This window comes from Massilia luteola (genome assembly GCF_034420155.1).
Classification (GTDB): domain Bacteria; phylum Pseudomonadota; class Gammaproteobacteria; order Burkholderiales; family Burkholderiaceae_D; genus Telluria; species Telluria luteola.
Genome location: NZ_JAXOFN010000002.1, coordinates 400,135 through 515,477, shown reverse-complemented (window position 1 = coordinate 515,477; position 115,343 = coordinate 400,135). Strand labels below are relative to the sequence as shown.

At 69.5% G+C, this 115,343-nt stretch carries 88 protein-coding genes (2 of these 88 only partly in view); 42 read left to right on the top strand and 46 right to left on the bottom strand.

The window, feature by feature from the left end; translation table 11 throughout:
* Positions 1-442, bottom strand: partial view of an aldehyde dehydrogenase (NADP(+)) gene (locus U9J41_RS05235; protein ID WP_322400640.1) — the start only. The gene continues 1,139 nt to the left of window position 1, outside the view; 442 of the gene's 1,581 nt are visible here — the first part of the coding sequence; it begins with the start codon at positions 440-442; its stop codon lies beyond the left edge, outside the window.
* A 128-nt stretch (positions 443-570) separates the two neighbouring features.
* Positions 571-3,636, bottom strand: coding sequence for a TonB-dependent receptor (locus tag U9J41_RS05230; RefSeq protein ID WP_322400638.1), 3,066 nt, complete (start codon positions 3,634-3,636; stop codon positions 571-573).
* A 579-nt stretch (positions 3,637-4,215) separates the two neighbouring features.
* Here U9J41_RS05230 and U9J41_RS05225 point away from each other — a divergent pair.
* The 8 genes from U9J41_RS05225 (at position 4,216) to U9J41_RS05190 (ending at position 20,613) form a co-directional block, all read left to right on the top strand.
* A complete protein-coding gene (locus U9J41_RS05225) occupies positions 4,216-6,147 on the top strand; it encodes a hypothetical protein (protein ID WP_322400637.1) in 1,932 nt (643 codons plus the stop codon).
* Between the two features lie 32 nt (positions 6,148-6,179).
* The gene (locus tag U9J41_RS05220) at positions 6,180-8,342 is read left to right on the top strand and encodes an exo-alpha-sialidase (protein ID WP_322400636.1); all 2,163 of its coding nucleotides are present in this window, start codon (positions 6,180-6,182) and stop codon (positions 8,340-8,342) included.
* A gap of 52 nt (positions 8,343-8,394) precedes the next feature.
* Positions 8,395-10,707 (top strand): glycoside hydrolase family 95 protein, encoded by a 2,313-nt coding sequence (locus U9J41_RS05215; protein WP_322400635.1) that lies wholly within the window; start codon positions 8,395-8,397, stop codon positions 10,705-10,707.
* Positions 10,708-10,798: 91 nt separating this feature from the next.
* Positions 10,799-13,813: a TonB-dependent receptor gene (locus tag U9J41_RS05210; protein WP_322400634.1), complete on the top strand. Its 3,015-nt coding sequence runs from the start codon at positions 10,799-10,801 to the stop codon at positions 13,811-13,813.
* A 73-nt stretch (positions 13,814-13,886) separates the two neighbouring features.
* Complete coding sequence (locus U9J41_RS05205; protein ID WP_322400633.1) at positions 13,887-15,551, top strand: GH35 family beta-galactosidase; 1,665 nt, start codon at positions 13,887-13,889, stop codon at positions 15,549-15,551.
* Positions 15,552-15,563: 12 nt separating this feature from the next.
* On the top strand, positions 15,564-18,437 hold the full coding sequence (locus U9J41_RS05200) for a glycoside hydrolase family 31 protein (RefSeq protein WP_322400632.1): 2,874 nt from the start codon (positions 15,564-15,566) through the stop codon (positions 18,435-18,437).
* Entirely contained in the window at positions 18,434-19,537 is a 1,104-nt protein-coding gene (locus U9J41_RS05195; RefSeq protein ID WP_322400631.1) for a glycosyl hydrolase, read from the top strand. The genes U9J41_RS05200 and U9J41_RS05195 overlap by 4 nt, the downstream gene beginning before the upstream one ends.
* Positions 19,534-20,613 carry an SGNH/GDSL hydrolase family protein gene (locus tag U9J41_RS05190; RefSeq protein ID WP_322400629.1) on the top strand — a complete coding sequence of 360 codons (1,080 nt, stop codon included), beginning with the start codon at positions 19,534-19,536 and terminating at the stop codon, positions 20,611-20,613. The genes U9J41_RS05195 and U9J41_RS05190 overlap by 4 nt, the downstream gene beginning before the upstream one ends.
* Before the next feature lie 34 nt (positions 20,614-20,647).
* Here the strand turns inward: U9J41_RS05190 and U9J41_RS05185 are convergent, their stop codons facing one another.
* The gene (locus U9J41_RS05185; RefSeq protein WP_322400628.1) at positions 20,648-22,369 is read right to left on the bottom strand and encodes a glycoside hydrolase family 9 protein; all 1,722 of its coding nucleotides are present in this window, start codon (positions 22,367-22,369) and stop codon (positions 20,648-20,650) included.
* A gap of 240 nt (positions 22,370-22,609) precedes the next feature.
* Between U9J41_RS05185 and U9J41_RS05180 the strand changes: the two genes are divergently transcribed.
* Complete coding sequence (locus U9J41_RS05180; protein WP_322400627.1) at positions 22,610-23,527, top strand: polysaccharide deacetylase family protein; 918 nt, start codon at positions 22,610-22,612, stop codon at positions 23,525-23,527.
* Between the two features lie 46 nt (positions 23,528-23,573).
* Here U9J41_RS05180 and U9J41_RS05175 read toward each other — a convergent pair whose 3' ends face one another.
* Entirely contained in the window at positions 23,574-24,092 is a 519-nt protein-coding gene (locus tag U9J41_RS05175) for a GNAT family N-acetyltransferase (RefSeq protein WP_322400626.1), read from the bottom strand.
* A 173-nt stretch (positions 24,093-24,265) separates the two neighbouring features.
* On the opposite strand from U9J41_RS05175, the gene U9J41_RS05170 reads away from it, so the two are divergent.
* Positions 24,266-26,812 (top strand): response regulator, encoded by a 2,547-nt coding sequence (locus tag U9J41_RS05170; RefSeq protein WP_322400625.1) that lies wholly within the window; start codon positions 24,266-24,268, stop codon positions 26,810-26,812.
* An 88-nt stretch (positions 26,813-26,900) separates the two neighbouring features.
* Positions 26,901-27,224: a DUF5710 domain-containing protein gene (locus U9J41_RS05165; protein ID WP_322400624.1), complete on the top strand. Its 324-nt coding sequence runs from the start codon at positions 26,901-26,903 to the stop codon at positions 27,222-27,224.
* A gap of 123 nt (positions 27,225-27,347) precedes the next feature.
* Here U9J41_RS05165 and U9J41_RS05160 read toward each other — a convergent pair whose 3' ends face one another.
* The 10 genes from U9J41_RS05160 to U9J41_RS05115 all read right to left on the bottom strand — a co-directional run bounded on the left by U9J41_RS05160 (position 27,348) and on the right by U9J41_RS05115 (position 40,593).
* Positions 27,348-29,306 carry a CocE/NonD family hydrolase gene (locus tag U9J41_RS05160; protein WP_322400623.1) on the bottom strand — a complete coding sequence of 653 codons (1,959 nt, stop codon included), beginning with the start codon at positions 29,304-29,306 and terminating at the stop codon, positions 27,348-27,350.
* A gap of 66 nt (positions 29,307-29,372) precedes the next feature.
* Positions 29,373-31,217: a hypothetical protein gene (locus U9J41_RS05155; RefSeq protein WP_322400622.1), complete on the bottom strand. Its 1,845-nt coding sequence runs from the start codon at positions 31,215-31,217 to the stop codon at positions 29,373-29,375.
* A 9-nt stretch (positions 31,218-31,226) separates the two neighbouring features.
* Entirely contained in the window at positions 31,227-32,159 is a 933-nt protein-coding gene (locus U9J41_RS05150; protein WP_322400621.1) for an ABC transporter ATP-binding protein, read from the bottom strand.
* Complete coding sequence (locus U9J41_RS05145) at positions 32,156-32,566, bottom strand: GntR family transcriptional regulator (RefSeq protein ID WP_322400620.1); 411 nt, start codon at positions 32,564-32,566, stop codon at positions 32,156-32,158. Before U9J41_RS05145 ends, U9J41_RS05150 begins: the two co-directional genes overlap by 4 nt.
* 69 nt (positions 32,567-32,635) lie before the next feature.
* The gene (locus U9J41_RS05140; protein WP_322400619.1) at positions 32,636-34,117 is read right to left on the bottom strand and encodes an efflux transporter outer membrane subunit; all 1,482 of its coding nucleotides are present in this window, start codon (positions 34,115-34,117) and stop codon (positions 32,636-32,638) included.
* Positions 34,118-34,134: 17 nt separating this feature from the next.
* Complete coding sequence (locus tag U9J41_RS05135) at positions 34,135-35,664, bottom strand: MDR family MFS transporter (protein WP_322400618.1); 1,530 nt, start codon at positions 35,662-35,664, stop codon at positions 34,135-34,137.
* Positions 35,661-36,872, bottom strand: a complete 1,212-nt coding sequence (locus tag U9J41_RS05130; protein WP_322400617.1) for an HlyD family secretion protein — start codon at positions 36,870-36,872, stop codon at positions 35,661-35,663. Before U9J41_RS05130 ends, U9J41_RS05135 begins: the two co-directional genes overlap by 4 nt.
* A gap of 173 nt (positions 36,873-37,045) precedes the next feature.
* Positions 37,046-39,289: a hypothetical protein gene (locus tag U9J41_RS05125; protein ID WP_322400616.1), complete on the bottom strand. Its 2,244-nt coding sequence runs from the start codon at positions 39,287-39,289 to the stop codon at positions 37,046-37,048.
* Between the two features lie 124 nt (positions 39,290-39,413).
* Positions 39,414-40,214 (bottom strand): DUF2145 domain-containing protein, encoded by an 801-nt coding sequence (locus U9J41_RS05120; protein ID WP_322400615.1) that lies wholly within the window; start codon positions 40,212-40,214, stop codon positions 39,414-39,416.
* Positions 40,198-40,593, bottom strand: coding sequence for a hypothetical protein (locus U9J41_RS05115; protein WP_322400614.1), 396 nt, complete (start codon positions 40,591-40,593; stop codon positions 40,198-40,200). The genes U9J41_RS05120 and U9J41_RS05115 overlap by 17 nt, the downstream gene beginning before the upstream one ends.
* Before the next feature lie 200 nt (positions 40,594-40,793).
* On the opposite strand from U9J41_RS05115, the gene paoA reads away from it, so the two are divergent.
* The 5 genes from paoA (at position 40,794) to U9J41_RS05090 (ending at position 47,411) form a co-directional block, all read left to right on the top strand.
* On the top strand, positions 40,794-41,468 hold the full coding sequence (paoA, locus tag U9J41_RS05110; RefSeq protein WP_322400613.1) for an aldehyde dehydrogenase iron-sulfur subunit PaoA: 675 nt from the start codon (positions 40,794-40,796) through the stop codon (positions 41,466-41,468).
* On the top strand, positions 41,465-42,418 hold the full coding sequence (locus tag U9J41_RS05105; RefSeq protein ID WP_322400612.1) for an FAD binding domain-containing protein: 954 nt from the start codon (positions 41,465-41,467) through the stop codon (positions 42,416-42,418). The genes paoA and U9J41_RS05105 overlap by 4 nt, the downstream gene beginning before the upstream one ends.
* Positions 42,419-42,428: 10 nt before the next feature.
* Positions 42,429-44,633 carry an aldehyde oxidoreductase molybdenum-binding subunit PaoC gene (gene paoC, locus U9J41_RS05100; protein ID WP_322400611.1) on the top strand — a complete coding sequence of 735 codons (2,205 nt, stop codon included), beginning with the start codon at positions 42,429-42,431 and terminating at the stop codon, positions 44,631-44,633.
* Between the two features lie 68 nt (positions 44,634-44,701).
* Complete coding sequence (locus U9J41_RS05095) at positions 44,702-47,053, top strand: PAS domain-containing hybrid sensor histidine kinase/response regulator (protein ID WP_322400610.1); 2,352 nt, start codon at positions 44,702-44,704, stop codon at positions 47,051-47,053.
* 1 nt (position 47,054) lies between these two features.
* Entirely contained in the window at positions 47,055-47,411 is a 357-nt protein-coding gene (locus U9J41_RS05090) for a VOC family protein (protein ID WP_322400609.1), read from the top strand.
* Between the two features lie 258 nt (positions 47,412-47,669).
* On the opposite strand, the gene U9J41_RS05085 is transcribed toward U9J41_RS05090, so the two are convergent.
* The 6 genes from U9J41_RS05085 to U9J41_RS05060 are packed head-to-tail and all read right to left on the bottom strand — an operon-like array spanning position 47,670 to position 54,770.
* Complete coding sequence (locus U9J41_RS05085) at positions 47,670-49,457, bottom strand: MFS transporter (RefSeq protein WP_322400608.1); 1,788 nt, start codon at positions 49,455-49,457, stop codon at positions 47,670-47,672.
* A gap of 21 nt (positions 49,458-49,478) precedes the next feature.
* Positions 49,479-50,564, bottom strand: coding sequence for an N-acetylglucosamine-6-phosphate deacetylase (nagA, locus tag U9J41_RS05080; protein ID WP_322400607.1), 1,086 nt, complete (start codon positions 50,562-50,564; stop codon positions 49,479-49,481).
* 3 nt (positions 50,565-50,567) lie between these two features.
* The gene (locus tag U9J41_RS05075; RefSeq protein WP_322400606.1) at positions 50,568-51,335 is read right to left on the bottom strand and encodes a DeoR family transcriptional regulator; all 768 of its coding nucleotides are present in this window, start codon (positions 51,333-51,335) and stop codon (positions 50,568-50,570) included.
* Positions 51,336-51,371: 36 nt separating this feature from the next.
* On the bottom strand, positions 51,372-52,697 hold the full coding sequence (locus U9J41_RS05070; RefSeq protein ID WP_322400605.1) for a D-tagatose-bisphosphate aldolase, class II, non-catalytic subunit: 1,326 nt from the start codon (positions 52,695-52,697) through the stop codon (positions 51,372-51,374).
* Positions 52,694-53,650 (bottom strand): ROK family protein, encoded by a 957-nt coding sequence (locus U9J41_RS05065; protein ID WP_322400604.1) that lies wholly within the window; start codon positions 53,648-53,650, stop codon positions 52,694-52,696. Before U9J41_RS05065 ends, U9J41_RS05070 begins: the two co-directional genes overlap by 4 nt.
* On the bottom strand, positions 53,634-54,770 hold the full coding sequence (locus U9J41_RS05060; RefSeq protein ID WP_322400603.1) for an AgaS family sugar isomerase: 1,137 nt from the start codon (positions 54,768-54,770) through the stop codon (positions 53,634-53,636). Before U9J41_RS05060 ends, U9J41_RS05065 begins: the two co-directional genes overlap by 17 nt.
* Before the next feature lie 326 nt (positions 54,771-55,096).
* Between U9J41_RS05060 and U9J41_RS05055 the strand changes: the two genes are divergently transcribed.
* The 4 genes from U9J41_RS05055 (at position 55,097) to U9J41_RS05040 (ending at position 64,395) form a co-directional block, all read left to right on the top strand.
* Positions 55,097-58,432 (top strand): TIM-barrel domain-containing protein, encoded by a 3,336-nt coding sequence (locus U9J41_RS05055; protein WP_322400602.1) that lies wholly within the window; start codon positions 55,097-55,099, stop codon positions 58,430-58,432.
* A 99-nt stretch (positions 58,433-58,531) separates the two neighbouring features.
* Positions 58,532-61,555 (top strand): TonB-dependent receptor, encoded by a 3,024-nt coding sequence (locus U9J41_RS05050; protein WP_322400601.1) that lies wholly within the window; start codon positions 58,532-58,534, stop codon positions 61,553-61,555.
* A 7-nt stretch (positions 61,556-61,562) separates the two neighbouring features.
* Positions 61,563-63,059 carry a hypothetical protein gene (locus U9J41_RS05045; protein WP_322400600.1) on the top strand — a complete coding sequence of 499 codons (1,497 nt, stop codon included), beginning with the start codon at positions 61,563-61,565 and terminating at the stop codon, positions 63,057-63,059.
* A gap of 79 nt (positions 63,060-63,138) precedes the next feature.
* Positions 63,139-64,395, top strand: a complete 1,257-nt coding sequence (locus U9J41_RS05040; protein ID WP_322400599.1) for a DUF3472 domain-containing protein — start codon at positions 63,139-63,141, stop codon at positions 64,393-64,395.
* A 98-nt stretch (positions 64,396-64,493) separates the two neighbouring features.
* Here the strand turns inward: U9J41_RS05040 and mdcH are convergent, their stop codons facing one another.
* From mdcH to mdcA, 9 genes are all read right to left on the bottom strand, one after another.
* A complete protein-coding gene (gene mdcH / locus U9J41_RS05035) occupies positions 64,494-65,420 on the bottom strand; it encodes a malonate decarboxylase subunit epsilon (protein ID WP_322400598.1) in 927 nt (308 codons plus the stop codon).
* Complete coding sequence (locus U9J41_RS05030) at positions 65,417-66,019, bottom strand: malonate decarboxylase holo-ACP synthase (RefSeq protein WP_322400597.1); 603 nt, start codon at positions 66,017-66,019, stop codon at positions 65,417-65,419. The genes mdcH and U9J41_RS05030 overlap by 4 nt, the downstream gene beginning before the upstream one ends.
* Before the next feature lies 1 nt (position 66,020).
* Positions 66,021-66,785, bottom strand: coding sequence for a malonate transporter subunit MadM (gene madM, locus U9J41_RS05025; RefSeq protein WP_322400596.1), 765 nt, complete (start codon positions 66,783-66,785; stop codon positions 66,021-66,023).
* A gap of 11 nt (positions 66,786-66,796) precedes the next feature.
* A complete protein-coding gene (madL, locus tag U9J41_RS05020) occupies positions 66,797-67,204 on the bottom strand; it encodes a malonate transporter subunit MadL (protein ID WP_322400595.1) in 408 nt (135 codons plus the stop codon).
* A 78-nt stretch (positions 67,205-67,282) separates the two neighbouring features.
* Entirely contained in the window at positions 67,283-68,107 is an 825-nt protein-coding gene (gene mdcE, locus U9J41_RS05015) for a biotin-independent malonate decarboxylase subunit gamma (protein WP_322400594.1), read from the bottom strand.
* Positions 68,104-68,955, bottom strand: coding sequence for a biotin-independent malonate decarboxylase subunit beta (locus U9J41_RS05010; RefSeq protein WP_322400593.1), 852 nt, complete (start codon positions 68,953-68,955; stop codon positions 68,104-68,106). The genes mdcE and U9J41_RS05010 overlap by 4 nt, the downstream gene beginning before the upstream one ends.
* Complete coding sequence (locus U9J41_RS05005) at positions 68,952-69,260, bottom strand: malonate decarboxylase subunit delta (RefSeq protein WP_322400592.1); 309 nt, start codon at positions 69,258-69,260, stop codon at positions 68,952-68,954. Before U9J41_RS05005 ends, U9J41_RS05010 begins: the two co-directional genes overlap by 4 nt.
* Before the next feature lie 2 nt (positions 69,261-69,262).
* On the bottom strand, positions 69,263-70,156 hold the full coding sequence (locus U9J41_RS05000; protein WP_322400591.1) for a triphosphoribosyl-dephospho-CoA synthase: 894 nt from the start codon (positions 70,154-70,156) through the stop codon (positions 69,263-69,265).
* Positions 70,156-71,817 carry a malonate decarboxylase subunit alpha gene (gene mdcA / locus U9J41_RS04995; RefSeq protein WP_322400590.1) on the bottom strand — a complete coding sequence of 554 codons (1,662 nt, stop codon included), beginning with the start codon at positions 71,815-71,817 and terminating at the stop codon, positions 70,156-70,158. The genes U9J41_RS05000 and mdcA overlap by 1 nt, the downstream gene beginning before the upstream one ends.
* Before the next feature lie 126 nt (positions 71,818-71,943).
* Between mdcA and U9J41_RS04990 the strand changes: the two genes are divergently transcribed.
* Both U9J41_RS04990 and U9J41_RS04985 read left to right on the top strand, forming a co-directional pair.
* On the top strand, positions 71,944-72,879 hold the full coding sequence (locus U9J41_RS04990) for a LysR family transcriptional regulator (protein WP_322400589.1): 936 nt from the start codon (positions 71,944-71,946) through the stop codon (positions 72,877-72,879).
* A 157-nt stretch (positions 72,880-73,036) separates the two neighbouring features.
* The gene (locus U9J41_RS04985) at positions 73,037-73,813 is read left to right on the top strand and encodes an EAL domain-containing protein (RefSeq protein ID WP_322400588.1); all 777 of its coding nucleotides are present in this window, start codon (positions 73,037-73,039) and stop codon (positions 73,811-73,813) included.
* Here the strand turns inward: U9J41_RS04985 and U9J41_RS04980 are convergent.
* Complete coding sequence (locus U9J41_RS04980; RefSeq protein WP_322400587.1) at positions 73,744-74,796, bottom strand: NAD-dependent epimerase/dehydratase family protein; 1,053 nt, start codon at positions 74,794-74,796, stop codon at positions 73,744-73,746. The genes U9J41_RS04985 and U9J41_RS04980 overlap by 70 nt on opposite strands.
* A gap of 107 nt (positions 74,797-74,903) precedes the next feature.
* On the opposite strand from U9J41_RS04980, the gene U9J41_RS04975 reads away from it, so the two are divergent.
* Complete coding sequence (locus tag U9J41_RS04975) at positions 74,904-75,836, top strand: LysR family transcriptional regulator (protein WP_322400586.1); 933 nt, start codon at positions 74,904-74,906, stop codon at positions 75,834-75,836.
* On the opposite strand, the gene U9J41_RS04970 is transcribed toward U9J41_RS04975, so the two are convergent.
* The 5 genes from U9J41_RS04970 to U9J41_RS04950 form a co-directional block, all read right to left on the bottom strand.
* Positions 75,823-76,458, bottom strand: coding sequence for a response regulator transcription factor (locus U9J41_RS04970; RefSeq protein ID WP_322400585.1), 636 nt, complete (start codon positions 76,456-76,458; stop codon positions 75,823-75,825). The genes U9J41_RS04975 and U9J41_RS04970 overlap by 14 nt on opposite strands.
* 254 nt (positions 76,459-76,712) lie before the next feature.
* Positions 76,713-77,345, bottom strand: coding sequence for a response regulator transcription factor (locus U9J41_RS04965; protein ID WP_322400584.1), 633 nt, complete (start codon positions 77,343-77,345; stop codon positions 76,713-76,715).
* Positions 77,338-78,132, bottom strand: coding sequence for a sensor histidine kinase (locus U9J41_RS04960; protein WP_322400583.1), 795 nt, complete (start codon positions 78,130-78,132; stop codon positions 77,338-77,340). Before U9J41_RS04960 ends, U9J41_RS04965 begins: the two co-directional genes overlap by 8 nt.
* 117 nt (positions 78,133-78,249) lie before the next feature.
* Positions 78,250-78,795, bottom strand: coding sequence for a Dps family protein (locus tag U9J41_RS04955; protein WP_322400582.1), 546 nt, complete (start codon positions 78,793-78,795; stop codon positions 78,250-78,252).
* Between the two features lie 68 nt (positions 78,796-78,863).
* Positions 78,864-79,715, bottom strand: a complete 852-nt coding sequence (locus U9J41_RS04950) for a PEP-CTERM sorting domain-containing protein (RefSeq protein ID WP_322400581.1) — start codon at positions 79,713-79,715, stop codon at positions 78,864-78,866.
* Between the two features lie 218 nt (positions 79,716-79,933).
* On the opposite strand from U9J41_RS04950, the gene prsT reads away from it, so the two are divergent.
* Together prsT and U9J41_RS04940 are read left to right on the top strand one after the other, a co-directional pair.
* A complete protein-coding gene (gene prsT / locus U9J41_RS04945) occupies positions 79,934-82,726 on the top strand; it encodes an XrtA/PEP-CTERM system TPR-repeat protein PrsT (protein WP_322400580.1) in 2,793 nt (930 codons plus the stop codon).
* A gap of 100 nt (positions 82,727-82,826) precedes the next feature.
* Positions 82,827-84,347, top strand: coding sequence for an FAD-dependent monooxygenase (locus U9J41_RS04940; protein ID WP_322400579.1), 1,521 nt, complete (start codon positions 82,827-82,829; stop codon positions 84,345-84,347).
* A gap of 72 nt (positions 84,348-84,419) precedes the next feature.
* Here the strand turns inward: U9J41_RS04940 and metE are convergent, their stop codons facing one another.
* Positions 84,420-86,741: a 5-methyltetrahydropteroyltriglutamate--homocysteine S-methyltransferase gene (gene metE, locus U9J41_RS04935; protein ID WP_322400578.1), complete on the bottom strand. Its 2,322-nt coding sequence runs from the start codon at positions 86,739-86,741 to the stop codon at positions 84,420-84,422.
* Positions 86,742-86,837: 96 nt separating this feature from the next.
* Here metE and U9J41_RS04930 point away from each other — a divergent pair, with 96 nt between their 5' ends.
* Complete coding sequence (locus U9J41_RS04930) at positions 86,838-87,776, top strand: LysR family transcriptional regulator (protein ID WP_322400577.1); 939 nt, start codon at positions 86,838-86,840, stop codon at positions 87,774-87,776.
* Between the two features lie 7 nt (positions 87,777-87,783).
* On the opposite strand, the gene U9J41_RS04925 is transcribed toward U9J41_RS04930, so the two are convergent.
* A complete protein-coding gene (locus U9J41_RS04925; protein ID WP_056444344.1) occupies positions 87,784-88,119 on the bottom strand; it encodes a DUF805 domain-containing protein in 336 nt (111 codons plus the stop codon).
* A 153-nt stretch (positions 88,120-88,272) separates the two neighbouring features.
* On the opposite strand from U9J41_RS04925, the gene U9J41_RS04920 reads away from it, so the two are divergent.
* The 4 genes from U9J41_RS04920 (at position 88,273) to U9J41_RS04905 (ending at position 90,417) form a co-directional block, all read left to right on the top strand.
* Complete coding sequence (locus U9J41_RS04920; protein WP_322400576.1) at positions 88,273-89,136, top strand: protein phosphatase 2C domain-containing protein; 864 nt, start codon at positions 88,273-88,275, stop codon at positions 89,134-89,136.
* Positions 89,137-89,156: 20 nt separating this feature from the next.
* Complete coding sequence (locus U9J41_RS04915) at positions 89,157-89,552, top strand: nuclear transport factor 2 family protein (RefSeq protein WP_322400575.1); 396 nt, start codon at positions 89,157-89,159, stop codon at positions 89,550-89,552.
* A gap of 75 nt (positions 89,553-89,627) precedes the next feature.
* Positions 89,628-90,038, top strand: a complete 411-nt coding sequence (locus tag U9J41_RS04910; RefSeq protein WP_322400574.1) for a hypothetical protein — start codon at positions 89,628-89,630, stop codon at positions 90,036-90,038.
* Positions 90,039-90,258: 220 nt separating this feature from the next.
* Positions 90,259-90,417, top strand: a complete 159-nt coding sequence (locus U9J41_RS04905) for a hypothetical protein (protein ID WP_322400573.1) — start codon at positions 90,259-90,261, stop codon at positions 90,415-90,417.
* Here the strand turns inward: U9J41_RS04905 and U9J41_RS04900 are convergent.
* From U9J41_RS04900 to U9J41_RS04875, 6 genes are read right to left on the bottom strand one after another with little or no spacing between them, the layout of a single operon-like run.
* The gene (locus U9J41_RS04900) at positions 90,386-91,231 is read right to left on the bottom strand and encodes a DUF817 domain-containing protein (RefSeq protein WP_322400572.1); all 846 of its coding nucleotides are present in this window, start codon (positions 91,229-91,231) and stop codon (positions 90,386-90,388) included. The two genes, U9J41_RS04905 and U9J41_RS04900, sit on opposite strands and share 32 nt — an antisense overlap.
* 10 nt (positions 91,232-91,241) lie before the next feature.
* A complete protein-coding gene (locus U9J41_RS04895) occupies positions 91,242-91,715 on the bottom strand; it encodes an MSHA biogenesis protein MshP (RefSeq protein ID WP_322400571.1) in 474 nt (157 codons plus the stop codon).
* On the bottom strand, positions 91,712-92,593 hold the full coding sequence (locus U9J41_RS04890; protein WP_322400570.1) for a prepilin-type N-terminal cleavage/methylation domain-containing protein: 882 nt from the start codon (positions 92,591-92,593) through the stop codon (positions 91,712-91,714). Before U9J41_RS04890 ends, U9J41_RS04895 begins: the two co-directional genes overlap by 4 nt.
* A complete protein-coding gene (locus U9J41_RS04885) occupies positions 92,590-93,078 on the bottom strand; it encodes a type IV pilus modification PilV family protein (protein WP_322400569.1) in 489 nt (162 codons plus the stop codon). Before U9J41_RS04885 ends, U9J41_RS04890 begins: the two co-directional genes overlap by 4 nt.
* Positions 93,068-93,550, bottom strand: coding sequence for a pilus assembly FimT family protein (locus U9J41_RS04880; RefSeq protein ID WP_322400568.1), 483 nt, complete (start codon positions 93,548-93,550; stop codon positions 93,068-93,070). Before U9J41_RS04880 ends, U9J41_RS04885 begins: the two co-directional genes overlap by 11 nt.
* A complete protein-coding gene (locus U9J41_RS04875) occupies positions 93,547-96,483 on the bottom strand; it encodes a DUF6701 domain-containing protein (protein WP_322400567.1) in 2,937 nt (978 codons plus the stop codon). Before U9J41_RS04875 ends, U9J41_RS04880 begins: the two co-directional genes overlap by 4 nt.
* Positions 96,484-96,669: 186 nt before the next feature.
* Here U9J41_RS04875 and U9J41_RS04870 point away from each other — a divergent pair, with 186 nt between their 5' ends.
* The 5 genes from U9J41_RS04870 (at position 96,670) to U9J41_RS04850 (ending at position 102,673) form a co-directional block, all read left to right on the top strand.
* Positions 96,670-98,853: a TonB-dependent receptor plug domain-containing protein gene (locus tag U9J41_RS04870; RefSeq protein WP_322400566.1), complete on the top strand. Its 2,184-nt coding sequence runs from the start codon at positions 96,670-96,672 to the stop codon at positions 98,851-98,853.
* Between the two features lie 81 nt (positions 98,854-98,934).
* Complete coding sequence (locus U9J41_RS04865; RefSeq protein WP_322400565.1) at positions 98,935-99,312, top strand: hypothetical protein; 378 nt, start codon at positions 98,935-98,937, stop codon at positions 99,310-99,312.
* Positions 99,313-99,381: 69 nt separating this feature from the next.
* A complete protein-coding gene (sigJ, locus tag U9J41_RS04860) occupies positions 99,382-100,293 on the top strand; it encodes an RNA polymerase sigma factor SigJ (protein WP_322400564.1) in 912 nt (303 codons plus the stop codon).
* A gap of 189 nt (positions 100,294-100,482) precedes the next feature.
* Positions 100,483-101,778 (top strand): GGDEF domain-containing protein, encoded by a 1,296-nt coding sequence (locus U9J41_RS04855; protein ID WP_322400563.1) that lies wholly within the window; start codon positions 100,483-100,485, stop codon positions 101,776-101,778.
* Between the two features lie 166 nt (positions 101,779-101,944).
* The gene (locus U9J41_RS04850; protein WP_322400562.1) at positions 101,945-102,673 is read left to right on the top strand and encodes a DNA-binding protein; all 729 of its coding nucleotides are present in this window, start codon (positions 101,945-101,947) and stop codon (positions 102,671-102,673) included.
* Positions 102,674-102,698: 25 nt separating this feature from the next.
* On the opposite strand, the gene U9J41_RS04845 is transcribed toward U9J41_RS04850, so the two are convergent.
* The gene (locus tag U9J41_RS04845; protein ID WP_322400561.1) at positions 102,699-103,166 is read right to left on the bottom strand and encodes an Lrp/AsnC family transcriptional regulator; all 468 of its coding nucleotides are present in this window, start codon (positions 103,164-103,166) and stop codon (positions 102,699-102,701) included.
* Positions 103,167-103,457: 291 nt separating this feature from the next.
* On the opposite strand from U9J41_RS04845, the gene U9J41_RS04840 reads away from it, so the two are divergent.
* Positions 103,458-104,324, top strand: coding sequence for a DMT family transporter (locus tag U9J41_RS04840; RefSeq protein ID WP_322400560.1), 867 nt, complete (start codon positions 103,458-103,460; stop codon positions 104,322-104,324).
* A gap of 14 nt (positions 104,325-104,338) precedes the next feature.
* Here the strand turns inward: U9J41_RS04840 and U9J41_RS04835 are convergent, their stop codons facing one another.
* On the bottom strand, positions 104,339-106,666 hold the full coding sequence (locus tag U9J41_RS04835; RefSeq protein ID WP_322400559.1) for a GH92 family glycosyl hydrolase: 2,328 nt from the start codon (positions 106,664-106,666) through the stop codon (positions 104,339-104,341).
* Between the two features lie 324 nt (positions 106,667-106,990).
* Between U9J41_RS04835 and U9J41_RS04830 the strand changes: the two genes are divergently transcribed.
* The 6 genes from U9J41_RS04830 to U9J41_RS04805 are packed head-to-tail and all read left to right on the top strand — an operon-like array spanning position 106,991 to position 114,841.
* Positions 106,991-107,416 (top strand): type IV pilin protein, encoded by a 426-nt coding sequence (locus U9J41_RS04830; protein WP_322400558.1) that lies wholly within the window; start codon positions 106,991-106,993, stop codon positions 107,414-107,416.
* Positions 107,377-108,039, top strand: a complete 663-nt coding sequence (locus U9J41_RS04825) for a pilus assembly FimT family protein (RefSeq protein ID WP_322400557.1) — start codon at positions 107,377-107,379, stop codon at positions 108,037-108,039. The genes U9J41_RS04830 and U9J41_RS04825 overlap by 40 nt, the downstream gene beginning before the upstream one ends.
* Positions 108,036-108,449: a type IV pilus modification PilV family protein gene (locus U9J41_RS04820; protein ID WP_322400556.1), complete on the top strand. Its 414-nt coding sequence runs from the start codon at positions 108,036-108,038 to the stop codon at positions 108,447-108,449. The genes U9J41_RS04825 and U9J41_RS04820 overlap by 4 nt, the downstream gene beginning before the upstream one ends.
* Positions 108,446-109,615, top strand: a complete 1,170-nt coding sequence (locus tag U9J41_RS04815; protein ID WP_322400555.1) for a PilW family protein — start codon at positions 108,446-108,448, stop codon at positions 109,613-109,615. Before U9J41_RS04820 ends, U9J41_RS04815 begins: the two co-directional genes overlap by 4 nt.
* Entirely contained in the window at positions 109,612-110,199 is a 588-nt protein-coding gene (locus U9J41_RS04810) for a pilus assembly PilX family protein (protein WP_322400554.1), read from the top strand. Before U9J41_RS04815 ends, U9J41_RS04810 begins: the two co-directional genes overlap by 4 nt.
* A gap of 10 nt (positions 110,200-110,209) precedes the next feature.
* A complete protein-coding gene (locus U9J41_RS04805; protein WP_322400553.1) occupies positions 110,210-114,841 on the top strand; it encodes a pilus assembly protein in 4,632 nt (1,543 codons plus the stop codon).
* Here the strand turns inward: U9J41_RS04805 and U9J41_RS04800 are convergent, their stop codons facing one another.
* A protein-coding gene (locus U9J41_RS04800) for a DUF3108 domain-containing protein (protein WP_322400552.1) crosses the window boundary here: on the bottom strand, positions 114,842-115,343 show its 3' portion. Its footprint extends 524 nt past the window's final position; 502 of the gene's 1,026 nt are visible here — the last part of the coding sequence; its start codon lies beyond the right edge, outside the window; its stop codon occupies positions 114,842-114,844. It abuts the gene before it with no gap.

Sequence of the window (115,343 nt, the reverse complement as noted above, 5' to 3'; positions counted from 1 at the left end):
GGCCGATCTTGCGCATCCGGAGATCGGGACGCGGCGGCGTGCGCTGGGGCAGGGCGGCATCCAGCGTCGCGTCGAGGAAGTGGCCGTCGCGCACGACCTTGGCGAACAGGCGCAGCTGGTTGCAGGTGCGTCCCCGTTCGCCTTCGAGGCGCGCGGCCGGCAGGCCCGATTCGGCGGCCGCGCGCTCGATCAGCAGCGGGCCGATGTCCATGATGCGGTCGGCGATCGTTTCCAGAAAGCGCGCGCGCTGCTCGAGCGGCGCGGAACGATACGCGTCGAAGGCCTGCTCGGCGAGCAGGCAGGCGGCCGCGAGGTCGTCCATGGTGGCCGCGCCGAACACGGGTTCGATCTCGGCGCGCGTGGCCGGGTTGAAGGCGCGCAGCGTCGCGGCGCTGCCGCGCACGGCCTGGTTACCGATGATCATTTCGCCTTGGATGGTCATGAGGGCTCCTTGTCTGTCTCTAAAAAAAAGCGCCGCCGGGGCCTTGTCGGCCGCGGCGGCGGTGCGGTGCGATCGAACGTTAATTGTATCGAATCACGCGGATTCCCGTTGGCGCGGGAATCGTTTCATCAGAACGAGTACTGCGCCTGGATCGTGTAGCGCGGGCCGCTCATGAAGACCTGGCGGGTGAAACTGCCCGCGTGTTGCTCCATGATCTGGCGGGTGTACGCGTTCGTCAGGTTCGTGGCTTCCAGGCCGACGCGGAACTTGTCCGTGAAGTCGTAGAAGATCGAACCGTCCAGCTGGCCGTACGGCGCCTGGTACAGCGGCAGGCCGAATGCCTGGTCGTTGACGGTCGTCGGGATCAGGTACTTGTCGGCCGGCGCGGCCGGGTTCGTGTTCAGGCCGTTGTTGCCGCGGCTGCCCCACTGGTTCACGCCCAGCAGGTAACGCGAACGCCAGTTGTACGCGAGGCGCATCGACAGGCCGTGCTGCTCGTACATGACCGCGAGGTTGATCGTGTGGCGCGACAGGCCCTGCAGCGGGGTCTTGCCGAACGCACGTCCGTCGGTATCGCAACCGTTGATGTACAGGTTGTAGTTGGACGACGCGTCGTTACCCTGGCACCAGGCGTTGTACACCGGCTTGTTCAGCGTGCGCTCGCTCGACACATAGGTCCAGCTTGCCTGCGTGCCGATGCCCTTCAGCCAGTCGGGGACGAAATCGTAGTACTGCTGGTGCGCGATCTCGAAACCGCGGGCGAAGCCCTTGGCGCCGTTGACCGGGCCAGTGACGACGAAGGTCTGCGGCTTGCCGGCCACGTCGGTCGCGGTGTAGTTGTAGGCCTGCGTGGTGATGATGTCTTTCAGGTCCTTGTTGAACACCGCGAAGGTCAGCGAACCGGCCTTGGCGAAGTACCACTCGGCGGTCAGGTCGATGTTGGTCGACGTCGTCGGCTTCAGCATGGCATTGCCGTCGCTGGTGCCGGTCAGGCTGGTGCCGTCGATATGGACCGCGGTCGTCTTGCCCGAAGCGTCCTTGGTGGTCGTCTGCAGGTTCGTGGCGTTCAGCGTCGTCTGGACCTGCAACTGGCCGAAGTCCGGACGCGCCATCGCCTTGGCGATGGCGAAGCGGAACTGCAGCTTGTCGCTGTACTTCAGGCGCAGGTTCAGGCTCGGCAGCCAGTTGCTGTACGAATTGTGGACCGCCATCTGTTGCGCGAACGGGGCGATGGTGATCAGGTTTTCCTGGCCGGACAAGGTGGCGCCATCCGTTGCCGTGATGGTGGACGGCGGCGTGTACGCGACGTAGCCGCTGCCGGAGTCGTTCGTCCGCACGTAACGCAGGCCGACGTTGCCGTCGATCGGGTACTTCAGGTCATCCCAGCCGAAGCGCAGCTGTCCGTAGGCGGAGCGGGTCTTCTCGCTCTGCTTGTTGGTCGCGGCGGGATCGTTGAAGGTCGCCGGTACCCACGGGTCGCAGGTCGAACCCTGTTCCTTGCACAGGACGTCGTGGTAGGCGTGAATCTTGGCCCATTCGTCTGGGAAGCCGCGCACGGTCGCCTCGTCGGCGAACAGCATCGGCGGGAGGTTGTATTTGCCGCCGAAGAAGTTGTCGATCTGCTGCAGCGACGCGCCGCCGGCGAAACGCGGATCGCCCAGGCGGGCAACGTGCGGGATCTGCCAGCCTTCCATCCACGGGAACGTGATCGCCTGCCAGTTGTAGAACTTCTGGGCCTTGTGGTTCTCGCCATCGCGGTTGGCGAGCCGCACGCCGAAGCGCACGTCGCGCAGCACCGGATTGTCGAAGGTGTACCTGAAGTCCGACTTCCATGCGTTCTGCGTCGCCAGGGCGTGGTCCAGCGCCTCCTGGGTATAGGCCCAGTAGTAGTTGTTCGGATCCGCCATGTAGGCCGCCGAACCCAGCGTGATCTGCGGGACCCTGCCGGTCATGTCCATCGTCTGGTTCGGCATGATGAAGCCGGTCGACACGTCGGCGTCGAAGCCCTCGGTGGTCGAACGGACGTGCTGGAAGTCGTTGGTCCAGGTCAGGTCCGGGGTGACGCGCCACTGCACGTTCAGCGAGGTGTCCGCCGTGCCGTTGACACGCTTGTTGATGCGCTGCGAGCTGTTGAACGGCGAGCCGCCATAGGTCGGGTTCGAGATCGTGCCGCTCTGGAACACGCCATTGCTGTTGAAGACGGCGTCGGCGCTGGCAACCTGCTGGTACCACTTGTCCTCGGACGAGGAAACGACGTGCTCGTCCAGGTCTTCGGTGTAGTGCGTCTTGAAATAGGTGAGCGACGCCGTCAGGTCCTTGTTCGGACGCCACTGGAAGGCGGCATAGTCGCCGCGGCGGTCACGGTCGAAATTCTGCGAGCGATAGCCGACGCCCAGCGGAATCCACTGCGTCTTGGCCGGATCGTACTTGGCCGGATCGGTCGAATTCACGTGCGGCCAGTACGGGTCGACGCCCACGCCATCCGAACGGGTCGGGCTTTTCGCCTTGGCGAAATCGACCAGCGCGCCGAATTCGCCGAACGTGTCCGACTTCCAGCGGTTCGACAGCAGGACCGTGCCGGTCGGGGACGGGGCGCCCTTGCGCAGCGTGGAATACGTTTCCGACACGCCCAGCGAGCCCTTGAAGCCCTTGTAGTCGAACGGCATCGCGGTGCGCAGGTTGACGAGGCCCGCGACGGCGCCTTCGATCTGTTCCGCGGACGGGTTCTTGTAGACGTCGACGCCGGCCATCAGCTCCGGCGCCACGTCGGCGAAGCCGAGCGAGCGGCCGCCGCCGGCCGAGAACGCGTCGCGGCCGTTGATTTCCGAACGCACGTAGGTCAGGCCGCGCACCGACACGCCCGAGCCTTCGACGGACTGGCGGTTCGGGTCGCCCGCCATGTTGCGGTCGATCGTGACGCCGGCGATACGCTGCAGCACCTCGGTCACCGAACGGTCCGGCAGCTTGCCGATGTCTTCGGCGACGATCGAGTCGACGACTTCGTCCGAATCCTGCTTGAGTTTTTGTGCCGATTGCAGCGCGGCGCGCTGGCCGCTGACGACGACGACGGCCGCCGGGGCGGCGTTCGGATCGGTGTTGGTGCCACCGTTCGTCTGGGCCCAGGCTGCGGCGCTGGAAAGGACGGCTACGTGCGCAACCGCAGCCGCGATTGCGGTCTTCTGGAACTTCCTCATTATCTCCCCCGATGTACAGGTAGTGTTTTTATAACAAGCTCTAACAAAGCCAGGGTTGTTGTGATGCCTAACACTGGTTGTTGTACGCTACCATAAATCTTTTCTCCTTGGCTCATGTGCGTGTCAGTTTTGTGACAACGCAACACGCTGCCGTGTGCCCGTGGTGGAAAGGACGCCGCCGCGAGGCCTCACTCCCGGTCGGACGTGCGGCGGGGAGTGCGCGCCGCCCAACCGCTGGCAAGGCACTGAATTTGCGAGTGAAAACGGGAATTTTCAGATCGCGGCCGTGATAGCGTACAAAATCGTTCCCAGCAGTAAGATCACGATTCAATGTTATACGCAATCGATTTCATGGCCGTCAAAAAAATTTGTCAGACGTGAGATAAATACAACAATTGTGACCTGAAAGCGCTATCTTTTCACAGCGTCGCGCAGTGTATCCCTGTAGGACCACTAAACACACTAAACGCCTCGCCGGAAGACATATTTGGCTGTTAGCGCGAACATTTTCCTTGCGCCTCTAACATCGATTCGCTTAGCATAGCAATAAGTAGTGCTGGAAAACTATACGGAGATCCCATGCGCACCACGCTTACCCGCCTTGCCGCCGCCGCGCTGGCTGTTTTCGCCGTGGCCGGCGGCGCCTCGCTGGCTCTCGTTCCCGTCCCGGCTTGCGCCGCCGCAGGCGCCGGTCACTACAAGCACTTCAGGACCGCGATCTACATCCCCGTGAACGTCACGCAGAGCCTCGCCGACCCGCAGGTCTTCGCGCACCAGTTCGCGCGCGCCATGAGCCAGGTCCCGTTCGACAAGGTGTATATCGAAGGCTACCGCGACCACCACTTCGCCAGCGACGCCGAGATCGAGGCCGTCAAGCGCCAGTTCCAGGCGAAGGGCATCGAGGTCGCGGGCGGCGTCACGCTGGCGGCGGGCGGCTTCAACGGCCAGTTCATGACCTTCGACTACGAGTCGCCACAGGACCGCGACACCTGCAAGCGCGCGATGGCGCTGATGGCGCGCCACTTCGACCATGTGATCCTCGACGACTTCACGTTCTACACGTCGAAGTCGGACGCCGACATCAAGGCCAAGGGCGCGCGCACGTGGACCGACTATCGGCTGTCCACGATGCGCAAGGTGTCGCAAGACCTGATCCTCGCACCGGCGCGCGCCGCCAACCCGAACGTCAAGGTCGTCATCAAATATCCGAACTGGTACGAGCATTTCGAGGGCCTCGGCTTCGACCTCGCGCAGCAGCCCGAGATGTTCGACGGGATCTACGCCGGCACCGAGACGCGCGACCCGGTCATCACCGACCAGCTGCTGCAGCAGTACGAGTCGTACAACATCATCCGTTACTACGGCACCTTGCGCCGCGACGGGAAGAACGGCGGCGGCTGGGTCGACACGTATTCGATCCGCTACGTCGACCGCTACGCCGAGCAGCTGTGGGACACGCTGCTGGCGAAGGCGCCCGAGATCACGCTGTTCAACTGGCACCCGGCCGCGCAGGACACGCCGGCCGTCGCGGGCGAGCGCCCGTGGGCGCACGAGGACACGAGCTTCAACTGGGACCGCATCGTGGCCGACTGGACGTCCGCCCATCCGGACGCGAAAGCGCCGCCGGGCTGGGGCCTCGCGGCCGGCGCGGCGCTGAAGCAGATCGACGCCGCGCTGGACCAGCTGGGCAATCCGACCGGCATCCCGACCTACCGGCCCGCCAATTCGTCGTCCGCCGAAGACTTCCTGCCCAACTACCTGGGCAACGTGGGTATCCCGATCGCGCTGACGGCGCGCTTTCCGCAGGATGCGCGGACGATCCTGCTGACGCAGGCCTCGGCCAGCGATCCGGACGTGCTGAACAAGGTGAAGCGCCAGCTGGAAGCGGGGAAGTCCGTGTTCGTGACGTCCGGCTTCGTCAAGGCGACGCAGGACCCCGGGCGCAAGGACCGGGGTTTCCAGGACCTCGTCGAGGTCTACGCGACGGGCAACCAGGTGCTCCTGAACGACTACTACAACGGCTATGGCGCGGGCAACGGCGAATCGCTGCGCGACGATCCGAAGGTCGCGCCGCGCGACGTGCTGTTCCCCGAGCTGCATTACTTCACGAACGACGCCTGGCCGATCGTGCGCGGCGTGGCGGGCGCGCGCGGCTTTCCGGTGCTGCTGATGAACCGGTATTCGAAGGGCATTCTCTACATCCTGTCCATTCCCAGCAATATCGGCGACCTGTATAGTATGCCGCCAGGCGTGATGAACAGCGTGAAGAAATACCTGATGGCCGACGCGCCCGTGCGCATCGAGGCGCCGGCCGGCGTGAGCCTGTTCACCTACGATAACGGCGCGTATGTGATCGAGTCGTTCCGCGATGCCGCGACGACCGTGAAGGTCGTGAAGCACGCGGCGCCGGGCACCCGGCGTCCGGCGGCCGAGACGGTGCCGGGCGCGGGCCGCGACACCGCGAGCGACGTCGTGATCCCGGCGCACAGCTTCCGGGTTTTCAAGAGCTAAAAGGTGTATGTACGCGTGATGGAGACGGTTCGATGAAGTCGCTGAAGCCCGGCCCGTATTGGTCCTCGATGGTCATGGCGCTTGCGCTGGCATTGCCGGCGGGGAGCGCGGGCGCGCAGCAGGCGCCGTACGTGTGGGACAGCGTCGTCATCGGCGGCGGCGGCTTCGTGACGGCCGTCGTGCCCAGCCGCGCCACGCCCGGCGTCGCGTACGCGCGCACCGACGTGGGCGGCGCCTATCGCTGGGATCCGCGCCGCAAGCGCTGGTCGCCGCTGCTCGACTGGGTGGCGGAAGGCGAGACGGGCTACCTCGGCATCGATTCGCTGGCCGTCGATCCGCGCGACGCCGACAATATCTGGCTCCTCGCCGGCATCGCCTACCTGAACGGCGGGCGCACCGCGATCCTGCATTCGACGGACGCGGGCAAGACCTTTTCCATCGTCGACGTCACGCACCAGTTCAAGACCCACGGCAACGGCATGGGCCGCCAGGACGGCGAGCGCCTCGTCGTCGACCCGGGCAACAGCAGGCTTCTGTACGTCGGCACGCGCCGCGACGGCCTGTTCAAGAGCACCGATGCGGGCCGCACCTGGACCCGCGTGGCGGGCCTGCCGGTCACAATCACGCCGAACGACGTGGGCATCGACGTCGTCGTGCCCGACCCGGCCAGCGTGCGCGACGGGCAGGCGCGCCGCGTGTTCGCCGGCGTGTCGCGCTTCGGCGCCGTCGGGCCCAACCTGTACCGCAGCGACGACGGCGGCGCCACGTTCGTGCCGGTGGCCGGCGCGCCCGTCGACCTGATGCCGCAGCGCGCCGTGCCGGATGGGGCAGGGAACCTGATCGTCACGTTCGCGAATGGCGCGGGTCCGCATCCGGACCGCAGCGGCCGCGAGCCGATGGACCGGGGCCAGGTCTGGAAGTACGCGATCGCCAGCGGCGCGTGGACGAACATCACGCCGGCCGGCTGGACCCGGCCCTTCGCCGGCATCAGCGTCGATCCGAAGAATCCGCAGCGCCTCGTCGTGTCGACCATCAACACGTATTTGCCGCAGGGCGACGCCAAGGGCGACCGCATCTTCCTGTCGCACGACGGCGGCGCCTCCTGGACCGACGTGGTCGCACGCGGCTTCGTGCGCGACGCGGCCGGGGTACCGTGGCTGAAGGGCCATGCGATCCACTGGGCCGGTTCGGTCGAATTCGATCCGGCCGACACCCACGCCGTGTGGGTCACGTCCGGCAACGGCGTGTTCCGCACCGCGAACATCGACGCGGCGCCCGCCACGTGGACCTTCACGGTGGACGGCCTGGAAGAGACGGTGCCGCTGGACTTCGCCAGCATCCCGGGCGGCCCGCTCGTCTCGGCCATCGGCGATTACGACGGCTTCCTGCACGACGACCCGGCGCGCCACGGCCGCATCCACGATCCGCAGATCGGCACCACGACGGGCCTGGCCATCGCGGCCAGGGACTCCCGCACGATGGTGCGCGTGGGCGACAGCATGCTCGTCACGCACGACGGCGGCGCCCACTGGAAGAAGACGGCCGCGCTGATGGGCCGGCGCGGACACGTCGCGCTGTCGGCCGACGGCGCCGTGATCCTGCATGCGCCCGAAAAGGCGAACGACGTCTGGCGTTCGGGCGACGGCGGCGCCACGTGGACCCGGGCGGCGGGCCTATCGGCACCGGACCTGCGGCCGGTGGCCGACCCGCTCGACGCGCACGTGTTCTACGTCTACGACGGCGCGGCGCTGCTCGCCAGCACGGACGGCGGCGCGACGTTCGCTCCGCGTGCCGCGCTGCCTGCCGGCGGATCGCACCGCGTGCGCGTCGCGCCGGGCCGGAAAGGCGACGTGTGGGTCGCACTCAAGAACGGCGGCCTGGTACGTTCGGTCGACGGCGGCGCGCACTTCACCGCGCTCGCGCCGGTGCGTTACTGCGGCGCCGTCGGCTTCGGCAAGGCGGCGCCGGGACACGATGACCCGGCCGTCTACATCTGGGGCGATGTCGGCGGCGTGCGCGGCATCCACCGGTCGATCGACGCCGGCGCCAGCTGGACCCGCATCAACGACGACGCCCACCAGTACGGCGGACCGGGCGACGGCCAGTTCATCGTGGGCGACATGAACCGCTACGGCGTCGTCTACATGAGCACCGCCGGCCGCGGCATCATCTACGGCCAACCCGCCGCGCATTGACGGCGCTTGGACAGCGATTTTTATGGCCCCATTTTGTAATCGATTTCATAACATGACGCCCACTCGAATGCTCACGGTCGCGCGCAAGGCCGCGCACAAATCGATTCTCGCGCTGGCGCTGGCAAGCGTCGGCTGCGCGGCACTGGCCGCGCCCAGCCTCGTGCTGCGCTACGACCGCCCGGCCCAGGACAACGACCAGGGCTGGGAACGCGAGGCGCTCCCGATCGGCAACGGCCGCATCGGCGCGATGGTGTTCGGCGGTGTCGCGCGCGAGCACCTGCAGTTCAACGACATCACGCTGTGGTCGGGCGACGCCACGACGATGGGGGCATACCAGCCGTTCGGCGACGTCGTCGTCGACCTGCCGGGCCATGACGCCGACGCCCGGGACTATCATCGTACGCTCGACCTCGAGCACGGCATCCACGCCGTCACGTACACGCACGGCGGCGTCCACTTTCGCCGCGAGACGTGGGCCAGCCATCCGGCGCAGGTGATCGTCCTGCGCCTGACGGCCGACCGGCCCGGCCAGTACAGCGGCTCGATCGCACTCTCCGACCGCCACGGCGCGCACCTGGCGGCCGCGCACAACCGCCTGTATGCGACGGGCACGCTCGCCGGCTGGACCCTGCCGGGCCAGGCGCCCAGCACGAACGCGCTGGATTACGCGAGCCAGGTGCAGGTCGTGAACGAGGGCGGCAAGGCGGTCGTCGAGGGCGACCGCGTCGTGTTCAGCGGCTGCGATGCGCTGACCCTGATCCTGGGCGCGGGCACGAGCTATGTCGCGGACGCCGCGCGCCACTTCAACGGCGGGGCGCCGCTGGCGCGCGTGACGGCCCAGGTCTCGACCGCGGCCGCGCGGCCCGTCGCCGACCTGCGCGCCGAGCACGAACGCGACGTCGCCGGCCTGCTGGGACGCGTGCAGCTCGATCTGGGCACGAGCGCGCCGGAGCGCAGCGCGCTGCCGACCGACGCGCGCATACTGGCCTACACGAAAGCGGGCAACGATCCGGAACTGGAGGCGCAGTACTTCCAGTATGGCCGCTACCTGCTGGCCTCCAGCTCGCGCGACTCGCTGCCGGCCAACCTGCAGGGCCTGTGGAACAACAGCCTCACGCCGCCGTGGAATTCGGACTACCACACGAACATCAACATCCAGATGAATTACTGGCCGGCCGAGGTGACGAACCTGTCCGCGCTGGCGCAGCCGTTCTTCGGCTTCGTCACGAGCGTCGCGCCGGTGTGGCGCCAGGCGACGGCGGCCGAATTCAAGACCAGGGACGGCAAGCCGGTGCGCGGCTGGACCCTGCGCACGGAATCGAATCCGTTCGGCGCGATGGGCTATTTGTGGAACAAGACGGCGAACGCCTGGTATGCCCAGCACTTCTGGGAACACTACGCGTTCACGCAGGACAAGGCGTTCCTGGCCAACGTCGCCTATCCGATGATGAAGGAAGCGAGCGCGTTCTGGCAGGACTACCTGAAGGAACTGCCGGACGGCCGCCTCGTCGCGCCGCAGGGCTGGTCGCCCGAGCACGGCCCGGTCGAGGACGGCGTCACCTACGACCAGGAGATCGTCTGGGACCTGTTCAACAACACGGTGGAGGCGGCCGGCATCCTCGGCGTCGACCAGGCGCTGCGCGCGCGCCTCGCGCAGATGCGCGACAAGCTCGCGGCGCCGAAGGTCGGCAGCTGGGGCCAGCTGCTCGAGTGGCTCGAGGAGAAGAAGGATCCGGTGCTGGACACGCCGGGCGACACGCACCGCCACGTCTCGCACCTGTTCGCCCTGTACCCGGGCCGCCAGATCAGCCCCGCGCGCACGCCCGCGCTGGCCGCGGCGACGAAGCGCACGCTGGAAGCCCGCGGCGACGCCGGCACCGGCTGGTCGATGGCGTGGAAGATGGCGTTCTGGGCCCGCCTGTACGACGGCGACCACGCGTACACGATGCTGCGCGGCCTGCTGGCCACTCCCGGCGCCCGCGCGGCCCAGCAGGCGGGGCCAGGCTCGGAGCACAACAATGCGGGCGGTACCTACCCGAACCTGCTGGATGCGCACCCGCCGTTCCAGATCGACGGCAATTTCGGCGCCACGGCCGGCATCGCGGAAATGCTGCTGCAGTCGCAGGCCGGCGCGATCCAGCTGCTGCCGGCGCTGCCGTCCGCGTGGCCGGATGGTGAAGTCAAGGGCTTGCGTGCGCGCGGCGGCTTCGAGGTGGACATGCGCTGGCAGCGCGGCCGCCTCGTCGATGCCGCCGTGCGTTCGGTCGCCGGCGGCGGGAGCGCGACGGTGCGCTACGGCGACCGGACCGTCGCGTTGACACTGCGCCCGGGCGAGAGCCGGCGCCTGGACGCGGCACAGTTTTAAGAAGTTCAAGGGCCGACCCGGGAGGTCGCCTTTTTGCAGTGAGCGGGCGCCGTCATTCGATGGGCCCTTTGTTTGTCAAGAGGAGATGTAAATGTATCAGTTCAAGAAAACAGCCATCGCGCTGGCGGCCACGCAAATCGCGTTGCTGGCCAGCGGGATGGCGGTCGCGCAGACGGAGGGCCAGCAGGTCGCCGGTGCCAACGTGGTCGTCGTGACGGGCCAGCGCAAGGCGCTGGACTCGGCGCAGGCGATCAAGCGCGATTCCGACGAGATCGTCGATTCGATCGTCGCCGACGACATCGGCAAGCTGCCGGACCGTTCGATCACGGAGGTGCTGCAGCGCGTCGTGGGCGTCACCATCGACCGCACGATGTCCAAGGGCGACCCGGAACACTATTCGGTCGAAGGCTCGGGCGTGACCATCCGCGGCCTGTCGTACACCCGCTCGGAACTGAACGGCCGCGACTCGTTCTCCGCGAACGGCGGCCGCGCACTGAACTTCGAAGACGTGCCGCCGGAACTGATGGCCGGTATCGACATCTACAAGAACCCGTCGGCGGAACAGATCGAAGGCGCCATCGGCGGCCTCGTGAACCTGCGCACGGCGCTGCCGTTCGACTTCAAGGGCCGCAAGATGGCCGCGTCGCTGCAGGACACGTATTCGGAACTCAAGAAGGGCAAGCGCCAGCCGTCCGGCTCCTTCATGTTCTCGGACCGCTGGAAGACGGGTTTCGGCGAAGTCGGCGCCCTCGTCGACCTCGCGTATTCGGAAAGCGGCACCCGCACCGACGCCTTCCAGGTCGAGCCCTACTACCAGCGCGGCGACGTCGTCACCGGCCAGAACGTGTGGGTGCCGAAAGGCTCGCAGTACCGCACGCTGAACTTCGACCGCAAGCGCGAAGGCATCTACGGCGCCCTGCAGTGGAAGAAGGACGCCACGCTGAACTCCACGCTGACGTACTTCAAGTCGAAGTACCGCATGCAGTGGGACGAACAGGCGATCTTCTCGTCCGCCAGCCCGTACAATATCGGCGTCACGAACGGCACCTACGGCGCCAACGGCCAGCTGCTGACCGGCACGTTGACCGACACGGCCGACAAGGGCATCGACTTCGGCGCCGACACGCGCGCCGCGAACCGCAATTCCGCCACGACCGACATCTCGTGGCACCTGACCTGGCGTCCGTCCAGCGATTGGCAGATCGACACCGACGTGCAGCGCGTGCGCGCGACGAGCAAGAGCTTCGACTCGACGGTCGCCACCGCCGTCAAGATGCCATATGAGAACGTCGACCTGTCCGGCTCCGTGCCGAAGCTCACGTTCGATCAGTACCAGACGGCGTACCTGGCCGATCCGAACAACTACTACTGGGCGTTCACCCAGGAGCACTTCGACGACAGCCACGCGGGCGAATGGGCGTGGAAGACGGATGCGAAGTACACGTTCGACAGCCCGATCCTGCGCGACGTACGTTTCGGCGTGCGCCTGACGAAGGCCGATTCGACGACGACGAACTCGAATCCGAGCTTCAACTGGGCCGCGGTCAGCCAGCCGTGGCAGGGCGACGTCAACGGCAAGCTCGCCTATCTCGGCGACCCGCGCTTCTCGAACCAGACGCAGCTCCACCAGTTCACGAACTTCTTCAACAACGACACCCCGGTCCCGGCGCTCGTGTTCCCGAACGTGGCGCTGGCCACCGGTTATCCGGGCAGCTATGCGACACTGCACAGCTACCACGACATCCTGTGCCAGCAGGCGAACAAGGATACCGGCTCGTCCAACCCGTGCACGCCCTGGGCGCCGGCAACGTTCGGCACCGACCCCGCGGGCACGAACGACCTGTCCGAGCGCACCGGCGCGTTCTACACGCAGCTGCGCTTCGGCTTCGACGACCTGAAGTATCCGATCGACGGCAACATCGGCGTGCGCTACGTGCAAACGCTGCTGAAGGCGCGCGGCTACACGGTGTTCAATCCGACCTACACCCAGCCGGCGGCCGGCACCACCGTGGTCGGTCCGGCCATCCCGAACATCGCCGGCTTCTCTGCCGCGCAGGATGCGAGCAACAACTACCACAACGTCCTGCCGAGCCTGAACCTGCGCATGAAGGCGACGGACAAGCTGCAATTCCGCTTCGCCGCCGCGATGGGCATCTCGAAGCCGGACTATTCGCAGCTGCAGAGCTATGCGACGCTGTCGGAAAACGTCGATTCGACGATGGACACGCCGACCAACACGCTGCACGTGAATAACGTCACGCTGACCGGCACGGGCAGCGGCAATCCGAACCTGAAGCCGATCCAGTCGCGCCAGGTCGACCTGTCGGCCGAATGGTATTTCGCGCCGGCCGGTTCGCTGACGTTCGCCGTCTTCAACAAGCAGCTCAAGGACATCATCATCAACCAGTCCTACGGCTACAATGTGACCGGCACGGACGGCAAGCCGTACACGTTCACGGTCACGGGCCCGGTCAACGGCGCGCGCGGCCACGCGCGCGGCGCGGAGATCGCGTACCAGCAGTACTTCGACAAGCTGCCGGGCTGGATGTCGGGCTTCGGCGTGCAGGCCAACTACACGTACGTGGGCAGCAAGCAGGACCTCTACCACCCGGTGTTCTCGGCGTACTGCTCGGGCAGCAGCTCGGCGGCGAACTACAACCTGAACCTGAACGGCTGCGACACCAATGGCACGACGTTCGGCGACCTGCCGCTGCAAGGCCTGTCGCGCCAGTCGTATAACCTGGCCCTGCTGTACGACAAGGGCAAGGTATCGGCCCGCCTGGCGTACGCATGGCGTTCGAAGAGCCTGCAGAACGTGAACGTCAACGGCACCAACGGCGGCGACGGCACCGACACCAATCCGGCCAGCCCGGCCGTCGGTACGCATAGCGTCGCGTGGGCGCTGCCGACGTGGTCCGACAGTTACGGCCAGCTGGACGGTTCTGTCTTCTACAATATCAGCGAGAACCTGTCGCTGGGCGTCGAGGCGCAAAACCTGACCAACGCCAAATACCGACAGCTGATGCAGCAGTCGATCGGCATGATGACCCGCGCGGTCTTCGTGTCCGGCCGCCGCTACACGGCGTCGCTGCGTTACTCGTTCTAAGCGAGTCGCGGACGGGCGGCCGCATGGCCGCCCGTCTTTTCAACCACGATAACGATTGGAGACCCGTTCGCGCATGAAAACCGTATCCTTCCGCCTGCTGGCGACAAGCCTGCTCCTCGCCGTCCAGGCCGCCCACGCGGCGACGCCGTCCCCCGAACTGCCCCGCATCGTCGGCAAGGACGGCCACTATGCCTTGATGGTCGACGGCGCGCCGTTCCTCGTGCTGGGCGGCCAGGCCCAGAATTCCAGCAACTACCCGGCCGCCTTGCCGAAGGTCTGGGCCGCGCTCAAGGATGCGCATGCGAACACGCTGGAGATCCCGGTCGCGTGGGAGCAGATCGAACCGAAGGAAGGCACCTTCGATTTCGGCTACGTCGACAAGCTCGTGCAAGAAGCGCGCGAGCACAAGATGCGCCTCGTGCTGCTGTGGTTCGGCACCTGGAAGAATACCGGCCCGGCCTACACGCCGGAATGGGTCAAGTTCGACAACAAGCGCTTTCCGCGCATGATCGACAAGGACGGCAAGACGAGCTACTGCCTGTCGCCGTTCGGCACGGCCACGCTGGCGGCGGACAAGAAGGCGTTCGTGGCGCTGATGGAGCACATCAGGAAGATCGACGCCGACAAGCGCACCGTGATCATGGTGCAGGTGGAGAACGAGGTCGGCACCTACGGCGTCGCGCGCGACTATGCGGCGCGGGCCCAGGCCGCGTTCGGGCAGCCGGTGCCGGCCAGCGTCCTCGCGCACCAGCCGCCGCCCAAGGGCCGGGCGAAGCAGGGCACGTGGAGCGAGGTGTACGGCGACTACGCCGAACAGTATTTCCACACCTGGGCCATCGCCAGCTACATCGAAGACATCGCCAGGGCCGGCCGCGCCGTGTACGACCTGCCGATGTACGTGAACAATGCGCTGCGCGACCCGCATGTGGACGAGGCGACGCCTCCATGGAAGGCGGACTTCGCCAGCGGCGGCCCGACCTACGACGTGATCGGCATCTACAAGGCGGCCGCGCCGCACATCGATTTCGCCGGCCCGGACATCTACATGCCGGAATCGAACAAGGTCAGCGCCACGCTGCAGCTGTTCCAGCGTCCCGACAATCCGCTGATGGTGCCGGAGATGGGCAATGCGGCGGGTTATGCGCGCTACGTCTACCAGATCATCGGCAAGGGCGCGCTGGGCGTGGCGCCGTTCGGCATCGACTACGCCATGTACAGCAATTACCCGCTCGGCTCGAAGTTCACCGACCGCCGCATGGTCGAGCCGTTCGCCAAGGTCTACGACGTGTTCGCGCCGATGCAGCGCGTGTGGGCAAAGTGGGCGTACGAAGGCCGCACGTACGGCGTGGCCGAGGGCGACGACCGCAAGCCGCAGACCGTCGCGATGAACGGCTGGGACGCGCACCTGTCGTTCCGCGAATTCCAGTTCGGCGAACGCGAATACCTGAAGGACAAGAACGAGTACCCCGACGGCACGGAACATCCGTCCGGCGGCGTCGCGATCGCGCAGATCGGCCCGAATGAATTCGTGCTCGTGGGCCAGCAGATCCGCGTCAAATTGTCCGGCACCGGCCCCAACGCCGGCAAGCCCGCGATGTTCGCGCGGGTGGAAGAGGGCCATTACGACGCCGATGGCAAATGGATCATGGAACGCAACTGGAACGGCGACGAGACCGACTACGGCCTGAACCTGCCGGCCGTGCCGACCGTGTTGAAGGTAAGGATGGGGACGTACTAAATGGAGACGACCATGCAATTAACCCGAATCGCCGCGGCAGCCCTGCTGCTCGCCACCGGCACCACCGCCCTCGCGGGCAGCTTCGAGCAGACCGCCACCGGCATCGAGGTGCGCCCGGACGCCGGGCCGGCGAAGCTCGTGCGCCTGGAACTGATGGCCGATAACATCGTCCACGTCGTGAAACTGGACGCCGCGAACAAGCAACTGACGCCGTCGCTGATGACGGTGGCGAAACCGTGCGCCTGCACCTTCACGGTCGCCAACGGCAAGGATGCCGTCACGCTCAAGGCGTCGCACATCTCGGCCCGGGTGTCGCTGAAGGACGGACGGGTGGCGTTCTTCGACGCCGCCGGCAAGCCCTTCCTCACGCAGGCCGCGGAAACCATGACCCCGATCCAGGTCGGCGGCAAGCCGTTCTTCGCGATCAAGGAAGGCTTCAACTACGGCACGAAGGACGCGTTCTACGGCCTGGGCCAGCACCAGAACGCGCAGATGAACTACAACGGCGAGGACGTGCTGCTGCAGCAGCACAATATGATCGCCTCGGTGCCGTTCGTCGTCTCGGACAAGAACTACGGCCTCCTGTGGGACAACAATGCGATCACGCGCTTCGGCGACGCGAAGCCGTACGCGTGGCTGTCGCGCGACCTGACGCTGACCGACGCGCAGGGCAAGCCGGGCGGACTGACGGCCAGCTACTATATCGACGGCAAGCTGGCGTTCACGCGCCAGGAAAAGGACATCGCCTACCAATACCTGAAAGACGTCGCGGAGAACTGGCCGAAGGAGCTGCCGCCGATGAAGGCACTGGGCGGCAAGAACGTCAAGGTCGTGTGGGACGGCGCGATGGCGAGCCCGAAAGCGGGCGTGCACAAGATGCAGCTGTACGCGTCCGACTACGCGACGCTCACCGTCGACGGCAAGCAGGTCATGGACGTGTGGCGCCAGGGCTGGAACCCGTGGTACCACAACTTCGAAGTCAAGTTCGAGCCGAACAAGCCGGTCAGGCTGCACCTGGAATGGAAGCCGTCCGGCGGCATGGTCGCGATGACGCACAACGATCCGCTGCCCGCGCCCGAGCGCCATTCGCTGACGATGTCGTCGGAGATCGCGGAAGCCGTGAACTACTACGTGATCAGCGGCGACAGCATGGACAACGTCATTGGCGGTTACCGCACGCTGACTGGACAGCAGCCGATGATGCCGAAGTGGGCCTACGGCTTCTGGCAGTCGCGCCAGCGCTACGAGACCCAGCAGCAGTTGGTGGACACGGTCGCGGAATACCGCAAGCGCGGCTGGCCGCTCGATAACATCGTGCAGGACTGGTTCTACTGGCCGGAAGACGGCTGGGGCTCGCACGATTTCGACAAGGTCCGCTTCCCCGATCCGCAAGGCATGGTCGACGCGGTGCACAAGCAGCACGCGCACATCATGATCTCCATCTGGGGCAAGTTCTACGCCAACACCGACAACTACAAGGAGCTGGCGGCCAAGGGCCATATGTGGACCAAGAACGTCGAGGACGGTGCGCTGGACTGGGTGGGCAAGGGCTACAAGAACAGCCACTACGATCCGTACACGAAGGAAGCGCGCGACATCTATTATCGCCAGCTGCAGCACAAGCTGGTCGACAAGGGCTTCGACGCCTGGTGGATGGACAACACGGAACCCGACGTGCTGTCGAATTCGCGCCCGGAAGATTTCAAGAAGCTGATCGGCCCGACCGTCTACGGCCCCGGCGAGATCACGTTCAACCCGTACAGCCTCGTGCACTCGGGCGGCATGATCGACGGCCTGCGCCGCGACCAGCCGGATAAACGCCAGTTCATCCTGTCGCGCTCGGGCTTCGCCGGCATCCAGCGCAATTCGGTCGCCGTGTGGAGCGGCGACACGGCCGGCCGCTGGAACAACCTGTACGACCAGATCGCGGCGGGCATGAACTTCTCGATGTCCGGCATCCCGAACTGGACGCACGACATCGGCGGCTATGCGCAGGAAAACCGCTACCAGTACGGCGACGTGGGCTCGGCGCAGGAAAACCGCACGACGTCCAGCCACCAGGCCAAGCCGGAAGACATGAAGGAGTGGCGCGAGCTGAACCTGCGCTGGTTCCAGTTCGGCGCGTTCTCGCCCTTGTTCCGCTCGCACGGCGAAGTGGTCAAGCGCGAGATCTACAACATCGCGGCCGGCGACGACGCGATGCGTGACTCGATGGTGGGTTACCTGAAGCTGCGCTACCGCCTGATGCCTTACATTTACTCGATGGCGGCCGACACGCATTACGAGAACGGCACCATGATGCGCGGCCTCGTGATGGACTTCCCGCACGACGACAAGGTCAAGGACATCAAGGACCAGTACCTGTTCGGCCACGCGCTGATGGTGGCGCCGGTCACGAGCTACGGCGCACGCGAGCGCACCGTCTACTTCCCGGCGGGCGCCGACTGGTATGACTTCGATACCGGCAAGCGCTACGCGGGCGGCACCAGCGCGGCGGTGCCGGCACCGTTGAACCGCATCCCCGTGTTCGTGCGCGCGGGCGCCGTGGTCCCGACGGGCCCCGTCACGCAGTACGTCGACGAGAAGCCGGACGCGCCGCTCGTGCTGCAGGTCTACGCGGGCGCCAGCGGGCAATCGAGCCTGTACGAGGACGACGGCGTGACGAACGCGTACGAACGGGGCGAGTACAGCCGCATCCCGTTCACCTGGGACGACAAGACGGGCACGGTCACCATCGGCGCGCGCAGCGGCGCGTACAAGGACATGCCGCAGACGCGCCAGATCAAGGTGCGCGTGCTGCGTCCCGGCGTGGCGACGAGCGCGGACATGGACGCGTTCGACAAGACCGTGACCTATGACGGCAAGCCGGTGACGGTCAAGCTGTGAAGCGCCGCGTCGCGCTCGCGCTGCTGCTGGCGGGCACGCAGTGCCTGGCGTCCGCCGCGGCGCGGGCCGACGCGCCCGACGCGCCCGCCGACCCGCAGGCGGACGCGCGCACCCGCGCGGCATTCGCCTGGCTGCGCGCGACCTGGGGCCGGCAAACCATCGCCGGCCAGCAGGACCTGACGTGGAACGACGGCGTCGACATGGCGCGGCGCGTGTTCGACGACACGGGCCGGTATCCCGCGCTGATGGGCTTCGACTTCATGAATACGTGGACGAAGGGCGACGGCGCGCACCAGGTCGATGAAGCGATCGCCTGGGCGCGCCGCGGCGGCCTCGTGACGTTCTGCTGGCACTGGCGCGATCCGTCCGGTGCGACGGCCAACTTCTATGCGCGCGAGCCGGATGCGCGCAAGAATACGGCGTTCACGATTCCGGTGCGCGCCGGCCGTCTCGACACGGCAAGCAGCGCCGGACGGCAGATCGACGCGGACATCGACCGCCTGGCGATCGCGCTCGCGAAGCTGCAGGCCGCCGGCGTGACGGTGCTCTGGCGGCCATTGCACGAGGCGTCCGGGAACCACGGCGACGGCTGGTTCTGGTGGGGCCGCGCGCGTACCGACGGCGCGTCGAACGCCGCGGCGTATGTGCTGCTGTACCGCCACCTGTTCGACCGGCTCGTGAACCGGCACGGACTGCACAACCTGATCTGGGTGTGGAACGGCCAGGACGCGGCCTGGTATCCGGGCGACGACGTCGTCGACATCGTCGGCTACGATGTGTACGACGAGCACGATGCGAAGGCGTACAGGTCGCAGGTCGACATGTACCGCCGCATGGCCGCCATCGGCTCCACGCGCAAGCCGGTCGCCATGAGCGAGAACAGCTACATCCCCGATCCCGACAACATGAAGCGGGACGGTGCGCGCTGGCTCTGGTTCCTGACGTGGAACGACGGCCGCGCGCCCGCCGGCACGGCCGACAAGGACAATTTCTGGACCGGCGATTTTTACAACACGGCGGCGCACAAGGCGAAGGTGTATCACCATCCGGACGTGATCACCCTCGACAAACTGCCCGCCTTCCTGAAAGCTCCCCAATGAAACGACTCACTACCACTTTTGCCCTGGCCGCGCTGCTGCACGCGGGCCTCGCATGCGCCGGCGTCGCCGTCGCACCAAGCGACAAGAACCTGTCGTATACCGGCCGCATCGATTTTTCGAAGCCCGACGCACCCGTCATCACGTGGCCGAACACGGCCATCGCCGGCAATTTCACCGGCACGTCGCTGGCCGTCACGCTGGATGACGAAAAGGGCAAGAACTACTTCAACATATTCCTCGACGGCGACACCGCGAGTCCGCTGATCATCGAGGCGGGCCAGGGCACGAAGAAATACGACGTGGCGGCCGGCCTCGCGCCGGGCAAGCACAGCTTCCTGATCACCAAGCGTACCGAAGGCGAGGAGGGCGCGACCGTCTTCCGCGGACTGGAACTGGCGGACGGCGGCCAGATGCTCGCGCCGCCCGCGCGGCTCAAGCGCCACATCGAATTCTTCGGCGACTCCATCACGAGCGGCATGGGCGACGAGGCGCCGATGAACGGCCGCGACGACGTCGTCCGCGACAAGAACAGCTACCTGTCGTATGCCGGCATCACGGCACGCAACCTGGACGCGGAACTGCACCAGACGTCGCAGAGCGGCATCGGCATCATGATCAGCTGGTTCCCGTTCACCATGCCGGACTTCTACGACCAGCTGAGCGCCGTCGGCAACAACGACACGCACTGGGATTTCGCGAGTTGGACGCCGGACGTCGTCGTCATCAATCTGCTGCAGAACGACAGCTGGCTGATCGGCGAGCACCACAAGCTGCAGCCGGAGCCGAACGACGCGCAGCGCGTGGCCGCGTACGAGACCTTCGTCAAGCGCATCCGCCAGCTGTACCCGCACGCGTACATCGTGTGCGCGCTGGGCAGCATGGATGCGACGCGCGCGGGTTCCGTGTGGCCGGGCTATATCAAGTCGGCCGTGGAAGACATGCACAAGAACGGCGACCAACGCATCGACACGGTGTTCTTCCCGTTCACCGGCTACGGCCAGCATCCGCGCCTCAAGCACCAGCGCAACAATGCCGAGATCCTGACGGCGTTCATCCGCAAGAAGATGGGCTGGTAAGCAGCGCCCGGCCGGGGCGCCGGCGCCGCCGCGTTCAGCGCTCCAGCACCTGCATGGCGGCCGCCACGTACACGAGCGGCGCGTTCCAGTTGATGGCGACTTCGTTGCTGGCGTAGCTGCACGCATTGTCCAGGTACGACATGGCCGGCGCCTTCGACGCGTACGGCACGCGGCAATCCCTGGCATCCTGCTGGCCCGGGTTCGGTCCGCCCACGAGCCAGCCCGGCACCGGCGCCGCGACGCCGTCCGCTTCCGAAGGCCGGTGGTGCGGATGCATGGGTGAATGGGCGCCGAAGCCGGTCACGTAACTTATGCCGAGCGGATTGCGGCCGAGCGTGTAGTCGAGCGCCGACTGCGCCGCGTTCAGGTAGTCCGCCTTGTGCGTGAGCCGGTAGGCCTGCACGAGCATCATGGCCTGGTTCAGCACGACGGCATTGCTCCCCCAGACGAAGTCGGACGGCGCCATCGCCAGGCGTGCCGGCGACGCCTGCCATTGCGCCAGCAGCTTGTCGGCCGCGGCGAGGATCTGGCGGCGCGCGCCGTCGGCATCGCCCGGCTTCTTCAGACGGGCGCGCTGCTGCGCGAGCGAGATCCAGCCGAGCGGCCGTACGTCGCTCCAGCCGGGCGCCGTCTGCACGCCAGGCGCGGCGGCGAGCGCGCGGGTGCGGTATTCGTCCTTGCCCGTGGCGATATACAGTTCGGACGCGGCCCAGGAAAACTCGTCGTCGACCTTGTCGTCGCCGTAGGTGCCCGTCTGGATGTCGGGCGGCTGGCGGTACAGGACCGCCGGGTTGGCGACGGCCCAGCGCCACGCGCTTTCCGCCGCGGCCAGGTAGCGCCGCGAGCGGCCCGGCGCCTGCGCGTCGAACGGCGCCAGCACGCGGCTCGCCGTTGCCATCACCGCGGCGAAATCGAGCGCCGCCGCCGTCGTCTTCTGCACGACGTAGCGCGGCGCCGTCGCGCGGTCCGGCATCACCATGCCGTCGAAGCGCTTGTTCGTCAGCTTGTGGTACACGCCGCCGTCGGCCCGGTCCTGCATCGTGGCCATCCAGTCGAGATTCCACAACGCTTCGTTGAGGATGTCCGGCACGCCGTTGCCGGCTTCCGGCAGGTTCACGGCGAGCTTGTCGAACCAGGCCGGGAAGTGTTCGTACGCGGCCAGCAGCGTGTACGTGCTGATGCCGGAGTTGACGATGTATTTGTTGTAGTCGCCCGCGTCGTACCAGCCTTTCGGGCTCTTGATCACGGTGCCGGCCGGACGCTTGCCCGACGCCGCCGATTCGTGCACGAGCACCTTGTCGTCCGGATGGCCGAGCGGCCGCGCATATGGACCCGCGATGCGCGCGTCCAGCGCGATGCCGGCGCGCTGCAGCGTGTACGCGTGGATGGCCCCCGCGTCCAGCGCGCGATAGGGTTCCGCGCCGATCGCGAACACGGGCGAATCCGGCAGGCCCGCGCGGACGATGCGGTAGTTGCCGGCCGTGCGCAGCGCGGAAAAATCGGCGATGCGTATGCGCTCGCCGGATGCGTCCCACGTCGCGGCGGGGCCCAGCGCGCCTTCGAACACGGCCTTGCCGCTCGCCGCGTCGACGACCGTGAAACGCGGCGACTCCCGATCGCTCGCGCCGGCCGGCACCACGGCCAGTTTCTGCGCGGCGGGAAGGAATCCCAACTGGTTCACTTCGATGCCGGCGGCGGCGTGCGCGGTGCCGGCCGCGAGGAACGCGGCGCAGGCGAGCAGGGTGGGACGATGCATGGGATCTCCAGGAAGTGTGCTTGTGGTTGTAATCGATTTCATCGTACCTTGCCGGGAAAAGCAAAGTCAATCGCCCCATCGAAGGAACGCCCGTCAATACGGGCGCCGTTCGTGCCGGCGCACGGCGCGCGCCGGCCCGATAAAACGTTCCGCGGCCGTTGCCTCGGCCCCGCGATCCGGGCAATAATTGCATCGGTCGAACCAATCGGCCACACCCACAATGTCATCGAGAGGACTCCCTTGAAACCACGTATCTTGCTGTGCGCGCTGCTGCTTGGCGGCGGCGCGGCCGCTGCCTCCGCTACGGACCGTTTCGACGTCGCCGTCACGGCCGACGACCTGCCGGCCCACGGCACGCTGCCCGCCGGGATGACCTGGGCCGGCATCGCCCGATCGTACGTGGGCACGCTGCACGCGCATGGCGTTTCCGAGGCCTGGGGTCTCGTCAACGCGAAGCGTATCGCCGAGGATCCGCACAGCGAAGCGGCGCTCGACGTGTGGCGCGCGGCCGGCTACCCGCTCGGGAACCACACGTACAGCCATATGGGATTGTCGCAGGCGCCGTCGCTTCAGGCGTGGGAGGCCGACGCGCGCGCGGGCGGGGCGGTGCTGGAACAGCACATGGCCGGCAAGGACTGGCACGTGCTGCGCTACCCGTTCCTCGATGCGGGCGGCAGCGGCGCGCGCCACGACGGCGCGCTGGACTGGCTGACGACGCGCGGCTACCGCATCGCGGACGTCAGCCTGAGCTTCGACGACTGGGCCTACACGGAAACGTATGCGCGCTGCCGCGCGAAGGGCGACGACGCCGCCATCGAGGGCATGAAGGCCGGCTACTACCGCCGCGTCGACCAGCAGCTCGTGCGCATGAAGGCCGTGTCGCAGCGCGTGTACGGCCGCATGATCCCGCAGGTGCTGCTCACGCACATGGGGGCCTGGAGCGCGGCCACGCTGCCGGAAGTGATGAAGCGCATGGATGCGGCGGGCGCCCGTTACGTGACGCTGGAACAGGCGCAGTCCGATGCCGCATACCGCGCGCCGAGCCCGCGGTCCGGCAACGGCGCGCTGATGGAGCGCCGCGCGCAGGATGCCGGCATCGACCTGTCCGGATTGCCGGCCGTCGAACCGGTCGGCAATCTGGACGCCCTGTGCCGCTGAACCCGCGCGGTTGAGGCGCGGCGCCCGTGTCACGGCGTGCGGGCGCTCACGCGTCTCCCAGCGCCAGCACCATCGCCTGCTCGGACAAGGTGGTGCCCGCGCGCGGCACGGGTGAGCCGACGTCGACGAAGCCGGTGCGCCGGTACAGCCGCGCGGCCGCGCCGTCGCCCGCCGTGACGGCCAGGTGCAGTGCTTGCGCGCGGCGTGCGCGCGCCCAGGCGATGGCCGCGTCGAGCAGCGCGGCGCCGACGCCGCGGCCGCGCGCCTCGGGCGCTACCCACACCTGGTACAGGCTCGCGCCGGGGCTCTCCATTTTCACCCACGCCAGGCCGACGGGCATGCCGTCCAGTTCCGCGACGAACGGCCAGCCCTGTTGATGCGCGCCCAGCGCGGGCGCGACGAGGCGCGCGGCCCAGACGTCGTCCGGGCGTTGCGATTCCTCGGCCAGCGTGCTGCAGAAGGCGTCCGGCGCATCGGCCAGCGCGCGCAGGCGCAGGGCGCGGTAGACGGTCCAGTCGGCGGGGTGCAGGGTGCGGATGGCGGGCGGATGGCGGTCGAGCGGCATGGCGGTGTCCGATAATGGGGAAAGTCGATCATAGTGGAACATGTGCCTTGACACAATGGCAAGCGCGCCCCGCTTCGGCATGCGACGACGACATGCAACGGCGACAAGGGGCGCGCACGCAAAGCGTAAACATATTGTCAACGCAGTGCGCCGGAGGGTAAGATTTCACGCTTATGAATCCAGCCACGAACGCGCCCGCCGGCGCCACCCCGGCGGCCGCGTCCGACCTGTCGTCCGTCGAACAGGTCAAGTCCAGCCGACCCTACCGCGAGCTCTTGCGCCTGTTCGAACAGGCGCCGGGCTTCGTGTGCTTCTTCCGCGGGCCGCAGCACGTGTACGAATTGCAGAACCAGGCGCACCACCGGCTGGCGGGCTTTCGCGACATCATCGGCAAACCCGTGCGCGCGGCGCTGCCGGAGCTGGAAGGGCAGCAGTTCTTCGAGCTGCTCGACCAGGTGTTCGCCAGCGGCCAGGCGTTCGTCGGCCAGGCGCTGCCGCTGGCCGTCGCGCCGGCCGGCGGCGGTCCGGCGACGCTGCGCTACATCGACTTCGTGTACCAGCCGATCGTCGACGAGGGCGGCGCCGTGGTCGGCATTTTCTCGCAGGGGAACGACGTCACCGAGCGCGTGCTGGCCGAGGAACAGCTGCGCCGCAAGCAGGAAGAACTGGAGCGCATGGTCGAGGAACGCACGCGCGCGCTGGCCGACGCGCACGCGGCGCTCAAGCTGGCCAATGAGCTGCAGGGCGACAAGATGCATTTGCAGCGCCTGTTCGAGCAGGCGCCCGGCTTCATCTGCGTGCTGCGCGGTCCGGACCACGTGTACGAACTGGCGAATGCCGCGTATCGCCGCCTGGTGGGCGGCCGTGACCTGATCGGCAAGACGCTGCGCGCCGTGCTGCCCGAGGTCGAGGGCCAGGGCTTCGGCGACCTGCTCGACAGCGTCTACCGCAGCGCCAGGCCGTATATCGGGCGCGCGGCGCCGGTCGAGCTGCACAACGATCCCGCGCAAGGACCGGCGCTGCGCTACCTCGACTTCATCTACCAGCCCGTGCTCGATCCGACCGGCCAGGTCATCGGCATCTTCGTGCAGGGCAGCGACGTGACCGAGCAGAAGTTGGCACAGGATGCGCTGGGCCGCCATCAGGCCGAGCTGGAAACGCTCGTGACCGAACGGACGGCCGAGCTGACGGCGACGCAGGACGCCCTGCAGCGCTCGCACAAGCTGGAAGCCATCGGCAAGCTGACGGGCGGCGTGGCGCACGACTTCAACAACATCCTGCAGGTCGTGGGCGGCAACCTCGAGTTGCTGCAGCGCCGCGGCGGCGACCCGCGCGTGCAGAACCTGCTGCAGGTGGCGCTGCATGCGGTGGAGCGCGGCGGCAAGCTGTGCTCGCACCTGCTGGCGTTCGCGCGCCGGCAGCCGCTGCAGCCCGTCGTCGTGAATCCGGCCCGCGTCGTGGCGGACATGGACGACCTGCTGCGGCGCGCGCTCGGCGAAACGATCCACATCGAGGCCGTGCGCGCGGGCGGCCAGTGGAATACGGTGGTCGACCCGAACCAGCTGGAAAACGTGATCCTGAATCTCGCGATCAATGCGCGCGATGCGATGCCGAACGGCGGCCGGCTCACGATCGAGATCGCCAACGCCATGCTCGACGACGATTACGTCGCGGCCGAGCCGGACGTGCGGCCGGGCCAGTATGTGATGATCGCCGTGTCCGACACCGGCTGCGGCATGGCGCGCGACGTGCTGGAGCGCGCGTGCGAGCCGTTCTTCACGACCAAGCCGGAAGGCGCCGGCACGGGCCTGGGCCTGTCGATGGCCTATGGCTTCGTCAAGCAGACGGGCGGCCACTTCCGCATCTACAGCGAGGTCGGGGAGGGCACGACGGTGCGGCTGTACTTCCCGCGCACCTTCGAGGCCGAGGACGCGGCCATGCGCCTGTCCGACGTCGCCCCGCAGGGCGGCAGCGAGACGGTGCTCGTCGTCGAGGACGATCCGGCCGTGCAGGGCACGGTCGTCGAGATGCTGGGCAGCCTGGGCTACCGCGTGCTCAAGGCCGACAATGCGACGGACGCCTACGGCATCGTCAAGAGCGGCCTGCCCATCGACCTGCTGTTCACCGACGTCGTCATGCCCGGTCCGATGCGCAGCCCGGAACTGGCGCGCCTGGCCAGGGCGCTGCTGCCGGACCTGGCCGTGCTGTTCACGTCCGGCTACACGCGGAACGCCATCGTGCACGGCGGCCGGCTCGATGCGGGCGTCGAGCTGCTGTCCAAGCCCTATGGCCGCGACCAGTTGGCGCGCAAGGTGCGGCATGTGCTGGCCAACCGGCCGCGCGCCGCCGCGGAGGCCGCGCCGGCCGCGCCGCGCGGCGCCCGCATCCTGATCGTGGAGGACAACCCCGACCTGCTGGACATGGCGTGCAGCCTGTTCGACGCGCTGGGCCAGGATGCGCGCGGCGCCGTCAGCTTCGACGAGGCGCTGGCGCGGCTGGAGGACGGGGCATGCGACGTGCTGTTCACCGACATCGACCTGGCCGGCAAGTCCGGCATCGACCTGGCCTGCCGCGCGCGGGCCCTGCATCCGCAACTGCGTGTCGTGTTCGCGTCGGGTTACGGTGCCCCGGACCGGGGCGCGCTCGGCTTCGCCTACGACGTCGTGGCCAAGCCCTACCGGCTGGACGATTTGCGGGCCATGCTGGCGCGGCAGGGATGACGGCCGTTTGCGCGCGGGCGCCGGATCGGTTAGGATCGGCATCCCGCGCCGGCGCCCGCCACGTGCGGCCGCCCGACGAAGAAGCCAGATGACTTTCCTGAACGTACCGTACGCAGAAAAAGACGAAGCCCGCGCCCTCGGCGCCCGCTGGAATCCCGGCCGCAAGCGCTGGTACGTGCCGGCCGGCGTCGCGCTCGACCCCTTCCAGAAATGGCTCAAGGAGGGCGACGGCGGCGGGCGCGTGGACTCGGCCGCGGCCAGGCCCGTCGTCGGCGCCAACTACGTCGAGCTGCCCCATGCCTGCAATCCGTTCGAGCCGTGCGCCGAGTGCGCGCGGCTGCTTGCCGGCACGCCGTGGCAGCAGGCGCGCGCCGCGCTGGCCGCCACGGTGGCGGCGCTGAACAGGCGCTAGCGCTGGCCGACCGGGCACTGTACCGCGGCAGGCGGGACGGCCGCCGCTGCGCCTACCTGGACGAGGCGGACGCCGCGGGCGCCGTGACGCGCACTGCGCGCGGCGTGACGTCCGCCCGCGGCGTCAGTGCGCCGGCAGCACCAGCAGCTGCAGGCCGGACGGCGTCTGCGCCGCGTGGTAGACCCGCTGCGTGGCCGCCTTGAAGTCTTCCGGCTTCGCTTGCGGGATCGTCACGAAGGTCTGCGGATTCAGGTCCACCAGCGGGAACCAGGAGCTCTGCACCTGCACCATGATGCGGTGGCCGCGGCGGAACGTGTGGTTCACGTCGCCCAGGTGGTAGCTGATCGCTTCGACCTTGCCGGGTACGAAGGGTTCCGGCTTCTCGAACCCGTTGCGGAACTTGCCGCGCAGCGGATTGCCGCGTACGAGCTGCTGGTAGCCGGCCATCGTGCCGCGCGGCGGCGCCACGTCGCTGCCGCGCGCGGGCTGCTCGCCCGCGGGATAGTCGGCCGGGTAGACGTCGATCAGCTTCACGACCCAGTCCGAATCCGTGCCCGTGGTCGATACGAACAGCCGCGGCGTCACGGGACCGGCGACGGTGACGTCGTCCTCCAGCACGTCGCTGCGGTACACCAGCACGTCGGGGCGCGTCGCGGCGAAGCGCTGGTCCGACACCATGTATTCCTGCGGCACTGAGGTCGCCGGATAACCGATGTACGGCACCGGCTTGTTCGGGTCGGACACGTATTCGTCGAAGCCGCCGGCGGCCGGCGGCTGCTGCCACGTCAGCGTGCCGTGCGGGCCGAAGTACAGGGTGCGCGCCTGCGCCCGCACCGGCGGCCACGCCGTGTAGCGGCGCCACACGTTGCTGCCGGTCTCGAAGGCCGTCACTTCCGCGATGGGCTGCGCGGGCTTCACGCCCTTGAGCTGCTGCTCGAAGAACGGGAACTGGATATGCTGGCGGAAGTACTCGCCCGTCTTGCTGTCGAACGAGACGCGCCCCAGCTGCTTGCCGTCGTAGCGCGCCCAGCCACCGTGCACCCACGGGCCGATCACGAGGCCGTTGAAGCTGCCCTGGTTGTACTTCTTGATGGCGTGGTAGGTCGTGAACGGGCCTTGCGGGTCCTCCGCGTCGAACCAGCCGCCCACCGTCAGCACGGCCGCTTTCACGTTCTTCAGGTGCGGGGCGATGGCGCGGGTCTGCCAGAAAGCGTCGTACGTATCGTGTTCGATCGTGGGCGCCAGCAGGGCGCGCTGCTTGTCCGTCAGCGTGGCGAGGATGCGGGGCAGCGTGCGGTGCTCGAGGAAGAAGTCGTAGGCGTCGGCCGCGCCGTAGTCGAAGTCGGCCCACGTCTTGGGCAGCGGCGTCGGGTTCTGCTGCTCCGTGAACGAGGCATAGAAACCGAAGTTCGCGGCCAGCATGAAGGCGCCGCCGTGGTACGAATCGTCGCCCATGTACAGGTCCGTCACGGGCGCCTGCGGCGACGCGGCCTTGATGGCCGGGTGCGAGTCGATGATGCTGGCCGACGTGTAGAAGCCCGGATAGCTGATGCCGAGAATGCCGGCCTTGCCGTTGTTGTTCGGGACGTGCTTGAGCAGCCACTCCATCGTGTCGTACATGTCCTGGCTTTCCTGGCCTTCGCCGGCGGCGCGCCGCGGGTTGACGTGCGGCGTCATCTCCTGCCACTTCCCTTCCGACATATAGCGGCCGCGCACGTCCTGCTTGACGAAGATGTAGCCCGCGTCCTCGAATTCCTTCGACGGCCCGATCTGCTTCGGGTACCAATCCTCGCCGTAGTGCAGCTCGCCCTCGGCCCGGACGCCGGCGCTGTACGGCGTGCGGTTGATGAGGAACGGGTAGGACTTCGACGCATCCTTCGGCACGTAGACGACGGTGAACAGCTTCGTGCCGTCGCGCATCGGGATGCGGTACTCGTACTTGGTGTACGTGTCGCGCAGGTCGCGCGGGGCGGGCTTGGCCTCTTCGGCCGCGTGGACGGCGGCCGGGGGCAGGGCGGAGCACGCGATTGCCACCAGCAGGGTAAGCAGGGGCAGGCGTGCGGGCAGGGAGAGACGGGTCATGACTTCCTTGGCGGCTGGTAAAACCGGCAGTATAGATGCGCCAGGAAGCCGTTTGTCATCTTTTCATCAGCCCGCCCGGACCCGCAACCGCTCCGGTGCGGCCGCGGCGAGGCCCGCGGCGCGCAGGCGCGGTTGCAGGATCATGAGCGACAGCAGGGCCGGCACGCCGAGCAGCAGGCACGCCAGGCACCACACGGTGCGCGCCGTGCGGCCGAGGCGCGTGCGCCGCGTCCACCAGAGCGCGCCGGCGCCGGCCAGCAGCGCGGCCGCGAGCGCGGCGGTCCAGACGGTCGCCGGCCGCGCCTGCAGCAGCGGCGCGAAGCGGTTCACGCCATAGTCGGGAATGGTGCCGGCGTCGATGAGCAGGTCGGGCAGCTCGACCAGCGCGTGCAGCGCCGGCGAGATCCACCAGGACCGGTGCTCGTACAGCGGCGCGAAGTCGTGCGCCATGCTGCGTCGTGCCACCTCCTGCACCCGCGCCGACGGGTCGACGAGGTACGTGATCTGCTGCGCCGGCAGCGCGCCGTCGAACTCGCGGTGGCCGTACACGAGGGAGACGAGCGTGCCTTCCGCGAACTGGGCGACGTACACGCGATCGAGATCGCCGAACGGGAGCGGCAGTGTCACGTTGGCCGAAGACGACGGCGCGCCGGTCGCCGGTGCGAGCAATGCGAGGCGATGGTTGGTGAGCACGAGGATGCGCTGCCCCAGCACGGTGACGGCGCCCAGCTGTTCCTGCCCGTCCACGCGCAGGACGTGGCGCAGGCGCATGCCCGGCTCGTCGACGCGGTACAGGTTGTGGGCGTCGAAGAACCACCGGGAACCACGGATGCCGCCCAGGCTCTCGGGCACGGTATCGAAGCGCTCGCGCGTGCCGGGACCACCCGCGCCGAACACGCCCTGGTCGGTGCGGGTGCGCGCGTCGACGCCGCGGAACAGCATGCGGTCGTGGCTGAAGGTCCAGATGGTGTCGCCCTGGACGAATCTGGCCATGCCTTGCGTCGTCATCAGGTCGCGCACGCCGTACTGGCGGAAGATCGGCGCGAGGCTCGCGAGCGCCTGCGGGTCGAGCGCGGCGCGCCACGCGGCCGCGCGCGGGTCCACACTCCCCGCCAGGCCGGCCCGCAGCGTTTCCACCGGCTTGAAACGGCGCGTTTCGGTCAGGCCACCGGCCGGCGCCGGTTCCCGCACCAGCGGATGGGCGCCGGCGGCGACCAGGCCCGCCTGGTACAGCATCGATCCGGCCCACAACAGGGCGACGTAACAGCACACCTGCAGCGGGATGGCCGAGGCGGCGGTGGCGACGGTGTCGTCCGCCGCGCTGCGGTTGGGCCGGAACACCGTGTAGAGGAGCGCCAACAGGATGGCGGCGCAGGCCAGCGTCAGGCCCAGCACCGTCGCGGCGGTCGCGAGGCGCATCGTCAGCACGACGGGCAGCACGAGGACCACGAAGGCCCAGCGGCTCCGGTGCAGCATGATGTAGCCGCCGGCGAGCCAGGCGCACAGCGCGGACAGGGCGAGGTAGGCCGCGCCGGCGTAGTGGCGCGCGTCGATGACGTTGCGGGTGTAATGGTCCTGCATGAGCAGCGCGGCGCACAGCGGCAGCGCCACGGCGAGGGCGATCAGCGCGGCGGCCGCCAGCACGAGTGCCGCGAGGAGCCGGGCGCGGTGCACCGGCCGGTGCTGCAGCCAGATCCAGCGGCTCGGCTGGCGGTAGCTGCCGAACTGGAAGACCGCGAGCGCCAGGCCGGAGAGCATGTAGAAGCCCAGCATGATGATGTGCAGGCCGACCGGGGCGTTGGGCACGTCGACGATCTGCTGCAGGACGGTCAGGACGACGAGATTGGCCAGGGCGTACGCGGCGGCGCCGTTCCGGAAGCGGCGCAGTTCGGCCAGGAAGAAGTCGGGCATGGGAGATCCTTATGCGGCAAGAGGGACGGCGGCGGGCGTGGCCGCGGGACGGGCGTGGCCATGGGCGAGGAAGGCGTTGACGGCGCCGTCGAGGCCGAGCGGCATGGCCTGGACGGATTGTGCGCCCAGCAGCTTGAGCCGCGTGCCGAAACCGTCGTCCTGGTCGAACACGACCACGTGGGTCAGGTGGTCGATGACCTGGACCTGCAGCACGCCGGGCAGCTGTCGGATCGCCGGCACGCCGGCCGGGAAGGCGGCCACCCACATGCGGATGCGGTCGCAGAAGTCGTCCGGGCCGCTCATGTAGCGCATGCGGCCCCGTTCCAGGATCACGAGGTTGTCGGCCACGCGCTCGATTTCGTCCATCTGGTGCGAGCAGTAGACGATCGTGTTGGCGGCATCGAACTGCGCGACCTGCAGCATCGCCTCGAGGAAGGCGCGCTTGGCGACGACGTCGAGTCCCAGCGTGGGCTCGTCGAGGATCAGCAGGTCCGGGCCCTGCGCCAGCGCGACGCCCAGGTTCAGCCCCGCGCGTTCGCCGCGCGACAGGCCGCCGATGCGCTGGCCGGGGTCGACGTCGAAATGGCCGACGACCTCGTGGTAACGGGCGTCGTTCCAGCGCGGGTACTGGCGCCGCTGCATGGCGACGAGGTCGCGCACGCGCATCCAGGCCGGCAGCGTGTGCTCTTCGTTGACGAAGCCGATGCGCTCGCGCAGCGCCGGCGTGAGCCGATGGCAGTCATGGCCCAGGATGTGCGCGCTGCCGGCGGTGGCCGGCTCGAAGCCGAGCAGCACGCGGAACAGCGACGATTTGCCGGCCCCGTTGGCGCCCACGAAGGCGTGGATGCCGCCGCGCGGCAGGCGCAGCGTCAGGTGGTCGAGTGCCGGCTTGTGTTGGTAGGACAGGCAAAGTTCCTTGGTATCGATGGCGTAGTCGCTCATGCGGTCTTCTTGGTCGCGTAATGGGAAAGCTCGGCCGCGACGCGGTCGAGGATGGTCTGCTGCGCATAATCGAGGCCGATCACGGCGCTGACGAAGCGGTCCACCGCCTCGCCGAAGCGCCGTTCGCGTTCGGCGTCCGACAGCCGCTGGCGCTGCTCGGCGACGAACAGGCCCAGGCCCGTGCGCGCCAGCAGCCAGCCTTCCGCCGTCAGTTCCGCATAGGCCTTGGCCACCGTGTTCGGATTGATGGCCAGTTGCTGGGCCAGTCCGCGCACGCTGGGCAGCCCGTCGCCGGGCACCAGCTCGCCGCTGGCGATGTGGCGCCTGATTCCGTCGGTAATCTGGCGGGTGATCGGGCGCGCATCGCCGGTCACGATCTGCAGCATCAAAGGGGGGCGTCGGTTCATGGTTCATTCACTGTACTAGTACGGGTAGTACAGTAACATCGATATTTCGCGGTCGTCAAGCGGTGGCCGCTACGGCGAGGCCGCGCGACCGCCGCCGGCCGGCGCGGCATCGGCCCATCCGAGGCCCAGCGCCTTTTGCAGTGAGATGAAGTCGCCGGTCAACGCCGCGCGGGCGGCGGCCAGGTCCTGGTCGGCGGCAAGCAGTTGGCGTTCGGTGTCCAGCACGTCGATGAGGCTCGCCGTGCCGGCGCGTTGGCGCGCCTGTGTCAGCGTCGCCGCCTGCGCGGCCGCGGCGCAGGCGCGCGCGACGGTCGCCACCGTCGTGCGGCCCTGGCGGAAGCGCGCCAGCGCATCCTCGGCGTCGCGCAGTGCGTCCAGCACGGCGGCGCGGTACTGCGCTTCGGCCTCCGCGCGCACGCCCTCGGCCTGGTCGACGCGGACCCGGTTGCGGCCGAAGTCGAGGACGTTCCAGGTCAGCCGCGGCGCCGCGATGGCCGAGTAATCGTCCAGGCGCGTCAGGTCGGACAGGTGCGTGCCGCCGATGCCGATGAGGCCGAGCAAGGTCAGATGCGGAAAGCGTGCGGCCTCCGCCTGGCCGACCTGCGCCGTGCGCGCGGCCAGCGTGCGTTCGGCCGCGCGGATGTCCGGCCGGCGGCGCAGCAGGCCGGCGGGATCGCCGACGGGGACGCTGGCCGGCGGCAGCGGCACGGCGTCCACCGTGTCCGGACCGGCGGCCCCCAGTTCGCCGTCGAGCGCGCCCGGCGCGGCGCCGGCCAGCACGGCCAGCGCGTCGCGGCTGGCGTCCAGCTGGGCGGCGAGCGGTTCGGCCTCGGCGCGCGTGACTTCCAATTGCCCTTGCAGCCGCACGAGGTCCAGCGTCGACGCCGTGCCGCCCTGCACGCGCCGCTGCGTCAGGTCGACGATGCGCTGCTGGCGCGCGACGGCGGCGGCGGCCAGCGCCATGCGGGCCTGCGTGGCGCGCAGTTGCACGTATGCCTGCGCCACTTCGGCCGCGAGGCTCACCTGCGCATCGGCGAGGCCCGCCTCGGCCGCCTGCGCGCTCGCCGCCGCCGCCTCGGTGGCGCGGCGCTGGCCGCCGAACAGGTCGATTTCCCACGTGGCGTCGAAGCCGAGGCTGTACAGGTTCAGCGACGGCGGGAGCCGAAACCCGGCGCCGCTTCCGCCCGGCGCGGCGCCGGATCGCGGCAGCCGCGCGTGGGCGGCGAGCGCCGTGGCCGTGCCGTTCGGGAGCGTGTCCGCGTGCGCGCCGCGCAGGGCCGCGCGCGCCTGGCGCAGGCGCGCACGCGCGACGTCGAGATTCGGGTTCGCGCGCAATGCCCGGTCTTCCAGGCGGTCGAGGGCCGGGTCGCCCAGCGCCGTCCACCAGCGCGACGGCGCGGCGTCCGGGATGGCGCCGGCCTGGCCGCCGGCGCGCGCGAACGCGGCGCCCGGCGGCGCGGCCGGCGGTCCGGCGTAGTCGGGACCCACGGTACGGCAGCCGCCCAGCAGCGCCGCGGCGATCGGCAGGACGAGAATGATGGGTCGTCGCATGCGGCGCTCCGGTGGCGTCAATGGCCCGCGATGGGCGCGCCCGCGTTCAGCGGGCGCAGGAACAGCACGAGCGGGATCACGCAGGCGATGAACACGGCCAGGATCCAGAACAGGTCGATGTAGGTCATCGTCAGCGCCTCCAGCCGGATCGTGCCGGCGAGGCTGCGCAGGGCCTGCGGCATGCCGCCCAGGCCGTGCGCCTGCGCGGCGAGATAGTCGCCGACGGCCACGCGGTTGGCGTCCAGCGTCTCTTCCAGCCGGCGCGAGTGCAGCCACAGGCGCCGGTCCTGGATGACGGCGATGCCGGCCAGCGCGAGCGACCCGCCCAGGTTGCGGGCCGCGTTGAACAGGCCGGCCGCATCACTCGCGTGGTCGCGCGTGACCGACTGGATCGCGGCCTGGTTCAGGAACACCATCGCGAAGATGGTGCCGACGCCGCGCAACAGCTGCGAGAACACGAACTCGGCGCCGGCCGCCTGCGCCGTCAGGTCGGTCTCGTGCCAGGCGCTGAACGCCAGCACGGACAGGCCGAAGCCGACGGCCAGGCGGATGTCGACCCAGCGGATCAGCAGCGGGACGAGCGGCATCATCAGCAGCGCCGGCAGGCCGCCGAGCGCGACGATCTTCCCGGCCTGCAGCGCATTGTAGTCGGCGATGGCGGCGAGGAATTGCGGGATCACGTACGAGGTCCCGTAGATGACCATGCCGACCGTGATGCCCATGACGACGACGCTGCCGAACTGGCGGTCGAGCAGCAACCGCAGCAGGATCACGGGTCGCCTGGCCGTCAGCTGCCCGATCATCATGAGGACGAAGCCCGCGCACGACAGGATGCTGAGCCAGACGATCAAGGACGACGAAAACCACTGTTCGCGCTCGCCTTCTTCCAGCACCACGGTGAGGCCGCCGAGGAAGGCGGCGAGGCCGAGGATGCCGAGCCAGTCGGCGTCGGCAAGCATGTCCAGGCGCGCCGGTTCGTGGCGCAGGCCGACGAGCAGCAGCACGACGAGGCCGACGCAGATCGGGACGTTGAGGAAGAACGCATAGTGCCAGCTGAGGTTTTCGGTGAGCCAGCCGCCGATCAGCGGGCCGACGACGGGGCCGAGGATGGCGGTGGCGCCGAACATCGCGGTGCCGATCGGCTGCTGGCCGCGCGGCAGGCGCGTGGCGATGATGGTCTGCGCCGTGGGGATCATCGCGCCGCCCGTGATGCCCTGGCCCACGCGGGCCGCGATCATCATGGGCAGCGACGTCGACAGGCCGCACATCACGGAAAATGCCGTGAACAGCGCGGCCACCGCGAGCAGGAAGGTGCGCAGGCCGAACACGCGCTCGAGCCAGCCGGACAGGGGAATCATCACGATCTCGGCGACGAGGTAGCCCGTGGCGATCCACGTGCCTTCCGTGCCGCTGGCGCCGATCTCGCCCTGGATCGTGGGCAGCGAGGAGTTCACGATCGAGATGTCCAGCGTGGCCATCAGCGCGCCGAGGGTGCCGGCGGCCACGGCGAGCCAGGCGGCGGCGTCGGCCCGCTGCCCGCCGTTCATCGTCGGTCCTCGCGCCGTTGATGTGCCTTTTCTTCCTTGCGCACGTCCTTGATGGCGTCCTTGTCGTCGCTGGTGTCGACGGTGACCTTGACGGACAGCCCGGGCACGAGCACCTGCCGCACCTCGGGACTGGCGTCGAGTGCGATGCGCACGGGGATGCGCTGGACGATCTTGGTGAAGTTTCCGGTGGCGTTTTGCGGCGGCAGCAGCGAGAACTGGGCGCCGGTGCCGGGCGCCATGCTGTCCACGCGTCCGCGCAGCTTCACGTGCGGCAGCGCGTCGACCTTGATCTCGGCCGGCTGGCCCACGCGCATGCGGCCGATCTGCGTTTCCTTGTAATTCGCCGTGATGTACAGGCTGGCCACGGGGACGAGCGTCATCAGCCGCGCGCCCGGTTGCACGAACTGACCCATGCGCACGGTGGCGTCGCCGATGCGGCCCGCGATGCTGGCGGCGACCGTCGTCGCCTGCAGGTTCACGCCGGCCGCCTTCAGCTGCGCGGCCGCCGCTTCGCCCTGGGCCTCGGCCTGGCGCACCTGGGCGCGCAGCGACGCGATGCGCTTTTCGGCGTTGGCGAGGGCGGCGCGCTGCGCGGCCACCTGGTCGGCGGCCTGCGCGGCCTGGTTGCGGCGGTCGGCCAGCGCCTGCGCATTCTCCGCCCCGATCGCCACGAGCGGTGCGTAGCGCCGCGCCTCGCCCGCGGCGAAGCTAGCCGCCTGGCGCGCGGCCGCCAGCTGCGCGCGCGCGGCCGCCACGCTGGATTCCTGCTCCGCGATCTGGGCGCGCACGGCGTCCGCGTTGGCCTTGGCGATGTCGACCTGGGCCCGGAACTGCTCGGCCTGGGCGTTGTAGTCGCGCGGGTCGATGCGCACGAGGGGCTGGCCGGCCGCGACGTCCTGGTTTTCGCGCACGAGGACGGCGTCGACATAGCCGCCGACCTTGGGCGACACCGTCACCGCGTCGGCCTGGATGTACGCGTCGTCGGTCGTTTCGTGGTACTTGCCGACCAGCGCGTGGTAGGCATACCAGCCGCCGCCGGCCAGCAGCACGACGACGCCGCCGGCGATCAGCGCGGTGCGGATCTTGCGCTTCTTCTCGGGCGAGACCTGCGGTTTGCCGTCGTCGTCCTTGTCCTTGTCCTTGTCCTTGTCCTTGTCCTTGTCGGCGTCGTCCTTGTCCTTGCCGGGCGCGGGCTGCTGGTCGGTCATGTCCGCCTCTCCGTCACGACGGCACCCGGCCCGCGTGCGGCGCGCGGGCGGATGCCGTATCTTGCGGACAATGGTTCTCACCGGTCATGGAACAGAAACGATTGTTTGGTCAAACAACAATCGTACACATCCTGAACAGCCCGCGCTTTTCATTTGTGCGCGGAAACGGAACCCTACTGCAGGATGCGCACCAGCGCGCCCTCGCTCATCACGTAGACCGTGCCGTCGGGCGCGGTCGTGATGGCATCGATCGGCCCGAGGCTGCCCGGCGTGCCGGCGTGCGTGCCGACGGCGCCCGGGTTGCCCGCGATAACGGTCTCGATGCCGGCCGGCGTGATCTTGCGCACCGCGTACAGGTCCGCGCCCTCGCGCAGCGCCAGGTACAGGTTGCCGCCGCGGTCGGCCGTCATCCCGGTGATCTGCTCGTCGATGCCGCGCGACCGGCGCACGACGGCGCGCGTCCCGTCGGCGGCGATCCTGACCACGTTCCGGTCCGCATCGAGGCCCCAGCGCGTGCCGTCCTTGCCCCAATACGCGATGCCGACGGGGTCGTCGGCCAGCGTGGTGACGGTGCCGTCCGGCGCGATCTTGCGGTCATAGACCTTGACGCCCACGTCGGTCATCGGGCCGGGCACGGTGTCCGTGAGCCAGATGTTGCCGAGCCCGTCCTCCGCCAGCCGCTGCGGTGTCGTGAAGCTTGCCTTCGCCCCCACGCCGTCCGCGACGCCCGCGACCCCGGCCTGGCCGGCGATGAAATGGGACACGCCCGCCGCGTCGATCCGCGAGATGACGCCGTTCGACACCGCCAGCACGCTGCCGTCGACGGCCTCGCTGGTCGGGTAGTAGCTGGTCGCGCGATTCCCGGGCGGCAGGGGCAAGGTCGTGACGGCGCCGCCCGGGGTCACTTTGCGGACGCGGTCGACTTCGCCCACATAGATATTGCCCTGGGCGTCAGTGGCCAGTTCGTAGTGCGCGTCGGCCGCGAGGGCCGGCGTCAGCGCGAACTGCGCCGCGGCCCCGGTCGCGTCGACATTGGTCTGGGCGGCGGCACGCCCCGCGAACACGGTCATGGCGCCGGTGGGCGCGATGCGGCGGATGACCTGGCTGCTGTCGTCGCCCACGTACAGGTTGCCGGCCGCGTCGGCCACGAGGTTGGTGTAATAGGTGCTGCCCGATCCGGAGGCGGGCAGCGTGGCCAGGGTCGTCACCGTGCCGTCCGCGGCGATCTTGCGGATCCGGGGCGGGTAATCCGACTCCCGCTCGTAGGCGTTGCCGGCCCCGTCGACCGCAAGGGTCGAGCCGCCCAGGTACGCGGTGCCGCCGTCGGCGAAGACGAGCCTGGGCGTCGTCACGACGCCGGCCGCCGACACCCTGCGCAGTACGCCGTTGTCGATCAGCGTCAGATTGCCGGCGCGGTCGGCCGCGATCGCGCCGATCTGCTGGAATGCCGCCTGGTCGCCGGTGCCGTCGTTCATGTCGCCGGCGCCGCCGCCGGCCAGGGTGACGACGGTGCCGTTTGGCGCGACCCTGCGGATCGTCTTGCCGCCGTCGTTGACGTACAGGTTGCCGGCGGCGTCCATCGGGAGGCCGCGCGCGTCGGTGAAACGCGCGCTCGCGCCGGCGCCGTCGGCGTTCCCCGCCTGGTCGGCGGCACCGGCGAACAGCGTGCGGGTGCCGTCCGGCGCCGTGCGGTAGATCGCCGTGGCCGTCCCGGTCGGCCGGGCCGCGTCGTAGAGATTGCCGGCGGGGTCGACGGCGATGGCGAGGGCCTCGCGCAGCGCCGGGTTCCGCGCCTGCGTGGCGATCGCGCCGGTCGCGAGGTCGATCGCCCGCACGCCCGGCGTGAAGGGATAGAGGGCGGCGGCGTCGACGAGGTACAGTGCCCCCGACGGCTGGATGGCGAGGACGCCGGGCAGCGCCAGGCGGCCGTCCGTGCCGTCCAGGGTGCCGGGCCCGCCGGGCGTGCCGGCGACCAGCGCCAGCCCTTTCGGCACCGACACGCTGAGCACCGCCGCGGTACTGGCCGTGCTGCCGCGCGGCCCGGTCGCGACGGCCGTGAATGTGCTGCCGTTGTCGGCGGCCTGCGGATGGGCCAGCGTGTACGTCAGGCCGGCGGCGCCCGGGATGTCCTTGCCGTCGCGCTGCCACTGGTAGCTCACGGTCGTGCTGTCGGCGGCGACGGCGAAGGTGGCGGCCTGGCCCGCGACGACCGATTGCGAGACGGGCTGGGAGGTGATCGCCGGACCGGCCGCGGCGGGCGGGGCGGGCGTCGACCCGCCCGTGTTCCCGCCGCCGCCCGCCGCGGGTGCGCTGCCGCCGCCACCGCCGCCGCATGCGGCCAGGGCAATGGCGAGGGAGAGAAGTGCGGCGCGGCCGCACAGGCGCGGCAGCGGACGTGGTCGGGTTTGCGGGGACATCTCGGCTCCTTGTCGGTGGCGCGGCCGGCGGTTGGCGCGGCAGCGGAATGGTCGCAAGGATAACAGCGCAAGCGTGTCGCAAAATTCAACGATTGTCACATTGTCGCACCATTGCGCGGACCGCCTACTCGACGGTGACCACCCGCGCCTGCGGATCGCGCCCGCGTATGAAGTTGACGACGGCATCCGTCGTCACGGTATCGATCTGCCCGGCCATGCGCCGCTCGAACGGATGGTCGTCGAACGCGACGTTGGCGCGGAACATGCGGGCGCCCAGGCGCGTGACGGCCGGGATCTCCACCGTCGGTACGCGATAGCCCTGGCGCTGCAGCCACGACTGGGCCTCGGCGCGCGTCTCGACGGCGCCCGGCGGCGCGCTGGCGGCGGCCAGCGTCTCCAGCACCCACTGGTTGGAGTTCTGGTAGCGGGTCGAGTACACGTACGACAGCATGTTGTAGTGCGGTTCGTGCAGGCGCCGCGCCGTCCGGCCCGCGAGCAGTGCCGCCACGCGCGCCTGCACGTCCGGCCCGGGAATCACGACCTGGGCGCGGTAGCGATACAGATCGGTGAGGAAGAAGTTGCCGACGCCCTCCACGTACAGGTCCGAGTCCGCCGTGCCGCACATGTTCAGTTCGTGCACGACGGTCCAGCGGCCGGCCGCATGGTCGCGCACGACGATCCCCGTGTGCGAGTATTCCAGTCCGTATTTGCTGAGATCCTGGCCGGCGCGCGCGAGGATGGCGACGGTGGCGCCGCTGGCGTCCAGCGCGGCGAACGTGCGCTGCGCGAGCGCCATCGAGCGGGTCACCTCGTCCACGCTCAGCGGTTCTTCGCGGCAGCCCTGGCCCGCATGCGCGGGGAGGGCGGCCGCCAGGGCCAGCGCGCAGGCCAGCGCGGCGCGGCGGAGGTCAGGACGCGCGCGCATGGTGCAGCAGGGCCTGGCCCACTTCGTTCGGAATGAAGGCGATCACCTTGCCCGACAGGACCAGCGCATGGCCGGCCGACATGGCGACGACCTGCAATACGGTGCCGGCGCCGATCGACAGGCCGCGCGCCGCCGCGCCGGACAGGCGCACCGTCGCGCGGCTGGCCTGGCCCGCGCCCTCCAGCACGACCTCGATGCCGTCGCCGACGGCGGTCACGCTGTCGACGACGACGCTGCCCGTGATGCCGACGACGGCGATCGACCCGAGGACGACGCTGCCGGTGACTTCGCTGATGGCCTCCGAGGGGGACGATGGGTCGGCGGCGCTGGCGCTGGCGCAGGCGAGGCCGAACAGGGTTGCGAGCAGCAGGCGTTTCATGGTGTCTCCGTGTCTGAAAAGTGACGCCATCTTGCCCGTGGGGCGGCCCGAGGCCAAGGGCGTGACGCGCCGGGCGCATGGCATGCACCGTGCGGTAGCGTATGCCGATACCGGAGGGCGCGTACCGTGCACGGGTCCCGGGCGAAACAGTTTTAATATGCGCAATCCGACGACCAGCGAACCACAGGAGGACCGAATCCATGATCGACTCCAGCGACATCAACCAGGCCAGGCGCGACCTGCTGATCGGCGGCGCGCTGTCCGCGACGGCCGTCGCGCTGCCGCCGCTGGCCTGCGCACAGGGCGCGGACGCGGGCGAGGCCGGCGCGGGGACCACGCCGGCGCCCGTGACGGCGCCGGTCGCGCTGCGCGTCAACGGCCAGCGCTACGAAATGGACCTCGACACGCGCACGACGGTGCTCGACATGCTGCGCGAGCACCTGCACCTGACCGGCACCAAGAAGGGCTGCGACCAGGGCCAGTGCGGCGCCTGCACGGTGCTCGTCGACGGCCGCCGCATCAATTCCTGCCTCAGCCTGGCCGTCATGCACGACGGCGCCGACATCACGACCATCGAGGGCCTCGGCACGCCGCGGAAACCGCATCCGCTGCAGGCCGCGTTCGTGCGGCACGACGGCTACCAGTGCGGCTATTGCACGCCGGGCCAGATCTGCTCGGCCGTGGCGGCGCTGGACGAGCTGCGGCACGGCATTCCGAGCCACGTGAGCGCCGACCTGGCGGCGCGGCCGCTGCTGTCGCCGATGGAGCTGCGCGAGCGCATGAGCGGGAACATCTGCCGCTGCGGCGCGTATTCGAACATCATCGATGCGATCACGGAAGTCGCCGGCGCCGCCGGCAAGGGAGATGCGGCATGAGGGCGTTCACCTACCAGCGCGTCGCCACCCCCGCCGAAGCGGCGGCGGCGGCCGCGCGGCAGCCGGGATCGCGCTTCATCGCCGGCGGCACCAACCTGCTCGACCTGATGAAGCTGGAAATCGAGACGCCGGCCCACCTCGTCGACGTCAACGGCACGGGCCTCGACCGGATCGAGCCGACGCCGGACGGCGGCCTGCGCGTGGGCGCCCTCGTGCGCAACACCGACCTCGCGGCCGACCTGCGCGTGCGACGCGACTACGCCGTGCTGGCGCGCGCGCTGCTGGCCGGCGCGTCGCCGCAGTTGCGCAACAAGGCGACGACGGCCGGCAACCTGCTGCAGCGCACCCGTTGCTCGTATTTCTACGATACGAACCAGGCGTGCAACAAGCGCAGGCCGGGCAGCGGCTGCGCCGCGATCGGCGGCTACACGCGCCAGCTGGCCATCGTCGGCCACAGCGAAGCGTGCATCGCCACGCATCCGAGCGATATGGCGGTGGCGATGCAGTTGCTGGACGTGGGCGTGGAAACGGTACGGCCGGACGGCACGGCGCGCACGATACCCATCGCCGATTTCTACCGGCTGCCGGGCGCCACGCCGCACATCGAGAACACGCTGGCGCCGGGTGAACTGATCACCGCGGTCACGCTGCCGAAGCCCTTGGGCGGCAAGCACTATTACCACAAGGTGCGCGACCGCTCGTCGTATGCGTTCGCGCTGGTGGCCGTCGCCGCCGTCGTGCAGCCGGACGGCAGCGGACGCGTGGCGCTGGGCGGCGTCGCGCACCGGCCGTGGCGCGTGCCGGCGGCGGAAAGCCAGATGCCGCACGGCGCGAAGGCCGTCACCGACCCGTTGCTGGCCGGGGTGCGGGTCACGACCGACAACGCGTTCAAGGTCCCGCTGGTCCAGCGCACGCTGGCCGCCGTGCTGGCCGATGCGCGCAAGGCTTGAGGAGCGATCCATGAAATTCACGACACCCGCCACGACCAATCCGATCGACCGGCTGCAGGTGGTCGGCAGGCCGACCGACCGCATCGACGGGCCGTTCAAGACGACCGGCACCGCGACCTACGCCTACGAACAGCACAAGGCGGCGCCGGACGCCGCCTACGGCTGGGTCGTCGGCGCCGCCATCGCCAAGGGACGCATCGCGAAGATCGACACGGCCGCCGCGCGCGCGGCGCCCGGCGTGATCGCCGTCGTCACGCACGAGAACGCGGGCAAGCTCGGAAAGGGCGACAAGAACACGGCCCGGCTGCTGGCCGGTCCGGACGTCCAGCATTATCACCAGGCCGTGGCCGTCGTCGTCGCTGACACGTTCGAGCAGGCGCGCGCCGCGGCGAGCCTCGTGCGGGTTGATTACGCGCCCCAACATGGCGTGTACGACCTCGAGGCGGCGATGAATGCGGCCGGCCCGGCGGGCAAGCAAAAGGACAAGTCGACGACCAGGGTGGGCGACTTCGACAAGGCCTTCGCCACGGCGCCCGTCAGGCTGGACGCCGTCTACCGGACGCCGGACCAGACGCACGCGATGATGGAACCGCATGCGTCGCTCGCCGTGTGGGAAGGCGAGAAGCTGACCTTGTACACGTCGAACCAGATGATCCACTGGGGCGTGCAGGACATGGCGAAGACGCTGGGCATCCCGGAAGACAACGTGCGCCTCGTGTCGCCGTACATCGGCGGCGGCTTCGGGGGCAAGCTGTTCCTGCGGTCGGAGGCGCTGATGGCGGCGCTGGGCGCGAAGGCGGCCGGGCGGCCCGTGAAGGTGACGCTGCAGCGCGCGCTCATGATGAACAACACGACGCACCGGCCGGCGACGATCCAGCATATCCGCATCGGCGCCACGCGCGAAGGCCGCATCACGGCGATCGCGCACGAGAGCTGGTCGGGCGACCTGCCGGGCGGCCAGCCGGAAACGGCGGTGAACCAGACGCGCCTGTTCTATGCGGGCGCCAACCGCTTCACGCAGATGCGCCTGGCCGTGCTCGACCTCGCGGAAGGCAATGCGATGCGCGCACCGGGCGAGGCGCCTGGCCTGATGGCGCTGGAGATCGCGATGGACGAGCTGGCGGAAAAGCTCCACATGGACCCGGTCACGCTGCGCATCGTGAACGACACGACGGTGGACCCGGAAAAGCCGGGCCGCAAGTTCTCGACGCGGCGTTTCGTCGACACGCTGCGCATCGGCGCCGAGCGCTTCGGCTGGAACAAGCGCAATCCGATGCCGGGCCAGGTGCGCGACGGCCGCTGGCTCGTCGGCTACGGCATGGCCGGCGCGTTCCGCAACAACATCAATACGAAGTCCGGGGCGCGCGTGCGCCTCGAGCGCGACGGCACGGTGACGGTCGAGACGGACATGACCGACATCGGCACCGGCAGCTACACCATCATCGGCCAGACGGCGGCCGAGATGCTGGGCGTGCCGCTCTCCCGCGTGACGGTGAGGCTGGGCGATTCGGCGTACCCGGTGTCGGCCGGGTCGGGCGGCCAGTGGGGCGGCAACAGCGCGACGGCCGGCGTGTACGCGGCCTGCGTCAAGCTGCGTGAGAACGTGGCCAGGAAGCTGGGATTCGACCCGGCGCAGGCCGACTTCGCGGGCGGCATGGTGCGCGCCGGCGCCAAGGCGCTCCCGCTGGAACAGGCGGCGCACGCTGCCGCCGTCGTCGGCGAGGACACGATGGAGTACGGCGACCTGGCCAGGAAATACCAGCAGTCGACGTTCGGCGCCCACTTCGTCGAGGTGGCGGTGGACGCGGCGACGGCGGAGGTGCGGGTGCGGCGCATGCTGGCCGTGTGCGCGGCGGGGCGCATCCTGAACCCGAAGTCGGCGCGCAGCCAGGTGATCGGCGCGATGACGATGGGCGTGGGCGCCGCGTTGATGGAAGACCTCGTCGTCGACAAGCGCGTCGGCTTCTTCGTCAACCACGATCTGGCCGGCTACGAGGTGCCCGTGCATGCGGACATCCCGCACCAGGAGGTGATCTTCCTGGACGAGACGGACCCGATGTCGTCGCCGATGAAGGCGAAGGGCGTCGGCGAACTGGGCATCTGCGGCGTGGCGGCGGCGGTCGCGAACGCGGTCTACAACGCCACCGGCGTGCGCGTGCGCGACTACCCCGTCACGCTCGACAAGCTGCTGCCCGGGATGCCGGCCTATGCATGACGAGCGCGTGGCGATAAGCCGCTAGAATGGCGGATGCGGGTGTCCGCCCGCGCCTTTGACTGGATATCATGAACGATCTTTCCGGCCGTGCCAGCGTGGCCGGCGTCGAGCAATGCCTGCGCGAGCGCGACTGGTCGGACTCCCCGCTCGGTGCGCCGTCCGGCTGGCCGCCGGCGCTGGCCCATGCGGCCCGCTTCATGTTCGACGCCGCCACGCCGATGTTCCTCGGCTGGGGCGAGGCGCTGGGCGTGCTGTACAACGATGCGTCCGTGCCTTTGCTGGGGGGCCACCATCCCGCGACGTTCGGCCGCGGCCTGCGCGACTGGCCGGAGGCCTGGGCCGAGCTGCAGCCGCACGTGGCGCGGGCGCGCGCAGGCGCCGCGTTCCGGGTCGAACTGCCGGCGCATGCGCTGGGCGAGGGCCCCGCCGCGCCGCCTTGGCTCGACCTGGCGTTCGCGCCGCTGCGCGACCTCGACGGTGTCGTGCGCGGCTTTTCCTGCCTCGTCGCCGAGACCACCCGGCTGCGCGCGGCGGAGGCCGAGTTCCGCACGATCACGAACGCCATGCCGCAGATGGTCTGGACGACGCGGCCGGACGGCTATCACGACTACTACAACGAGCGCTGGTACGACTTCACGGGTTCCGACGTGGGCGCGACGGACGGCGTGGGCTGGAGCGACATGGTGCATCCGGACGACCGCGCACGCACGTGGGAGACCTGGCAGGCGTCGCTGGCCACCGGCGCGCCGTACGAGATCGAATACCGCATGCGCCACCGCAGCGGCGAATACCGCTGGCTGCTGGGGCGCGCGCTGCCGGTGCGCGACGCGCACGGGCACATCGTGCGCTGGATGGGCACGTGCACCGACATCCACCAGCACAAGCGCAACGAGGACGCGCTGCGCGCGAGCGAGACGCGGTTCCGGCGCCTGGCCGAATCGAACGTCGTCGGCATGGTGCGCTACCGCATGGACGGCGCCATCATCGACGCCAACCAGGCTTTCCTCGACATGCTGGGCTATTCGCGCGCGGAATTCGAGCGGGGCGGCCTCGACTCGCGCACGCTGACGCCGCCCGAGTGGACGGACGCCACGGCGCGGGCGATGGAACAGTTGCGTACGACGGGACGCGTGGAGAACCTCGTCAAGGAATACTTCCGCAAGGACGGCAGCCGCGCGAGCGTGCAGATGGGGTCCGTCACGCTGGACGATCCGCCCACGGAGGGCCTCGCGGTGATGATCGACGTCACGCCGATCCAGGAAGCCCGGCACGCGTTGCGCGAGGCGGACCGGCGCAAGGACGAGTTCTTGGCGATGCTGGCGCACGAGTTGCGCAATCCGCTCGCGCCGATCACGGCGGCCGCCGACTTCCTCAAGGTCGGCCACGCGCACGACCCGCGCATCCGCCAGGTGCAGACGATCATCACGCGCCAGGCGCGCCACATGACGGGGCTGATCGACGACCTGCTCGACGTCTCGCGCGTCACGCGCGGCCTGATCACGCTGGAACGCGCGCCCGCGGCGCTGGCCGGCGTGATCGCCGAGGCCGTGGAGCAGGTGCGGCCGCAGGTCAAGGCGAAGAACCACCACCTGGAACTGCACCTGCCGTCCGACGACGCGCAGGTACTCGGGGATCGCAAGCGCCTCGTGCAGGTGTTCGCCAACATGCTCGGCAACGCGGCGCGCTACACCGCGGATGGCGGGCGCATCGACCTGCACCTGCGGCTGGAGTGCGGGCGCGTCGTGGTGGACGTGTGCGACAACGGCATCGGTATGGCGCCGGACCTGACGGCGCGCGCGTTCGAGCTGTTCTCGCAGGCCGAGCGCAGCGCCGACCGGTCGCAGGGCGGCCTCGGGATCGGCCTCGCGCTCGTGAAGAGTCTCGTCGAACTGCACGACGGGACCGTGTCCGCCCACAGCGACGGACCGGGCCGGGGCAGCCGCTTCACCGTCGCGCTGCCGCGCCTGCGCGGCGAGGCCGACGACGCGGGCGACGAACCGGTGGCGACCGGTGCCGCGGCGGCGGCCGAGGCGCTGGACATCCTGATCGTGGACGACAACGTGGATGCGGCCCAGATCCTCGCCATGTACATCGAGGCCGTGGGCCATCGCGCCACCGTCTGGCACAGCCCCGGCAAGGCGCTCGCGTACGCCGCGGCGCACCGTCCCGACGTGTGCGTGCTCGACATCGGCCTGCCCGAATTCGACGGCCACGAGCTGGCACGGCGCCTGCGTGCGCAGCCGGGCATGGCGGACGTGCCGCTGGTGGCCGTCAGCGGCTACGGCCAGGCGCACGACCGCGACCGGGCGCTGGCTGCGGGCTTCGACCGCCATTTCGTCAAGCCGGTGATGGCGGCGGACATTCTCGCGGTGCTCGCCGACGTGATCGGGCGCCGCGCCGGCACCTCACCAGGAGACTGACATGGCGGTCAAACGCATCGTCGCCAACATCCACGCCGCGGACACCGCGTCCGCGCTGGCGTTCTACGGCGGCATCCTCGATATGCAGGTCGTCATGGACCTCGGCTGGATCGTAACCATGGCCGGCAGCGGCGGCGGCAATCCGGCGCCCCAGCTGAGCTTCGCGTCGGAAGGCGGTTCCGGCACGCCCGTGCCCGACCTGTCGATCGAAGTGGACGACCTGGACGAGGTGCTGCGCCGCGTGGCGGCGGCCGGCCTGGAGCCGGAATACGGCCCTGCCGTCGAACCGTGGGGCGTGCACCGTTTCTTCATCCGCGATCCGTTCGGGCGGCTGGTCAACATCCTGATGCACTGCTGAAGCCCAGGGGCACTCCGACGTTCCCACGCAGGCGGGAACCCAAGTGCTGCACGCACGTGGTGTGGACAACGCGCGCAAGCATACCGTCGTTCCGCGCAGGCGGGAACCCAAGTCTGCACGCATGTGGTGTGGACAACGCACGCAAACATGCCGTCGTTCCCGCGCAGGCGGGAACCCAAGTGTTGCACGCATGTAGATAACGCACGCGAATTGGGTCCCCGCCTGCGCGGGGACGACTTACGGGGTGCCGCCGGCCGCTCATTTGGTCGCCGGCCGCGCGAAATACGCTTCGATCTCTTCCAGCGTCTTGCCGCGCGTCTCGGGCAGCAGGAAGGCCGACGCGAGGAAGTAGATGACGGAGCACGCGGCGCCGAAAAAGAAGATCGCGGAATAGCCGTGGCGCCCGACCGTCGGCAGGAACACGGCCGCGATGGCCGTCGACACGAACTGGTTGATCAGCAGCGCAATGCTCATGCCGTTCGAGCGGATCCGCGTGGGCATCAGTTCCGACAGCGCGAGCCACACGCACACGCCCGGTCCGACGGCGAAGCTGGCGACGAACATGCAGATCGCCAGCGCCACGAGCCAGCCGTGGGCCGGCGTCGGCAGCGGTCCGACCTTGGCCGTTTCGACCACGAGCGGGCTGCCCGTGGCCAGCGCCGGATCGGGGAACGGATTCAGGTGCACGCGGCGGAACGCGGCGCCGATCACGCTGTCCGCCTGCACGGTGTCGGCGCGCCGCGCGACCAGCGGCGGCAGCGCGGGATCGTCGCTGCGGATGCTGGCCACGTTCGTGAACGGGCCATACGCATACGCCACCGTCAGCACCTGCGGCGTGCCGGCCGGATCGGCGCCCAGCGCGCGCAGCGTGGGCGCATCGAGGCGCAGCGACAGGCTGTCGTCGTGCGCGCGCTGCGTCACCTGCGCGAGCACGTCGCGCTGCTGGGTTTCGTTGGCGCGGAACAGCAGGCCGACCGCGAGCAGCGCGACGACGATGCCGGCCGTGCCCAGCATCAGCAGGAAGCGGCGGCCCTTGCGGTCGACGAGCAGCACGGCGACGATCGTCATCAGGGCGTTTAGCACCTTCAGCAGCACGTCGGCCAGGTTGGCGCTGGCGCCCGACAGCCCCGCGCGGTTCAGGATGTTGACGACATAGGCCAGCACGGAATTGATGCCCGTGGCCTGGTTGCAGGCGAGGATCAGGCAGGCCAGCAGGAACGGCAGCACGTAGCGGCGCGACAGCAGCGGGTCGGCGCTGCGCGCGGCCTGCGCCTGCGGGCGGACGATCTCGTCCAGTGCGCGCGTGGCTTCGCGCGCATCGAGGGTGCGCAGTAGCACGGCGCGCGCGGCGTCGAGCCGTCCGCGCTGCGCGAGCCAGCGCGGCGATTCCGCCAGCAGCAGGCAGCCCAAGGTGAACACGACGCCGGGCGTGAGGCACATCCAGAAGATGCCGCGCCATGCACGGTCCTTGGCCGCGAGCACCGCGGCGGCGCGCGCCGCTTCCGGCAGCGCGGCGGCGGCGTCGGTCGCGGCCTGCACGCTGCGCGCCTGCACGAGTCCGATCACGGCGGCCGCCACGAGCCCCACCGTCAGCAGCAGCTGGAACAGCGCGGCGCCGCGGCCGCGCTTGCGCGCGTCCAGGCATTCGGCCAGGTAGAGCGGCACGATCACGCCGATGAGGCCTCCGCTGACGCCCTGCAGCAGGCGCCCGCACAGCAGGGGGACGTAGCCGTCCGCGAGGGCGATCAGCGGAATGCTGGCGACGAACAGCGCGCCGGCGACGAGCATGCCGCGCTTGCGCCCGACCAGGTCCGCCAGCGCGCCGGCGAACAGCGACGACAGCACGGAGCCGAGCAGCACGGCAGCCACCACGAAGCTGAGCTGCTGGGCGTTGAGCTTCCACGCCAGCGCGGCCGTCGATTCCAGGTAGGGCAGCGCGCCGGCGATGATGCCGACGTCGATGCCGTACAACAGCCCGCCCATGCCGGCGATGAACAGCAGGTAGCGGGTGGACCAGGCGGGGGATCGCGGGAAGGCTGCTGTCATGTCGTCTCCGGTTTGTGGTTTTTATAGGGCGATCGGTTCGCCCTCGACGTACACCGCGGTGGGGCGCAGGTCCGCGTCGAGCACGACGAGATCGGCCCAGGCGCCCGGGGCGATGCGTCCCCGATCGGGCTCGCCGAGGTAGTCGGCGGGATACTGCGACAAGCGGCGCGACGCGTCTGCCACGGACAGGCCGATGGCGACGAAGTTGCGTAGCGCCTGGTCCATCGTGAGGGCACTGCCCGCCAGCGAGCCGCCGGCGAGGCGCACGCAGCCGAGGCATTTGTAGACGCGCTGGCTGCCGAGGGCATATTCGCCGTCGGGCATGCCGGTGGCCGCCGTGGCATCGGTCACGCCATACAGTTTCGGGATGGCGCGCAGCGCGGCGTGGATCGCGCCCGGCGCCACGTGTTCGAGGTCGGGAATGATTTCCGCGTATTCCGCATGGGCGAGGGCGGCGCCGGCGATGCCCGGCGCGCGGTGGCCGAAGCCGCTCATGCCGTTGAACAGGTGCGTGAAGCCGGACGCGCCGGCGGCCAGCGCCGCCACGCCATCCTCGTACGTGCCGGCGCTGTGGCCCAGCTGCACGCGGATGCCCAGCGCCACCAGTTGCGGGATCAGGTCGAGGTGGCCGTCGATCTCGGGCGCCAGCGTCAGCGCGCGCACCGGCGCCAGCTGGTGCCAGGCGCGCACGAGGTCCAGGCTCGCGGGCAGCGTCTCGGGCGGCTGGGCCCCCAGCTTGTGCGGGCTGATGAATGGGCCTTCCAGGTGCACGCCCAGCATGCGCGCGGCGCCCGGCGGCCGCGCGGCGATGGCGGGCGCGAGGCCTTCCAGCGCGCGCCGGATCGCGGCCGGATGCGCCGTCATCGTCGTGCCCAGCATGCTCGTGGTGCCGTGGCGCGCGTGCGCCCGCGCCACCGTCATGCCCGCGGCGCCGCCCTGCATGATGTCGACGCCGGCCGCGCCGTGCACGTGCAGGTCGACGAAGCCGGGCAGGATCAGCGGGCCTGCCGCGGCGGCCGGGTCGGCGGCGATGGCGCCGATGCGCTGGCCGAACGTCACGGTGCCGGCGATCCAGCCGTCGGGAGTCAGGATGCGGCCGCCGAGCATGCGCTAATCCGCGATGAGGACTTCGACGCCGAGCTTTTGCAGCCCGTCGCGGTATTCGGGACTGATGCCGGCATCCGTGATGACCGTGTGGATGCGGTCCAGCTGCGCGATGCGGTGCAGGCTCACGCGACCGAACTTGGACGCGTCGGTGAGGACGACGATGCGCTTGGCCCGCTCGACCATCTTGCGGTTCAGGCTCGCCTCGGCCTCGTTGTGCGTCGTGACGCCGAACTGCAGATCGAGGCCGTCGACGCCGAGGAACAGCTTGTCGAAGTTGTAGACCTGCAGGCAGGCCTCGGCCTGGCTGCCCTGGAACGACAGCGATTGCTTGCGCAGCAGGCCTCCCGTCAGGATCAGGTCCACGCCGGGCGAATCGGCCAGTTCCCATGCGATGTTGAGGCCATTCGTCGCCACCGTGACGTCCTGCGCGGCGCGCAGGTGGCGCGCGAGCGAGATCGTGGTGGTGCCGGAATCGATGACGATGTTGTCGCCCGGTTCGACGAGCGACGCGGCGAACGCACCGATGCGCTCCTTCTCTTCATGGTGCAGCGCATCCTTCTGGCGGATGCTCTGTTCCGGCGGCGGCGTGCGCACGAGGACCGCGCCGCCGTGGCTGCGCGTGACGAGGCCCTGGCCCTCCAGGGCAGACAGGTCGCTGCGGACGGTGACGGCGGAGACGCCGAGCTGGTCGACCAGGTCGGTCACCTGGACCGAGCCCTGGCGGGCGAGCATTTGCAGGATCGTTTCGCGGCGTTGGCTGGTGTTTCGCATGGTCGCTTGGGGGCAGTCGGTCGGAAAACGCCGAGCTTAACAGATCGCGGCGGCGCTGCCGACCGGTGCCGCCGTGTTGCGCGTACAGGCCCTTGCATACTGGGCCAGCAGGCGGGCGATCTTGTGTTCGACGAGATCGCGCGGCGCGGCGGCGAGGCGTCCGGCCACGACGTCCGCATACTGTTCCGGCAGGTGCTGGCTGAGGAGCGGCAACGGGATCGCGACCGCTTCCAGGTTCGCGTACAGCGTTGCCAGCGCGGCGGCCACGGGCGGCTCGCCCCAGTAATAGCGGCACCGGTCGCTGAGCGCATAGCGGCGCAGCAGGCGCTGCTCGTCGCTGCTGCCGCGGTAATGCTTGCGCCAATGGTCGGGCTTCGCCAGCATCGTGTCGTCCAGCACGCGCATCAGGTGCGACGCCCGGCTGGCCGGCACCAACTCGTCCTCGATCTGGCACAGCGCGAGCAGCGCCTCGCGCAGGGCGAACGTGGCGGCCGGGCCGACCTTGAGGATGGCGAAATGGTCGCGCACCATCGCGTGCAAGGCGGCTTCGCGCTGGTAGTCCGTCGAATGCGCCTCGAACACGAGGCCAGGGTGGCCGGCGATGAACCCGGACAGCGCGGCGGCGCGGGCGGCGTCGTAGTGCTGGATGCGGCTCGTGTCGAAGTCGACGCCGGGCTGCACGACCATCGCGACGACACGGCGCCACGCGGCGTGCAGGCCCGCGCCAAGGAAGGCGCGGCAATGCACGTCCAGCGTGCACCCGGCGGCGGCGGGCGACGTGGGGGCGCCCGCGTCTTCCAGCGCCGCCTCGCCGCCGGGCACCGGCACTTCCGTCCCGATCACGTACACGGGCGGCGCCAGGCCGGCCGCCTGCGCCGCATCCTCGGCCACGCGCGCCAGCCGCGCCGAGCGCTTGGCGACGATCGCGTCGGGCAGCACGGGCGGATCGTCCGCGCAGCGCATGCTGCAGTCCAGGTGGATCTTGTGGAAGCCGGCGCCCGCATAGGCCGCGATCAGCGTCTCCGCATGGGCCATCGCGGCGGCCGCGTCCAGGCCTTGCCACGCATTCGGGCCGAGGTGGTCGCCGCCGAGCACGAGGCGCGCCGGGGGAAAATCGAGTTCGCGCGCGAGGTCGAGCACGTAGTCGCGGTAGACGGCCGGCGTCATGCCGGTGTAGCCGCCGAACTGGTCGACCTGGTTCGACGTCGCTTCCACCAGCAGCAGGCTGTCGTGCTCCTGCGCCACGCGCATGGCGGCGCGCAGCACGGCCGGGTGGCTGCAGCAGATGCTGGCGAGGCCGACGCGTTCGCCGCGCCGGTGCGCCTGGATCGCTTGCTGGATCGGAGAGGGGGGCGTGTTCATGGATGGGCCGTGGCGTTCAGTTGCTGGCGCAGCAGCAGGGCCGCGCCGCGGGCGCCGCCGGCGTCGCCGAAGCGCGGGGGCAGGATGGGGGGCGCCTGGATGCCGCGCAGCAGATGGCGCTGGACGGCGTCCGGCAGGCGCGCATACAGGTGCGGCAGGTTCGACAGGCCGCCGCCCAGCACGATCGCATGCGGGTCGAACGCGAGGACGATGTTCGCCAGCGCGTGGCCGAGCAGGTCGAGGTGCACGTCCAGCGTGCGCGCCGCGAGGACGTCGCCCGCGTTCGCGCGTGCGGCCAGCGCCATCGGTTCGGCACCGTCGCCGCCGCCGTGGCGGTGCAGCGCCGCCATGCCGGGGCCGGACACATAGCGTTCGGTGCAGCCGGCCTTGCCGCACGGGCAGTCGATCGGTGCGAGGCCGTAGTGGGCCAGCAGCGCCGCGGGCATGGACCAGTGGCCCCATTCGCCGGCGATGCCGTTCAGGCCGCGCATCAGCTTCCCGTCCGCGCAATAGCCGCCGCCGGCGCCCGTCCCGAGGATGGCGCCGAACATCGTGGGCAGGCCGTCCGCCGCGCCGCCGGCCGCTTCGCACAGGGCGAAGCACTGGCAGTCGTTGCCGACGACGATGGGGCGGCCCAGCGTGTGCTGCAGCAGCTGGCGCGCCTGGCGGCCGTTCAGCGCCGGCACGTTGGTGCTGAGCTGGCGGCCGCTGAACGTGTCCGTGATGCCGGGCAGGCCGATGCCGGCCGGCGCGCGCCCGCCGAGGGCCGCGTCGCCGTTGCGCACAAGCGTGTGCACGGCCCGGGAAAACGCGGCGATGTCGTGGCCGGGCGTGGCCACCCGTTCGCGGTAGGCTTCGCGCATGGCGGCGTCGTACGACACGATCTCGATCTTCGTGCCGCCGATGTCGATGCCGTGGCAGCCGCGCGCCAGGCTATCAGGCGGCGTGGTCATGGATGGTCACTCCCTGGACGACGCGGTTCACGGTGCCGCCGGCGAACGGATTGTCCGGCCGCAGTTGCAGGCGGGCCGATTGCTGCAGCGCGTATTGCTGCGCCATCAGGAGCCACAGGGGCGCGAGCCAGGCGTCGGACCATGCCGGCGCCTCGGCCGCGAAGTCGCCGCCGTGGCCGACCGTCAGCACGTCGGCGGCGATGCCGTCGCGGCGCAGTTCCGCCAGCAGGTCGTCGTCGTAGCGGCGGGCCAGCGGCTTGCTGCTGGCGAACAGGATCACCTGCGAATGTTCGTCGAGCACCGACTTGGGCCCGTGGCGGAAGCCCAGCGGTGATTCGGCCAGCGCGAGGATGCGCCCGCCCGTCAGTTCCAGGATCTTGAGCGCAGCTTCCCGCGCGAGCGCTTCGAGCGGACCGCTGCCGAGGTAGACGACGCGCTGGGCCGGGCGTTGCGCCAGGCGCGCCAGCGGCGCGGCCCAGTCGGCGAGGGCGCGCTCGCCCAGTTGCGCGAGCCGTTCCATGCGCGCGCCGGCATCGTCGTGGCGCCCGAGCACGGACAAGGCGGCCAGCAGCATGCAGGTAAAGCTGCTGGTCATCGCGAAGCCGCGGTCGCAGCTCGCGGGCGGCATCAGCAGCACGCAGGCCGCGGGATCGCCGCCGGCCCGCGTCGCCAGGCTGCCGGCCGCGTTGCAGGTGATATGGAGGAAGCGCGCGCCGGGTACAACCTGGCGCACGAGGTTGACGGCGGCCAGGCTTTCCGGGCTGTCGCCGCTGCGCGCGAACGACACCAGCAGCGTCGGCGCCGCCGGGTCCAGGTACAGCTCGTGGTGCGTGAGCAGGCTGGTGGTGGCGAGCGCGCGCACGTCCGCCGCGCAGCGCGCATTCAGTTCGGCCGCGGCGATCTCGCCCACATAGGCCGAGCTGCCGGCGCCCGTCAGGATCACGCGCTGGCGTGGATCGTCCAGGCAGGGGCCGAGGAACTCCGCGACGCGTTTGCCTTCGGCGGCCAGCACGCCGGCGAGGGCGCGCCAGACGGCGGGCTGCTGGACGATCTCCTCCGCGGTGGCAAGGCCGCCGAGGTCGCGCCAGGATTGCGCATCGCGTTCGAGTAAGGTGGTCATCGTCGTGTTCGAAAGGTTCGGGTAGGGCAAGGTTAGAGAGTATTTTTCGAAATGTCAAACTCGAAAGCTTAAACGAAAGATATAGTCATAAAATTCGAACGAAAACCCGCCGTCAGAGTGCGTTGCAACCGTCTGGACGCTATTTTCCGTGCCAATTTTGCGACATATCGAAAGCTTAAACGATAACAATGTCGATAAACGAAAGATAAAAACGCCTGAAATGCAAGCGCAGGCACTTCTTTTACGCGTTTCGTCGACTTTTTGTTGACCATCCTTGTTTTTGTTTCTACAGTAAGTGAAACAAAACGTAATTTTCGACTGCCACCATGACAAAGAGACCTTTTCGTTTTCGCCCCGTCGTCGCCGCCCTGGCCCTGACATTTACCTTCATCGCCATCCCCGCCGGCGCCGCGCCGCTGGGCAGCGTGCGATCCATCGCCGCCGCCGCGGACGGCCACACGTGGGACATCGTGACGGACCGTGGCGCCCACGTGCAAATCAGCCTGCCACGCCCGGACGTGCTGCATATCCAGGCCAGCCCCACCGCGCAGCTGACGGGGCCGGGCGACAAGGCGGCGCCGATCGTCGTCGGCACGCCGGACGATGCGAAGTACGTGTTGGAACAGCATCCCGACCATATCATGGTGAAGACCGCGGCCCTCGCGCTGCGCATCGACCGCAATCCGCTGCGCTTCACGTTGTACCGGGCGGGCGAGGCGGCGCCGCTGTGGCGCGAGCTGCAGCCGCTCGACATCGAGGCGAAGCAGGCCGTCCAGGTGCTGTCGACGGATGCCACCGAGCGTTTCTACGGCGGCGGCCAGCAGAACGGCCGCTATGAATTCAAGGGCCGCGAGCTGGCCGTGTCGTATTCGGGCGGCTGGGAAGAGGGCGACCGGCCGAATCCGGCGCCGTTCCTGCTCAGTTCCAAGGGCTGGGCCATGCTGCGCAACACGTGGTCGGACGGCGACTACGACCTGCGCGGCGACGAGCAGATCGCGCTGCAGCACGCGGAAGGCCGCTTCGACGCCTATTATTTCGTCGCGCCCGACATGCGCGGCGCGCTTGCCGGCTACACGGCGTGGACGGGCCGCGCACGCCTGCTGCCGCGCTGGGCGCTGGAGTTCGGCGACGCCGACTGCTACAACGACGGCGACAACATCAAGAAGCCGGGCACGGTGCCGCCGGGCTGGAGCGACGGCCCGACCGGGAAGACACCGGACGTCGTCGCCAGCGTCGCCAAGCGCTACCGCGAGCACGACATGCCGGGCGGCTGGATCCTGCCGAACGACGGCTACGGCTGCGGCTACACGAATTTGCCGGAGACCGTGAAAGGCCTCGCGGGCTATGGTTTCCGCACCGGCCTGTGGACGGAAAACGGCGTCGACAAGATCGCGTGGGAAGTCGGCCATGCCGGCACGCGCGTGCAGAAGCTGGACGTCGCGTGGACCGGCAAGGGCTATCAGTTCTCGCTGGACGCGAACAAGGCCGCTTACGATGGCATCCTAAAGAATTCCGACAGCCGGCCGTTCATCTGGACGGTGATGGGCTGGGCCGGCACCCAGCGCTATGCCGTCGCATGGACGGGCGACCAGAGCGCCAGCTGGGACTATATCCGCTGGCATGTGCCGACCCTGATCGGTTCGGGCCTGTCGGGCCAGGCGTATGCGACGGGCGACGTCGACGCCATCTTCGGCGGCAGTCCGGAGACGTACACGCGCGACTTGCAGTGGAAGAGTTTCACGCCGGTGCTGATGGGGATGTCCGGCTGGTCGGCGGCGGAGCGCAAGCACCCGTGGTGGTTCGACGAGCCGTACCGCGCCATCAACCGCCGCTACCTGAAACTCAAGCTGCGCCTCACGCCGTACATGTACACGCTGGCGCGCGAGGCCGAGGACAGCGGCGCGCCGCTCGTGCGCGGCCTGATGTGGGACTACCCGCACGATCCGGCCGCGTGGACCGAGAAGTATAAATACCAGTTCCTGCTCGGTCGCGACCTGCTGGTGGCACCCGTGTACCGCAGCCAGGCGGCGAGCGGCGGCTGGCGCAAGGGCATCCACCTGCCACAGGGGATGTGGTTCGATTACTGGGACGGCCACCAGGCCACGGCGGGCGCGGACGGACGCGACGTCGACCTGAAGGTCACGCTCGACAAGCTGCCCGTGTTCGTGCGCGCCGGCGCCATCCTGCCGATGTATCCGGAAGTGCTGTACGACGGCCAGAAACCCAAGGACCGCGTGACGTTCGACGTCTACCCGCAGGCCGGCGAATCGGCGTTCACGTTATATGAGGACGACGGCAACACGCGCCGCTACCAGCAGGGCGAATCGAGCCGCCAGACGATCCGCATGACGGCGACCGGCCGCGACGCGACCATCGACGTCGGTGCGGTGGACGGCACTTACGCCGGCCAGGAAGTGCGGCGCGGCTACAGCCTGCGCATGCTGGCCGCGCACGCGCCGGATGCCGTGCAGGCCAACGGCGGCGCGTTGCCGGCCCGCGCCAGCCTTGCCGCGCTGGACGCGAGCGACGACGGCTGGTTCTTCGATCCGGCCGACCGGCGCGGGACGCTGCACGTGAAGACGGCCGCGCGCGACATCCGCGCGCCGCTGCGGATCGCCGTGCGCGGCGCGCTCGCGGCGCGTGCCGACGACGCCTTCCCGGCCGCGCCGGAAGCGGGCCGCGCGATTCCGGCCGACGCCATCGCCGTCATCAACTGTCCGGTGGAAGAGCCGGGCCAGGGCCTCGAGCGCGCGTTCGACGGCAAGCCGGATACATGGTTCCGCACCCTGCGCAGCCAGGCCGTGAAGAGCGGTCCGCACGAATGGGTGCTGGGCTTCGCCGAGCGCCGCCTCGTGGACGGCATCGAGATCGCGCCGCGCAACGACCAGCACTGGACGAGCGGCCAGGTGCGCGACTACGAAGTCTATGTCGGCGATACGAACGGCGACTGGGGCGCGCCGGTCGCGCGCGGCCGCCTGCAACTGGCGCAGGGCACGCAGGTCATCAACTTCCCGGCCACCGCCGGCCGCCTGCTGCGCTTCCGCGTGCTGAGCGTGCATAACCCGGATGGCGATGGCGCCAGCGCGCTCGATCCGATGGTCACGGCGGCGCAGGGGCCGGCGCCCGCCAGGGCCTACGACGCGGCGCTGCCGGCCGACGTCCCGCCGATCACGGTGTCCGAATTCCACGTGCTCGAACATCGTCACGCCGACGGGCCCGCGCGGCAAGTCTATCTGTCCGACCTCGCGCTGCCGAAGTCCGCGGCGCGCGACAAGCCGGCCACGGTCGGGTCGAACGCGGCATCCGGGATGCGCATGAACGGCCTGCACTTCCGCAAGGGCGTCGGCGTGGGGCCGGCCAGCCGCATCGACCTGGCGCTGGGCGGCGACTGGGACCTGTTGCGCGCCGACCTCGGCGTCGACGACAGTTGCCGGGGCAGCGGCGGCCTGCAGTTCCAGGTCTGGAGCGGGTCGAAGCTGTTGTACGACAGCGGCCTGGTCACCCCGCCCGCCGTCGTCAAGCCCGAGATCGACGTGCGCGGCCTGCGTGAACTGAGCCTGCGCACCCTGGGCGCCCGCGGTGCGAGTCCGGGCAAGGTCTGCGCCGACTGGGCCAATGCGCGCCTGACCGGTAGTCCGGGCGCGACCGTCACACCACGCTGAGCGCGCCGACCGCCACAGCACACCATCATTACAACGAGGAGCAGCAGCCCCTGTCCGGAACAGGGAGGGACTGCTGCATCCGCAAACAAGGAGACAAGCATGAACAGCAAGCGCTTCACCCTGCGGCACGACGCCATCCGGCATGCCACGGCCATCCTGATCGCCCTCGCGGCGAGCGGCGGCCAGGCCTGGGCGCAGTCGAACGCCACGACGACGATCTTCGGCGAGGTGCGTGCGGCGGCCGGCGCCACCGTCGTCATCGAGAACCTGGCTACCGGCGTGCAGCGCACCGTGAGCCCGGATGCATCCGGGCGCTATGCCGCCACGTCGATGCCGCCCGGCCGCTACGCCGTCAAGGTGCTGCGCGGCGGCGCCGTCGAGGCGAGCCGCGAGGTGGAAGCCGTCGTCGGTTCCGGCGTCGAGGCCAGCTTCGGCGCGGGCGGCATGCAGACCGTCGTCGTGTCGGCGACGCGCTCGTACATCGACGTCTCCAACACGAACAACGGCGTCGTGTTCACGGCGAAGGAGCTCAAGGCGCTGCCGGTGGCGGACGATATCGCGTCGGTCGTCCAGCTGACGCCGGGCGTCAACCGCGGCACCAACAGCCAGTACGGCAATGCGCCGCAGATCTCCGGTTCGGGCCAGTCCGAGAACGCGTTCTACGTCAACGGCTTCCCCGTCACGAACATCCTCACGCAGGTAGGCGCGTCCGAGCTGCCGTTCGGCGCGATCGCCAACATGCAGGTGCTGTCCGGCGGCTACGGCGCGGAGTTCGGGCGCTCGACGGGCGGCGTCATCAACGTCACGACGAAGAGCGGCGGGAACAAGTTCGAATTCGGCGGCAAGCTGCAATACCTGCCGGCCCGCCTGCGCGCGGCGCCCGAGAACACCTATTATCCGCGCACGGGCGCCTATCCGGACACGGACGGCAAGCTGCTGTACTGGAACCGCGACAACACCACGCGCAGCCGCGTCGCTGGCCTGTACGGCGGCGGCCCGCTGGTCCGCAACAAGCTGTTCGCCTTCGTCGCGCTGGAGCGCACCGTGACGGACGGCGAAGCGATCGCCGCCGCCAGCAGCGCCGGCACCACGTCGCCGACCGGCTGGAGCAGTTCGCACACGACGGTCAACCGCTACCTGGCCAAGCTCGACTACAACCTGACCGACGACCACCATGTCGAGTACACGAAGCTGTACGACCGCACCGTCGGCCGCACCCAGGCCTATGGTTTCGACTATGCGACCCTGACGCGCAACGGCACGCCGCGCGGCGCGGGTCAGGAGACGATCAACTGCTGCGGCGCCGCCGCCGCGCCGGGCGCCAACGCGGACATCGTCAAGTACACGGGCTACCTGCGCGACGACCTGACGGTGACCGCGCTGTACGGCGATTCGCGCACCACCCATCGGCGCATCCCGGACGGCTACGACCCGGGGCTCGCGCAAACGTCGTCGACGGTGTCGACGCAGGTGCCGGGCCTCGTCTACAACAACCCGCAGACCGTCACCGGCAGCCTCGTCGACCCTGCATCGGAAGACCGCCAGAAAGGGCTGCGCCTGGACGTCGAGTACAAGCTGGGCCAGCACGGGCTGCGTGCCGGCATCGACCGCATCGAGGTCGAATCGTTGGTCGGCCAGACGCTCGCCGGCGGTTACCGCTGGACCTACCGCAAGGCCAGCGATCCGAACCGCGCCATCAACGGCGCGTCCGAGACGCCGGCCCAGGGCGGCGGCTACGGCGCGCAAGGCTATTACGTCAGCCGCGACGTCAACACCAACCTCGCGCGACCGACGAGCGTGCAGTCGGCGCAGTACATCCAGGATCACTGGCAGGTCGCGCGCCGCGTGCTGCTCGACCTGGGCCTGCGCCGCGAGCAGTTCACCAACTACACGACCAAGGGCGATGCCTTCATCTCGCAGCGCAACATGATCGCGCCGCGGTTTGGCGCCACGTGGGACGTCAAGGGCGACAGCTCGCTGAAGGTGTTCGCCAACGCGGGCCGCTACCATCTGCCGGTGCCGTCCAACCTGTCCAGCAATATGGCGAGTCCGCTGCTGTCGACCAGCCAGTTCTTCACCTACACGGGCGTCGATCCCGCGACGGGCGCGCCGACCGGCCTGCACCCGATCGGCAACGCGTACTCGGCGAACAACTTCTACGGCCAGGGCCGCGACGCGCGCGAAGTGACGGCCGTGGGCCTGAAGCCGCTGTCGCAGGACGAGTTCTCGCTGGGCTTCGAAACGGCGTTGACGCGCCGGCTCGTCGCCGGCGGCAACCTGCTGTACCGCCGCCTGAACGACACCAACGACGACACTTGCGACCAGCGTCCGATCGATGCGTGGGCCGCGCGCAACCACGTCGACGAGAGCCAATGGGGCGGCTTCCAGTGCGCCATCATGAACCCGGGCCGCGACAACAGCCTGATGATCGACTTCAATGACGGCCGTGGCCTGCGCCGCGTCGACATCACGGCGGCCGAGTGGGGCAACCCGCTGCCGGAGCGCACGTACAAGGCGCTGACCGTGTTCCTCGAGCACCCGTTCAGCAACGGCTGGTACGGCAAGGTCACGTACACGCTGTCGGCGCTGAAGGGCAATATGGAAGGGCAGACGGATACGATCGGCGGCGGCGACGTGGCGCTCACCGTCAGCGACGACCACAAGGAACTGATGTACAACGCCTACGGCTACCTGCCGAGCGACCACCGGCACCAGATCAAGGCGTACGGCTTCGCCCAGGTCCTGCCGGAGGTGACGGTGGGCGCCAACCTGGCGCTGGTCTCGGGCGCGCCGCGCAACTGCATCGGCGCGCTGCCCGACGACCTGCGCTTCGACGGCGACTACGGCGACGCCTACTTCTACTGCAACGGCCAGCCCGCGCCGCGCGGCAGCCAGGGCCGCCTGCCGTGGCAGATGCAGCTGGACCTGAACGCGGCCTGGAGCCCGGCCCGCGTGAAAGGGCTGACGTTCCGCGCCGACGTCTTCAACGTGTTCGATCGCCAGACCGTCAACCGCTACAACGAGACGCGCGAGGACGCCGGCGCCATCAACCGCTACTACCTGCAGGTGGCGAGCCGCGCGGCGCCGCGTTCCGTGCGCCTCACGGCCGAGTACAACTTCTGAGGACGCCATGCCCCAGCGCTTGTCATCGCAACGACGCGACTTCCTCGGGACGTGCACCCGGCGGGCCGCGGGGCTGGCCGCGCTGGCGCTGCCGGGCGCCGCGTCGTCCGCACCGGTGCCCGTCGCGATTCCCACGCGGGCGACGGGCCACGTCGTGCCGCCCACGATCGTCGGGCTCAGTTACGAGACCGCCGTGCTGCGCGACCCGCGCTTCCTTGCCGCGTCCAACACGGCGCTCGTCGCGCTGTTCCGGCGCCTGAATCCGGACGGCGTGCTGCGCCTGGGCGGGAACACGAGCGACCTGGCGCTGCCAGCCGGCTTCGCGGGTCCGCTGCCCGCGCTGCATCCGCTGTACCGGCAGCGCGAGCGCGTGCAGCCGTATTACGCCGTGCCGGACGACGCGCTGGCGGCGCTCGCCGGTTTTCTCGACGCGGCGGGCTGGAAGGTCGTGTTCGGCCTGAACCTGCGCGCGGACAGCGCATCGCTGGCGGCGGCGTACGCGGCCAGGGTGCGCGCGGCGCTCGGCCCGCGCCTGCTGGCGCTGCAGGTCGGGAACGAGGCGAACAATTATTTCAAGACGTATGCGGAGTACAAGGCCGCGTGGGACCGGGTGGCCGGGCCGGCCGACCGCGGCGACATCGCGGGACCGGACAGCGGCGCGAACACGGACTGGGTCCAGGCGTTCGGCCGCGAGGTGCCGGGCGCGCCGCTGCTCAGCCGTCATTACTACCGCGAGGCGGCCGAACGTGGCTCGCTGGACGACATCCTGACACACGATGCGGACTTCGACCGAGAGATCGTAGTGCTCGCCGCGGCGGCGCGCGGCCACCGCCACGGGTTCTGGCTGACGGAGACGAATTCGTATTACCGCGGCGGCCGTGCCGGCGTGAGCGACGCGTTCGCGGCGGCCCTGTGGGGCCTGGACTTCACCTTGTCGGCCGCCTACCACGGCGCGGCCGGCGTGTGCTTCCAGGGCGGGCCACGCGGCAGCATCGAGAGTTCGCTGGAAGGGCACGACACACGCGGCGGTGGCGCGGCGCCGGGCAGCATCGACGCGGCAAGTTCGAATTATTCGCCCATCGGCGGCGACCTGGGCGCAGGCTTCGCGCCGCGGCCGCTGTACTACGGCCTGCTGTGTGCACGCCTGCTGGCGGGCGGACGCTTCCACGCGCTCGACACGGCCGCCTTGCCGCCGGACGCGCGCGTGTACGCGACGGCGCACGACGACGGCACACGCATCGTCGCCGTCAACGCGAGCCGCACCCGCGCCCGTGCGCTGCGCTTCGCCGGCCTGCCGCCGCGTGCCGGCGTGCGTGCGGCACCGCTGTCGGCACCGGACGTGGCGGCGCGCACGGCGCTTGTCTTCGGCCAGGACGACCGCACCCTCATGCCGGGCACGGACTGGCAGCTGCGCTACCGCGCGCTGCGGCCGGTGTCGACGCACGGCGCGCTCGACGTGACGCTGCCCGCCGGCACTGCCATCCTCATCCACGTGGCGGCTTGAGCGCCACCCCGCGGCCGCCATGCCGGCGGGCGAGCCGCGTCCATCCAGCCGGCTTTTCACGATGACGAAGGAATCGACGATGAAACGAAGAAGCCTCATGCTGTCCACCCTCGCGCTGCTGGCGGCCGCCGGCGTGCCGGCCGCGGCCAGTGCAGCTGATTACCAGGTCGCCCTCGCGGGGAATGCGTTCGTCACCCAGGCGCCGGCCAACGCGACGGAAGAAATCAACGATGGCGGCCTCGCCAACTGGACGAGTCCCGCCACGGTGACGAGCATCTGGTTCCGCATGGCCGCAGCCGGCAGCGCCACGCTCGCGCTGGACGCGCGCCTGGCCGGCAGTTCCACGAGCCGGATCCGTGCGACGGTGGCCGGCAAGGATTACGACCTGACGCTGTCCGGCACCGCGTTGACGACGTACCCCATCGGCACGATCGCCGTGACGGCCCCGGGGTATGTGCGCGTCGACCTCAAGGGCGTGACCAAGGACGGCGGTTATTTCGGCGACGTCGCCGCGTTGCGCGTGACGACCGACGTCCCGCTGAATTATGCGAACGACGCCGAGAACTATTACTGGTCGCGCCGCGGCCCCTCGGTCCACATGGGGTACAAGGTGCCGGCGAATACGGAATACTTCTACAACGAGGTGACGGTGCTGCCGGGGCAGGACAAGATCGGTTCCTACTTCATGGCGAACGGTTTCGTCGGCGGCTACCTCGGCATCCAGGTGAACGGCGCCCACGAGCGGCGCGTGCTGTTCTCCGTCTGGGATGCGGACAGCGGCGCCAGGACGACGCTCGTGAACAAGGGCGCGGACGTCGTCGACAACGGCTTCGGCGGCGAGGGCACGGGCGGCCAATCGTACCTCGTCTACGACTGGGTCGCGGGCCACACCTACCGCTTCCTCACGCGCGCCCGACCGGACGGCGCCGGCAACACGGATTTCAGCGCCTGGTTCCTCGCACCTGAAAAGGGCAATCGATGGCGCCTGATCGCGACGTGGAAGCGGCCGCAGACGTCCACCTACCACGCGGGCGTGTACTCGTTCGTCGAAAACTTCATCGACACGAACGGCTACCTGGGACGCAGCGTCCGGTTCGGCAACCAGTGGGCGCGCGACACGGCCGGCAAGTGGACCGAGATCGCGACCGCGCGCTTCACCGGCGATGCGACGGCCGCGAACGGCCAGCGCAAGGACTACGCGGGCGGCGTCGACGGCGGTCAGTTCTATCTGCGGAACGGCGGCTTCTTCGCCGATTACGTGAACATCAACCAGAGCTTCACGCGGCCCGCGACGGCGACGCCGCCGGCCGTCGACGTGAATGCGCTGCCGCAGTGACGTCGCGGGAATCGGTGTGCCGCGTCCGGCGGCGCGCCTCGCCGGCCTGCAGCCGGCAAGCCGCAGGCCGTCGTCGGGGCAGCGCGGGACCGCGCCGGCTACTGGCCGTCGCGCGCCACCTGGACCAGCGTGTCGAGGCGGTTGCCGTCGGCGCACAGCGCGCCGCCGGCACCGAAGTCGGCGTCCTGGGCGAGCCGGGTGAGCACCGACCCGCTGGGCATTTCCAGCGCCACGCGGGCGCCGCGTTCCCACGCGTGGCGCAGCGTATCGGCCCACAGCACGGGGCGCGCCATGTTCGCAGCGAGGTCGGCGACGATCCGCTCGCCGTCGAACAGCGCGCGTGCGGCGCTGCTGCTGATGTACGTGATGCGCGGACGCCGGCTCGCCACCTGCGCGGCGGCGCGGGCGAGCGCGCGCGCCTGCTCGTCCAGCAGCGGACAGTGCGAGGGCACCGGCACGGCCAGCCGGTCCGCGCGGTGGGCACCTCGCGCCAGTGCCAGGTCCGCGACGGCATCCAGCGCCGCGTCGCGGCCCGCGATGACGAGCTGGCGCGGCGCGTTCAGGTTCGCGAGGTAGACCGGCATGTCCGGACGATCGACCTGCGCGAGCAGCGGTGCGAGCTGCTGGCGCGTGAGGCCGCCGATCGCGGTCATGCCGTAGCCGGACGGGTAGGCGTCTTCCATCAGCCGCGCGCGCAATTCGACGAGGCGCGCGGCGTCCGCGAAGTCGAGCACGCCCGCCACGACGGCCGCGGGCCAGGCGCCGATGGACAGTCCGGCCACCATCCGCGGCGCCGCGCCGTGTGCCGCCAGCACGCGCGCCATCGCGACGCCTGCCACCAACAAGGACAGTTGCACGGCGACGGTGGAGCGCAGCGCGTCGGCGCCGTCCAGCGCGAGGACGTCGCGGCCCAGCGCTTGTGTGGCCTCCGCCAGCGTCCGCGCCGTTTCCGGATGATCCGGCAGCGCGTGCAGCATGCCGGGCTTTTGCGCGCCCTGGCCGGGAAAGGTGAACAGGACGCTCATGCGGCCTCCCATGGATCGTCGACGAGCCGCGGGCCGGCATCCGTCTTGAGCAGCACGCGCCCGCCGCGCGCATATTCCGCGAGCGCGAAGCCGCCGCCACCCGTGTCGACCTGGATGTCGATGCGGCAGGGCTGGCCGTCCCGCAGCGCGGACAATGCGGCGAGCACGGCGCCGGCGGGCCGGCGCGGCAGGCGCACGAGCAGATCGAGGTCGCTCGTCGCGCGCAGCACCGGCAGTCCGCACGCGAGCCAGTAGCCGGCGCCGCCGGTCGGGCCCCAGTCGACGCCGAGCGCGTCCAGCCGCGGCGCCAGCGCGCGCAGCGCCACGATGCAGGGCAGGTCGCTGGCGGCGGTGTGCGCCCCTGCCGCCAGCATGCGCGGCGTAACGACGGACGCCACGGCGTCGAGTGCGAGACGACCCTTGCAGCGCTCGTTGCGTTGCAGGCCGCGCGCACCTGCGGGCACGATGCCGGGCCGGGTGGCTTCGCGCCGCACGACGAGCGGCGCGCGCGGGTCCAGCCAGTCCGGCCGCACGCCGTCGACCGCGAACGCGCCGGGACGCTGCGTGAACAGCAGGTCGTGCGGACGGGGCGCCGGCATGTCAGCCCACCAGCGCGCGGACCGCGAAGTACAGCAGCGACGGGCCGAGGAGGCAGCCGATACCCGTGTGGAACGTCGCCACGAGCGCGCCGTACGGCACGAGCTTGCGGTCGGTGGCGGCCAGGCCCGCCGAGACGCCGCTGACCGTGCCGGCCAGGCCGCCGAACACCATCGCCGAGCGCGGCGTGGACAGGCGCAGGAAGCGCGCGGCCATCGGCGTGCCGACCATGACCATGATCGCCTTGACGAGGCCCGTGGCGATCGACAGCGCCATGAGTTCCGAGCTGGCGCCGATCGCGGCGCCCGTCACGGGGCCGACGATGTAGGTGACGGCGCCGGCGCCGATGGTCGTCATGCTGATCGCGTCGCGGTAGCCGAACGCCCACGCCACGCTGGCGCCGACGATGAACGGCAGCACGGTGCCGAGCAGCAGGGCGACGACGCCCATGAGGCCCGCCTTCTTCGCTTCCACGACCTGCACCTCGAACGCGGTGGCGACGATGGCGAAGTCGCGCAGCATGGCGCCGCCCATCAGGCCGACGCCGGCGAACAGGGAGACGTCGGCGAGGCCCTTCTGGCCGCCCGTCTGGATGCCGCCCCAATAGGCGAGACCGAGGCCGATGAGGATGGCGATGGCGGAACCGTGCACGCGGCCGAACGTGAGGCGGCGCGACAGCTGCATCGACACGATCATGACGAAGCCGACGAGGGCGAAGGCCAGCACGAGGCCATTGTGTTTGACAGTCTTTTCCAGGAGTTCGAGCATGGTGGCCTCCGTTATGCGCGTTGCGTGGCGACGCGGGCTTCGGCGTCGGGTTCGGTGCCGGGCGCCGGGCGTTCGCCGCGGTTGATCAGCGAGACGCAGACCGCGCACACGAGCACCGAGCCGAAGGCGGCGAGCACGGCGACGGGGCCGCCGCGCAAGGCCGCGACGACGTTCTGCTGGGCGGCCATGGCGACGACCACCGGGATGTACATCGCGCCCCAGAAACCGACGCCCATCTCGGTCTGCGCCGGCATCAGCCCGCGCTTGTGCAGCCACAGGCGGGCGCAAATCAGCAGGATCATGGCGATGCCGACCCCGCCGACGTTGGTCTTGGCGCCCAGCAGCGTCCCGAGCAGGTCGCCCAGGAAGATGCCGAGCAGGTGGCATACGGCCAGCAATGCGGTTCCATAGATAATCATGTGTGTCTCCTCTTCGTCCAAAAAAAGGTGGAACGGCCGTGGATATTGTTGTTGGCGGCCGGGTACTGCGGCGAATAGCTAGTCGACGGCCTCCCATTCCGATGCGAGCAGCGCGCGCACGGTGCGCGACGCGCCGCGATGTTGTCCTTGCAGACGGCTCGACAGGTCGCGGCGCGGATCCTCGAGGATGTCGGCCAGCGCTGCCTCCAGCGCGCCGTGCACGAGCGCGATGTCCTGCTCGTCCGGCAGCGCGAGGTTGGTCAGTTGCAGCACCTCGTGCAGGAGGCCGAGCGAGGCGAAGCTCTTGATGTCGTAGGCCATCGGCGGCACGCTGGCCGCCAGCCGTTCCAGCGCCTCGACGGAACGCAGGGTCACGCGCGCGGCCGACGCCTTGCCCATCGCGTGGACGGCGACGGCCGGATCGTCCAGCGCGATCAGGCGGTTGGCCTGGTAGCCGTGGGCGAGGAAGGCGCCGGACATCGCGAGGCCGACGATCAGGCCGATGACGGGATGGCCGGCCTGGCGGGCATCCGCGTAGGCGGCCACCGCGCCGGCGAGCGCCTGGTGGATGCCGTACGCTTCCTCGCGCTGGCCGTAGGCCTGGCTCGGGACGTCGATGACCGCGACGATCGGGCGCTTGGTAGCGGCGTCGCGGTCCATGGCGATGACGTCGCGCACGGCCTGCGCCAGGCGCCAGCCTTCGACGAGGCCCACCTCGCCGTCGCGGGCGCGGGGAAAGGCGTTGTCGGCGTCGGGCACGACGGCGATGTAGCGCGCCGGGCGGCCGGCGAGGATCGCGTCGCAGGCGTGCACGGTCGTCCAGTCGTAGGCTGGGTGGGCGCCGCCCGTGAGCAGGCGCAGCCACATGGCGCCGCGCGAGGCGTGGTTGGTGTGGGAAGTCATTCTGCCAGTCCTTTCGAATAGATCTCGCGTACGTCGTCGGCCGTCGCCTGGCGCGTCGTGTCGACCCGCGCCAGGCAGGCGAGGAAGTCGGCGGCGCGGTCGCTGCGGTGGATCGCCGGCACGCCCCGTGCGGACAGGTCGGCGACGGCTGCGCGGATGGCCGCCGTGTCGTCGTCGACGCAGGCGTCGGCCAGGTGCGTGGCCGCACGCTGCTCGCCGCCCGTCAGGCCCCAGATCAGGGCGCGCTGGCGCGCGTCGAATTCCGCGACGCCGGCTTCCTGCTCGATCACTTGCGGGCCGTTCAGGCCGAGGCGCGCCTCGCGCGTCATCACGAAGTAGGAGCACAGGCCGGCCGCGATCGACATGCCGCCGTAGCAGCCGACCGTGCCCGCGCTGACGCCGATCACGGGACGGTGCCGGCGCAGGGCCACGATGGCGGACTGGATCTCGGCGATGCCGGCCAGGCCCAGGTTCGCTTCCTGCAGGCGCACGCCGCCGGTCTCGAACACGATCACGGCCTGCGTGGGGATGCCGCGCTCGTTATCGCGGGCGGCCAGTTCCAGCGCGCCGGCGATCTTGGCGGCGCCGATCTCGCCCATGCTGCCGCCCTGGAACGCGCCTTCGATCGCCAGCACGACGGTCGGCAGGCCGGCGAGCGTGCCCTTGGCGACGATGACGCCGTCGTCGGCCTGCGTGACCAGGTTCTGCATGGCGAGCCAGGGCGAGTGCAGGCGCGCGAACGGCCCCGCGAGTTCGCGGAACGTGCCCGGGTCGAGCAGGGCCCGGGCGCGGCTGCGCGCGCCCCGTTCGATGAAGCTGTCGCGCTTCAGCAGGTTCTCGATGTTCATGGCCGGCCTCCGTCGTTGGCTTGTTCGTACGCCTGCTCGATGCGCATGCGCACGACGCCCGGCGTCGCGCCGTTGTCGTTGATCTCGATGCGGGCGGCGGGCAGGTCGCCGGCACCGAACACGCGTTCCAGCAGCGCCTTCCAGGTGCCGCCGTAGCCGTCCACGGACGTCTGCACGGCGACCGTCGTGCGCCCGGCGGGCGCCGGCTCCAGCAGCACTTCCAGGTCGCCCGAGCTGACGACGCCGCTGACGGTGCGGCCGCGTGCCGGCTGGCCGGCGCCGAATTGGTATTCCAGTCTTTCCATGATCAATCCATCTCCATAGTCGTTGCGTGGGCGCGTTCGATGCGGTCCAGCAGCAGCGCTGCCGCCAGCAGGTCGGCGGCGCCGCCGGGCGAGACGTGCAGCCGGCGCAGGCGGACTTCCAATGTGTCGAAGGCGCGGCGGCCGTTCGGGGTGGCGACGCCGCCGCACGCCAGCACGCGTTGTGCGCCGTGCTGCGCGGTGTCCAGGGCCTTGCGGCCGCCGCGCGCCAGCAGGCAGGTGTCGTCCAGCGTCGCCATCACGGCGAGCAGGGCGTCGACGCGGGCGTGGTGTTCGGCCGCGCCGCGGGCGCGGGCCAGCTTCAGCATCGGCAGCGCGTGGTCGATCACGTGGGGAAAGCCGGCGGCGGCCTGGCCGCGGGCGCCGCCGACGCCGTGTTCGATGCAGGCACGTTCGCCCTTGTGGCCCGTCCGGAGCGGCGCGCCTGGGTCGACGAGGCGCGCCAGGTGGCCGGCGCGCGCGGCGATGGCGGCAGCGTCGCGCTGCGGCGTCGCTGCCGCCGCCGTGACCAGCAGGCCGAGCGCCCAGATGGCGCCGCGGTGCGTGTTGACGCCGCCGCTGGCCGCCATCATGGCGCTTTCCGCGTCGCGGCCGATGGCGCCGATGCGCCGGCGCAGCAGCAGGTCGTCGGCGGCGATGAGGGCGCCGGCGAGCGCCATCTGGCCGAACGCGGGCCGCAGCGCGCAGGCGGACGCGCACATCAGCGGCCAACTGAGGTCGCGATGGGCGCCGGCGCCGCGCAGGTCGACGAGGCCCGGTTTCGGCGTCAGCATCGCTTCGTCGACGAGGGCGCCGACGGCATGGTGGGCCAGCTCATTGGCTACCCCTTGGGCCGGGGCGGAGGCGGACGACGCGGGAATGGATGCGGGCGCCGTCATCACCAGCTCCTGAATTTGGCGGGCGGTTCGTACAGGCCGCCGGACCAGTCGACCAGCTCCGCGATGCTCTTCGCGGCCAGCAGCGAGCGGGTGGCGTCGGCGCGGCGCACGCCCATGTCCTCGGGCAGCGCGATCAGGCCTTGTTCGCGCATGCGGGCCGTCTGCCTGGGGTCGTGGGTGAGGCCGATCGGCGTGACGCCGGCGACGGCCGCCAGCATCGCCTTGCGTTGCTCCAGCGACTGCGCCTTGTACAGATAGGCGATGCCTTCTTCGGTGAGGACGTGGGTGACGTCGTCGCCGTAGATCATCACGGGTGCCAGCGGCATCCCGGACGCCTTGCCCACGTCGACGGCGTCGAGCGATTCGACGATGGTCGGCTGGCTGCCGTCCTGGAACGTCTCGACCATCTGCACGACGAGCTTCTTGCCGCGCGCGAGCGGATCGTCGGTCTCGATGAGGTCGAGCCAGGCGGGCGTCGGGTGGCGGCGGCCGTGCGGATCGTGTCCCATGTTCGGCGCGCCGCCGAAGCCGGTGAGGCGGCCGTGCGTGACGGTGGACGAATTGGCCAGGCCGTCCATCTGCAGCGTGGAGCCGATGAACAGGTCGACGGCGTACTGGCCCGCGAGCTGGCACAAGGCGCGGTTCGAGCGCATCGAGCCGTCTCGGCCGATGAAGAACACGTCGGGGCGGGCGGCCGTGTAGTTTTCCATGCCCAGTTCCGCGCCGAAACAGTGCACGCTCTCGACCCAGCCCGACTCGATGGCGGGGATCAGCGTCGGGTGCGGGTTCAGCGTCCAGTTGCGGCAGATCTTGCCTTTCAGGCCGAGCTGCTCGCCATAGGTCGGCAGCAGCAGTTCGATCGCGGCCGTGTTGAAGCCGATGCCGTGGTTCAGCGACTGCACGCCGTGGCGTTCGTAGACGCCGCGGATCGCCATCATCCCCATCAGGATGTGCACCGGCTTGATGAGGCGCGGATCGCGCGTGAACAGCGGTTCTATATAGAACGGCTTGTCGGAGCGGACCACGTAATCGACCCACGCGCCCGGAATGTCCACGCGGGGCAGGTCTTTCGGGTCGTCGACGATCTCGTTGACCTGGGCGATCACGATTCCGTCGCGGAACGCCGCCGCCTCGACGAGGGCCGGCGTGTCTTCGGTGCTGGGACCCGTGTACAGATTGCCCTGGCGGTCGGCCTTGTAGCCCGCGACCATCACGACGTTCGGCGTCAGGTCCACGTACAGGCGGGCATACAGCTCGATATAGGTGTGCAGGGCGCCGACGGAAAGCAGGCCCTCCTGCAGGAATTGCGAGATGCGCAGGCTCTGCGCGCCGGCGAAGGCGAAATCGAGCTTGCTCGCGATGCCGCGCTCGAACAGGTCGAGGTGTTCCGGCAGGCTCACGCTGGGCATGATCATGTGCAGGCGGTTGACCCGGTCCGGGTCGACCTGCACCAGCGAGCGCGCCAGGAAATCCGCCTGTTTCTGGTTGTTCCCCTCGAGGACCACGCGGTCGCCGCTGGCCAGCAGCAGTTGCAGCGCCTCGACGATGCGCTCGGGCGCCAGCACGGGGCCGTCGGCCAGGTGGCTGGCCGCCGCCATCCGGCGCGCCTTCTCGCGGCGCCGGGTGTCCCACTGGCGCGGGGCGGGCGTGTTGCTTTCCATGTTGTCTCCTTTGTACGGACAGTGACGCCAGCATAGGAACGGGCAGCCCTGGCTTCAATCAACGCGGCGTCCGAATGTTTACTCTCAGGTTAATGGTTGCGGTATGCTTTGCCGAGGAGCGATGCGATGATCGATGAAGAGATTACCCTGAAGAAACTGGAAGTCTTCCTGGCCTTCATGCGCCTGCACAGCCTGGCGCGCGTGTCGGACGAACTGGGGACCAGCACGGTCAGCATCCACCGCGCGCTGCACTCGCTGGAGGAGGGCCTGCGCTGCCCGCTGTTCCGGCGCGAGGGCCGCAACCTGGCGCCGCTGCCGGCCGCCTATGCGTTCGCCAAGCACGCGCAGCGCGCCGTCAGCGAAACGGAAGAGGGCGTGCGCAAGGTGCGCGAACTGGCTGGATTCGCGGGCGGCCGCCTCAAGATCGGATCGCTGTATTCACTGACCCTGCGCTGTATCCCGCAACTGCTCATGGGCGTCAAGCTGCGCCGGCCCGAGCTGCAGATCGACCTGACCCTGGGCTCGAACCAGGAATTGTTGCGCGGACTGGACGAGGGCCGGCTGGACGCCATCGTCATCGGCCTGCAGGCGCCGCTCGACGATGCGCAGCTGCTGGCCGTGCCGCTGTTCGAGGACCGGATCCACCTGGCCGCGCCGCTCGGTTCGCCGTACGCCGCCCGCGCCCACGTCGACCTGCGCGACCTGCAGGGCGAAAAATTCATTACCCTCGGCGGCGGCTTCGTGACGTCGGACAGCTTCGACCACGCGTTCCGCCAGGCCGGCTACACACCGGAGACGATCATGCGCGTGTCCGACATCTTCTCGCTCATCAACCTGGTCAGCGGCGGCATGGGCTACAGCCTGCTGCCGGGCCGCGTGGCCGAATTCAGCACGCGCATCCAGCTGATCCCGCTCGATGCGCCGTATGCGTCGCACCAGACCATCAGCCTGATCGTGTCGAAGAGCCGCGAACGCGATCCGAACCTGCTGGCGCTGGCCGCCGAGTGCCGGATGTATGGCACGGGGCAGCGGTTGGGCCGCGTCGAGGTCGGCGCCCGGTAACGCGGCCGGGTGTCGCACCGGGCCTGGTTGACGGGATTGCGAGCGGGCATACGCTCGTTCACACCCGCGCGAACCCGAGAACGAAGAGGAAGCGAAGGAAGCCGTCAGGCGGGGCGCCAAGGGCTGGCTGTCGAAGGGCTATTTCGACAATTGCCTGGTGCCGCAGTCCCTGCTCAACATGATCGAGCGCATGCAGGTGGAGCAGGGTTTGTACGTCGCGCAGGCGCGCGCCGAAATCACGCGCAATTCGATCGGCGATGCCGTCATCTCGGCCGACATGTGCGGCAGCGTCGACTACCTGAACGTCGCGGCCGAAAAGATCACCGGGTGGACGCGCGGGAGGCGTGCGGCCATCCCGTCGCCGACGTCCTCGACATCATCGACAGCGCCACCGGACACGCCATCACCAATCCCCTCGAACACGTCCTGCACAGCGACCGGCCGCTCGGCCTGGCCGGCGACCGTCCTGGTGGGCCGCGGCGGCAAGCGCATCAACTTCGGCGCCACCGGCGTCGATCCGGCCTGCCTGCAGCTCGAACTGACCGAGAGCGTGTCGATGCGCGACGTGGGCGCCAGTGCCGACCTGCCGGCCAAGCGCAAGGCGATGGACGTGTGGATCGCCGTGGACGATGTCGGCACCGGCGACTCGAGCCTGAGCTACCTGAATCAATTCCCCATCGATGTGCTCAAGATCGATCAATCGTTCGTCCGGGCGATCGACGCGGGGGCGGGCGGCAACGGCGCCATCGTCAGCGCCGTCATCGGCATGGGCAAGAACCTGCGTCACCGGGTCGTCGCCGAGGGCGTCGGGGACCAGGAGCAGCTGGCGTTTCTCATGGCGCACGATTGCAACGAGGCGCAGGGCTACTGGTTCAGCCGTCCGGTCGATCCGGCCGCGACGGGCGCGATGCCCGGCGCCGGCGTGTGCGCCTGACGCTCCGCCGGCGGCAGGCAACCCAGCCCGACCAGCGTGCATTCGACGGCGGCGTCGAGCGGCGTGTGCGGCTCGGCGCCCAGCACGTCCACGAGGCGCGCGTTGTCCAGCCGGACCGGCTGGCGCCACAGGTAACGCATTTCCAGCAGCTCGCGCAGGGTCTCGTTGAACGGCGCCGCCAGCCGCACGAACCACCACGGGAAGGCGCCGACGGATGCGCTTGCGCCGCGGTGCGCGACGACGCGGCGGATGGCGTCGCACATGGCGGTGCCGTCGGGGTCCCAGTGACCGCCCATGTGGAAGCGCGCGAACGGTGCGAGCTGCGCGCGGTGCTCGATCAGCGCGGCCATCGTCGCCGCCACGTCGGGCAGGTAGGCCCACTGGTGCCCGGCGCCTGGCGCGCCCGGGTTGGCGATGCGGCCGACCGGCTTGCCCGGCTTGACGAGGGCCTGGGCGAACCAGTTGTTGCCGGCGCGCGGGCCGAAAAAATCGCCGCTGCGCACGATGAGCACGCGGCCGCCGCGTGCCGCGTGGGCTTCCAGCGCCGCTTCCATCCGTACCCGCAGGCCGCCCTTGCGCGTCGCGGGATGCTGGGGCGCGTCCTCTTTGAGGAGCGGGAATGCGTCCGGCCCGTAGTTGTACACGGTGCCGGGCAGGACGACCAGCGCACCATTGGCGGCGGCCGCCGCGATGGTGTTGTCCAGCATGGGCAGCACGAGCTTGTCCCAGTCGCGGTAGCCGGGCGGGTTCACGGCGTGCACGATGACGGCGCGGCCTTGCGCGGCGCGCGCCACGTCGGCGCGGTCCAGCGCGTCGCCTGCCACCCACTCGATGCCGTCGGCGTCGACCGTCCCGGCGGCCAGCCCGCGCTTGAGGCCCCGCACCTGCCAGCCGTCCTGCGCGAGCCGGCGCGCCACCTCGCCGCCGATGCCGCCGCTGGCGCCCAGTACCAGCGCCGTCTTCTGTTGGTCCGATCCGTTCATGCCGTCCTCCGTGTGTGGAAACTGTTGAAAGTGTTGACAGCGTAACCGTTCGTCTGGCTCAATGGAATTGCATGACTTTTACTAGTAGCTATACATTTTTGTAGAACATGACGATCGAATGGGAATTCTATCGCGCCTTCCTCGGCGTGCTGCGCGAAGGCTCGTTGTCGGGCGCGGCGCGCGCGCTCGGCGTCGCGCAGCCGACGGTCGGGCGCCATGTGGCGGCGCTGGAGACGGCCCTCGGGCTCGTGCTGTTCACGCGCTCGCAGACCGGCCTGTTGCCGACGGAGGCCGCGCACGCGCTGCGCCCGCACGCCGAGGCGATGGAAAGCACGGCCGCCGCGCTGGAGCGCACCGCGTCCGGCCTGCGCGGCGGCGCGGGTGCCGTCGCGGGGGCGGTCCGGATCAGCGTCAGCGACGTCGTCGGCGTGGAAGTGATGCCGGCGATCGTGGCCGGCCTGGCGCGGCGCCATCCGGCGTTGAAGGTCGAGCTGGTGCTGTCGAACCGCGTGCACGACCTGCTGCAGCGCGAGGCCGACATCGCCGTGCGCATGACGGCGCCGCGCCAGGAACAGCTGGTGGCGCGCCGCGTCGGCGCGATCGAGCTGGGGTTTCACGCCCGCGCCGATTACCTCGAACGGTGCGGCACACCGGCCACGCTGGACGACCTGGGCGCGCACGCCCTGATCGGCTACGACCGTCCGACGCCGTTCGTGCGCCAGGCCGCGAAGGCGCTGCCGGGTTATGCGCGCGAGCGCTTCGCGCTGCGCACGGACAGCGACGTCGCCCAGCTGGCGCTGATCCGCGCCGGCGCCGGCATCGGCGTGTGCCAGGTGCCGCTCGCGGCGCGCGCGCCGGGGCTCGTGCGCGTGCTGGCCGATGCGTTCTCGTTCCGGCTCGACACGTGGGTCACGATGCATGAGGATTTGCGCGCCAGCCCGCGCTGCCGGGTCGCGTTCGATGCGCTGGTGGCCGGCCTCGGCGACTATATCGGCGCGCAGCCGCCGGCGCAGGCCGGGCGCGCGGTCAAAGGTCGATGAAGCCGCGCTGCACGGCCAGCGTGACGGCGTGCGCGCGGTCGTTCGCGCCCAGCTTCACGAGGATGGTGCTCATGTGGGTCTTGACGGTCGTCTCGCCGATGTGCAGCTGCTGGCCGATGCCGCGGTTCGAGTGGCCGACGGCCGCGAGGCGCAGGACGTCCAGCTCGCGCGGCGACAGCGCGTCGCCCGCATAGTGGATCGCCACCTCGCGCCGCAGCGCCTGCGGCAGGATGTGCGAGCCGTTATGCACCTCGCGCACGGTGGCGGCCAGTTCGCGGCCCGGCACGTTCTTCAGCAGGTAGGCGGAGGCGCCGGCCTTGAGCGCGGCCGCGATGCGGGCGTCGCCGTCGTAGGTCGTGAGCACGACGAGGCGCGCGTCCGGATGCAGGCTGCGGATCGCGCGGATGGCTTCCAGCCCGTCCTTGCCGGGCATCTGCAGGTCGAGGAGCGCGACGTCCGGGCGCCGGCTCGTGAAGAACTGGATGGCTTCGTCGCCGTCGCGGGCCTGCGCGACGACCTCGATGCCGCCGTGCGCGGTCAGCGTGGCGGCTATGCCTTCACGCATCATCGGGTGGTCGTCCGCGATCAGCACGCGGATCGGCGAGGTGCCGGGAGGGTTCATGCGGTGTTTGCGGTGGCATGGTACGGCACCCGATTGTACAACACCGGGGTCAGAGCCCGGTTTTAGGCAATTTCCCAAAACCGGGCTCTGACCCTAATGCCGTTAAGTTAAGGCCAAAAAGACCGCTCCGACTAACATCTGAGTGGCCTTTTCAAGGGCTTCGCGCGGACCTTACCGGTCCTAAACTGGCTGAAATCACGCTTAACTTAACGGCATTAGGCTCTGACCCCGAAGTCTCGACTTCTGCGGACCCTTCAGTACGTGTGGATCAATCCGCGCCGCGCCGCCACGCACGCGGCTTCGGTGCGGCACGAGACGTTCAGCTTGGAGAGGATGTTGTTGACGTGGTATTTGACGGTCCCGACGCCGATGTTCTCGGCGCGGGCGATCATCTTGTTGCTCATGCCGGCGGACAGGTGCGCGAGGATTTCCAGTTCGCGGGGCGACAGGCGGTTGCCGTCCACGCGCCCGGCCAGTTTTTCGGCCAGGCCCGGCGCGAGGTAGCGGCGGTTGGCGGCCACCTGGCGCACGCACAGCACGACCTCGTCGAGGCCCGACTGTTTGAGCAGGTAGGCGCTGGCGCCGGCCAGCAGGCCGCGGTGCACGTCCTCGTCGCCGTCGTAGGTGGTGAGGATGACGATGCGGGCGTCGGGCACGAGGGCACGGATCCTGCGGATCGCTTCGATCCCGCCGCCGCCCGGCATGTTCAGGTCGACGAGCATGACGTCCGGCCGCAGGCGCAGGTAGTGTTCGACGGCCGTGACGGCGTCGGTCGCTTCGCCGACCAGCGCCAGTGCCGGCTCGAGGCGGACCAGCGCGGCCAGGCCGGCCAGGATCAACGGATGGTCGTCCGCGATCAGCAGCGTGATGGGGTGCGGGTCATCCACAGGCGGCCTCGCCGGTGATCGTGGCGGCATGCGCAGGGGTAGAGGCATGCGCATGGCGGGCGCGCGGCAGCGCGAAGCCGGCCGTGCAGCCGTGGTCCGGATTGGCGTCGAGCCAGATGCGGCCATCGTTCGCGTCGACGATGGCGCGGCAGATCGCGAGGCCCAGGCCGAGGCCGTGCACCTTGGTCGTGACGAGCGGGTCGAATGCATCGGATGCCGTCGCAGCGTAGATGCCGGCACCGTTGTCGCGCACGGTGACGACGACCGTGCCGCCGCCGCTCGCGCGGGCGCGGATCGCCAGCCGGCGCGGCCTGCCGGTCTGGGTGCGCAGGGCGTCGACCGCATTGCCGACGAGGTTGCGCAGCAGCTGGCGCAGCTGCACCGGATTCGCGTTCACCGTGCGCGCGCCGGGCGCCAGGGTCACGCGGCAAGCGATGGCGTGGCGGCGCAGGTCGGCCGCGTAGTCGGCCAGCACGTCGTCCACGGCCGCGTCCAGGCGGCAGTCGCCGTGGCCGGTGCGGACCGGGCCCGCCAGCGCGCGCACGCTGTGCACGATGGCGCTCGCGCGGCGCGACGCGTCCAGCACGGCGCACAGCGCGGCATGGGCCTGGGCGGGCGCCTGGGCGCGTTCGATGCAGCGCAGGGCGGCGTGGGCGTGCAGGGCGATGGCGGCCAGCGGCTGGTCGACTTCGTGGGCGATCGACGCGGCCAGCTGGCCGATCGTGGCCAGGCGCGCCTGCCGGTCGGGCTCGAGGCTGGGCGCGCGTGGCGGCGGGTGGGTGGTCATGGCGGCTCCTCGTCCGGTGATCGGCGGCGCGCACGGGAATGTCGCGCCGCCACACGCATTGTCGGGACGATGGCGGGCCGGGTCCAGCTATACGAACGGATATGCCGGGGCGAGCCGTCAGCCCCGTTCCGCCTGCAGCGCCAGGTGCTGGCCGATGAACCAGCTTTGCAGTTCGTTGGCGCGTACGACCTGGCTGACGATCAGGTCGTTGCTGCCGTCGTCGCCGGCGTCGGCCGCCTGGCGTGCCAGCGGGCGGGCGTCCAGCAGGATCGTCTCATGCGCGGCGGCCAGGCGCTCCAGCTGGGCATGGGCCGACTCGCGCCCGCGCGGTGCGCGCGCGATCGACGATTCGCCGGCCACGTCGCCCGCCAGCGCGAACGTGACGCCGCCCAGCGTCTGGATGCGTTCCGCGAGGGCGTCCATGATCGTCACCTGTTCTTCGTAGTGCTTGTCGAACAGCAGGTGCAGTTCGTAGAACGTGGCGCCGGACGTCTGCCAGTGCGCCTTCTTGTACGCGTCGCGCAGCGCCATCGTGTGGGCCAGCAGGCGGTTCAGTGCGCGCACGCCCTGCGAGCGGGTCTGTTCGGGCAGGCCGATGCGCACGGGCGCCAGCGCGCCGAATTCCTGCACGATGCCGGCATTGTCTTGGGGGGAGTGGTCCATGGGGTTCTCGCAAAAGGATGACACCCCGAGTCTATCCGCGCCGCGCGGCGCGGACACTGATCCAAGGATCAGGCAGCGGCGCCGGGCGGCAGCGCCCGTCCGCCGCGGCGGCGTGCGGCGCCGAGCGCGCCCAGGCCGAGCAGCAGCAGGGCGGCGGTGCCCGGCAGCGGTACGTGCACGTTCTTGGCCAGGCCCTCGATGACGTCGTTCTGGCAGGTTTCGCCCCAGTGCATCGCGAACGAGCTGTAGTCCAGCAGGTCGGAGCCGCTCAGGTCGATCTTGAAGGTGAGGGCGCTCTGCGCCGGATTGCTCCGGTTGACGGTGACGGCCCAGGTGCCGGCGAGTCCCGTGTCCTCGACCGAGGCCGACTTGGCGTTGACCGCCGTTTCCTGGTTCTCGCGGTAGTTGCACGAGGTCCCGCAGCTGATGTAGCTGTTGGAATTCAGGATGTTCTGCGCGTTCGTCGCGCCGTTCAGCGCATACAGCTTGAACGTGCCGCCCGTATTGCTCCAGCGGTTGTTGAGCGCGAAGCCGTAGTCCCAGACGGTGCCCTTGGTCGCGTTGTCGGTGGCGTAGTGGTTGCTGCTCGTGCCGGCCGCGTTCCACGTATCCGACAGGAAGACGTCGCCGTAGCCGATGCCCTTGCCGGTCGCGCCCGTCAGCGGGTCCCTGCCCCAGGTCGAGTTCACGCCCGCCTTGCCGGCGAACGCAGTCGTGATCGTGATGGTCAGGACGTCGCCGGCCCGCGCGATCGCGGCCTGCGAAATGTCGTAGGTGCTGCCGCCGATGCTGTCGGAGGCGCCCTTGTTGTCCGCGCCGTAGTAGGCCGTGGTGCCGGAATCGAGGATTGTGGCGGCGCCTGCGTGGCCGATGCCAAGGACGCATGCGGCCGCGACGGCCAGCTTGAGCGCGTTGTTCACAGACTCTCCTCAAATATTCGCACGTTGACCAGTTTCAAACGCAATCATGCCACAGATAAACTTAACTTGTAAATAAATTATTTAATATCAATAAGGAGTGTGATTTTTTTGCAACCAAAAAGTACACCGTGGTATCGCCGATATGCCCGGCGGGTTTTGCTTGCCTTATTCCGGCTTGCACCACGAAAATAGGCGATTAATTTATATCAAGATCACCGATGCCGACCCGACCTCCCGCGCACCCGCGCCGCGCCACCCGCCTGGCGACCGTCCTGCTGGCGGCCGTCCTGGCCGCGCCGCTGGCCGCCTGCAACCGGCCGACCGCCGCCCAGCAGCGCGCCCACGCGGTGCAACTGCGCAGCCAGGGGGATTTCCGGGGCGCGCTCATCGTCCTCAAGAACGCCCTCGACGCGGAACCGGCGAACACGGAGACGCGCTACCTGCTGGCCCGGACCTACCTCGACCTCGGCGACAGCACGACGGCCGAAAAGGAAGCGCGGCAGGCGCTGGACCGGGGTTACGCGCGCGGCCCGGCGCTGGCCGCGCTGGCCGCCGCGCTCGTGATGGAAGGACAGCACCGGAAGGCGCTGGACGAGACCAGGGGCGGGCCGGACGACCCGGCGCTGAGCGCCGCCCGCGGCGACGCCTGGCTGGCGCTGGGCCGGAACGACGAGGCGCGGGCCGCGTACGAACACGTGCTGGCGCAGCATCCGGACGACCCGGCGGCCCTCGTGGGCATGGGCCGGCTCGCGATCGTCGAAGGGCATGGCGACGCGGCGCACGGCTACGCGGACCGCGTGCTGGCGCGCGATCCGCGCAATGTGGATGCGCTGATGTTCAAGGCCGACCTCGTGCGCGCCGGCGCGCAACCGGAACAGGCGCTGGCGCTGTACGACCGCGTGCTGGCCGTCAGCCCGCAGCACCGCACGGCCCACGTCGAAAAAGCCTACCTGGCGATCGGCCTGCGCCGCCCGCAACTGGCGCAGGCGGAGCTCGACCTGGCCGCCAGGGCCGCACCCGCCAGCCTGCTGGTGGGCTATACCCAGGCGCTGCTCGACTATTCGACGGACAAGCCGGATGCGGCGCGCGACGTGCTGTACAAGGTGCTCAAGGCCGTGCCCGACCACATGCCCAGCGTGCTGCTGGCCGGTGCCGTCGATCTCAGGCTCGGGTCGTATTACCAGTCGGAGCAATACTTCCGCCGCTACCTGGAGCGCAATCCCGCCAACGTGTACGCGCGCAAGATGCTGGCGCAGGCCCTGATCGGCTCGGGCCATGCGGACGACGCGCGCGCCGTGCTGGAACCCATGCTGGACGCGCGCCAGCTGGACGCCCAGGTACTGGGACTGGCCGCCGACGCCGACATGCAGTCGCACCGTTTCAGCCAGGCGGCCGAGCTGTTTGCCCGCGCGAGCGCGCTCGATACGGCGTCGGCGTCGCTGCGCACGGGACTGGGCCTGTCGCGCCTGGGCGAAGGCGCGACCGACGACGCCGTGCGCCAGTTGCAGGCCGCGACGACGCTCGACAAGAATTCGCTCGAAGCCGGCGAGGCCCTCGTGCAGGCCAACCTCAGGCTGGGCCGGCGCGACGCCGCCCTGGACGCGGCGCTCGCGCTGGAACGCACCCAGCCCGGCAAGCCGCTGGTGCACGCCCTCAAGGGCCAGGTGCTGGCGGCGCAGGGCAAGCCCGACGCGGCGCGCGCCAGCTTCGAACGGGCGCTGGCGCTCGATCCGTCCTACTATCGCGCCGCCGCGGGCCTGTCGCAGCTTGCACTCGACGCGCAGCGGCCGGACGAGGCGCGCCGGATCCTGGTGGCCTTCCTGGGCCGGAACAAGGCCAGTATCGACGCGATGGCGGGCCTGGCGGCGCTGGCCGGGCGGGCCCACGACCAGGCCCAGGTCACGCACTGGCTCGAACAGGCCGCCGCCGTCGACCCGCGTGCGATCGGCCCCGGCGTCGAACTGTGCGGGCAATACCTGCGCACGAAGCAGGTGGACAAGGCGCTGGAACTGGCGCGCCGCCTGCAGGTCAGCCATCCGGAAGACCCGGACCTGCTCGACCTGCAGGGCAAGGCGCAGCTGGCGCGCGGCGATCTGCCGGCCGCTCTGGAATCGTACAAGCAGCTGGCGCAGGCGCTGCCCCGATCCGCGCCGGCGCTGATGCAGGTGGCGGCACTGCGCCTGCTGTCGAACAACCCGACGCAGGCCGAAGACGACTTCAAGAGCGTGCTGGCGATCCAGCCGGACTTCCCGTCGGCCCAGCTGGAACTCGCGGCGCTGTACGTGCGCAAGGGCTCGCCCGATCTCGCGCTGATGCTCGCCGAACGCATGCAACGCCAGCATCCGAACGGCGCGGCCGGCTTCCAGCTGCAGGGCGACATCCTGATGGCCAAGCACCAGCCGGCGGCGGCGCTGCCGGCGTACGAGCATGCCTACGGCCTGCACGTGACGAACGAACTCGCGATCAAGATCGACAGCGCGCTGCGCGAGGCCGGCCGCGTGGCGGAAGCGGAGAGCCGCCTCGGCAAGTGGCTGGCGGCGCACCCGGACGACCTGCGCGCGCAGGCCTACCGCGCCCAGACCTGGATCGGCGCGGGCGACTTCAAGCGGGCGGCGGCGCAGCTGGAAGGCGTGCTGCGGCGCCAGCCCGACAACGCCGTCGCGCTGAACAATCTCGCCGTGTGCTACCAGGCGCTGGGCGACGCGCGCGCGCGGGCGACGGCCGAAGCGGCGCTGCGCGGCGCGCCGCAACGGCCGGACGTGATGGACACGCTGGGCTGGATCCTCGTCGGCGCGGGCGACGCGGCGCGCGCCGTGACCGTCCTGCGCGAGGCGCATGCGCTGGCGCCCAAGGCGCGCGACATCCGCTACCACCTGGCGGCCGCGCTGGCCGCCAGCGGCGACAAGGACGGCGCGCGCAAGGAACTGGACGGCCTGCTCGCGGGCGACATGCGGTTCGCCCAGGCGGACGATGCGCGCAAGCTGTCCGCGCGCCTGAAGACGGGCGGCTGACGGATTCCGGCGCGACGCGCCCGGCATACTCCTGTATCGTTGCGATGCGCCGCATGCGGCGGCGCTTTCCTGTCATCAACTCTGTGAAGCGGAGGCGATTGTGGACGAGACCGAAGTATTGATCGCGGGCGCCGGACCGACCGGCCTCGTACTGGCCCTGTGGCTCGTGCGCCAGGGCGTGAAGGTGCGGATCGTGGACCGCGCCGAGGGGCCCGGCACCAGTTCGCGCGCGATGGCCGTGCAGGCCCGCACGCTGGAACTGTACCGCCAGCTCGACCTGGCGGACGAGATCGTGGCGGGCGGCCTGCGCAACCCGGCCATCAACATGTGGGTCAAGGGCGAACGGCGCGCGCGCCTGTCGTTCCGCGACGCCGGGCGCGAGCTGACCCCGTATCCGTTCGTGCTGATCTACCCGCAGGACCGCCACGAACGCGTGCTCGCGCGCCGGCTGGAAGAAGCGGGCGTGCACGTGGAGCGCAACACGGAGCTGGTGGGCTTCGAGCAGGATGCGGAAGGCGTGGTCGCCCGCCTGCGCGGCCCCGCGGGCGAGTCGGTCTGCAAGGCGGCCTGGCTGGCCGGCTGCGACGGCGCCCATTCGATCGTGCGGCATCAGCTGGGAACCGGTTTCGAGGGCGGCACCTACGAACACACGTTCTATGTGGCCGACGTCGACGTGACGGGGCCGTCGGCGAACGGCGAAATCCACCTGTCGCTGGAAGACGGCGACTTCGCCGCGCTGTTCGCGTACGACGAACAGGGCAGCGCGCGCCTGATCGGCGCCGTGCGCGACGACGCGGCGAAGCCGGGGCGCGACCTCGAGTTCGACGACGTGCGCCAGCGCGCCATCGCCAGCCTCGGCTTGACGATCGAACGCGTCAACTGGTTTTCCACGTACCGCGTGCACCACCGCGTCACCGGCCATTACCGGTCCGGCCGCGCGCTGCTGCTTGGCGACGCGGCCCACGTGCACAGCCCGGCCGGCGGCCAGGGCATGAACACCGGGATCGGCGATGCCGTCAACCTGGCCTGGAAACTCGCGCACGTGCTGCGGGGCCGCGCGCCGGACAGCCTCGTCGACAGCTACGAAGCCGAGCGCAAGGCGTTTGCCCGCAGGCTGGTCGAGACGACGGACCGGGTGTTTTCCTTCGTGATCGCCGAGGGCGGCTTCGCCGACTTCGTCCGCACCCGCATCGCGCCGCTGTTCGCGTCGGCCGCCTACGGCATCGATCCGATCCGGTCCTTCATGTTCCGCGTGCTGTCGCAGACGGGCATCCATTATCCCGACAGTCCGCTGTCCGCGGGCCACGCCGGCCACGTGCGCGGCGGCGACCGGCTGCCGTGGACGGGCTACGGCGGGCCGGACAACCACGAGCCGCTGTCCGCCATCGCGTGGCAGGTGCATGTGTACGGCACCGTGCATCCGGCACTGGAAACCTGGTGCGCGGGCCGCGGCGTGGCGCTGTACCGCTACGACTGGTGCGACGCCTGCCAGGCGGCCGGCCTCGCGCGCGACGCGGCCTATCTGGTGCGGCCCGATGCCTACGTCGCGCTGGTGGACCGCGCCGCGGACCGCGACACGCTCGAAGCGTATTTCACGACGCGCGGCATCCGCCCGGCGTAGGGTGTGCACCCCTGTGCACACGCGTGACGGGCGCGATACGTCGGCGTGACGCGTGGGCGCGGGGTGTCCACCCTACGCGGTGCGCGATTCCGCGCGCAGCACCCGCGCCGCCGCCACCATATTGCGCAGCGCCGCCTCGGTCTCCGGCCAGGCGCGCGTCTTGAGGCCGCAGTCCGGGTTCACCCACAACCGCCCCGCCGGGATGACGGCGGCCGCCTTGCGCAGCAGGCGCACCATGTCGTCCGTCGTGGGCACGCGCGGCGAGTGGATGTCGTACACGCCCGGGCCGATCTCGTTCGGGTAGGCGAACGCGCCGAAGCCCGTCAGCAATTCCATGTCCGAGCGGCTCGTCTCGATCGTGATGACGTCGGCGTCGAGCGCGGCGATCGCCGGCAGGATGTCGTTGAACTCGGCGTAGCACATATGGGTGTGGATCTGCGTCGTGTCCGCGACGCCGCTCGCGGCGATGCGGAAGGCGCGGCCGGCCCAGTCCAGGTAGGCGGCGCGGCTGGCCGCACGCAGCGGCAGGCCTTCGCGCAGCGCGGGCTCGTCGATCTGCACGATGCCGATGCCGGCTGTCTCCAGGTCGGCCACCTCGGCGCGGATCGCCAGCGCGATCTGGGCGCAGGTGAGGGCACGCGGCTGGTCGTCGCGCACGAACGACCATTGCAGGATGGTGACCGGCCCGGTCAGCATGCCCTTCATCGGCTGTTCCGTGAGGCTTTGCGCGTACGTGGTCCAGCCCACCGTCATCGGCGCGGGACGGCGGACGTCGCCGTACAGGATCGGCGGCTTCACGCAGCGCGAGCCGTACGACTGCACCCAGCCGTTGGCGCTGAACGCGAAGCCGTCCAGCTGTTCGCCGAAGTATTCGACCATGTCGTTGCGCTCGGCCTCGCCGTGCACGAGGACGTCCAGCCCCAGGTCTTCCTGCACGCGTACGGCGTCGGCGATCTCGGCGCGCATCGCGGCGGCGTAGTCGGCGTCGGGCAGCTCGCCGCGGCGCCAGGCGGCGCGCGCCGTGCGGATCGCCGCGGTTTGCGGGAACGAGCCGATCGTCGTCGTCGGGAACGCCGGGAGCGCGTAGCGGGCGCGCTGCACGTCCTGGCGCTGCGCGAACGGCGCGGCGCGGCGGTCGGCGTCGGGCGGCAGCGCCGCCAGCGCGGCGGCGACGTCGGGCCGGGCGACGCGCGCACTGGCCCGGCGCGCGGCCAGCGCGGCGCGGGCCGGCGCCAGATCCTCGGGTTGCCCGGTGCCGTCCAGCGCCCGCTTCAGGATGCGCAGCTCGTCCAGTTTTTCGCGCGCGCCGGCCAGCCAGGTGCGCAGTTCGGCGTCGAGGGCGGCGTCGTGCGCGAGCGTGGACGGCACGTGCAGCAGGGAGCACGACGGCGCGAGCCACAGGTCGCCGGCGCGGCGCTCGATCAGGGGGCGCAAGCGCGCCAGGCAGGCATCGAGGTCGGCGCGCCAGATGTTGCGGCCGTCGACGATGCCGACCGACAGCACCTTGTGGGCCGGCAGCCAGTCCGCCACCGGGCCCAGTTCTTCCGGCGCGCGCACGCCGTCCACGTGCAGGCCGGCGACGGGCAGCTTGCACGCGAGGCTGAGGTTTTCCCGCAGGGGCGAGAAGTACGTGGCCAGCAGCAGCGACGCGCCGGCGCCGTTCAGCAGGTGATAGGCGCGCTCGAACGCGAGCGACCAGTCGCCCGGCAGGTCGAGGCCGAGGACCGGTTCGTCCAGTTGGACCCAGTCGGCGCCGGCCGCCTTCAGGCGCGCCAGCAGGACGCAGTAGTGCGGCAGCAGGGCGTCCAGCAGCGCGAGGCGGTCGGCGCCGTCCTTGGCCTTGCCGAGCCACAGGAAGGACAGGGGGCCGATCAGCGTGACCTTGACGGGATGGCCCAGCGCGCGGGCCTGCGCCACCTGGGCCAGCAGGCGGTCCGGCGCCAGGCCGAAGCGGGTCGCCGCGTCGAATTCGGGCACGAGGTAGTGGTAGTTCGTGTCGAACCACTTGGTCATTTCCAGCGCCGGCTTGCCGTGCGGCTGGGCGCCGTGGGCATGGCCGCAGCCGCAGGCCGAGGGCGCTTCGGTCGCGACGCCGCGGGCCAGCGTGAACAGTTGCTGCAGCGGGGTCTCGGCGCCGGTGAATCCGAAGCGGGCGGGCGCGCAGCCGAACAGCAGCACGTGGTCGGCCACCTGGTCGTAGAAGGCGAAATCGCCCACGCTCACGACGTCGAGGCCGGCCGCGCGCTGTTCGGCCCAGTGGCGCGCGCGCAGGTCGGCGGCGACGGCTTCCAGCGCCGTCTCGTCGATCTCGCCGCGCCAGTGGCGCTCCAGCGCGAATTTCAGTTCACGCTGCGCGCCGATGCGGGGATAACCGAGAATATGAGTTTTGATCATGTTGTTGCCTCATCTGGATGAATAATGCTTGTCATCATCGACGGGCGGCCGGCATAATTCAAACGAATTATTTTTCTGCAAAGATGAATTCCACTCATGCCGACCTCGATCCTCGACCTGCGCCACCTGCGCACCCTGCTGGCCCTCCTCGAATCGGGGAGCGTGTCGCGCGCGGCGGCGCTGCAGAACGTGACGCAGTCCGCGCTGTCGCACCAGTTGAAGGCGCTGGAGGAGTTCTACGGATTGACGCTGTTCGAGCGCAAGTCGGCGCCCGTCGCGTTCACGCCGGCCGGGCGGCGCCTGCTGGAACTGGCGCAGGCCGTGATCCCGGCCGTGGAAAAGGCCGAGCGCGACGTCGCCCGCCTGGGCGGCCATGGCGCCGGCAAGCTGCGCATCGCGGTCGAATGCCATACGTGCTTCGACTGGCTGATGCCGTCGATGGACGCGCTGCGCCTGCGCTGGCCGGAGGTCGAACAGGACATCGTGTCGGGCTTCCAGTCCGATCCCGTCGGCCTGCTGCACCAGGACCGGGCCGACGTCGCCATCGTCTCCGAGGTCGACGCGGACGAGCGCGACGTCGCGGTGCATCCGCTGTTTGAGTTCGACATCGTCGCCATCCTGCCGCTGGGTCATCCGTTGCTGGCGCGCGAACACCTGGACGCGGCGGATTTCGCCGGCGAGACCTTGATCACGTACCCGGTGCCGGACGAGATGCTCGATCTCGTGCGGCAAGTGCTGCGGCCCGCCGGCGTGGAACCGCCGCGCCGGACGACCGAGCTGACCGTCGCGATGCTGCAGTTGGTGGCGAGCGGCCGCGGTTTCGCGGCGCTGCCGCTGTGGGCCGTGCAGACTTACCTGCAGCGCGGCTATGTGGCGCAGCAGCGCATCGGCCAGGACGGGCTGACGGGGCGCCTGTACGCCGTCACGCGCCAGCCGTCGAAGGACGGCGGCCGCGACGACGCGTACCTGGACGATTTCGTGCAGGTGATGCGCGAGACGTCGCTGCGCAACCTGCCGGGCATCCGGCTGCTGTGACCGGGCCTCAGACCGCGTAGGCCGGGGCGGCGCCGTAGCGGTTGGCCTTGCCTTCCTGGGCCAGGAACACGATCAGGACGATCCACCCGATCAGCGGCACGAAACAGATCAGCTGCCACCAGCCGCTGCGGTCCGTATCGTGCAGGCGGCGCGTGGCGACGGCAAGCGACGGCAGGAGCATCGCGAGCGTGAAGATCACCGACGGCACGGTGCCGACCTGGCCAAGGATCGCGCCGGCGATGACGTTGAACAGGAAGAACCACCAGTATTCGGACCGGCGTGCCGTGCCGTCGAAGGTGGCGTATTTCCGGAAGCAGGTCTGGATGGATTCGATGAACGTCATGGGGTCCTCGTGATGGCGGGCCGGGAATGGCCTGTCTGGCATCGTACGCGAAAATCCCGCACGACAAACTCTCGAATATCCACCGCACACGGGGTCATCCGTGCGTCACCGCGATCGCTTATAGTAACGGAGACAACACTTCCGGGAGAACGCATGCGCTACAGCCTCGCTTCGGCGGCCGGCAAGGGCAGGATCAACGAGGACGTGGTCGTCGTGTTCGAGCGCGACGGGGTCACGGACCTGGTGCTGATGGACGGCGCGACGCCGCTCACCCCGGAGCGCTGCGTGGCGGCCGGCGCCAGCGATCCGGCCTGGTTCGTGCGCCGCTTCGCCCACGACCTGGGCCGCGTGCTGCGCGCCGATGCGAGCCAGGAAACCCTCGTGCTGGAAGCACTGGAAGGCACCCGCGCCGCGTACCGTGCCGCCGGCGGCAGCGCCGACGTGCCGCCGTACGCCTGGCCCATCGCGACCCTCGCGTGGGTGCGCGTGCGCGACCCGGATGCGGCCGGCGCCCATGCGCTGGAACTGTTCTGCCTGGGCGACAGCAAGGTCCTGCTGCAGGCGCCGGACGGCACCGTGCGCGACCTCGACCCGTTCGAGAATCCGCAGGAACAGGCGACGCAGGCGGCCGTCGCGGCGCTCGTCGCGGAGGGCATCCTCGATCCGGCCGCGCGCTGGACACGGCTGCTGCCCATGCTGCGCGCGCGCCGCCACGAACAGAATACGGATTTGCGGCCGTCCGTGCTGTGCCTGGAGCCGCGCGGCCCGTTCGCGGCGCGCACGGCGCGCGCGACGGCGCCGCCGGGCGCGCTGCTGCTGGTCGCCAGCGACGGCTTGTACCGTCTCGTCGACACCTACGGCCTGCACGGGGACGCCAGCCTGCTCGATGCCTGCCGCGCGCGCGGACTGGATGCGCTGCTCGACGAGCTGCGCGCGTTCGAAGCCGGCAAGGAGGCCGCCGGTCTCGCGGCCAAGACGGCGGATGACGCGTCCGCCATCGCCTGGCGTTTCGCCTGAACCACGACAAGGAGAACCGCATGACCCAGCAGACGATCGCCCCGTCGGCCCTGGCGCTCATCGAGCGCTACGTGGCCGCCTACAACGCCTTCGATGTCGACGGCATGCTCGAGACCCTGACTTCGGACGTGCGCTTCGAAAACTGGTCCGGCGGGCAGCTGACGGCGGCCAGCGACGGCCGCGACGCCTTCCGCGTGCTGGCGGAACAGGCACGGACGCTGTTCGCCGAACGCGAACAGCGCGTCACGGCGCTGGCGCCGCGCGGCGACACGCTCGTCGCGGCCGTCGCCTGGCGCGGGCAATTGGCCGTCGACCTGCCCGGCGGACCGCCGGCCGGCACCCGGGTGGCGCTGCGCGGCGAATCCGAATTCGTCGTGCGCGACGGCCAGCTGGCCCTCGTCGTCGACCGCAGCTGAGCGTTGTGACAATCCGGGAGAATTGGGGACGTGCCGCCGGGTTACGATGCACGTTTTTACCCGGAGGAATGTTCGATGATGTCGAGATACTGGAAAACCGCTTGCCGTGCCGCGCTGTCCGCCGGTGTGCTGGCCGCGCTGCTGGGCGGCTGCGTGATCGCCACGGAAAGCCATCCGCGCGCGGCGGCCGCGGCGGATGCCCGCGGCGGCGCGAGTGTGTGCGAAAAGTCCGCCGACGGACGCCAGGTCGCGTGCGGCGGCCGCGCCACGAGCTGCGACCAGTCGGCCGACGGCCGCCGCGTCGCCTGCGGCGGCATGGCCAACTACTGCCTCAAATCGGCGTCCGGCAACGACGTGGCCTGCGGCGGGCAGGCGAGCTATTGCGACAAGTCGGCGGACGGCAGCGCCGTCGCGTGCGGCGGCCAGGCGACGGTTTGCGAGCATGCCGCCAACGGCGCCGCCGTTGCGTGCGGCGGGGGCCGCTGACCCGTACGGACGTGGGAAAAAACAGACGATTTTGCGGAATTCGCGTTTGTGTGAACTTACCTCATGGATTTGTATAGCGCGGAGGTGTAATCTGATCTTTTACCCACGCGCAATTTAGGTTGCGTGGGTAGCATCGGATACGACCAGAAACCATTCGTGTCGCGGGTTTCTCCGGCTCCATATTATGATTGGTTAATTCATATCGCATGAGAGGACTTCCATGAGCAAAGATGCAGGATTCCGCGTTTCGCGTCTGGCGGAACAAAAACAGCGCGCCCGCCGCGTGCGCATCGGCGTGATGCTCGTGCTGTGCGCCTTGCCCGTCGCCATGGCGTTCGCCAAGGGCGTCACGACTCTGGCACATGTATCCGTGCTTTGACGTGCTTGAGGTTGGCCACGATCGTGAACGTCATGATGACCAGTAGCGACCACGAACTCCATTTGCTGACGTGCACCGCCGACCAGGCGCCCAGCTGGTTCGGATAGCGCCACAATCCCCAGAACGTGCCGAGGTTCTCCGCCAGCCAGATGAAGAACCCGGTCAGCACGAACCCCAGCAACAACGGCATGCGGCGCTCGCGGTCCAGCGGGCGGAAGCTGACCGTCGTGCGCGCGTACAGCCCGAGCGCGACGGCCGCCAGGTACCAGCGCGCATCCCCGAGCACGTGGTGCGTGAAAAAATTCACGTAGATCAGCACCGCCACCAGCGCGGCCATCCAGTACGGCGGATGATGGCGCACGCGCAGGTCGAGCAGGCGCCACGCCTGGATGATGTAGCTGCCCACGGCCGCGTACATGAAGCCGGAAAACAGCGGCACGCCCATGACCTTGGTGTACGCGAAGTCGGGATAACTCCATGAATGCACGCCGCCGGACGTCTTGAACGCCTCCAGCGCGAAGCCGAGCGCGTGGAACAGGCAGATCGCCTTGAGTTCGTCGCGGGTCTCCAGGCCGCTCGTGAGCATCCACGCCTGGATCGCCAGCGCCGCCACGAGCAGCACGTCGTAGCGCGGCACGCCGCACAGGCCCGCGCGCGGCACCAGCAGCACGCTCGCGAAAAACAGCCCGGCGAACAGGCACGCGCGCGCTTCCTTGATCCCGAACACCAGGAACTCGACGGCGCCGCGGCGCCAGCCCTCGATGCGGCGCGAGCGTCCGTCGGTCAGCAGTGCGTCGAGTGCGGTGAGCGACATGGGATCCTCGTCAGTAGCAGTCGGCGCCGTCCACGGTCACGCAGATCGACGCGCTGCGCTTGCGCTCGATGAAGTCCGGACTCGTGACGCCGGCATTCGTGGGGGTGCACGCGCCGCCGATGTTGCAGGCCGTGGCGTCGAGCTGGAAGATGTGCTTTTCCAGCGGGGCGCCGGCCGGCGTCTGGCCCTCGAAATAGGTCTGCATGTCGCACCCCAGGGTGACCCGGTAGCCGGTTTCGGCGATGAAGTCCGGCGGCGCGGCGGTGACTGCCGTACAGGCGGCGCCCGGTGCTTTCAGTTGGTAGAACGCCCATTCCAGTCCGGCGCGGGCCGCCTGGTTCGCGCGCGCGCCCAGGAGCGCCTGGTTGACGGTGACCTGCGCCGACTCGGACAGGCGCAGCGCCGCGAGCGCGAAACCGGCCAGGACGACGAGGAACACGATGGCCGCGATGTAGGCGAAGCCGCCGGCGCGCCGGGCCGTCATGGCGCGTTCTCCACGTGGGCGCCCATCGTCAGGCGCGCGGCTTCGCCGCCGTCCGCGAGACCCAGGCGCAGCTGCAGGTAGCCGCTCTGCTGCGTGGCGCCTTCGCTTTCGTGATACAGGATATTGCAGTCGCTGACCTTGGTGACGAGGATCGCAGGCCCCGTCGGGCAGCTCTTCCACGGCGTGGTGCTGGGCGTGTAGCCGGTGACGCGGTAGATCGTGCCGGTGCCCGTGCCGTTGGCGTCGGTGCCGGGGTTCGTGCACGTGTAGGTCACGGCCGGTTCGCCGTGCGGCACGACGACGAAACGGCCGCCGTCGTAGCCGGCCGGAACGGTCATTGCCGCCTTGAGCGTGATCGTATGCCTGGCCAGCATCCGCGTGCCGGCCATCGTCTGGCCGGCGACCGAGTCGACGATGCCGACCTTCGTGGCGTCGTAGGCGTCGTCGCGGTTGACGTTGCCCACCACGATCAGGTCGCCCTGCGCAACGGACGGGCCGAGGGACGTCAGCACGTCGAACTTGTTCGTGGCGGTGTCGGACACCATCGCGTTGCCGGCGCCCGCCGGGAACTTGCCGGGATCGCTGTAATCCGCCGCCGTCCTGAACCGCCCACCGTCCTCGGTCGGCACGAATTCGATGCACTGGGCCTGCTGCGACGCCCACGTGTAGCGCAGCGAATTCGGCACGGCCGCATGCACTTCCGCGACGATGCGCCGCAGCGCCGCGTCGGCCTGGCTCGTGAGGTTGGCGCGCTGGCGGATGGCGAGATACGACTGCATCGCCGGCCGGATCTGCAGGACCATGACGCCGGCGATGACGCCGACGACGACCATCACGACGATCAGTTCGACGAGGGTGAAGCCGCGCTGGCGGGTCATGATGGGTTGGTCCTCCAGCCGGTCAGCACGATGGGTTGCGGCAGGTTCGGGTCGGCCGCGGGAGCGGTCACGGTCACGATGACGCGCAGCGCGTCCTTGCTCGGGATGTTGCCCAGCGCGGCTTGCTTGACGCTGACGAGGACCGTGTAGCGCTCCAGGCCGGGGATGACGTTGCCTTCGACGTCGCGGATTCCCGTGAGGCCCTGGCCGTAGCCGTCGTAGTTGCTCACCTGGTCGTAATTGACCCGGCCCGACGCCGCCGTCACCGTGGACCCTTCCGGTGGCGCGAATGGTTTCATCAGGATCTCTTCCATCATGTTGTCGGCAATCGCCTGCATCTGCTGGACGATCACGGGGTCGACGCTGGAGCGTGTCGTGGCCGTGTACACCGCGACCATGCCCGCCAGCGCCACGCCCACGATGACGAGGGCGACGATCAGTTCGATCAGCGTGACGCCGGCGCGGCGCGTGAATCTATTCGACATAGCCGGTCGTTCCTTCCACGTGGATGGTGCGGAAAGTGGTGGGTGCGCCGTTCAGGTTACCCGTGACGGCGATGGTGCCGGCGGCGACGGCCGTCGCGCCCGCGGCGTCGGTCGTGATGCGGCCGTCCGGCTGGAAGAACAGGGTCGCCGTCGTGACGGTCAGGACGCTGTCGGTCGTCGCGAAGTCGCCGTCGTCCAGGCCGGTCAGCGCGACGCCGGCGCTGCCGCACGCGTTCAGGCGCACGATCACGGCCTTGGGCCCGACGCTCGCGCACACGGCGCGGCGGTGCCCGGTCGCGATCTTTTGCGCGCGCCGCAGCCCGCTGACGACCTGGTCGCCGAACACGGCGGCCTCCATGTTCTTGTCGCCGAGCAGGCGCGGGATGCCGATGGCGGCCAGCACGCCGATGAGGATCATCACGACGACCAGTTCGACCATCGTGAAGCCGGATGCGCGCGCGCGGCCGTTCACCGGAACACCTCGCGCATGTGGATGATGCGCTTGGTCTCGGGCGCATAGACGCCGAAGGTGGCCAGGGCGGACGGGTCCACCGCGCCCGCCGCGGTGCAGGATGGGTCGGCGCTGCGCAGGAAGGGCAGGGCCGCGCCCGTGCTGGCCGTCATCGTCTGTTTGCCGACGTAGCACGACGAGTTGGCGCTCGTCGTCCCCAGGTTCAGCGCGAACGGGACGCTGCCGCGTTTGGCCCCCGCGGACGGCGTCAGCGTGAGCGTGGCGGTGCCGTTCGCGAATCCCGTGAGCCCGGTCGCGATCGTGCCCATGCCGGTACCCACCGACACGGCGCCGGGGGAAATGATCGTCGTCGAGTCTTCGGCGTTCAGCACCCAGGTCTGGCCCGTGTAGTATTCGAGCGAGACGGGAATCTTGAGCAGCATGGCGGTACCGCCGAAGCGGTTCGGCATGCGCACGCGGCCGCTGCGGATCAGCAGCGTGGGCTCGACGCCGGTCGTCACCGTGTCCGGAATGGCCGCCGAACTGGCCGGGTAGGGCAGCGACGAGACTTCGGTCGCGCGCACGCGCAGGCGCGTCTGCGCGGTCTTCGGGTCGGCGAACGTAAAGCTGCCGGTCCACGTGGCCGTGCCGGCCGGCGCATTGTTGGCGCCGAAGTCGTCGGCGCGGACCTGCACCGTGCCGGTCAGGTCGGTCGCCGGATAACCGGTCGAGCGGCTGAATTTGCCGGCGGCGCCCGTGAGCGCGCCGCCCGTGGGGTCGATCGCGGTGAAGGCGAGGTCGTGCGCGATGGTGCCGGCGTAGTTCTGGGTGATGCCGTTCTGCAGGTTGCGTGCCGTGACCGTCAGCTTGATGGCGGGTTCGCCCGAATAATACTGTGGCGTCTTACCGCCCGCGACGGTCGCGCTGCGCTTCCAGGCCGGGTCGACGTCGAACGTGAAGTAGGCGGGGGTGAACGTGCCGGCCGCACCCGTGCAGCCGGTTGTCGCCACATTGGTCGTCGAGGTGCCCGGCGCCATGCCGCTGCCGAGATAATTGCCGCCGTCGAGGCTCGCCACGAGATCGATGTTGCCCACCTCGCTCCACTGCGTCTGGAAGGTCACCACGCCGTTCTTGAGCGTCGGCGTGGTGGCGAGCAGGCCGTTGTTATTGTTCGGCCGGCAGGCGGCGGCGGACAGTTTGACCGTCTGGGCCGGCGCCTCCTTGCCGAAATTGCCGGTCGTGCCGCCGCCGTCGTTCTGGGCCGTGACCGTCGTGGCGAATGGCTGGCCCGCCACATAGGGCGCACCCGGTAGCGCGATCTTGAACTTCGCGGGGACGAACGTCGCCGTGACGCTGGCCTTGCCGGGACTGCCGCTGCCGTTGTCGGTCGCCTCCACCGTCACCGCGCCGGCGTCCGCGTACTGCATGGGCAGCGTGGTTTTGCCGTTGGCATCGAAGGACAGCGGCAGCGTCAGTCCGGTGTTGTCGCAGGTGGGGACGGTGCCGTCGTTGAGCGCCTTGCCGTTCAGGCGCACGGGCACCGTGCCGCCCGTGGGGTTGGCGTAGTAGCACTTGAAATTGACGTTGCGCGTCGTGTTGTTAAACAGCGGTACGCAGGCGTTCGACCTGGCGTCGTAGCGCACGGCCGCGAGGGTGAGCGTCGGCGTCGTGTGCGGCGCCGTCGCCTCGGCATAGAACGCCGCGCCGTTCGTCGTCATCGTGTACGCCGAACTGGCCACCGTGACCTTGCAATCGGCGCCCGGCGCGGCGTCGCCGTTGCGGATGCATGCGGTCGGCGCGCCGGTCACCCCGAGCGTGTTGGTGCCGGCCTGCGTCCACGTCACGGCCGCCGAGGCGACGCCGGACGCGGGAATCGACACCGCCTGGCCGGTCGGCGCGAGGGTGACGTTGGCGCCGCCGCCGTACGTCGCGGAGCAGGCGGCGTTGGCGCATGCGGTGATCGTCACGGTCGACGGCGCGCACACGCTGCCCGTCGGTTCGTAGGCGATCAGATAGTGGTCCAGCGCCACCGCGTTGCCCTGGCAGTGCGGGCCGTTCGCGGTGTTCACGGGGTAGCCGCTGCTGTTCGTGACGCAGTCGCACCTGCCGTTGGCGGTGCCGCCCCGGCAGTAGACGGTCTGCGTGACCCGGCCGTGCCAGTTGAATACGCCGCTGTCGATCGTCGCGTTGCCGTTGATGATGGCCTCGGACGAATCGAGCGTGAGCGTGCCGGCGTCGACGTCGCCCGTCACGACAACCGAAGAGCCCAGCTGCAGCGACGTCGTGGCCGTGATGTTGCCGGTGACCGTGGAACTCGACGCGGACAGGCTGACGATGGGCGCCGTCACGTCGCCCTTGACGGTGCTGCCCGATGCGAGCGTGAACGACCGCGTGGCGACGACGTCGCCCTTCAGCGTGACGGGCGAGTTGGTGGTGATCGTCGCACCGCTGATGGCGCCGTTGATCGTGGCGTGGGAGGCCACGTTGACGTTGCCGGTCGCCGTGACGCTGCCTGTGAGGTTGAGCGTGGAACCCGTGCCGAGGTTCGCCGTCACCGCCTGGATGTCGGCCGTCAGCGTCTGATTCTGGGCACCCACGCTGAACGTGTCGCCCGCGATGAGCTTGCCGCCCGTGATGTTCAGGTCGTTGGGTGCGATACCGCCGATGTTCAGGTCGCCCGTGCTGGACAGTACCGCGCTGCCGCTCATCTTGAGGCTGTGGTTGTAGCCGAAATTGACGTCCGACGTGATCTTCACCGTATAGCCGCTGGCGATCACCATGTCGTCGTCCCAGCCGGTCAGCGGCAGGCTGGCGCACGTATAGATCGCACCGGCCAGGGGGCAGCCCGCGACGGTGCCGCCGTTGAACGTGTACGTGGTCCCGGCGGACGCGGGGCCGCCTGCCGCGAACAGCATCAGGGCGAGCAGCAACGGATAGAGGCGGCGCAGGAGCATGGCTGCCCGATTATATCTTGGTGGAACGGACATTTCGCTAAATCAAGAGTGCGCGCGCGTCCTGCGCCACACGCCGGTGTTTGACGCGCACCGGCATGGTTCAGCATAATTGGTAAGTTTATCGAATCAACACGCGCATCGACTGCCACCGCCCGGCGTATTGACGCGATCATCCACCACTTCGACATGCATCCGACAGCCCTCCGCCTCGCCCTCGCCGCCGCGTTTCTCGTCCCCGCCGCGGGATTCGCACAAATTGCACCGCAGGGCGACGCCGGGGCCGCGGACCCCGGCAAGGACAAGAAGGACAAGACCATCCAGCGCGTGGAAGTGAAGGGCGCCGCCGCCGACTACGACCCGCGCCGCGACGACACGGCCAGCAAGACGGTGCTCTCCGCCGAAGAGATCCGCAAATACGGCGACGACAATATCTTCGACGTGCTGAAACGCGCGCCGGGCGTCACGGTCACCGGCAAGACGATCCGCATGCGCGGCCTGGGCGCCGGCTATACGCAGATCCTCGTGAACGGCGACCGCCCGCCGCCCGGCTTTTCGCTGGACGCGCTGACGCCGGACCAGATCGAGCGCATCGAAGTGATCCGCGCGGCCAGCGCCGAATATTCGATGCAGGCGATCGCCGGCACCATCAACATCGTGCTGCGCAAGGTGGTCAGCAAGCCGCAGCGCGACCTGCGCCTGAACGCGACGCGGTCGACACTGCAGCGCAGCGGCACCGTAGGCGGGACGTGGGGCGAGAAGGTGGGCAGCCTGTCGTATTTCGTGAACGGCACGGCGTTCGGCGGCCACAACGACTTTTATTCGCGCGGATCGGACCGCCTGACGCAGCAGGACGGCCAGCTCGCGCAGGCGCGCGTGTCGAATTACCGCGGCGGCGGCGCCTACCGCGGCATCGTGTTGTTCCCGCGTGTGAACTGGAAGATCGACGACGCGAACGAGCTGAATCTGTCGGCCGGCCTGCAGGCCAGCAGCCACGCGTGGTCGGGCATGTCGCACAACGACGTCCTCGTGGGTGCGTTCGGCGACCCGGACTGGATCGACATGCCCGGCCGCACGTCGGGCGATCAATGGATGATGCGCGGCGAGCTCGGCTGGATCGCGAAGGTCGGCGGCGGCAAGCTCGAACTGACCCTGGCGGGCGAGCGCAGCCGCGACGACAACGACAACGTCACCGACTATTTTTCCGCCGGCCGGATCCACCACCTGGCGCGCGACTGGGACACCGTGGCCCGTCCGCGCCGCACGTCGTTGCGCGGCAAGTTCACCCGCTCGTTGTTCGACGGCCACGCGCTGGCCGCCGGCGTCGACGCGAGCCGCCAGCGCAACGACGATACGCGCGACCGCCGCGACCAGCAGGACGACGCGCCCGAAACGCACGTCGTCGAAGGCTACCAGCCGGAAGTCACGCGCCTGGCCGCCTTCGCGCAGGACGAGTGGAACGTCACGAAGCAGTGGTCCATATACCTGGGCGGCCGCTGGGAAGGCGTGCGCACGGACAGCGCGGCGACCGGCGTGGCGGCGACGGCGTCGCGCAGCCACGTGCTGGGCCCCGTCGCCCAGACGTTGTACAAATTCCCCGACAAGAGCGGGCGCCAGCTGCGCCTCGCGCTCACGCGCACGTACAAGGCGCCGACCGTCGACCAGCTGACGGCGCGCCGCTACCTGGCGCCGCTGAACACCCGCTTCAGTCCCGATTCCAGCGGCAATCCGGCCTTGCGGCCCGAGCTGGCCAACGGCATCGACGTCGCCTTCGAGCAGTACTGGCCCGAGGGCGCGATGGTGTCCGTGAGCGGCACGCAGCGTCTCGTCAGCGACTATATCCGCACGCGCCTGGACCTCGATCCGGACGGCCGCTGGATCTACCGTCCGCTGAACGACGGCGGCGCGCGCGTGCATGCGCTGGAGGCGGAGGTCAAGCTGCCGCTGCGCATGGTGAGTCCGGCGGCGGCCGGCTTCGACATGCGCGCCGCCGTGACCCGCAACTGGTCGGAGGTCGACGTCGTGCCCGGCCCCGGCAACCGCCTCGATGCGCAGACGCCGATGTCGGCGAACGTCGGCCTCGACTACCGGCGCGACCGGCTCACCTTCGGCGCCAGCATGGCGTACCAGCAGGGCGGCTGGGTGCGCGTGTCGGAAGCGCAGAGCCGCCGCCAGCAGACGCGGCGCGACGTCGACGCATACGCCGCCTGGAAGCTGGACCCGCATGTGCAGCTGCGGCTGACGCTCAACAACCTCCTCGGCATGGACAACACGTCCGAAAGTTCGTACGAGGATGCCAGCGGATTGTCGCGCCAGGCCGGCTGGCAGCGGGGCGCCACGCGTGTCGGCCTGAACGTCGAAATGAAGATGTGATGCGGAAAGAGATGTTCCAGCCGTTACGGTTTGGCACAAATTTGAAACGTACAGATGTCTTGCGGCGTTTAGCATTGCCGCATGAACTTTACTTTTTCGTCATCGGAGCACGGGACCTGTGTCGTCAAGCTGTGGGCGACGGGCCGTTACGGGTTTTCCCTGCCGAAGAAAGTCGACATCACCACGGCAGCCGGGGTGTCGTGTACATATCTCTACTTCAATAAGAAGATGAGCCTGAAGGCGGAGCCGGGCAACCGGATGATCGTCCGCATCGCCATCGGCGCCTTTCTCGCGGGCGCGGGACGCACGGGCGTCCCGGTCGAGATCGACCCCGAGATGCCCCCCTTTGCCGGCACCCTGACCCCGGTGCGCCTCGACGCCCCGCGCGCACCGATGCGGGTGCGGCCGGGAAAGTCGCATGCCCGCACGCCGTCGGATGCCGCGTGCGGGTCGACCTGACGTAGCCGCCCGGGCTTACAATCCATGGACGGCCTGTCACAAGACGGGCTACCCGTCCGTCTAATGGATATGGATACCTCGACCGCACCTGCCGCCGCCGTCGCCGCCCCGGCGACCGCCACCTTCGTCCGCCTGCGCCCGCGCCTGTTCGGGATCGCCTACCGCATGCTCGGCATCCGCGCCGACGCCGAGGACATCGTCCAGGAAGCCTGGCTGCGCTGGCAGAACGGCGGCGTCGTCGACGCGCACACGCCGGAAGCCTGGCTCGTCACCGTCGTCACGCGGCTGTCGATCGACCGCCTGCGCGGCGCGATCACGGAGCGCGAACACTACGTCGGGCCGTGGCTGCCCGAGCCGCTGCTGGAACAGACCGTCGAGTCGCCCGAAAGCGCGCTGGAAGCGGCCGGCGACCTGTCGACGGCCTTCATGCTGATGCTCGAACGGCTGGCGCCGGAGGAGCGCGCCGTGTTCCTGCTGCACCAGGTGTTCGACTTCGATTATGGCGAAGTCGCGGCGATGGTCGGCAAGACGGAAGCGGCCTGCCGCAAGGTGCTGCAGCGGGCGCGCGAGCGCGTGCGCGCGGAGCGGCCCCGGTTCGCCATCAACCGCGAGCTGCATCTCGAATTGCTGGGCCGCTTCGTGCAGGCGTCGCGCTCGGCCGATCCGGCCCTGGTCCAGGCGCTCCTGGCGCCGGACGCCACGTACACGGGCGACGGCGGCGGCAAGGCCAAGACGGCGGTCAAGCAGGTGTTCGGCGCGGACCGGGTCGGCCGCCTCGTCGCCGGCATCGAGCGCAAATGGTCGGACATCGACACCCGGCACGACATCGTCACGGTCAACGGCATGCCGGGCGTGTTGACCTGGCGCAATGGTGTGCCCGATGCGGTCACGTCGATCCAGATCGAGGACGGGCGTATCGCCGCGATCTATGTGGTCCGCAATCCGGACAAGCTCGGCAGCCTGGCCGGTCGCCGGGCTTGATTTTGTTGCTACACAACGTATTTTCCTGATAACACGCAAAATCGGGGCCGCAGCGCCAAAAAAACCGGTGTTTGTACTTATGCATGGCGCAAACGAAGGCATACTGGAGGTTGGCGCTACGCATTCCGCTTCAACCATCTTGAAGGCGTGTAACACATGGCAGGGGACATCTCGTTATACAAGAATCATGTGTTGTTCTTGTCACACCGCTTTTTCATCAAGGACAATTGTGACGAACTGCGCCTGCACGCCCATAAATACGACTTCGACATCTGCTTTTTCCACGAACTCAGCGATTTCGTGGCGGCCGTCGAGCGCGACGCCGGCGACAGCCTGTACCTGATCGACCTCGATGCGCTGTACAACATGCAGTCCGACATGCTGGCGGCACGCAAGACCCTGCTGCTGGGCGAGTTGTTGCAGCGCCTGCCGGGCGACCGCCGCTATGTGTACCTGCAGAGCGAGCGCCAGGGCGGCCGGTTCGCGTTGCAGCAGCGCCTCGTCGACAGCAACTGCCTCGCGTATGCGGAAAAACCGATCGCCAACGACGTCCTCGTCGACAAGCTGTTCAACCTGTTCGTGCAGCAGAAGCGCGTCGACGTCGTGCGCGTGACCCTGCTGGGCGCGCCGCCGGGCTGGGACGAGGCCGCGTTGCGTGCGCAGCGCCTCGACGTCGTCTGCCACGCCGATCCGCAGACGCTGCACCTGCGCGTGAAGGACCTGCGGCCCGACATCGTCCTCATCACCGACGTGGAATACGAACGGACGGAAGCCGTCGTGCGCGTGCTCAAGCGCAATATCGAAGCGGACCCGGTGCGCGAGATCACGCTGCTGCAACGCCGGGCCGATCCGGTCCAGGCCAGGCGCGCGCTCGACAGCGGATTCGACGCGCTGCTGGCGATGGACGATCCCGACCTGCTGGCGCGCCAGCTGCTCAACCGCGCCGACAAGATCCGCATCAGCCGCGACCTGATCGGCAAGGACCGCGCGACCGGCCTGCTGAACAAGATCGGCCTGCAGCAGAAGACCCAGTCCCTCATCTGCCGTGCCCTGCTGGAAGGCAAGCCGCTGTGCCTGGGCGTCATCGACATCGACAAGTTCAAGACCATCAACGATACCTGGGGCCATTATTTCGGCGACATCGTCATCAAGCGCCTGTCGCTGACGCTGGCGGCGCGCATGGACGAGGCCGATTTGCTGAGCCGGTTCGGCGGCGAGGAATTCGTCGTCGTCTTCTGGGATTGCACGCTGGAGCAGGGCTGGCGCCGGCTGGATGCGATGCGCCAGGCGTTCGGCGCCGCCGCGTTCGAGGTCAAGCCGGGCGACGTGCGCCACTTCTCGTTCAGCGGCGGCCTGGCCGCGTTTCCGGCGCACCGCAGCGAGAACGAACTGTTCCTGCGGGCCGATGCCATGCTGTACGAGGCGAAGGAAGGCGGGCGCAACCAGATCCGGCCGGTGCCGCGGCCGGTCGCGCAAACCGGCTGATGCCTTGCCGCCTCGGCAACGTCCGGGCGGCGCCGTAATCATTTGTGACATAAAATCGCCGGCGACGCGTCGCAGGCGCAACACTTGTGCCCGGAAGCCTGCGGAATTTCTCTACGGGAAGTATCATACGCACTCCGAAATCCAACGAAGCAGGAGTCAAGACCTTATGGCAGGCCAAGAAGTCACATTCGACGACGTTGCGCGCGCAGCCGAAAGTTTGCAGGAAGATGGCGAGGCGATCACCATCGAAGCGGTGCAGGACTTCCTCGGCGAAGGGTCGCCGAACGCCATCTTCAAGCACCTGGCTGCGTGGCGTGCGGCCAACGTCAAGCCGCCCGCGCCGCCCAAGGCCGAACTGCCGCCGGAACTGCTGGCCGGCCTCGCGGACTGGGCGCTGAAGTTCGCCGAACAGAGCGGTGCCGGCGACCGCGAAGCGTTGGCGCGCAACGAGGCCGATATCGAGGCCCTGCGCCGGGCCGGCGAGTCGCTCGAAGACGAACGCGATGCGCTGCGCGAGGACATGGCCAGCGCCACGGCGGCGTCGGAAGAAGCCATCGCCGAGCGTGACGAAACCATCGAACGCCTGAATGCGGAACTCAAGAATGCGCGCCAGGTCGCGATGGATGCCCTGGTCAGCAAGGCGAAGGACCAGCTGGCGATCGACGGCAAGGAACAGCAGTTGACCCAGCTGCGCCAGGAACTGGAGCGCAAGGTGGCCGACATGGCCGCGGAATCGGATGCGCGCCTGCGCGCCGAGATGGAGCTGGTCGGCGCCACCACGGCGCGCGACAGCCTGTCCGCCGAACTGGACGACCTGCGCGCGAAGCTCGACAAGTCGACGGCGGAGCGCAGCAAGCTGCGGGCCGAACTGACCGAGTTGAAGGGCAAGAAATAACGTACGGCGGGCGCGCCGTCGCCCGTCACGGGGCGACGGACGGCGCGCGTTTCAGGCAGCGAAGCGTGAACGTCGAGCGCGTGCGCGTCACCCCCGGCAGCTTATAGAGTTTCTGGCGCAGGAAGCGCTCATAGCCTTCCGTTCCCGACACGGCCACCTTGATCAGGTAGTCGTATTCCCCCGACAGCAGATACGCCTCCATCACTTCCGGCAGGTCGGCCAGCGCGTCCTGGAATGCCGTGAAGATCTCGTCGTCGTGGCGGTCGACCGTCACCTCGACGATCACCGTGTCCGGCATGCCCAGCGCGCGCTGGTCCAGCATCGCGACATAGCCCGTGATGTAGCCCGCGTCCTCCAGCGTCTTGACGCGGTGCCAGCATGGCGTCGGCGTCAGATGCACCGTCTCGGCCAGCTTCTGGTTGCTGATGCGCCCGTCGCGGCTGAGCGTGCGCAGGATCTGGCGGTCGGTCTCGTCCAGCTGGCCGTCTTTCATTGCAGTGCTTCCTTCGTGGTTTCTGTATAGACATGGAGAATTCATCGCCATTTTAGCGGATTGCCAGCCGATCCTTCTGAAAATGGCGGTGTTATCGCTATCGAATAGAAGCACATTCTGCGCGTGCTCCCTTACCATTGCTGCTCGCTTACCAGCTTTTTGCGGCGCAGCATTCCCGACCCGGGCGTGGCTGCGCCAGCCGCTTTTCGTTCAGGAGTCCACGTGTCGAATGCAGTGTCACGGGCGGGCGCCGGCTACCGGGGAGATCCCTTCGCAGCCGAACTGCCGCTCATGTTGATCACCCCCGCGCTGTTCGCGGCCAACCTCGTCGTCGCCCGCTGGGCCCAGGGCGCGGGCATCCCGCCCGTCTTCCTCGCTTTCGGGCGCTGGATGCTGGCCTTCGTGATCCTGATGCCCTCGTGCGGTCCGCGCCTGTGGGCGCTGCGGCACACGTTGCGCGCGAACTGGCGGCGCATCCTGCTGCTGGCCGGCTTGGGCATGGGCCTCGCGACCGCCCCGCAATACGTGGGCGCACGCCACACGAGCGCCGCGAACGTCGGCATCATCTTTGCCGCCTGCCCCGCGCTCGTGACGATGATCGAGACGCTCGTGTGGAAGGCGCCGCTGTCGCGCCGCCAGGCCGGCGGCCTGTTCCTCGCGATCCTCGGCGTGCTGGTCGTGCTGGCGAAGGGCGACGTGACGGCGCTGGGCCAGCTGGCATTCGGCCGCGGCGACCTGTGGGTCGTGCTGGCCGCCTGCGGCTGGTCGTGCTACACCGTCTTCAACAAGCGGCTGCCGCTGCCGCCGCTGCCCGCCGCCGTGAAGCTGGCCGCGCTGATCGGCGGCGGCGCGCTCGTGCTGGCGCCGTTCGCCGCATTCGAGGCGGCGACCGGCACCGTGGCCGATTTCGGCGACGGCCGCCTGTACGCCGCGCTGGTCTTCCTCGCCGTCGTGCCGAGCCTGGGCGCCTACTTCTTCTTCGACCGCCTCGTCGCCACCGCCGGGCCGGCGCGCGCCAGCCTGACCGTGTACCTGATCCCGCTGTTCGCCACCCTGGCGGCGTGGCCGTTGTTGAAGGAGCCGCCGCACCTGTATCACGCGGCCGGATTCGCGGTCATCCTGGCCGGCGTCGTCGTCGCCAGCGTGCGACGTCGATAACGCATGCGACGGCATCAATACGGGGTTTGGGTGTAGGGTCGCGCCGACAGTGCCTTACCCCACGCCTTGTCTGGCGTGGCCTGCATGCGGAACACGAGTTCCCCGCCCGCCATGATGTCCGCGTGCCGCAGCACGCTGCGCGCGAGCGGCCTGCCGTTCAGGGTCACGCTGCCGACATACGGATTCGCGTCCGCCAGCCCTTCGGTCCGCACCGTGAAGCGCTTGCCGTTCGGCAGATTCAGCACCGCGCGTTCGACGAACGGCCGCCCGATCACGTACTCGTTGCTGGCCGGCGCCACCGGATAAAAGCCCAGCGCCGTGAACGCGAGCCAGGCCGACATCTGGCCCAGGTCGTCGTTCCCCGCGAGGCCGTCCGGTGTATCGTGGTACTGGCTGGCGACGATCTGCGCGAGGCGCGCCTGCGTCTTCCACGGCGCGCCCGCATAGTTGTACAGATAGGCCACGTGGTGCGACGGCTCGTTGCCGTGGGCATAGTGGCCGATCAGGCCGGAGATGTCTTCCATGTGCGCGTACACGGCGGGATCGATCTTCGCGTCGAACACCTGGTCGATCCTGGACACCAGGCCCGCGTCCCCGCCGAGCATCTTCACGAGGCCCGCGTTATCGTGCGGCATATACCAGGAATACTGCCACGCGCTGCCCTCGGTGTAGTCGCTGCCGAAATTCGAGCGCACCGGATCGAACGGCGTGCGGAACCGGCCGTCCGATTTTTTCGCGCGTACGAAGCCGGTCACCGGATCGAACACGTTGCGCCAGTTCTGCGCGCGCTTGTAGTAGCGGTCGGCGACGTCGCGGCGGCCCATCTTTTCCGCCATGCGCGCGATGGTCCAGTCGTCGAACGCATATTCGACCGTCTTCGACGCCGCTTCCGGTTCCAGGTCGATCGGCACGTACCCCAGCTTCATGTAGTAGCGCAGGCCGCCGTATGGGCCGTACTCGGCGCTGGACGTCATCGCGCGCAGCGCTTCGTCGGCGTCGAATCCCGTCAAGCCCTTCATGTACGCGTCGGCGATCACGGCCACCGCGTGGTAGCCGATCATGCACCACGTCTCCTGGCCGGCGAACTGCCACACGGGCAGGATGCCGTACGGGCTGGCCTTCTGCGATTCGATCAGCGAGCGCACGAAGTCCACGTTGCGCCGCGCCGGCTGGATCAGCGTCAGCAGCGGATGCAGTGCGCGATAGGTGTCCCACAAGGAGAACGTGGAGTGGAAGCGGAAGCCCTGCGCTTCGTGCACCTGGTTGTCGGGACCGCGGTACTTGCCGTCGGTGTCCATGAACAGGCTCGGGGCCAGCATGGCGTGATACAGGCTGGTGTACACCATGCGTTTCATGGCGGGCGGCGCGTCGACGTCGACGGCGGCCAGTGCCTGTTCCCACGCGTCGTGCGCGCGCCGGCGCTCGGCATCGAAGTCCCAGCCGGGCATTTCGGCGAGATTCGCCAGCGCCCCGTCCTCGCTCACGCCGGACACGGCCACCTTCACGAGCACCGTGGCGTCGCCGGGCTGCCCGAAGCCGAACGTGCCCTCCAGCGCCTTGCCCTCCACGAGGACCTTGTCGGCCGGCGTTCTGCCCGGCCCCGCGAAGCCCTTGTATTCGACGCCTTCCTCGCGGTTCAGCAACTGGTGGCTGACGATGGGCCGCGAGAACCGGATGGCGAAGTACAGCTGCCGGCCCGGCGCCCAGCCGCGCGTCTCGCGCATGCCGGTGACGGTGTCGTTGCCGCGCAGGCGCAGGCGCGACCACAGGTTCTTGCCGGACCAGTCGTAGATGCTGGCGCGCAGGTCGAGGATCACGTGCGCGTCCGCGCCCCGCTTGAAGCGGTAGCGGTGCAGGCCCACGCGCTCGCTGGCCGTCAGTTCCACGTCGACGTCGTTGTCGAGCAACCTCACGGCGTAATAGCCCGGTTCCGCATGTTCGTCCTGGTGCGCGAAGCGCGAGCGGTAGCCGCTGAACGGGCGCTCGGGATAGCCCGGCTCCAGCTTGACGTCGCCGCTGGTCGGCATCAGGAGGACGTCGCCCAGGTCCGAGTGGCCCGCGCCGGAGAAGTGCGTGTGCGAGAAGCCGAGGATGGAATCGTCCTCGTAGCGGTAGCCGGCCGCCCACGGATAGCTCTGGCGGAAGTGGCGCACCTGCGTGTCCGGGCTCAGTTGCACCATGCCGAACGGCCGCGTCGCGCCCGGGAACGTGTGGCCGTCGCCGCCGGTGCCGATGAAGACGTCGACATTGTCCGTGCGGCTGGCCGCGTGGGCGAAGGCGCCGGCGCACAGCGCGGCGATGGCAAGGGGCAGGGTGGCCTTGCCGCTGAAGCGGGAACCCATAGTGTCTCCAGTGCGTGTCGGGGGATGGCCCCGTGCGGGCGAGCGCGCGCCGGATCGTCGGCAGTGCGCGGTCAAACCAGAAACATAGCGCGAAACTTTCACAACCGGCAACAGGAATGCGCGCGGTCGCGGGCCGGCGGGCGCTTGTGAAACTGACAAATCCTTGTAAAAGTTTGGTAAGTTTTCCGCCGCCCTCGGCGAGTCCGGCGACGTTTTTGCGCAAAAAGGCCCCGATTTTTCGCATTTTTCCGGCCACAATGCGCAATGCTGCGCTAATATTGTCGCGCGGAAACTTTTAACCCAAAGTATATGGAAACTCGCTTCATGTCCAACCGACGCGAACGCGGCTTCACGCTGATCGAGATCCTCGTCGTCGTGGCGATCGTCGGCATCCTCAGCGCCATCGCGTTGCCGGCCTACCACGACTACGTGACGCGCGCGCGCCTGACCGAAGCCTTTTCGGGACTCGGCAGCGTGCCGACGGCCGCCGAGGATTACTGGAACAGCAGCAGCCCGCACACCTACGACGGCTTCGACCGGCTGCCGCAGAACAGCGCCAATTTCACGTTCACGCTGAGCGGCGCCACGGCGTCCGCCTACACCGTGACCGCGACGGGCGCCGGCCCGGTGGCGGGCTTCGTCTACACGATCGACCAGAACGGCAACCGCGCGACCACCGGCGCGCCGACCGGGTGGGACACGAGCACGTCGTGCTGGATCGACCGCAAGGGCGCGCAGTGCGTGCAGTGACGCGGCCGCGCCGGATGCGCGGCTTCACGCTGATCGAGGCGGTCGTCGTCGTCGCGATCATGGGCATCATGCTGGCAGTCGGCCTGCCGTCGATGTCGGACTGGCTGCTGGGCCGCAAGGCGCTGGCGGCCGCCGTGTTCTACCAGGACGGCTTCGCGCTCGCGCGCAACACCGCGATCGCGCACAACAGCCACAGCCGCCTCGTACTGACGGAAAACGCCGCCAACGGCAAGATGGACTGGCGCGTCGACATCTGCTTCCCGACCTCGGGCGTCCCGTGCAATGGCGACGCCGGGACCTGGTCCAGCGCGACGGCGGATGCCGACGGCGATCCCGATCCCGACCAGGTGTTCCGCTCGATCGGCCGCAGCGCCGAGGCGATGCCGGGCGCGCGCGACCTGTCTCTTGCGGTGAGTCCGTCCGGCGCCACCGAGGTGTATTTCACGCCGCTGGGGTGGGTCGACACGACCGTCGCGCCGCGCCTGGCGCGCATCGACCTCGCGCCGTCGCTCACGCGTGCGCATGCCTTCGCGCCGCTGGCCGTGGTGCTGACGCTGGCCGGCATCGCCGCCGTCTGCGATCCGGCCGCGGCGGCGCACGACGTGCGCGGGTGTCCGCCATGATCGCGCGCCGCCAGCGGGGCATGGCCCTGATCGAAGCTATCGTGGCCGCGCTGCTGCTGGCGATCGGCCTGCTCGGTGCGGTCGGCCTGCAGGCGCGGTCGATGAGCGCGCTGGCCGACGCCGGCATGCGCGCCGAGGCGACCATCGCGGCCGACAAGCTGCTGGGCACGATGGCCGTCGACCTCGCGAACGCGGGCGATTACGCACTGGCGGCCGACGGCACGCCGACCGCGCGCCTGCAGCCGTGGTACGACGAGACGCGTGGACGCATCCCGGACGCGCAGATCCTCGTGACGGTCACGCCGGCGACGGGCCGCACGCGCGTCGAGATCACGATTTCCTGGACCCGCAAGGCCGGCGCGGCGCAGAACGCGCACCGGGTCGTCGCGTACCTGGCGGCGGCGACATGATGCGCGCGCCCGCCAGCCGCGGCCACGGCTTCTCGCTCGTCGAGCTGATGGTCAGCGTCGTCATCGGCCTGCTCGCGCTGTTGTTCGCGCTGCGCATGGTCGGCGGCGCCGAGCGGACGCGCAATGCCGCGCTGGGCGGGTCGGACGAAATGCAGAACGGGATGGTCGCGCTGTTCTCGCTCAGTAACGATGCGCGCAGCGCGGGCTATGGCCTGAACGACCCGATCATCGCCGGCTGCAATACCCAGTTCAGCGACACCAAGGGCTACCGGCTCGCCCCGGCCACGCGCGGCACCACGGACGTGACGCCGCTGGCGCCGGTCGTGATCGAAGCCCACGACGCCGATCCGGACCGCGTCACGTTCTATGCCGGCACCTCGATGGGCGGCACGCCCACGCTGCGCCTGACGAGCGACGCCGCCGCGGGCGCCACTCAGTTCGACGTCGACCGCATCGTCTATGGCTTCAACCAGGGCGACGTGCTCGTCGTCGCGCCGGAACAGCCGGGCGGCGACTGCCTGATGGTGCAGCGTTCCGACAGCGATTCGACCGCCACCCGCGTGACGGCGGCGGCGGACGCCGGCATCCGCTTCAACGGCGGCACGCCGACCGCCACCTTCAAGGGGTATGGCGCGCGCATGTTCGACCTCGGGCCCGTCGACAGTCTCTCGTTCCGTTCCTGGTCGGTGGCGGACGGCTACCTGCAGTTGCAGGCGACGGGCCCGGACGACGCGTCGGCGCAGCCGTCGACCGTGGCCGAGGACATCGTCTCCGTCAAGGCGCAGTACGGCTTCGACACCCGCACCGGCAGCGCGTTCCTGCCGCAGAACGGCCTGCAGGTGAACCAGTGGTCGGCCGCGATGATCGACGCCGACGGCTCGGGCACGGCCGGCGACGCCGCCGACTGGCAGCACATCGCGGCCGTGCGCCTGGCCGTCGTCGCGCGCAGCAAGGCCGTGGAACACCCGGCTGCCGGCGCGGCCTGCACGACGACGACCGCGCAACCGGTGGTGTTCGCGGACGCAGCGCCGGCCGGTGTCACTGCCGTGCCGGTCACCGTGAACGTCGCGGTGAGCGGCGATCCGGTCGACTGGCGCTGCTACCGCTACCGCGCGTTCGAGACGGTCGTTACATTGCGCAACGCGGGCTGGAGGCCGAATCCATGATGGCCCGGCGACCCGCGCGGATGGGCGGCATGGCGCTGCCGGTCATCCTGATCATCCTGGCCGTGATGCTGCTCGGGAGCGTCTACCTGCTCAAGTCCGTGAATTCGACGGCGCTCACGACCGGCAACCTGGCGTACGACACGACCTTGAGCCGCGAGGCCGACCTCGGCCTGCACACGGCGTTCGCCTGGCTGAGCCAGACGGCGCAGACCAACAAGGCGGCGCTGAACCAGGACGATACGGCGAACGGCTACGTCGCCACGTGGGACGCCGCCAGCCAGCCGCGCGACGCCGGGTTCTGGACGGGCAGCCGGACGATCGACGGCGACGAAGGCACTCAAATCGAATACGTCATCCACCGCCTGTGCGCGTCGGCGGGCACGTACGCCGGCGCGAACCGCTGCATGCAGACGGCCGCCAACACGGCCACGCTCGGCACCACGGTGGCGGCCGGCGCCAGCCTCGCGTCCGACGCGCCGTCGTACGCCGGGACGCCGCAGCTCCATTACGTGATCACGGCGCGCATCACCGGCGGCCGGGGTGCCAACGTGACCAACCAGATGATCGTCCTGATCGGCGCTTGACCTGTCCATCATGAAAAAAATCCTCGCTCTCTTGGGCCTCGTGGCCCTGATGCTGGCCGGCGCCGCCGGCGCGGCCGTGACCAGCATCGCCCAGCTCCCGCTGCTCAACGTCGACGGCACGGGCAACGTCAAGCCGAACCTGATGCTCCTGTACGATAACTCGGGTTCGATGGCCAGCACGTTCACGCCCGACTACATCGACGACAGTTCGACGTGCCGCTCGCGCGCCTTGATGTCGAGCGGGACGCGCGGCTGCACGGTCGGTCATCCGCCGTTCAGCAGCGCGGATTTCAACCGCCAGTACTACAACCCGGGCGTGCGCTACACGCCGCCGGTACGCGCGGACGGCACGTCGTACACGTCGATGACGCGCAGCGCGACGACCGGCTGGACGGCCGTCGCGACGGACGGCTTCAACGTCAACAAGCGCGACATGCTGGGCAGCAGCGCCACCAGCACGAACCTCGCCACCGGATATCCGGACCTGCGCTGGTGCGACACGAACTACGCCAACTGCGTGTACAACTCGGCGACCTACACCTATCCGAACGACGTGCGCTACACGGCGCAGGCGTACTCGACGAACCCGTACTACTACAGGATCAACGTCGCCGAATACTGCACCACCGCCGCGCTGACGACGTGCGTGACCACCGCCGTGGGTGCGCCGGCGCCGGCCGGCTATCCGTTCCCGGCCAAGGTGCGCTGGTGCGACAGCACGGCGCTGACGAACTGCCAGTCGAAATACGTCGGCAGCTTCAAATACCCGCGCTTCTCGAATCCGAACGGCGGCGTGGTCGCGGCCTACGGCACCATCACGATCGGCACGTCGGCGGCCGCGGGCACCATCGCGATCAACGGCGTGTCGGTCGCCGAACCGGGCGGCGCCGTCGTCATCACGAACACCGCCGTGACGGCGGCGACCGGCACCGACACGGTCGGCAAGCAGGCGACGGTGGCGACGGCGCTCGCGGCCTCGATCATCGCCAAGACCGGCCTGACCAACCAGTACCTGGCCTGCGTGCGCACGCCGGTGTCCGGCTACGGCGTGCCGGCCTGCTCGACCTACGGCATCACGCTCGGTACCGACAACGTGGTGGCCGTGGTCCCGATCGACTGCGCCGCCGGGACGAGCAGCAAATCGATCGGCGTCTGCTCGGTCCTGACCGACAGCAGCCGCTCCGGCTGGGCCATCACCGTGGACGCGCCGTCGACCGTCGCGATCGCCGCGCAGCCGGCCACCGCGCTGATCACGGTGTCGGGCACGGCGAGCAACAGCAAGTTCTCGAGCAGCCGCACGGTGCTCGCCGCCGGCACGAAGCTGGGCGGCACGACCTTGATCGCGGCCGACCGGACCTTCGGCAAGGGCGCGAGCAGCACGTCGGTCGCGTCCACCATCGCCGGCGACATCGGCAGCCAGGGCAGCATCGCCGCCTACCTCGGCGGCAACGCCGTCTCGCAGGTGTGCGCGGCGAAGAGCACCAACACGATCTGCGTCGTCGACAGCGCCGCCGCCGCGGGCGGTGCCGCGATCACGATGGGCACGCTCACCAACAACGGCGGCAGCATCAGCTTCGCGACGACGGCCGCGTCGGCGCCCGTGCCGGCCGTGTACGACGCGATTCCGGTGACGGCCACGCCGCTGGGCAGCGGCGCCGCGGTGTTCGTGCGCACCGACGTCGTCCCCACCGTGACGAGCTATCCCAAGGCGGCCGGCCGCACCGATTGCGTCGGCAGCACGTGCACGTACGACGAGGAGATGACGAATTTCGCCAACTGGTACGCGTATTACAAGACGCGCAACCAGATGATGAAGACGGCCGTGGGCCTGGCGTTCCAGTCGCTCACGTCGAACTACAACGTGGGGATTGTCTCGCTGTCGACGGCGGCGGCGGAGGGTGCGATGACGCCGCCCCAGCAATTCACGGGCACGGCCCGCGCGAACTGGTACACGGCGCTGTACGCGATGGACGGCAGCAACTCGACGCCGCTGCGCCAGGCCCTGTACGCGATCGGCAAGATGTACGCGAACCAGAGTCCGTACGTGGCGGACGCCGGCTCGGAAGTCGTGCAGTACCCGTGCCAGCAGAACTTCACGTTCATCACGACCGACGGCTACTGGAACGGCGGCGCCGCGTCCACCGTCGTCAACAACGACAACGTCGAGAGCGCGGCGCGGTTCTGTACGCGCGGCAGCGGCTGCTACGACCCGAGCGCGCAGACGTACAACTCGCTGGCCGACGTCGCGCTGTACTGGTACAACGGCGGCTCGAACACGGCGACGTCGTCGCTGCGCTCGTCGCTGGAGGACTGGACCAAGCCCGGCCTCGTGCCCGCGCAGACGGGCGAGAACACGCGCCTGCACATGAACACGTACGCGCTGGGCCTGGGCGTGGACGGCGTCATGAACTACGAAGAGAAATACGATTCGGCCCCGGTGCCGGGCGGCGACTTCTACAAGCTGATCTCGGGCGCGTCGAGCGGTTGCCCGTGGAACGGCAACGGCGCCTACGTGTGGCCGGACCCGAAGACGGGCGACTCCAGTGGCTCGGCCGCGTACCAGTCGCGCGTGGACGACCTGTGGCATGCCGCCGTCAATGGCCACGGCCACTACTTCAGCGCGTCCGACCCGACCCAGGTCGTGCAGGGCCTCGGCTCGGCGCTGTCGTCGATCCAGGTGCGCATCGGCGCCGCGTCCGCGGCCGCGACGTCGACGCCGAACATCTCGCAGCAGGACAACGACATCTTCTCGTCCACGTTCACCACGGTGCGCTGGTACGGCGAACTGTCGGACCGCAAGATCGATCCCGTCACGGGCGCCGTCTCGACCACGGCGGCGTGGACGTCGTCCGACACGGTCGGCCGCCTCGTCGCCGACAGCAGCGACACCCGCACGATCTGGATGGCCGACATGGCCAACGGCGGCCTCAAGGCGTTCACCTACGCGAACCTGACGGCGACCGAGAAGGCCTGGTTCGACAACAAATGCACGGCGCTCGCGCAGTGCGCCGGCCTGTCGTCCACCGACCGCGCCACCGTCAACGCGGGCGCCACCATCGTCGACTGGCTGCGCGGCCAGCAGCAGTACGCCGACGGCACGATCCTGCGCGCCTACACGCGCACCGACCACAATCCGCCCGGCCTCACGGCGACGATCCCGATCGTGCTGGGCGACATCGCGTCGTCGAAACCGGCGTACCTGCGCGATCCGCGCAAGGGCTATTCGATCGCCGGCTACGCCGATTACAAGGCGGCGAACGCCACGCGCCGCCCGACCGTGTTCGTGGCCGCCAACGACGGCATGCTGCACGCGTTCGACGCGGCGGCCGGCACGGAATTGTGGGCGTACGCGCCGCGCATCACGATGAAGAAGCTGTACCTGCAGGCCAGCACGACGTACGGCACGAACCACCAGTTCACGACGGACGGCGCGCCCGAGGTGGCCGACGTCAAGATCGGCGGCACGTGGCGCGCGGTGCTCGTGGCGGGCCTGAACGCGGGCGGGCGCGGGTATTACGCGCTGGACGTCACGGACCCCGCGCACCCGCACGCATTGTGGGAACTGTGCGCCGACGCGGCCGTGTGCAGCGGCACCGCCTTCGACGCCGACATCGGCCTCACGTTCGGCAACCCGCAGTTCGGCACGTGGAAGGACGGCGGCGGCGCCGAACACTGGGTCGTGTTCCTCACGTCCGGCTACAACAACGTGCCGGGCACGGATGGCGTGAGCGGCGGCAGCGGGGCCGGCTACCTGTACGTCGTCGACGTCGCGACCGGCCAGGTGCTGGACAAGACGAGCACCGGCGACGGCGACACGACGACGCCGTCCGGCTTCGCGCGCATCACGGCGATCACGGCCAATCCGCTGACCGATCCGCTCGTGACCTATGTCTACGGCGGCGACAACCAGGGCCGGATGTTCCGCTTCGATTACACGGCGGGCGGCGCGCCCGCCGTCGTGCAGATGGCCGATGGGGGCGCGGCCCAGCCGGTGACGACGCGCCCGGAGATCACGCTGTGCCAGGTCGGCGGCACGGCTGCGCGCACGATGGTGGTGTACGGCACGGGGCGCCTGCTCGACCTGTCCGACATCGCGACCACGGACACGCAGAGCGTCTACGTGCTGAAGGATGCCGGCACGGGCATCCCCGCCGTCGACTGGCGCACGGCCGCGAAGATGGCCCAGATGCGCCTGACCAAGAACACGGCCGGCGGCACCGAGACGTATGCGATCGGCGGCACGACCGTCGACTGGGGCACGCAGTCCGGCTGGTATATGGACCTCGACCAGAACCGCGGCGAGCGCGTCAACCTCGATCCCAAGGTCGTCTCCGGCACGCTGAACGTCGTGTCCAACCTGCCGACGTCGTCCTCGGCGTGTTCGGTCGGCGGCACGAGCAACCTGTATCAGCTCGACGTGTGCACGGCGCAGCCGCTGCTCGTCGACAGCGACAACAACGCCATCGTCGGCCGCACGCTGTCGAACAGCTCGGCCGCCGTGGGCTTCATCATCGTGCGCCTGCCGAGCGGCGCGCTGAAGCTGATCGCGACGACGGCGGACGGCAAGAACACGCCGTTCGACCTGCCGGCCGCCACCGCGCAGAGTGCGCGCAAGGCCGGCTGGCGCCGCGTGCGCGAATAGTCAGGGCGCGGCCGGCGCCGGTCCGATGGCGCGCAGCGTCTGCGTGACGCGCGCGCCGCCGTCGTCCACGCGCAGTTGCACGGGCAGCCAGCCCCGTTCCGGCGCGAGCCAGACGTCCAGCCGCGCGATGCCGGGCGCCCCCAGCTCGGCCAGGTGCCAGGCGTTGACCGTCCCCGCGGCCGTGGCGACGTCTTCCTGACCCAGCACCCGGAAGCGCGCGATGCGCAGGTCGCGCGCGCCCGCCACGACGATGTCGACCGACTCCGTCAACTGGTCCGGCGCGGCCAGGCCGATGCCGGCCAGTTGCATCAGCAGCGACGCGCGGTCCTGGATGCCCACGTTGTCCGGGCTTTCCGTGCCGGCCGCGCGGAACAGCACGCGGTGGCCGTCGGCATCGAATTCGGTGACGAGCGGACCGTTGTCCGTGTCCTCGCGCGCGCGCCGCGGCGCGATGCCCGCGTCGCCGCTCGCGCCTTCGCTGTGCAGGCGGCCGAGCGGGCCG

Coding starts and splice junctions, on each gene's coding strand:
- U9J41_RS04930 (WP_322400577.1), top strand. CDS start 86,838: ATGCCGACCTCGATCCTCGACCTGCGCCACCTGCGCACCCTGCTGGCC.
- U9J41_RS04845 (WP_322400561.1), bottom strand. CDS start 103,166: ATGAAAGACGGCCAGCTGGACGAGACCGACCGCCAGATCCTGCGCACG.
- U9J41_RS05215 (WP_322400635.1), top strand. CDS start 8,395: ATGACGCCCACTCGAATGCTCACGGTCGCGCGCAAGGCCGCGCACAAA.
- U9J41_RS05205 (WP_322400633.1), top strand. CDS start 13,887: ATGAAAACCGTATCCTTCCGCCTGCTGGCGACAAGCCTGCTCCTCGCC.
- U9J41_RS05040 (WP_322400599.1), top strand. CDS start 63,139: ATGAAACGAAGAAGCCTCATGCTGTCCACCCTCGCGCTGCTGGCGGCC.
- U9J41_RS04910 (WP_322400574.1), top strand. CDS start 89,628: ATGATGTCGAGATACTGGAAAACCGCTTGCCGTGCCGCGCTGTCCGCC.
- U9J41_RS04850 (WP_322400562.1), top strand. CDS start 101,945: ATGGCAGGCCAAGAAGTCACATTCGACGACGTTGCGCGCGCAGCCGAA.
- U9J41_RS04830 (WP_322400558.1), top strand. CDS start 106,991: ATGTCCAACCGACGCGAACGCGGCTTCACGCTGATCGAGATCCTCGTC.
- U9J41_RS04900 (WP_322400572.1), bottom strand. CDS start 91,231: ATGTCGCTCACCGCACTCGACGCACTGCTGACCGACGGACGCTCGCGC.
- U9J41_RS04960 (WP_322400583.1), bottom strand. CDS start 78,132: ATGACCACCCACCCGCCGCCACGCGCGCCCAGCCTCGAGCCCGACCGG.
- U9J41_RS05060 (WP_322400603.1), bottom strand. CDS start 54,770: ATGACCACCTTACTCGAACGCGATGCGCAATCCTGGCGCGACCTCGGC.
- U9J41_RS04895 (WP_322400571.1), bottom strand. CDS start 91,715: ATGACGGCCCGGCGCGCCGGCGGCTTCGCCTACATCGCGGCCATCGTG.
- U9J41_RS04975 (WP_322400586.1), top strand. CDS start 74,904: ATGACGATCGAATGGGAATTCTATCGCGCCTTCCTCGGCGTGCTGCGC.
- U9J41_RS04815 (WP_322400555.1), top strand. CDS start 108,446: ATGATGCGCGCGCCCGCCAGCCGCGGCCACGGCTTCTCGCTCGTCGAG.
- U9J41_RS04890 (WP_322400570.1), bottom strand. CDS start 92,593: ATGACCCGCCAGCGCGGCTTCACCCTCGTCGAACTGATCGTCGTGATG.
- U9J41_RS05210 (WP_322400634.1), top strand. CDS start 10,799: ATGTATCAGTTCAAGAAAACAGCCATCGCGCTGGCGGCCACGCAAATC.
- madM (WP_322400596.1), bottom strand. CDS start 66,785: ATGCTCGAACTCCTGGAAAAGACTGTCAAACACAATGGCCTCGTGCTG.
- U9J41_RS04980 (WP_322400587.1), bottom strand. CDS start 74,796: ATGAACGGATCGGACCAACAGAAGACGGCGCTGGTACTGGGCGCCAGC.
- U9J41_RS05175 (WP_322400626.1), bottom strand. CDS start 24,092: ATGCCGCTCGACCGCCATCCGCCCGCCATCCGCACCCTGCACCCCGCC.
- U9J41_RS05225 (WP_322400637.1), top strand. CDS start 4,216: ATGCGCACCACGCTTACCCGCCTTGCCGCCGCCGCGCTGGCTGTTTTC.
- U9J41_RS05165 (WP_322400624.1), top strand. CDS start 26,901: ATGACTTTCCTGAACGTACCGTACGCAGAAAAAGACGAAGCCCGCGCC.
- mdcA (WP_322400590.1), bottom strand. CDS start 71,817: ATGGAAAGCAACACGCCCGCCCCGCGCCAGTGGGACACCCGGCGCCGC.
- U9J41_RS05030 (WP_322400597.1), bottom strand. CDS start 66,019: ATGCCGGCGCCCCGTCCGCACGACCTGCTGTTCACGCAGCGTCCCGGC.
- U9J41_RS04820 (WP_322400556.1), top strand. CDS start 108,036: ATGATCGCGCGCCGCCAGCGGGGCATGGCCCTGATCGAAGCTATCGTG.
- U9J41_RS05230 (WP_322400638.1), bottom strand. CDS start 3,636: ATGAGGAAGTTCCAGAAGACCGCAATCGCGGCTGCGGTTGCGCACGTA.
- nagA (WP_322400607.1), bottom strand. CDS start 50,564: ATGCTCGGCGGCCGCATCCTGACTCCCGACGGCTGGATCGCCGGCACC.
- U9J41_RS04810 (WP_322400554.1), top strand. CDS start 109,612: ATGATGGCCCGGCGACCCGCGCGGATGGGCGGCATGGCGCTGCCGGTC.
- U9J41_RS05135 (WP_322400618.1), bottom strand. CDS start 35,664: ATGAACGGCGGGCAGCGGGCCGACGCCGCCGCCTGGCTCGCCGTGGCC.
- U9J41_RS05065 (WP_322400604.1), bottom strand. CDS start 53,650: ATGACCACGCCGCCTGATAGCCTGGCGCGCGGCTGCCACGGCATCGAC.
- U9J41_RS04875 (WP_322400567.1), bottom strand. CDS start 96,483: ATGCTCCTGCGCCGCCTCTATCCGTTGCTGCTCGCCCTGATGCTGTTC.
- metE (WP_322400578.1), bottom strand. CDS start 86,741: ATGATCAAAACTCATATTCTCGGTTATCCCCGCATCGGCGCGCAGCGT.
- madL (WP_322400595.1), bottom strand. CDS start 67,204: ATGATTATCTATGGAACCGCATTGCTGGCCGTATGCCACCTGCTCGGC.
- U9J41_RS05005 (WP_322400592.1), bottom strand. CDS start 69,260: ATGGAAAGACTGGAATACCAATTCGGCGCCGGCCAGCCGGCACGCGGC.
- U9J41_RS04990 (WP_322400589.1), top strand. CDS start 71,944: ATGATCGATGAAGAGATTACCCTGAAGAAACTGGAAGTCTTCCTGGCC.
- U9J41_RS05010 (WP_322400593.1), bottom strand. CDS start 68,955: ATGAACATCGAGAACCTGCTGAAGCGCGACAGCTTCATCGAACGGGGC.
- U9J41_RS05000 (WP_322400591.1), bottom strand. CDS start 70,156: ATGACGGCGCCCGCATCCATTCCCGCGTCGTCCGCCTCCGCCCCGGCC.
- U9J41_RS04970 (WP_322400585.1), bottom strand. CDS start 76,458: ATGAACCCTCCCGGCACCTCGCCGATCCGCGTGCTGATCGCGGACGAC.
- U9J41_RS05125 (WP_322400616.1), bottom strand. CDS start 39,289: ATGTCCCCGCAAACCCGACCACGTCCGCTGCCGCGCCTGTGCGGCCGC.
- U9J41_RS05145 (WP_322400620.1), bottom strand. CDS start 32,566: ATGAACCGACGCCCCCCTTTGATGCTGCAGATCGTGACCGGCGATGCG.
- U9J41_RS05170 (WP_322400625.1), top strand. CDS start 24,266: ATGAATCCAGCCACGAACGCGCCCGCCGGCGCCACCCCGGCGGCCGCG.
- U9J41_RS05190 (WP_322400629.1), top strand. CDS start 19,534: ATGAAACGACTCACTACCACTTTTGCCCTGGCCGCGCTGCTGCACGCG.
- U9J41_RS05090 (WP_322400609.1), top strand. CDS start 47,055: ATGGCGGTCAAACGCATCGTCGCCAACATCCACGCCGCGGACACCGCG.
- sigJ (WP_322400564.1), top strand. CDS start 99,382: ATGGATACCTCGACCGCACCTGCCGCCGCCGTCGCCGCCCCGGCGACC.
- U9J41_RS05120 (WP_322400615.1), bottom strand. CDS start 40,214: ATGCGCGCGCGTCCTGACCTCCGCCGCGCCGCGCTGGCCTGCGCGCTG.
- U9J41_RS05045 (WP_322400600.1), top strand. CDS start 61,563: ATGCCCCAGCGCTTGTCATCGCAACGACGCGACTTCCTCGGGACGTGC.
- mdcH (WP_322400598.1), bottom strand. CDS start 65,420: ATGAGCGTCCTGTTCACCTTTCCCGGCCAGGGCGCGCAAAAGCCCGGC.
- paoA (WP_322400613.1), top strand. CDS start 40,794: ATGATCGACTCCAGCGACATCAACCAGGCCAGGCGCGACCTGCTGATC.
- U9J41_RS04905 (WP_322400573.1), top strand. CDS start 90,259: ATGAGCAAAGATGCAGGATTCCGCGTTTCGCGTCTGGCGGAACAAAAA.
- U9J41_RS05140 (WP_322400619.1), bottom strand. CDS start 34,117: ATGCGACGACCCATCATTCTCGTCCTGCCGATCGCCGCGGCGCTGCTG.
- U9J41_RS05220 (WP_322400636.1), top strand. CDS start 6,180: ATGAAGTCGCTGAAGCCCGGCCCGTATTGGTCCTCGATGGTCATGGCG.
- U9J41_RS05155 (WP_322400622.1), bottom strand. CDS start 31,217: ATGCCCGACTTCTTCCTGGCCGAACTGCGCCGCTTCCGGAACGGCGCC.
- paoC (WP_322400611.1), top strand. CDS start 42,429: ATGAAATTCACGACACCCGCCACGACCAATCCGATCGACCGGCTGCAG.
- U9J41_RS05070 (WP_322400605.1), bottom strand. CDS start 52,697: ATGAACACGCCCCCCTCTCCGATCCAGCAAGCGATCCAGGCGCACCGG.
- prsT (WP_322400580.1), top strand. CDS start 79,934: ATGCCGACCCGACCTCCCGCGCACCCGCGCCGCGCCACCCGCCTGGCG.
- U9J41_RS05185 (WP_322400628.1), bottom strand. CDS start 22,369: ATGCATCGTCCCACCCTGCTCGCCTGCGCCGCGTTCCTCGCGGCCGGC.
- U9J41_RS04920 (WP_322400576.1), top strand. CDS start 88,273: ATGCGCTACAGCCTCGCTTCGGCGGCCGGCAAGGGCAGGATCAACGAG.
- mdcE (WP_322400594.1), bottom strand. CDS start 68,107: ATGACTTCCCACACCAACCACGCCTCGCGCGGCGCCATGTGGCTGCGC.
- U9J41_RS04870 (WP_322400566.1), top strand. CDS start 96,670: ATGCATCCGACAGCCCTCCGCCTCGCCCTCGCCGCCGCGTTTCTCGTC.
- U9J41_RS05115 (WP_322400614.1), bottom strand. CDS start 40,593: ATGAAACGCCTGCTGCTCGCAACCCTGTTCGGCCTCGCCTGCGCCAGC.
- U9J41_RS04835 (WP_322400559.1), bottom strand. CDS start 106,666: ATGGGTTCCCGCTTCAGCGGCAAGGCCACCCTGCCCCTTGCCATCGCC.
- U9J41_RS04885 (WP_322400569.1), bottom strand. CDS start 93,078: ATGTCGAATAGATTCACGCGCCGCGCCGGCGTCACGCTGATCGAACTG.
- U9J41_RS05095 (WP_322400610.1), top strand. CDS start 44,702: ATGAACGATCTTTCCGGCCGTGCCAGCGTGGCCGGCGTCGAGCAATGC.
- U9J41_RS04840 (WP_322400560.1), top strand. CDS start 103,458: ATGTTGATCACCCCCGCGCTGTTCGCGGCCAACCTCGTCGTCGCCCGC.
- U9J41_RS05105 (WP_322400612.1), top strand. CDS start 41,465: ATGAGGGCGTTCACCTACCAGCGCGTCGCCACCCCCGCCGAAGCGGCG.
- U9J41_RS05160 (WP_322400623.1), bottom strand. CDS start 29,306: ATGACCCGTCTCTCCCTGCCCGCACGCCTGCCCCTGCTTACCCTGCTG.
- U9J41_RS04865 (WP_322400565.1), top strand. CDS start 98,935: ATGAACTTTACTTTTTCGTCATCGGAGCACGGGACCTGTGTCGTCAAG.
- U9J41_RS04915 (WP_322400575.1), top strand. CDS start 89,157: ATGACCCAGCAGACGATCGCCCCGTCGGCCCTGGCGCTCATCGAGCGC.
- U9J41_RS05130 (WP_322400617.1), bottom strand. CDS start 36,872: ATGACCGACCAGCAGCCCGCGCCCGGCAAGGACAAGGACGACGCCGAC.
- U9J41_RS04925 (WP_056444344.1), bottom strand. CDS start 88,119: ATGACGTTCATCGAATCCATCCAGACCTGCTTCCGGAAATACGCCACC.
- U9J41_RS05055 (WP_322400602.1), top strand. CDS start 55,097: ATGACAAAGAGACCTTTTCGTTTTCGCCCCGTCGTCGCCGCCCTGGCC.
- U9J41_RS04805 (WP_322400553.1), top strand. CDS start 110,210: ATGAAAAAAATCCTCGCTCTCTTGGGCCTCGTGGCCCTGATGCTGGCC.
- U9J41_RS05200 (WP_322400632.1), top strand. CDS start 15,564: ATGCAATTAACCCGAATCGCCGCGGCAGCCCTGCTGCTCGCCACCGGC.
- U9J41_RS05150 (WP_322400621.1), bottom strand. CDS start 32,159: ATGAGCGACTACGCCATCGATACCAAGGAACTTTGCCTGTCCTACCAA.
- U9J41_RS05050 (WP_322400601.1), top strand. CDS start 58,532: ATGAACAGCAAGCGCTTCACCCTGCGGCACGACGCCATCCGGCATGCC.
- U9J41_RS05085 (WP_322400608.1), bottom strand. CDS start 49,457: ATGACAGCAGCCTTCCCGCGATCCCCCGCCTGGTCCACCCGCTACCTG.
- U9J41_RS05075 (WP_322400606.1), bottom strand. CDS start 51,335: ATGCGAAACACCAGCCAACGCCGCGAAACGATCCTGCAAATGCTCGCC.
- U9J41_RS04955 (WP_322400582.1), bottom strand. CDS start 78,795: ATGGACCACTCCCCCCAAGACAATGCCGGCATCGTGCAGGAATTCGGC.